This is a genomic window from Rhodococcus sp. NPDC057297 (assembly GCF_042667435.1).
Taxonomy (GTDB): domain Bacteria; phylum Actinomycetota; class Actinomycetes; order Mycobacteriales; family Mycobacteriaceae; genus Rhodococcoides.
On sequence record NZ_JBHUZE010000006.1, the window covers coordinates 171,431 to 284,861 of the forward strand.

General features: G+C 64.7%; 110 protein-coding genes and 1 pseudogene (2 of these 111 cut by a window edge). 62 read left to right on the top strand and 49 right to left on the bottom strand.

Annotated elements, in window-relative coordinates; all coding sequences use genetic code 11:
* The 5 genes from ACFULT_RS18705 to ACFULT_RS18725 form a co-directional block, all read left to right on the top strand.
* Positions 1-241 carry the end of a MerR family transcriptional regulator gene (locus tag ACFULT_RS18705; RefSeq protein ID WP_378482124.1) on the top strand. 770 nt of this gene lie to the left of the window's left edge, so the window shows 241 of its 1,011 coding nt (coding positions 771-1,011); the start codon falls outside the window, past its left edge; it ends in the stop codon at positions 239-241.
* Between the two features lie 137 nt (positions 242-378).
* Complete coding sequence (locus tag ACFULT_RS18710; protein ID WP_037105948.1) at positions 379-891, top strand: OsmC family protein; 513 nt, start codon at positions 379-381, stop codon at positions 889-891.
* A gap of 3 nt (positions 892-894) precedes the next feature.
* A complete protein-coding gene (locus ACFULT_RS18715; RefSeq protein ID WP_378482125.1) occupies positions 895-2,193 on the top strand; it encodes an O-acetylhomoserine aminocarboxypropyltransferase/cysteine synthase family protein in 1,299 nt (432 codons plus the stop codon).
* On the top strand, positions 2,190-2,645 hold the full coding sequence (locus ACFULT_RS18720; RefSeq protein ID WP_037105955.1) for a CoA-binding protein: 456 nt from the start codon (positions 2,190-2,192) through the stop codon (positions 2,643-2,645). The genes ACFULT_RS18715 and ACFULT_RS18720 overlap by 4 nt, the downstream gene beginning before the upstream one ends.
* Before the next feature lie 2 nt (positions 2,646-2,647).
* Positions 2,648-3,085 carry a 6,7-dimethyl-8-ribityllumazine synthase gene (locus tag ACFULT_RS18725; protein ID WP_170945267.1) on the top strand — a complete coding sequence of 146 codons (438 nt, stop codon included), beginning with the start codon at positions 2,648-2,650 and terminating at the stop codon, positions 3,083-3,085.
* Here the strand turns inward: ACFULT_RS18725 and ACFULT_RS18730 are convergent.
* From ACFULT_RS18730 to dapD, 3 genes are all read right to left on the bottom strand, one after another.
* Complete coding sequence (locus tag ACFULT_RS18730) at positions 3,082-4,488, bottom strand: cytochrome P450 (RefSeq protein WP_378482126.1); 1,407 nt, start codon at positions 4,486-4,488, stop codon at positions 3,082-3,084. The two genes, ACFULT_RS18725 and ACFULT_RS18730, sit on opposite strands and share 4 nt — an antisense overlap.
* Positions 4,467-5,177 (bottom strand): hypothetical protein, encoded by a 711-nt coding sequence (locus ACFULT_RS18735; RefSeq protein WP_037105969.1) that lies wholly within the window; start codon positions 5,175-5,177, stop codon positions 4,467-4,469. The genes ACFULT_RS18730 and ACFULT_RS18735 overlap by 22 nt, the downstream gene beginning before the upstream one ends.
* Positions 5,178-5,277: 100 nt before the next feature.
* A complete protein-coding gene (gene dapD, locus ACFULT_RS18740; RefSeq protein WP_037105972.1) occupies positions 5,278-6,231 on the bottom strand; it encodes a 2,3,4,5-tetrahydropyridine-2,6-dicarboxylate N-succinyltransferase in 954 nt (317 codons plus the stop codon).
* 110 nt (positions 6,232-6,341) lie between these two features.
* Between dapD and ACFULT_RS18745 the strand changes: the two genes are divergently transcribed.
* From ACFULT_RS18745 to ACFULT_RS18795, 11 genes are all read left to right on the top strand, one after another.
* Entirely contained in the window at positions 6,342-7,289 is a 948-nt protein-coding gene (locus ACFULT_RS18745; RefSeq protein ID WP_037105976.1) for an SMP-30/gluconolactonase/LRE family protein, read from the top strand.
* A gap of 16 nt (positions 7,290-7,305) precedes the next feature.
* Complete coding sequence (gene dapE / locus ACFULT_RS18750) at positions 7,306-8,397, top strand: succinyl-diaminopimelate desuccinylase (protein ID WP_037105980.1); 1,092 nt, start codon at positions 7,306-7,308, stop codon at positions 8,395-8,397.
* 25 nt (positions 8,398-8,422) lie between these two features.
* The gene (locus tag ACFULT_RS18755) at positions 8,423-9,166 is read left to right on the top strand and encodes a TIGR00730 family Rossman fold protein (protein WP_094720899.1); all 744 of its coding nucleotides are present in this window, start codon (positions 8,423-8,425) and stop codon (positions 9,164-9,166) included.
* Complete coding sequence (locus ACFULT_RS18760) at positions 9,163-9,708, top strand: TIGR00730 family Rossman fold protein (protein WP_094720900.1); 546 nt, start codon at positions 9,163-9,165, stop codon at positions 9,706-9,708. The genes ACFULT_RS18755 and ACFULT_RS18760 overlap by 4 nt, the downstream gene beginning before the upstream one ends.
* A 99-nt stretch (positions 9,709-9,807) precedes the next feature.
* On the top strand, positions 9,808-11,586 hold the full coding sequence (locus tag ACFULT_RS18765) for a long-chain-acyl-CoA synthetase (protein WP_037105986.1): 1,779 nt from the start codon (positions 9,808-9,810) through the stop codon (positions 11,584-11,586).
* Between the two features lie 22 nt (positions 11,587-11,608).
* Positions 11,609-12,469: a dihydropteroate synthase gene (gene folP, locus ACFULT_RS18770; RefSeq protein WP_037105988.1), complete on the top strand. Its 861-nt coding sequence runs from the start codon at positions 11,609-11,611 to the stop codon at positions 12,467-12,469.
* Complete coding sequence (locus ACFULT_RS18775) at positions 12,466-13,398, top strand: glucosyl-3-phosphoglycerate synthase (protein ID WP_037105990.1); 933 nt, start codon at positions 12,466-12,468, stop codon at positions 13,396-13,398. The genes folP and ACFULT_RS18775 overlap by 4 nt, the downstream gene beginning before the upstream one ends.
* A gap of 43 nt (positions 13,399-13,441) precedes the next feature.
* Entirely contained in the window at positions 13,442-13,735 is a 294-nt protein-coding gene (locus ACFULT_RS18780; RefSeq protein WP_037105992.1) for a DivIVA domain-containing protein, read from the top strand.
* Positions 13,732-14,337 (top strand): DNA-3-methyladenine glycosylase I, encoded by a 606-nt coding sequence (locus ACFULT_RS18785; protein WP_037105994.1) that lies wholly within the window; start codon positions 13,732-13,734, stop codon positions 14,335-14,337. The genes ACFULT_RS18780 and ACFULT_RS18785 overlap by 4 nt, the downstream gene beginning before the upstream one ends.
* A 97-nt stretch (positions 14,338-14,434) precedes the next feature.
* Positions 14,435-14,602, top strand: coding sequence for a DUF3117 domain-containing protein (locus ACFULT_RS18790; protein ID WP_068369835.1), 168 nt, complete (start codon positions 14,435-14,437; stop codon positions 14,600-14,602).
* An 89-nt stretch (positions 14,603-14,691) separates the two neighbouring features.
* Positions 14,692-15,528, top strand: coding sequence for a putative RNA methyltransferase (locus tag ACFULT_RS18795; RefSeq protein WP_378482127.1), 837 nt, complete (start codon positions 14,692-14,694; stop codon positions 15,526-15,528).
* On the opposite strand, the gene glgA is transcribed toward ACFULT_RS18795, so the two are convergent.
* Complete coding sequence (glgA, locus tag ACFULT_RS18800) at positions 15,498-16,673, bottom strand: glycogen synthase (RefSeq protein WP_378482128.1); 1,176 nt, start codon at positions 16,671-16,673, stop codon at positions 15,498-15,500. The two genes, ACFULT_RS18795 and glgA, sit on opposite strands and share 31 nt — an antisense overlap.
* 76 nt (positions 16,674-16,749) lie before the next feature.
* On the opposite strand from glgA, the gene glgC reads away from it, so the two are divergent.
* Complete coding sequence (glgC, locus tag ACFULT_RS18805) at positions 16,750-17,964, top strand: glucose-1-phosphate adenylyltransferase (RefSeq protein WP_026347836.1); 1,215 nt, start codon at positions 16,750-16,752, stop codon at positions 17,962-17,964.
* Between the two features lie 147 nt (positions 17,965-18,111).
* On the opposite strand, the gene ACFULT_RS18810 is transcribed toward glgC, so the two are convergent.
* A complete protein-coding gene (locus ACFULT_RS18810) occupies positions 18,112-18,744 on the bottom strand; it encodes an O-methyltransferase (protein ID WP_378482129.1) in 633 nt (210 codons plus the stop codon).
* A gap of 199 nt (positions 18,745-18,943) precedes the next feature.
* Here ACFULT_RS18810 and sigE point away from each other — a divergent pair, with 199 nt between their 5' ends.
* The 4 genes from sigE to tatB are packed head-to-tail and all read left to right on the top strand — an operon-like array spanning position 18,944 to position 21,854.
* Positions 18,944-19,549 (top strand): RNA polymerase sigma factor SigE, encoded by a 606-nt coding sequence (gene sigE / locus ACFULT_RS18815; protein WP_026347834.1) that lies wholly within the window; start codon positions 18,944-18,946, stop codon positions 19,547-19,549.
* 16 nt (positions 19,550-19,565) lie between these two features.
* Positions 19,566-19,901: a hypothetical protein gene (locus ACFULT_RS18820; RefSeq protein WP_033188102.1), complete on the top strand. Its 336-nt coding sequence runs from the start codon at positions 19,566-19,568 to the stop codon at positions 19,899-19,901.
* A gap of 59 nt (positions 19,902-19,960) precedes the next feature.
* Complete coding sequence (locus tag ACFULT_RS18825; protein WP_378482130.1) at positions 19,961-21,436, top strand: S1C family serine protease; 1,476 nt, start codon at positions 19,961-19,963, stop codon at positions 21,434-21,436.
* A 10-nt stretch (positions 21,437-21,446) separates the two neighbouring features.
* Entirely contained in the window at positions 21,447-21,854 is a 408-nt protein-coding gene (gene tatB / locus ACFULT_RS18830; RefSeq protein WP_037106006.1) for a Sec-independent protein translocase protein TatB, read from the top strand.
* A gap of 80 nt (positions 21,855-21,934) precedes the next feature.
* On the opposite strand, the gene ACFULT_RS18835 is transcribed toward tatB, so the two are convergent.
* The 6 genes from ACFULT_RS18835 to ACFULT_RS18860 all read right to left on the bottom strand — a co-directional run bounded on the left by ACFULT_RS18835 (position 21,935) and on the right by ACFULT_RS18860 (position 28,239).
* Complete coding sequence (locus ACFULT_RS18835) at positions 21,935-22,666, bottom strand: amino acid ABC transporter ATP-binding protein (RefSeq protein WP_094720906.1); 732 nt, start codon at positions 22,664-22,666, stop codon at positions 21,935-21,937.
* A complete protein-coding gene (locus ACFULT_RS18840; RefSeq protein ID WP_094720907.1) occupies positions 22,663-24,123 on the bottom strand; it encodes an amino acid ABC transporter substrate-binding protein/permease in 1,461 nt (486 codons plus the stop codon). The genes ACFULT_RS18835 and ACFULT_RS18840 overlap by 4 nt, the downstream gene beginning before the upstream one ends.
* Before the next feature lie 98 nt (positions 24,124-24,221).
* Entirely contained in the window at positions 24,222-25,358 is a 1,137-nt protein-coding gene (locus tag ACFULT_RS18845) for an Mrp/NBP35 family ATP-binding protein (RefSeq protein WP_378482131.1), read from the bottom strand.
* A gap of 78 nt (positions 25,359-25,436) precedes the next feature.
* On the bottom strand, positions 25,437-26,303 hold the full coding sequence (locus ACFULT_RS18850) for a lytic transglycosylase domain-containing protein (protein WP_176460036.1): 867 nt from the start codon (positions 26,301-26,303) through the stop codon (positions 25,437-25,439).
* A 95-nt stretch (positions 26,304-26,398) separates the two neighbouring features.
* Positions 26,399-26,944, bottom strand: coding sequence for a DUF1003 domain-containing protein (locus ACFULT_RS18855; protein WP_176460043.1), 546 nt, complete (start codon positions 26,942-26,944; stop codon positions 26,399-26,401).
* A 20-nt stretch (positions 26,945-26,964) separates the two neighbouring features.
* Positions 26,965-28,239 carry a magnesium transporter MgtE N-terminal domain-containing protein gene (locus tag ACFULT_RS18860; RefSeq protein ID WP_037106023.1) on the bottom strand — a complete coding sequence of 425 codons (1,275 nt, stop codon included), beginning with the start codon at positions 28,237-28,239 and terminating at the stop codon, positions 26,965-26,967.
* 77 nt (positions 28,240-28,316) lie between these two features.
* On the opposite strand from ACFULT_RS18860, the gene ACFULT_RS18865 reads away from it, so the two are divergent.
* From ACFULT_RS18865 to ACFULT_RS18890, 6 genes are all read left to right on the top strand, one after another.
* Entirely contained in the window at positions 28,317-29,297 is a 981-nt protein-coding gene (locus ACFULT_RS18865; RefSeq protein ID WP_094720910.1) for a CoA ester lyase, read from the top strand.
* Entirely contained in the window at positions 29,294-29,785 is a 492-nt protein-coding gene (locus ACFULT_RS18870) for a general stress protein (RefSeq protein ID WP_019665374.1), read from the top strand. Before ACFULT_RS18865 ends, ACFULT_RS18870 begins: the two co-directional genes overlap by 4 nt.
* Before the next feature lie 199 nt (positions 29,786-29,984).
* Entirely contained in the window at positions 29,985-31,307 is a 1,323-nt protein-coding gene (locus ACFULT_RS18875) for an ABC transporter substrate-binding protein (protein WP_037106029.1), read from the top strand.
* Positions 31,304-32,227, top strand: a complete 924-nt coding sequence (locus ACFULT_RS18880) for a carbohydrate ABC transporter permease (RefSeq protein ID WP_037106032.1) — start codon at positions 31,304-31,306, stop codon at positions 32,225-32,227. Before ACFULT_RS18875 ends, ACFULT_RS18880 begins: the two co-directional genes overlap by 4 nt.
* On the top strand, positions 32,227-33,060 hold the full coding sequence (locus tag ACFULT_RS18885) for a carbohydrate ABC transporter permease (RefSeq protein ID WP_019665371.1): 834 nt from the start codon (positions 32,227-32,229) through the stop codon (positions 33,058-33,060). Before ACFULT_RS18880 ends, ACFULT_RS18885 begins: the two co-directional genes overlap by 1 nt.
* 5 nt (positions 33,061-33,065) lie before the next feature.
* Positions 33,066-34,235 (top strand): ABC transporter ATP-binding protein, encoded by a 1,170-nt coding sequence (locus tag ACFULT_RS18890; protein ID WP_037106035.1) that lies wholly within the window; start codon positions 33,066-33,068, stop codon positions 34,233-34,235.
* A gap of 104 nt (positions 34,236-34,339) precedes the next feature.
* Here the strand turns inward: ACFULT_RS18890 and ACFULT_RS18895 are convergent, their stop codons facing one another.
* The 4 genes from ACFULT_RS18895 to ACFULT_RS18910 form a co-directional block, all read right to left on the bottom strand.
* Positions 34,340-34,633, bottom strand: coding sequence for a hypothetical protein (locus ACFULT_RS18895; RefSeq protein ID WP_378482132.1), 294 nt, complete (start codon positions 34,631-34,633; stop codon positions 34,340-34,342).
* 85 nt (positions 34,634-34,718) lie between these two features.
* Positions 34,719-36,221, bottom strand: coding sequence for an MFS transporter (locus ACFULT_RS18900; protein ID WP_378482133.1), 1,503 nt, complete (start codon positions 36,219-36,221; stop codon positions 34,719-34,721).
* A 110-nt stretch (positions 36,222-36,331) separates the two neighbouring features.
* Complete coding sequence (locus ACFULT_RS18905; RefSeq protein ID WP_378482134.1) at positions 36,332-37,189, bottom strand: chromosome partitioning protein ParB; 858 nt, start codon at positions 37,187-37,189, stop codon at positions 36,332-36,334.
* Positions 37,179-37,895, bottom strand: a complete 717-nt coding sequence (locus ACFULT_RS18910; RefSeq protein ID WP_037106043.1) for a metallophosphoesterase — start codon at positions 37,893-37,895, stop codon at positions 37,179-37,181. Before ACFULT_RS18910 ends, ACFULT_RS18905 begins: the two co-directional genes overlap by 11 nt.
* A 33-nt stretch (positions 37,896-37,928) precedes the next feature.
* On the opposite strand from ACFULT_RS18910, the gene ACFULT_RS18915 reads away from it, so the two are divergent.
* Positions 37,929-38,525 carry a suppressor of fused domain protein gene (locus tag ACFULT_RS18915; protein ID WP_378482135.1) on the top strand — a complete coding sequence of 199 codons (597 nt, stop codon included), beginning with the start codon at positions 37,929-37,931 and terminating at the stop codon, positions 38,523-38,525.
* On the opposite strand, the gene ACFULT_RS18920 is transcribed toward ACFULT_RS18915, so the two are convergent.
* Positions 38,522-39,619 (bottom strand): magnesium and cobalt transport protein CorA, encoded by a 1,098-nt coding sequence (locus tag ACFULT_RS18920; RefSeq protein ID WP_176460037.1) that lies wholly within the window; start codon positions 39,617-39,619, stop codon positions 38,522-38,524. The genes ACFULT_RS18915 and ACFULT_RS18920 overlap by 4 nt on opposite strands.
* A gap of 57 nt (positions 39,620-39,676) precedes the next feature.
* Between ACFULT_RS18920 and ACFULT_RS18925 the strand changes: the two genes are divergently transcribed.
* From ACFULT_RS18925 to ACFULT_RS18940, 4 genes are all read left to right on the top strand, one after another.
* The gene (locus ACFULT_RS18925) at positions 39,677-40,528 is read left to right on the top strand and encodes a PHP domain-containing protein (RefSeq protein ID WP_378482136.1); all 852 of its coding nucleotides are present in this window, start codon (positions 39,677-39,679) and stop codon (positions 40,526-40,528) included.
* Entirely contained in the window at positions 40,525-41,139 is a 615-nt protein-coding gene (locus ACFULT_RS18930; protein WP_019665362.1) for a MarC family protein, read from the top strand. Before ACFULT_RS18925 ends, ACFULT_RS18930 begins: the two co-directional genes overlap by 4 nt.
* A 16-nt stretch (positions 41,140-41,155) precedes the next feature.
* Positions 41,156-41,404 (top strand): hypothetical protein, encoded by a 249-nt coding sequence (locus ACFULT_RS18935; protein WP_378482137.1) that lies wholly within the window; start codon positions 41,156-41,158, stop codon positions 41,402-41,404.
* Positions 41,405-41,699: 295 nt separating this feature from the next.
* Positions 41,700-42,896 carry an NADP-dependent malic enzyme gene (locus tag ACFULT_RS18940; RefSeq protein ID WP_378482138.1) on the top strand — a complete coding sequence of 399 codons (1,197 nt, stop codon included), beginning with the start codon at positions 41,700-41,702 and terminating at the stop codon, positions 42,894-42,896.
* A 209-nt stretch (positions 42,897-43,105) separates the two neighbouring features.
* On the opposite strand, the gene ACFULT_RS18945 is transcribed toward ACFULT_RS18940, so the two are convergent.
* The 4 genes from ACFULT_RS18945 to ACFULT_RS18960 are packed head-to-tail and all read right to left on the bottom strand — an operon-like array spanning position 43,106 to position 46,583.
* Positions 43,106-43,789, bottom strand: coding sequence for an ABC transporter permease (locus ACFULT_RS18945; RefSeq protein WP_378482139.1), 684 nt, complete (start codon positions 43,787-43,789; stop codon positions 43,106-43,108).
* A complete protein-coding gene (locus ACFULT_RS18950; RefSeq protein ID WP_037106058.1) occupies positions 43,786-44,451 on the bottom strand; it encodes an ABC transporter permease in 666 nt (221 codons plus the stop codon). Before ACFULT_RS18950 ends, ACFULT_RS18945 begins: the two co-directional genes overlap by 4 nt.
* Complete coding sequence (locus ACFULT_RS18955) at positions 44,451-45,620, bottom strand: ABC transporter ATP-binding protein (protein WP_094720915.1); 1,170 nt, start codon at positions 45,618-45,620, stop codon at positions 44,451-44,453. The genes ACFULT_RS18950 and ACFULT_RS18955 overlap by 1 nt, the downstream gene beginning before the upstream one ends.
* A 12-nt stretch (positions 45,621-45,632) precedes the next feature.
* Complete coding sequence (locus tag ACFULT_RS18960) at positions 45,633-46,583, bottom strand: ABC transporter substrate-binding protein (RefSeq protein WP_037106368.1); 951 nt, start codon at positions 46,581-46,583, stop codon at positions 45,633-45,635.
* 191 nt (positions 46,584-46,774) lie between these two features.
* Between ACFULT_RS18960 and ACFULT_RS18965 the strand changes: the two genes are divergently transcribed.
* Positions 46,775-47,662: a glycine betaine ABC transporter substrate-binding protein gene (locus tag ACFULT_RS18965; RefSeq protein WP_378482140.1), complete on the top strand. Its 888-nt coding sequence runs from the start codon at positions 46,775-46,777 to the stop codon at positions 47,660-47,662.
* On the opposite strand, the gene ACFULT_RS18970 is transcribed toward ACFULT_RS18965, so the two are convergent.
* The 3 genes from ACFULT_RS18970 to ACFULT_RS18980 are packed head-to-tail and all read right to left on the bottom strand — an operon-like array spanning position 47,618 to position 50,956.
* Positions 47,618-48,556 carry an alpha/beta hydrolase gene (locus ACFULT_RS18970; RefSeq protein WP_037106068.1) on the bottom strand — a complete coding sequence of 313 codons (939 nt, stop codon included), beginning with the start codon at positions 48,554-48,556 and terminating at the stop codon, positions 47,618-47,620. The genes ACFULT_RS18965 and ACFULT_RS18970 overlap by 45 nt on opposite strands.
* A gap of 4 nt (positions 48,557-48,560) precedes the next feature.
* Positions 48,561-49,394, bottom strand: a complete 834-nt coding sequence (locus ACFULT_RS18975) for an SDR family oxidoreductase (protein WP_037106070.1) — start codon at positions 49,392-49,394, stop codon at positions 48,561-48,563.
* A complete protein-coding gene (locus ACFULT_RS18980; protein WP_378482141.1) occupies positions 49,391-50,956 on the bottom strand; it encodes a flavin-containing monooxygenase in 1,566 nt (521 codons plus the stop codon). Before ACFULT_RS18980 ends, ACFULT_RS18975 begins: the two co-directional genes overlap by 4 nt.
* A gap of 69 nt (positions 50,957-51,025) precedes the next feature.
* On the opposite strand from ACFULT_RS18980, the gene ACFULT_RS18985 reads away from it, so the two are divergent.
* Positions 51,026-51,661 (top strand): TetR/AcrR family transcriptional regulator, encoded by a 636-nt coding sequence (locus tag ACFULT_RS18985; RefSeq protein ID WP_037106077.1) that lies wholly within the window; start codon positions 51,026-51,028, stop codon positions 51,659-51,661.
* A gap of 171 nt (positions 51,662-51,832) precedes the next feature.
* On the opposite strand, the gene ACFULT_RS18990 is transcribed toward ACFULT_RS18985, so the two are convergent.
* The 6 genes from ACFULT_RS18990 to ACFULT_RS19015 form a co-directional block, all read right to left on the bottom strand.
* Positions 51,833-55,681, bottom strand: a complete 3,849-nt coding sequence (locus ACFULT_RS18990) for a multifunctional oxoglutarate decarboxylase/oxoglutarate dehydrogenase thiamine pyrophosphate-binding subunit/dihydrolipoyllysine-residue succinyltransferase subunit (protein WP_378482142.1) — start codon at positions 55,679-55,681, stop codon at positions 51,833-51,835.
* Between the two features lie 112 nt (positions 55,682-55,793).
* Positions 55,794-59,594 (bottom strand): ABC transporter ATP-binding protein, encoded by a 3,801-nt coding sequence (locus tag ACFULT_RS18995; RefSeq protein WP_378482143.1) that lies wholly within the window; start codon positions 59,592-59,594, stop codon positions 55,794-55,796.
* A 36-nt stretch (positions 59,595-59,630) separates the two neighbouring features.
* Positions 59,631-60,395 carry an ABC transporter permease gene (locus ACFULT_RS19000; protein ID WP_094720920.1) on the bottom strand — a complete coding sequence of 255 codons (765 nt, stop codon included), beginning with the start codon at positions 60,393-60,395 and terminating at the stop codon, positions 59,631-59,633.
* Positions 60,392-61,438, bottom strand: coding sequence for an ATP-binding cassette domain-containing protein (locus ACFULT_RS19005; protein ID WP_378482144.1), 1,047 nt, complete (start codon positions 61,436-61,438; stop codon positions 60,392-60,394). The genes ACFULT_RS19000 and ACFULT_RS19005 overlap by 4 nt, the downstream gene beginning before the upstream one ends.
* A gap of 98 nt (positions 61,439-61,536) precedes the next feature.
* Positions 61,537-62,421: an LLM class F420-dependent oxidoreductase gene (locus ACFULT_RS19010; RefSeq protein WP_378482145.1), complete on the bottom strand. Its 885-nt coding sequence runs from the start codon at positions 62,419-62,421 to the stop codon at positions 61,537-61,539.
* A 19-nt stretch (positions 62,422-62,440) separates the two neighbouring features.
* On the bottom strand, positions 62,441-63,181 hold the full coding sequence (locus tag ACFULT_RS19015) for a hypothetical protein (protein ID WP_378482146.1): 741 nt from the start codon (positions 63,179-63,181) through the stop codon (positions 62,441-62,443).
* Positions 63,182-63,264: 83 nt separating this feature from the next.
* Between ACFULT_RS19015 and ACFULT_RS19020 the strand changes: the two genes are divergently transcribed.
* Positions 63,265-64,080: a helix-turn-helix domain-containing protein gene (locus ACFULT_RS19020; RefSeq protein ID WP_378482147.1), complete on the top strand. Its 816-nt coding sequence runs from the start codon at positions 63,265-63,267 to the stop codon at positions 64,078-64,080.
* A gap of 18 nt (positions 64,081-64,098) precedes the next feature.
* Positions 64,099-64,518, top strand: a complete 420-nt coding sequence (locus ACFULT_RS19025; RefSeq protein ID WP_378482148.1) for a VOC family protein — start codon at positions 64,099-64,101, stop codon at positions 64,516-64,518.
* Here ACFULT_RS19025 and ACFULT_RS19030 read toward each other — a convergent pair.
* Both ACFULT_RS19030 and ACFULT_RS19035 read right to left on the bottom strand, forming a co-directional pair.
* The gene (locus ACFULT_RS19030; protein WP_378482149.1) at positions 64,500-65,507 is read right to left on the bottom strand and encodes a glutathione S-transferase family protein; all 1,008 of its coding nucleotides are present in this window, start codon (positions 65,505-65,507) and stop codon (positions 64,500-64,502) included. The genes ACFULT_RS19025 and ACFULT_RS19030 overlap by 19 nt on opposite strands.
* Before the next feature lie 4 nt (positions 65,508-65,511).
* Entirely contained in the window at positions 65,512-66,204 is a 693-nt protein-coding gene (locus ACFULT_RS19035; RefSeq protein ID WP_037106103.1) for a GNAT family N-acetyltransferase, read from the bottom strand.
* Positions 66,205-66,352: 148 nt separating this feature from the next.
* Between ACFULT_RS19035 and ACFULT_RS19040 the strand changes: the two genes are divergently transcribed.
* Positions 66,353-66,556, top strand: coding sequence for a cold-shock protein (locus tag ACFULT_RS19040; RefSeq protein WP_019665340.1), 204 nt, complete (start codon positions 66,353-66,355; stop codon positions 66,554-66,556).
* Between the two features lie 227 nt (positions 66,557-66,783).
* Positions 66,784-68,232 (top strand): DHA2 family efflux MFS transporter permease subunit, encoded by a 1,449-nt coding sequence (locus ACFULT_RS19045; RefSeq protein WP_378482150.1) that lies wholly within the window; start codon positions 66,784-66,786, stop codon positions 68,230-68,232.
* A gap of 76 nt (positions 68,233-68,308) precedes the next feature.
* Here ACFULT_RS19045 and ACFULT_RS19050 read toward each other — a convergent pair whose 3' ends face one another.
* Entirely contained in the window at positions 68,309-69,454 is a 1,146-nt protein-coding gene (locus ACFULT_RS19050; RefSeq protein ID WP_037106106.1) for an acyl-CoA dehydrogenase family protein, read from the bottom strand.
* 87 nt (positions 69,455-69,541) lie between these two features.
* Here ACFULT_RS19050 and ACFULT_RS19055 point away from each other — a divergent pair, with 87 nt between their 5' ends.
* Both ACFULT_RS19055 and ACFULT_RS19060 read left to right on the top strand, forming a co-directional pair.
* Positions 69,542-70,333: an enoyl-CoA hydratase/isomerase family protein gene (locus ACFULT_RS19055; protein WP_037106240.1), complete on the top strand. Its 792-nt coding sequence runs from the start codon at positions 69,542-69,544 to the stop codon at positions 70,331-70,333.
* A gap of 10 nt (positions 70,334-70,343) precedes the next feature.
* The gene (locus tag ACFULT_RS19060) at positions 70,344-71,285 is read left to right on the top strand and encodes an adenosine deaminase (protein ID WP_378482151.1); all 942 of its coding nucleotides are present in this window, start codon (positions 70,344-70,346) and stop codon (positions 71,283-71,285) included.
* On the opposite strand, the gene ACFULT_RS19065 is transcribed toward ACFULT_RS19060, so the two are convergent.
* Together ACFULT_RS19065 and ACFULT_RS19070 are read right to left on the bottom strand one after the other, a co-directional pair.
* On the bottom strand, positions 71,272-72,753 hold the full coding sequence (locus tag ACFULT_RS19065; protein WP_378482152.1) for a molybdopterin-dependent oxidoreductase: 1,482 nt from the start codon (positions 72,751-72,753) through the stop codon (positions 71,272-71,274). The two genes, ACFULT_RS19060 and ACFULT_RS19065, sit on opposite strands and share 14 nt — an antisense overlap.
* A gap of 20 nt (positions 72,754-72,773) precedes the next feature.
* Positions 72,774-74,069 (bottom strand): D-arabinono-1,4-lactone oxidase, encoded by a 1,296-nt coding sequence (locus ACFULT_RS19070; RefSeq protein WP_094720926.1) that lies wholly within the window; start codon positions 74,067-74,069, stop codon positions 72,774-72,776.
* Positions 74,070-74,135: 66 nt separating this feature from the next.
* Between ACFULT_RS19070 and ACFULT_RS19075 the strand changes: the two genes are divergently transcribed.
* From ACFULT_RS19075 to ACFULT_RS19085, 3 genes are all read left to right on the top strand, one after another.
* Positions 74,136-74,768, top strand: a complete 633-nt coding sequence (locus ACFULT_RS19075) for a TetR/AcrR family transcriptional regulator (RefSeq protein WP_094720927.1) — start codon at positions 74,136-74,138, stop codon at positions 74,766-74,768.
* Positions 74,769-74,814: 46 nt separating this feature from the next.
* Positions 74,815-76,008, top strand: coding sequence for an alanine racemase (locus ACFULT_RS19080; protein WP_378482153.1), 1,194 nt, complete (start codon positions 74,815-74,817; stop codon positions 76,006-76,008).
* A 120-nt stretch (positions 76,009-76,128) separates the two neighbouring features.
* Positions 76,129-77,103 carry an ABC transporter substrate-binding protein gene (locus tag ACFULT_RS19085; protein ID WP_378482154.1) on the top strand — a complete coding sequence of 325 codons (975 nt, stop codon included), beginning with the start codon at positions 76,129-76,131 and terminating at the stop codon, positions 77,101-77,103.
* Positions 77,104-77,109: 6 nt separating this feature from the next.
* Here the strand turns inward: ACFULT_RS19085 and ACFULT_RS19090 are convergent, their stop codons facing one another.
* Positions 77,110-80,532, bottom strand: coding sequence for a TM0106 family RecB-like putative nuclease (locus ACFULT_RS19090; RefSeq protein WP_378482155.1), 3,423 nt, complete (start codon positions 80,530-80,532; stop codon positions 77,110-77,112).
* Between the two features lie 56 nt (positions 80,533-80,588).
* Between ACFULT_RS19090 and ACFULT_RS19095 the strand changes: the two genes are divergently transcribed.
* Positions 80,589-81,203, top strand: a complete 615-nt coding sequence (locus tag ACFULT_RS19095; protein ID WP_037106262.1) for an alpha/beta hydrolase — start codon at positions 80,589-80,591, stop codon at positions 81,201-81,203.
* 43 nt (positions 81,204-81,246) lie between these two features.
* Here ACFULT_RS19095 and ACFULT_RS19100 read toward each other — a convergent pair whose 3' ends face one another.
* Entirely contained in the window at positions 81,247-83,034 is a 1,788-nt protein-coding gene (locus ACFULT_RS19100) for a long-chain fatty acid--CoA ligase (RefSeq protein WP_176460040.1), read from the bottom strand.
* Between the two features lie 442 nt (positions 83,035-83,476).
* On the opposite strand from ACFULT_RS19100, the gene ACFULT_RS19105 reads away from it, so the two are divergent.
* The 5 genes from ACFULT_RS19105 to ACFULT_RS19125 all read left to right on the top strand — a co-directional run bounded on the left by ACFULT_RS19105 (position 83,477) and on the right by ACFULT_RS19125 (position 90,404).
* A complete protein-coding gene (locus tag ACFULT_RS19105; RefSeq protein WP_170945279.1) occupies positions 83,477-85,168 on the top strand; it encodes a DEAD/DEAH box helicase in 1,692 nt (563 codons plus the stop codon).
* Between the two features lie 133 nt (positions 85,169-85,301).
* Complete coding sequence (locus ACFULT_RS19110) at positions 85,302-86,780, top strand: carboxylesterase/lipase family protein (RefSeq protein ID WP_037106424.1); 1,479 nt, start codon at positions 85,302-85,304, stop codon at positions 86,778-86,780.
* An 89-nt stretch (positions 86,781-86,869) separates the two neighbouring features.
* Positions 86,870-87,364: a 2Fe-2S iron-sulfur cluster-binding protein gene (locus ACFULT_RS19115; RefSeq protein WP_037106272.1), complete on the top strand. Its 495-nt coding sequence runs from the start codon at positions 86,870-86,872 to the stop codon at positions 87,362-87,364.
* Positions 87,361-88,356 (top strand): xanthine dehydrogenase family protein subunit M, encoded by a 996-nt coding sequence (locus tag ACFULT_RS19120; protein WP_037106276.1) that lies wholly within the window; start codon positions 87,361-87,363, stop codon positions 88,354-88,356. The genes ACFULT_RS19115 and ACFULT_RS19120 overlap by 4 nt, the downstream gene beginning before the upstream one ends.
* Complete coding sequence (locus tag ACFULT_RS19125; protein WP_094720932.1) at positions 88,353-90,404, top strand: xanthine dehydrogenase family protein molybdopterin-binding subunit; 2,052 nt, start codon at positions 88,353-88,355, stop codon at positions 90,402-90,404. The genes ACFULT_RS19120 and ACFULT_RS19125 overlap by 4 nt, the downstream gene beginning before the upstream one ends.
* Here the strand turns inward: ACFULT_RS19125 and ACFULT_RS19130 are convergent, their stop codons facing one another.
* From ACFULT_RS19130 to ACFULT_RS19145, 4 genes are read right to left on the bottom strand one after another with little or no spacing between them, the layout of a single operon-like run.
* Positions 90,405-91,151: an amino acid ABC transporter ATP-binding protein gene (locus tag ACFULT_RS19130; protein WP_037106281.1), complete on the bottom strand. Its 747-nt coding sequence runs from the start codon at positions 91,149-91,151 to the stop codon at positions 90,405-90,407.
* Positions 91,148-92,632 carry an ABC transporter permease subunit gene (locus ACFULT_RS19135; protein ID WP_080732870.1) on the bottom strand — a complete coding sequence of 495 codons (1,485 nt, stop codon included), beginning with the start codon at positions 92,630-92,632 and terminating at the stop codon, positions 91,148-91,150. The genes ACFULT_RS19130 and ACFULT_RS19135 overlap by 4 nt, the downstream gene beginning before the upstream one ends.
* Before the next feature lie 9 nt (positions 92,633-92,641).
* A complete protein-coding gene (locus ACFULT_RS19140) occupies positions 92,642-93,124 on the bottom strand; it encodes a RidA family protein (RefSeq protein WP_037106283.1) in 483 nt (160 codons plus the stop codon).
* A 1-nt stretch (position 93,125) separates the two neighbouring features.
* Positions 93,126-93,692, bottom strand: coding sequence for a histidine phosphatase family protein (locus tag ACFULT_RS19145; protein ID WP_037106286.1), 567 nt, complete (start codon positions 93,690-93,692; stop codon positions 93,126-93,128).
* Positions 93,693-93,768: 76 nt separating this feature from the next.
* Here ACFULT_RS19145 and ACFULT_RS19150 point away from each other — a divergent pair, with 76 nt between their 5' ends.
* Together ACFULT_RS19150 and ACFULT_RS19155 are read left to right on the top strand one after the other, a co-directional pair.
* Positions 93,769-94,944 (top strand): acyl-CoA dehydrogenase family protein, encoded by a 1,176-nt coding sequence (locus ACFULT_RS19150; protein ID WP_037106289.1) that lies wholly within the window; start codon positions 93,769-93,771, stop codon positions 94,942-94,944.
* 10 nt (positions 94,945-94,954) lie between these two features.
* The gene (locus ACFULT_RS19155; protein WP_094720937.1) at positions 94,955-96,052 is read left to right on the top strand and encodes an acyl-CoA dehydrogenase family protein; all 1,098 of its coding nucleotides are present in this window, start codon (positions 94,955-94,957) and stop codon (positions 96,050-96,052) included.
* 54 nt (positions 96,053-96,106) lie between these two features.
* On the opposite strand, the gene ACFULT_RS19160 is transcribed toward ACFULT_RS19155, so the two are convergent.
* Positions 96,107-96,901 carry an alpha/beta fold hydrolase gene (locus tag ACFULT_RS19160; protein ID WP_378482156.1) on the bottom strand — a complete coding sequence of 265 codons (795 nt, stop codon included), beginning with the start codon at positions 96,899-96,901 and terminating at the stop codon, positions 96,107-96,109.
* Positions 96,902-97,091: 190 nt separating this feature from the next.
* Between ACFULT_RS19160 and ACFULT_RS19165 the strand changes: the two genes are divergently transcribed.
* Positions 97,092-97,997 (top strand): phosphodiesterase, encoded by a 906-nt coding sequence (locus tag ACFULT_RS19165; protein WP_378482157.1) that lies wholly within the window; start codon positions 97,092-97,094, stop codon positions 97,995-97,997.
* A gap of 1 nt (position 97,998) precedes the next feature.
* On the opposite strand, the gene ACFULT_RS19170 is transcribed toward ACFULT_RS19165, so the two are convergent.
* The 3 genes from ACFULT_RS19170 to ACFULT_RS19180 all read right to left on the bottom strand — a co-directional run bounded on the left by ACFULT_RS19170 (position 97,999) and on the right by ACFULT_RS19180 (position 100,676).
* Positions 97,999-99,429: a stealth family protein gene (locus ACFULT_RS19170; RefSeq protein WP_378482158.1), complete on the bottom strand. Its 1,431-nt coding sequence runs from the start codon at positions 99,427-99,429 to the stop codon at positions 97,999-98,001.
* A 229-nt stretch (positions 99,430-99,658) separates the two neighbouring features.
* Positions 99,659-100,033 (bottom strand): VanZ family protein, encoded by a 375-nt coding sequence (locus tag ACFULT_RS19175; RefSeq protein WP_378482159.1) that lies wholly within the window; start codon positions 100,031-100,033, stop codon positions 99,659-99,661.
* A gap of 10 nt (positions 100,034-100,043) precedes the next feature.
* Positions 100,044-100,676 (bottom strand): class I SAM-dependent methyltransferase, encoded by a 633-nt coding sequence (locus ACFULT_RS19180; protein WP_378482160.1) that lies wholly within the window; start codon positions 100,674-100,676, stop codon positions 100,044-100,046.
* An 85-nt stretch (positions 100,677-100,761) separates the two neighbouring features.
* On the opposite strand from ACFULT_RS19180, the gene ACFULT_RS19185 reads away from it, so the two are divergent.
* Positions 100,762-101,241, top strand: a complete 480-nt coding sequence (locus ACFULT_RS19185) for a phosphoribosyltransferase (protein WP_378482161.1) — start codon at positions 100,762-100,764, stop codon at positions 101,239-101,241.
* Between the two features lie 40 nt (positions 101,242-101,281).
* Here the strand turns inward: ACFULT_RS19185 and ACFULT_RS19190 are convergent, their stop codons facing one another.
* Positions 101,282-102,346, bottom strand: a complete 1,065-nt coding sequence (locus ACFULT_RS19190) for an NADPH:quinone reductase (protein ID WP_378482162.1) — start codon at positions 102,344-102,346, stop codon at positions 101,282-101,284.
* A gap of 33 nt (positions 102,347-102,379) precedes the next feature.
* Here ACFULT_RS19190 and ACFULT_RS19195 point away from each other — a divergent pair, with 33 nt between their 5' ends.
* A complete protein-coding gene (locus tag ACFULT_RS19195; protein WP_037110888.1) occupies positions 102,380-102,892 on the top strand; it encodes a DUF664 domain-containing protein in 513 nt (170 codons plus the stop codon).
* A gap of 29 nt (positions 102,893-102,921) precedes the next feature.
* Here the strand turns inward: ACFULT_RS19195 and ACFULT_RS19200 are convergent, their stop codons facing one another.
* On the bottom strand, positions 102,922-103,422 hold the full coding sequence (locus ACFULT_RS19200; protein WP_378482163.1) for an SRPBCC family protein: 501 nt from the start codon (positions 103,420-103,422) through the stop codon (positions 102,922-102,924).
* The gene (locus tag ACFULT_RS19205; protein WP_378482164.1) at positions 103,419-104,240 is read right to left on the bottom strand and encodes an SDR family NAD(P)-dependent oxidoreductase; all 822 of its coding nucleotides are present in this window, start codon (positions 104,238-104,240) and stop codon (positions 103,419-103,421) included. Before ACFULT_RS19205 ends, ACFULT_RS19200 begins: the two co-directional genes overlap by 4 nt.
* 72 nt (positions 104,241-104,312) lie before the next feature.
* Between ACFULT_RS19205 and ACFULT_RS19210 the strand changes: the two genes are divergently transcribed.
* Positions 104,313-105,335, top strand: a complete 1,023-nt coding sequence (locus ACFULT_RS19210; RefSeq protein ID WP_378482165.1) for an ABC transporter substrate-binding protein — start codon at positions 104,313-104,315, stop codon at positions 105,333-105,335.
* Positions 105,336-105,340: 5 nt separating this feature from the next.
* Here the strand turns inward: ACFULT_RS19210 and ACFULT_RS19215 are convergent, their stop codons facing one another.
* Both ACFULT_RS19215 and ACFULT_RS19220 read right to left on the bottom strand, forming a co-directional pair.
* Positions 105,341-105,808 (bottom strand): GbsR/MarR family transcriptional regulator, encoded by a 468-nt coding sequence (locus ACFULT_RS19215; RefSeq protein ID WP_037110891.1) that lies wholly within the window; start codon positions 105,806-105,808, stop codon positions 105,341-105,343.
* Between the two features lie 35 nt (positions 105,809-105,843).
* Positions 105,844-107,322 carry a cryptochrome/photolyase family protein gene (locus ACFULT_RS19220; RefSeq protein WP_378482166.1) on the bottom strand — a complete coding sequence of 493 codons (1,479 nt, stop codon included), beginning with the start codon at positions 107,320-107,322 and terminating at the stop codon, positions 105,844-105,846.
* Between the two features lie 84 nt (positions 107,323-107,406).
* On the opposite strand from ACFULT_RS19220, the pseudogene ACFULT_RS19225 reads away from it, so the two are divergent.
* The 7 genes and pseudogenes from ACFULT_RS19225 to ACFULT_RS19255 all read left to right on the top strand — a co-directional run.
* A pseudogene (locus tag ACFULT_RS19225) lies at positions 107,407-107,601 on the top strand (AAA family ATPase); the annotation flags it as partial.
* Between the two features lie 131 nt (positions 107,602-107,732).
* Complete coding sequence (locus tag ACFULT_RS19230) at positions 107,733-109,403, top strand: alkaline phosphatase (protein ID WP_037110893.1); 1,671 nt, start codon at positions 107,733-107,735, stop codon at positions 109,401-109,403.
* A 94-nt stretch (positions 109,404-109,497) separates the two neighbouring features.
* On the top strand, positions 109,498-110,340 hold the full coding sequence (locus ACFULT_RS19235; RefSeq protein WP_378482167.1) for a rhodanese-related sulfurtransferase: 843 nt from the start codon (positions 109,498-109,500) through the stop codon (positions 110,338-110,340).
* Positions 110,333-111,241 carry a pseudouridine synthase gene (locus tag ACFULT_RS19240; RefSeq protein ID WP_378482168.1) on the top strand — a complete coding sequence of 303 codons (909 nt, stop codon included), beginning with the start codon at positions 110,333-110,335 and terminating at the stop codon, positions 111,239-111,241. Before ACFULT_RS19235 ends, ACFULT_RS19240 begins: the two co-directional genes overlap by 8 nt.
* A 95-nt stretch (positions 111,242-111,336) precedes the next feature.
* The gene (locus tag ACFULT_RS19245; RefSeq protein ID WP_378482169.1) at positions 111,337-111,684 is read left to right on the top strand and encodes a hypothetical protein; all 348 of its coding nucleotides are present in this window, start codon (positions 111,337-111,339) and stop codon (positions 111,682-111,684) included.
* Positions 111,685-111,739: 55 nt separating this feature from the next.
* Complete coding sequence (locus ACFULT_RS19250) at positions 111,740-113,218, top strand: ATP-binding protein (protein ID WP_094720947.1); 1,479 nt, start codon at positions 111,740-111,742, stop codon at positions 113,216-113,218.
* Positions 113,215-113,431, top strand: the 5' end (the start) of a protein-coding gene (locus ACFULT_RS19255) for a response regulator transcription factor (RefSeq protein WP_037110440.1). It continues 443 nt past the right edge of the window; the window shows 217 of its 660 coding nt (coding positions 1-217); the start codon lies at positions 113,215-113,217; its stop codon lies off the right edge, out of view. The genes ACFULT_RS19250 and ACFULT_RS19255 overlap by 4 nt, the downstream gene beginning before the upstream one ends.

The following is a 113,431-nucleotide window of genomic DNA, read 5'->3' on the forward strand; positions in this document are numbered from 1 at the left end:
CGAGAACGAGTACATCGATTTCGCCACGTCCGGCATGGATGCAACCGTGTCCGGACCCGACGTGGACGTGGCATTCGCCGTGACCACCCTGTACCCGGCCGTCGTGGCTGCGCTCGGCCCCGACGTCATGATCGACGTGTCGGGTCCGGAGTACCCAGTGGTGATTCGCTCAGCGGACAGCGGCGACCTGACCACTCTCGCGATGCCCGTCGACCGAAAGCTGCTACTGTCGCGTTCGTGACCGCGACCCACGTGACAGCCGATGTGCTGGTGAGGCGTCGCACCGTCGATTTCGGACTGGTCTGCTCTTCGCGTTGTTGCGCGTCCTGATCCAACCAATCAGGTCAGCTCACAACACACCTCACGAAGGGGACAGTCATGTCCACAGCTCTGTCGCATCTCGGATCCGTCACCAGCGCAACCAAGGACGCAGTCGACGCCGATCCACACAACGCCCTCGTCGTCTTCCGCGCATCCGCCGCCGCGCACGACGCCGTCGCCAGCACGGTCACGCTCGGCAAGTTCAGCGTCGAGGTGGACGAACCGCCCGCGCTCGGCGGCGAGAACACCGCAGCCAACCCCGTCGAGTACTACCTGGCGTCTCTGCTGTCCTGCCAGGTCGTGACCTATCGGGTCTGGGCCGACAAGCTCGGTATCGCGGTCGACGACATCACCGCGCGCGCCGAGGGTGACCTCGACGTTCGCGGCTTCTTCGGCTTCGACGACTCGGTTCGGGCCGGGTTCGGCGAGGTCCGAGTGATCGTCAAGGTCACCGGGCCGGAGTCGCGTGAGCGCTACGAGGAACTGCAGGAAGCGGTGGACGCACACTGCCCGGTCCTCGACCTCACACGCAACCGGACGCCGGTGCACACGACCCTCGAAACGGCCTGACGGATGAGCGAGAGGTCGTTCGGTCTCCGAACGCGCGCGATCCATGCAGGTGCCAGACCCGATTCCGAGACCGGTGCGCGGGCGGTACCGATCTACTCGACCGCGAGCTACGTGTTCGAGGACTCGGCGGACGCCGGCGACCTCTTCGCTCTGCAGAAGTACGGAAACGTCTACAGCCGGATCGCGAACCCCACCGTCGCCGCCTTCGAAGAGCGCATCGCCAGCCTCGAAGGCGGCATCGGTGCGGTCGCATTCGCCAGCGGTCTGGCAGCGGAGTTCGCGGTGTTCGCCGCGCTCGCCGGCGCGGGTGACCACATCGTCGCGGCAGCCGGGTTGTACGGCGGCACCATCACCCAACTCGACGTCACGCTGCGGCGATTCGGTGTGGACACCACATTCGTGCCAGGAACCGACCCGGCGGACTACGCGGCAGCGGTGACCGACCGGACGAAACTGATCTTCGTGGAGGTCATCGGCAACCCGTCGGGTGACATCGCCGATCTGGAAGGCCTCGCCGTCGTCGCCCACGAGCACGGCATCCCGCTCGTCGTGGACGCCACCATGGCTACGCCGGTGCTGTGCCGGCCGATCGAGTTCGGCGCCGACATCGTCGTTCATTCGGCGACGAAGTTCCTCGGCGGTCACGGGTCGACGCTCGGGGGCGTGGTCGTCGAATCCGGAAAGTTCGACTGGGGTTCGGGGCGATTCCCACAGATGACCGAGCCCGTCGCGTCGTACGGAGGTCTGTCGTGGTGGGGGAACTTCGGGGAGTACGGCTTCCTGACGAAACTTCGCAGTGAACAACTACGCGACATCGGTGGTTCACTGGCCGCGCACTCGGCATTCACCCTGATACAGGGCGTGGAGACCTTGCCGCAGCGGATGGACGCACACGTGCAGAACGCCCGCGACATTGCGGCCTGGCTCGACGCCGATCCGCGAGTGGACTACGTCGCGTTCTCGGGTCTGCCGAGTCATCCGTACCACGAGCGTGCCGCGAAATACCTTCCGTCGGGACCTGGTGCGGTCTTCACGTTCGGGGTCGACGGCGGCCGGGACGCCGGCCGCGCATTCGTCGAGAACGTCCGAATCGCCAGCCACGTCGCCAACATCGGTGATGTGCGCACACTCGTCATCCACCCGGCCAGCACGACCCACCGCCAGCTGACCGACGATCAGCTGCACGCGGCCGGTGTGCGGCCCGAGGCCGTCCGCATCAGCGTCGGGCTCGAGGACGTCGACGACATCGAGTGGGACCTCGACCAAGCGCTCACGGCGGCAACGGGACGGGAGCGGTCATGACAGTCAGGCAGATCCTGCAGCAGACCACGTCGGTCGCGATCGTCGGCGCATCGAAGAACCCCTCCCGTGCAAGCTATTTCGTGAACAAGTATCTGTCGTCGACGAGCACGTACGACATCTACCTCGTCAATCCCACGATCACCGAGATCGAGGGCATCCCGGTGTATCCGACGCTTGCGGACCTACCGGTGAAACCGGACCTCGTCGACGTCTTTCGCAAACACGACGACCTTCCGACGGTGTTGACGGAAGCAATTGCTGTTCAAGCGAAAACGATCTGGCTGCAGCTCGGACTCGTGCACGACGAGGTCGCGCGCGACGCCGAACACGCAGGCATGTCCGTCGTGATGGACAAGTGCCTGAAGATCGAGCACGCACGGTTCCACGGCGGACTCCATCTGGCCGGTTTCGATACCGGCGTCATCGACTCGAGGAGGCGTCTAGCATTATGACCATGACCGAAGAGCAGCCCCGGACCGTCGCATTCGTGCAAGCCACCTGGCACAAGGAACTCGTCGATCGCGCGCGCGAGGGTTTTGTCGCCGAATTCGATGCAGACGTCGAAATTTTCGAGGTTCCGGGCGCGTTCGAAATTCCGCTGCACGCCCAGAGACTCGCACGGACCGGCCGCTACGCGGCCATCGTCGCCGCAGCCCTGGTCGTCGACGGCGGAATCTACCGCCACGAATTCGTGGAAACCGCAGTCATCGACGGCCTCATGCGGGTCCAACTGGACACCGACGTTCCCGTCTTCTCGGTGGTGCTGACTCCGCACCACTTCCACGAACACGCCGATCACACCGACTTCTTCGCCGACCACCTCGAGAAGAAAGGTGTCGAGGCGGCACGGGCAGTCACACGAACACTGAAATCCCTGAACTCGATCGGCTAGAGCGCGCACCTGGCATCGCCGGCGCTCGGGGTGATCGAGCGCTGCCGAACCTTCATGCGCATGTTCTGCGGCTTCAGCGTCAACGATTCCTGGATGTCCAGTTCGTAGCCGTCTTCGAGATCGAAGTCGAAGGACCGTGCCAACTGTGCGAGCGTCAGCACCGATTCGTGCAGCGCGAACTGACGCCCGATGCAACCGCGCAGTCCGGTTCCGAACGGCTTGTATGCTTGGGCCGGACGAGATTTCGAGCGGGCCGACGAGAACCGGTCAGGATCGAAGACGTGAGCATCCGGGCCCCAGATCGGGTCGCGGTGCAGCCCGAGTGTCAGTACGAATGCCCACTCACCGGCCTTCATCGGGTATTTGCCGCCCGCCAACGACGTGTCCTGACGCGCCTTACGGAAGTAACCGGGAGCCGACGGCCAGAGACGTAGCGCCTCGTCGACGACGCTGCGGGTGTATCGCAACTTGGAGACGTCCGCGTAGCTCACCACGTCGGATGCGTTGTCCGCCTCTTGGCGGACGCGGGCGGCGACATGGGGGTGTGTCGCGAGGAAGTACAACGCGAATGCCAAGGTACCCGCGGTGGTTTCGTTGCCTGCGACGAGAAACGTCAGAACCTGGTGGCGAATGTTCACCTTGTCGAGCAGTTTCCCGGTCTCGGGATCGGGGGTGTGCAGCATGAGGTCGAGCAGGTCGTCGTGACGAGTCTCTTTGTCCAGCATTCTTTTCCGAATGACGTCGTCGACCACGCCGTGCACGTATTCGATGTCGCGCTCGTTCCGGTCCCGGGCTTTCCTGTCGAACAACCGCATGAACGGCAGATCGTTGGACGTCCGGTTCACGTGACCGAGAACGCGGACTATCGCGGAGACGAATGCGTCGTCGTCTCGTCGGAACGAATCGAAGCTGTAGCCGAACCCGGCGCGGGCCATGTTCTCGAGTGTCAGCTTGTTCAGGTCCGCCGTCACGTCGATCGACTGATCGGAGCGTGTCCGCCAGTGCGAGGTGAGCTCGTTCGCCACGTCCTGCATGACGTGGTGATGACGTTGCATTGCATCCCGGCTGAATCCCGGCATCAGAACTCGATGTGCCGCACCCCAGTTGGGCTCGGAGTTGAACGCGGTGAACAAGCCGTCGCCACCCAGTGCGCGCAGCTTGCGATGCGGGAGTGCGAGAAACTTTGCGAACCGTGTTTCGTCGTTCAGCTCGGCGACCAGATCTGCACCGCTGACCACGACAAGGCGGTGCGACAGGATTTTCCGTTCGAATATCGGTCCCAACTCCGACGCCATCTTCAGTTCACGCTGGGTCGGTTTTGCCGCATCGATGCTGAGGATGTCACCCACTATCGGAAGGCGGAAGCGAGGTTTGGGAATTGTCACGCCGACAGTGTGCCCCATACCGAGCGGATGTTCGAGGTGAGAATCCGCTCGTAGGCCTGCGTCGTGGAGGGTGACAGATCAGCTGCCGTGACGGTGGATCCGGACGCGAGGTGCGGATCGTGGGGCACCTCGAGGACGTCGAAGACTCGGTCGAGGTCGCGCCGCACGTCGTCGACTGCCGAGGTGCTCGGTCCTGGAGTGCAGTGCGAGACCACAACGGTGGTGCGGCGCAGCGCTTTCTCGCCGGCAGCCAACCCGATCGTGTGGAGCGCCGCCCTCGATCGTCGAACGGCGTCGGGCCTCGCAGGGACCACGAGCACCACAGCTGCCGACTGTGCGCTCCGCAGTGGGCTCGCACTGTCGCGCTCCACACTTCCGTGTCCGAAATCGTAGATCGCCGCGTCGGTCGTGCAGGTCAGATGCCAGTCGAGACGGCCGAAGTCGGGGTCGATCGAGTCCGGCCATGCCCGTCCCAACACGTGAGCCCCGGTACTGGTGGTCGACAACTCGACGTCGACATACCCCGATTCGACGGTCGCTGCGGTGACAGCGTGGTCGGCGGCGCGATCGACAAGATCGCCGCCGCCGACGGTCGCGTCGACGACCACCACGGACTTCCCGTGCAGCGAAAGAGCGTTGGCGAGACCGACCGACGTCGTCGTGGTCCCGGCACCGCCGCACGCCCCGAGTACCAACGTCACACTCATGGAGAGCCTTCTCGACAGATACGGTGCAACGTCCGGGCCGAGCGTCAAGCCGCGGGAAGCTCCCAAAGGGAAGCGCGGGGGTCAGTGTACAACCGGGAAATCAGTCGTTCGCGTGCAGAGCAGCGTTCAACTCGACGCCGGTGCCCTTCCACGGAACGACCTCCACCGCACCGGACACGGAGTTCCGACGGAAGAGCAGGTTGCTCTTTCCGCTGAGCGTCGCAGCCTTGACCACGGTGCCGTCGGGACCGGACACCTTGGTGCCCGCGGTGATGTAGAGACCTGCCTCGACCACGCAGTCGTCACCGAGCGAGATACCCAGGCCGGAGTTGGCGCCGAGCAGGCAGCTCTTACCCACCGAGATGACGTTCTTCCCACCTCCGGACAGCGTGCCCATGATGGATGCGCCGCCGCCGACGTCGGAGCCGTCGCCGACGACGACTCCAGCCGAGATACGACCCTCGACCATCGAGTTGCCGAGCGTCCCGGCGTTGAAGTTCACGAAGCCCTCGTGCATGACGGTGGTGCCGCTGGCCAGGTGCGCACCGAGGCGCACACGATCGGCGTCGGCGATGCGCACACCGGAGGGGGCGACGTAGTCGACCAGGCGGGGGAACTTGTCGATCGAGTAGACGGTGACCTGGCCGCGGGCACGTAGGCGAGCGCGAACGTTCTCGAAGCCCTCCACCGCAGCCGGACCGAAGTTGGTCCACACGACATTGGCGAGGAATCCGAACTGGCCGTCGAGGTTGACACCGTGCGGCTGCACGAGCCGGTGAGAGAGCAGGTGAAGGCGAAGGTAGACGTCGTGCGCGTCGACAGGCGCATCGTCGACGGAGGCGATGGTGGTGCGCACGGCCACGACGTCGACGCCGCGAGCCTCGTCCGGACCGACGAGTGCCGCGAGCTCGGCGGGAATGTCCGCACCGTCGAGTCGGGTGGTGCCGGCATCGGTGTAGTCACCGAGCTCAGGGCTCGGGTACCAGGTGTCGAGTACGACTCCGCCGGTGGTGATGTTGGCAAGACCGATTGCAGATGCTCCCTGTGCGCTCACAGGTATCGAGAATACGGTGTGGGTCCGCAGGGGGTGGACACGGCCGATGGATGTCACCGCCGGGGTGTAGACATGAGCGCAGGTACCGGGGAGGAATCGAAGTGTGGGGGATGAACGTGCACGTAGCGAAACGAATTCGGACAGCAGTGACGGCAGTGACCGTGGCGGCGATTGCCGTCGCCGGCGCGGTGCTCGTCGGGACACCGGCCGCGTCCGCGGCACCGGACTGCGCGGCAGCTGCGGCACCGGTCCGAGTCGGTTCGGTCGGCGGTGCGGCGCTCGAAGGGCTCGCCGTCGACTCGTCGGGCAGGCTCTACACGACGGACATCATCACCGGAGGCGTCTTCCGGATCGACGCACCTGGACTGCCCGCCTACGAGATCGCGCGTGTTCCCGGCGGTGGCGGCGCGCTCGCCTGGATGCCCGACGGCACCCTGCTCGTCGGCTACGGAGCCAACCCGACCGTCATCGTCGGCGACATCGTCAAGGCAGCCGGGATCGTGCGGTTGAATATCGACACGCTCGAGACCAGCACGTTCGCCACCGGCCTCAGCGCAGCCAACGGTCTTGCCGTGGCCGACGACGGAACTGTGTACGCGACAAACGATTTCGGTAGCCTGGTCGGCCAGGTCGCGTCGGACGGAACGGTGAACCCCGCGTGGGCGCGGCTACCCAGTGCCAACGGCGCGGTGCTGGACGAGGCTGGTCGGTACCTGTACGTGTCCAGAACGTTCGTGAACTCGGGCGTCAGCAGAATTCCCATCGCGAACCCGTCGGCGCCGGAGAGCATTCTCGACCTGAACGGACTCGATTCGCTCAGCGCACCGGACGGGCTCACCCTCGATTCCGCCGGCCGACCGGTCGTGCCGCTGAACACCCGAGGCCAGATCGTCCGAATCGATGCGCCCGGACAGTACTGCGTCCTCGGCAGCGGCATTCCCACCTCGAGCGTCGTGATCTACGGACGGGGCGAGCAGGGCTTCTCCAGCGGACGGCTGTTCCGCGCGGGCTTCGACGGGTCGGTGTACGAGATCCCCGGCGGCCGCGACCTCGGGTAGCGCTTAAAATCGTCCGATGAGCGTTCCCCACCTGGATCTGCACGCCGACCCGATCGACTTGACGGCTGCACTCGTCGACATCCCCAGCGTCTCCGAGGACGAGTCGGTGATCGCCGACGCCGTCGAAACCGCACTACGTGATCAGACAACCGGGTTCGAGATCGTCAGGAACGGCAACGCCGTACTCGCGCGGACACATCGCGGGCTACCCACCCGCGTGATGCTCGCCGGGCACCTCGACACCGTTCCGATTGCGGACAATGTGCCGAGCCGTCGTGAACGCGACCACGCCGACGGCGACGTGATCCACGGTTGCGGCACGGTCGACATGAAGTCCGGGGACGCAGTCTTCCTGCATCTGGCGGCTACCGTGGACGCTGCCCACGACCTGACCTTGGTCTTCTACGACTGCGAGGAAATCGCGGCGTCCAAGAACGGGCTCGGCCGCATCGAACGTGAACTGCCGGAGTGGTTGCAGGCGGACGTTGCCATTCTCGGCGAGCCGTCGGGAGGGTTCATCGAGGCGGGCTGCCAGGGCACTCTGCGAGTGCGTCTCACAGCAGGAGGGACCCGCGCGCACAGCGCGCGGTCGTGGCTGGGAGACAACGCCGTTCACAAATTGGGTGAGGTGCTGGACAGACTTGCCGCATACGAAGCCCGCCAGGTCGACATCGACGGCTGTGTGTATCGCGAAGGCCTGCAGGCGGTGCGCATCTCGGGCGGCGTCGCAGGAAACGTCGTCCCCGACGCGGCGGAAGTCGACGTGAACTTCCGATTCGCGCCGGACCGCAGCGTCGAGCAGGCGGTCGGACATGTTCGCAACGTGTTCGCCGGGCTCGGTCTCGGCGTCGAGGTCACCGACTCGTCGCCCGGTGCACTACCGGGGCTCGGCGCTCCCGCCGCGGCCGCGCTGATCGAGGCCGCAGGCGGCCAGTTCCGCGCCAAGTACGGGTGGACCGACGTGTCCAGATTCTCCGCTCTCGGTATTCCCGCCGTGAACTACGGACCGGGTGACCCGAACCTGGCGCACAAGCGTGACGAGCGGGTGCCGACCGCGCAGATCACCGACGTCACGTCGGTCCTTCGCGAGTATCTTTCGAAGGCGTAGCGGGGTCGCCGGATAGCCTGTCCGCATGGACGACGACAAGGCAGCTAGGCACAAGGGTTCAGTGGTGTTGCGGCGCGGACGCAACTCCGAGACGTCCACGTCGGATCAGCGTCTGCTGGATCAACGCGGCCCCGGAAACTGGATCCACACCGACACGTGGCGAGTTCTGCGTATCCAGAGCGAATTCGTCGAAGGGTTCGGTGCGCTCGCCGAGGTGCCAAGGGCCGTCACGGTATTCGGCTCCGCCCGCACCCCACAGGATCACCCGGAGTACGAACGCAGCCGGCAGCTCGGAAAGAGCCTCGCCGAGGCCGGATTCGCCGTCATCACCGGTGGTGGGCCCGGCGTCATGGAAGGAGCCAACCGCGGCGCGTCCGACGCCGACGGCTTCTCCATCGGCCTCGGAATCGAGCTGCCGTTCGAGCAAGGGCTGAACGACTGGGTCGACCTCGGGGTCAACTTCCGTTACTTCTTCGTTCGAAAGACGATGTTCGTCAAGTACTCCCAGGCTTTCGTCTGCCTTCCTGGGGGATTCGGCACCCTGGACGAACTGTTCGAGGCACTCACCCTCGTCCAGACCCAGAAAGTCACCAGGTTCCCGATCATCCTGCTGGGCACCGACTTCTGGTCCGGCCTGATCGAGTGGATCAAGAACACGCTCGTCGCCGAAGGTAAGGTCTCGCCGTCCGACCTGGAACTGATCCACTGCACGGACAGCGTCGAGGAAGCCGTGCGGATCATCGAAAGCACAACGGGGGAGCAGTCATGAGTTGGAACGTGTGCGTGTACTGCGCGTCGGGGCCGGTCGACGAGTCGTTCATCGAATTGGCGCGCGAGCTGGGAACGGAAATAGGTCGTCGAGGTTGGGGGCTGGTGTCCGGCGGCGGCAACGTGTCGATGATGGGCGCCGTCGCGGAAGCCGCCCGCGCGGCCGGCGCCAACACCGTCGGGGTGATACCGAAGGCGCTCGTCCACCGTGAGGTCGCCGACGTCGACGCCGACGAGCTGATCGTCACCGACACCATGCGCGAGCGCAAGAAGGTGATGGAGGACCGCGCCGACGCGTTCATCACGCTGCCGGGAGGCATCGGGACGCTGGAGGAATTGTTCGAGACCTGGACGGCGGGTTACCTGGGTATGCACGCCAAACCCATCGTTCTGCTGGACCCCGTCGGTCACTACGACGGGCTCTTGCAGTGGATCGACAGCCTGTCCTCGACGGGATTCGTGCAACAGCGGGCCCTGGACGCGCTGGTCAGAACCGACACCGTCCGGGGTGCGCTGGATGCATGCGCGGAGCCTGCGGGGTGACCTCGAATTTGGACGGGAGCGGAGCCTGCGGAGTGACCTCGAATTTGGACGTTACTCTGGAGTAAGGTTAGCAAGGTCACATCGGACTAAGGGGAGTTCATGGCTGTCGATGCCCGTCAGAAGATCAAGGTGACCGATGTCGCCGTCGCGTTGCCGAAAATGGTGACGGAGGTGCCGAGCCTGCTTCGGGGCGTCGCCGGATTCACTCGCAAGCCCCATCACAAGGCGTCGATCGGCCTCGTGTTCCAGGATGCTGCGGCGAAGAACGGTGACAGGCCGTTCGTGCGGTTCGAAGGGGAGTCCACGTCGTACGCGGACGCCAATGCGATCGTCAATCGCTACGCCGCTGTCTTCGCGGACCGGGGTGTGACGCGCGGGGATGTCGTCGGGGTACTGAGCAAGAATCGCCCGGAGGCCCTGTTCGCGGCGCTGGCTGCGGTCAAGCTCGGTGCGACGGCCGGAATGTTGAACTACAACCAGCGCGGTGATGTGCTCGAGCACAGCCTGGGGATTCTCGACGCGAAGGTCCTGGTGTTCGACGAGAACACGCAGGAGGCACTCGATTCGCTCGAGGCCGCTCCGCAGGCCGGGTCGGTTCTGCCGTTGACGGAACTCGACGAGCTGGCTCAGAAGGCGTCGCCGAAGAACCCGTCGGTCACCGCGGAGATCCTGGCGAAGGAGAAGGCGTTCTACATCTTCACCTCGGGCACGACGGGTATGCCGAAGGCGAGCTTGATGAGCCATTTCCGGTGGCTCAAGTCGATGTCCGGTCTCGGCAACATGGGCGTACGCCTGCGTAGTGACGACGTCATCTATTGCTGCCTGCCGCTCTATCACAACAACGCTCTGACGGTGACGCTGTCCTCGGTGCTTGCCGGTGGCGCGACGATGGCGATCGGCAAGCAGTTCTCGGTGAGCAATTTCTGGGAAGACATCAAGGTCAACAAGGCCACGGCGTTCACCTACATCGGTGAGCTGTGCCGGTACCTGCTCACCCAGCCGAAGAAGGCGACCGACCGTGACAACACGGTCAAGCTCGTCGTCGGCAACGGTCTTCGCCCGGAGATCTGGGAGGAGTTCACCGAGCGGTTCGGCATCCAACGTGTTGCCGAGTTCTACGGCGCCAGCGAGTGCAACATCGCCTTCATCAATGCGCTGAACATGAAGAAGACCGCGGGAATCTGCCCGCTGCCGTACGCGGTGGTCGAGTACGACGAGGAGTCCGGCAAGGCCAAGCGCGGTCAGAACGGCAAGCTGCGGAAGGTCGGGAACGGTGAGGTCGGTCTGCTGCTCTCCAAGGTCACCGATCGCGCCCCGTTCGACGGCTACTCCGACGACGAGGCCACCGAGAAGAAGCTCGTCCGCGACGGGTTCAAGGACGGCGACGCATGGTTCGACACCGGCGACCTCGTGCGTAAGCAGGGTTTCCTGCATGTCGCGTTCGTCGACCGCCTCGGCGACACGTTCCGCTGGAAGGGTGAGAACGTCGCGACCACGCAGGTGGAAGGTGCTCTCGGCGGCCATTCCGCCATCGACGGTGCCGTCGTCTACGGCGTCGACATCGACGGTGCCGACGGCAAGGCAGGCATGGCTGCGGTGACGTTGCGCGACGGTGAGTCGTTCGACGGCAAAGCCGTCGCAGCGCATCTGTACGACAAGCTTCCGACGTACGCCGTGCCGTTGTTCGTGCGCGTCGTCGACAGCCTCGAACAGACATCCACGTTCAAGAGCCAGAAGGTCGCCCTCCGCAAGCTCGGCTACGAGGAGGACGGCGAGAGCGAGCTCTACGTGCTGCGCGGCAAGTCCGGCGGTTACGACACGGCGTACGACGGTTACGTCGACGAGGTCGCGGCAGGTAAGGCGCCCAGCAGCAAATAATGCCCGTGCCAGTATTGAAAGCATGAGCACTCTCTGCGGCAAGCCGGTGGCCGACGATCGCGCGCTCGTCATGGCGATCGTCAACCGCACTCCTGATTCCTTCTACGACAAGGGTGCGAACTTCACCGACGAGGCGGCGATGGCGTCGGTCCATCGCGCCGTCGCCGAGGGTGCCGACATGGTCGACATCGGCGGCGTCAAGGCGGGCCCGGGTGTGCTCGTCGACGCTGCCGAGGAGATCCGTCGCGTCGTTCCGTTCGTCGAGGCCATCCGCGGTGAGTACCCGGATCTGCTGATCAGCGTCGATACCTGGCGTAGCGACGTGGCGAGGCTCGCGTGCGGTGTCGGTGCCGATCTCATCAACGACACGTGGGCCGGGGCGGACCCTGGGCTCGTCGGGGTTGCTGCCGAGGAAGGCGTCGGCATCGTCTGCTCGCACACCGGAGGTGCCACGCCTCGTACCCGACCACACCGTGTTCGCTACACCGATGTCGTTGCCGATGTAGTCGAGGAAGTGACAGCCGCGGCCGAGAAAGCTGTTGCCGCGGGCGTTCGTCGCGACTCGATTCTGATCGACCCCACCCATGATTTCGGCAAAAACACCTTCCACGGGCTCGAGTTGTTGCGTCGCGTGGACGTTCTTGTAAACACCGGATGGCCAGTGCTCATGGCGCTGAGCAACAAGGATTTTATCGGGGAGACTCTAGGTGTAGAACTCGCCGACCGGTTGGAGGGAACATTGGCAGCGACAGCATTGGCCGCAGCAGGCGGCGCCCGAATGTTCCGGGTGCACGAAGTTGCGTCGACCAGAAGAGTCGTAGACATGGTTGCGGCGATACAGGGAAACAGAGCCCCGGTGCGGACCGTCAGGGGGCTGGCATGACGCTTGCGGACCGAACCACCGTCCTGGATTCATGGGCGGACACCAATACGTGGGACACCCCGTCGTGGTCCATCGCGGAGCTCGAGGCAGCGAAGGCGGGCCGCACCGTCTCCGTCGTACTGCCTGCGCTCGACGAGGAAGACACCGTTGCGGCCGTGGTGGATACCATCCATCCGCTGCTGGGCGGTCTCGTCGACGAACTGATCGTCCTGGACTCCGGGTCTACCGACGCCACCGCCGAACGTGCCACGGCCGCCGGTGCGCGGGTCATCAGTCGCGAGGAAGCAATTCCCGGACTCGACCCGGTCAGGGGCAAAGGTGAAGTTCTGTGGCGAGCGATCGCCGCGTCGACGGGTGATCTGATCGCGTTCGTCGACTCCGATCTGATCAACCCGGACCCGGCGTTCGTGCCCAAGCTTCTCGGCCCCCTGCTGATGGGCGATGGTATCCATCTGGTGAAGGGCTACTACCGACGCCCGTTGCGCACCAGCGGCACCGAGGACGCCAACGGCGGTGGCAGGGTCACCGAGCTGGTTGCACGGCCGATGCTCGCCGCCATGCGCCCGGAGCTCACCGGTGTGATCCAACCGTTGGGCGGGGAGTACGCCGGAACGAGAGAACTCCTCTCCGCGGTGCCGTTCGCTCCCGGCTACGGCGTGGAGATCGGACTGTTGCTCGACACTTACGACAAGCTGGGACTCGGCGCGATCGGTCAGGTCAATCTCGGTGTCCGTAAGCACCGCAACCGCCCGCTGGTGGAACTGGGCGCGATGAGCCGTCAGATCGTGGGCACCATGTTGAACCGGTGCGGAATGGTGGACTCGGGGGCGGGACTGATGCAGTTCCGCGTCGACGGAGATTCGTTCGTGCCGTTCTCCACCGAGGTGTCGCTGGCCGATCGGCCCGCCATCAACACCTTGCACGCGTAACGGGCAGGACCGTCCGAGAGCAGGGCTGTGAGAAGATTCTGCGATGCTGACGCTTCTGTTGTACGTCGTCGTCATCGCGGTCATCGCAGCCCTGCTCTTCTTCGTTGCAAGTGCCGTGTTCGGTCGCGGTGAGGAGCTCGAACCACTGCCCGAGGGCACGACGGCCACCGTCCTTCCTGCCGAAGGCGTGACCGGCGACGACGTGAAAGACCTCAAATTCCAGCAGACGATGCGCGGCTACAAGCCCAGCGAAGTCGACTGGGCCCTGGAGCGACTCGCCGCGGAGATCGACCTGCTCCGGTCGCGTCTGGACGATACGACGAACGTGGACAAGTGACGGCCGTACCAGGCCCCGACGGCAAGCTGAGGTGCCCGTGGGGAGCGACCGACGACGACCTGTACCGCACCTATCACGACACCGAATGGGGTCGTGAGCTCCACGGCCGAGACGCTCTGTACGAGCGCCTGTGCCTCGAAGCGTTCCAGTCCGGATTGGCCTGGATCACGATCCTGCGCAAGCGTGAGAACTTCCGTCGAGCCTTCGCTGGATTCGATCCGACGATCGTCGCCGCGTTCGATTCCGCAGACACCGAGAGGCTGATGCAGGACAGCTCGATCGTGCGGAACCGCGCCAAGATCGAAGCGGCCATCGGCAACGCGCGGGTGATCCTCGACCTGGACCCGGACCTCGACTCGCTGCTCTGGTCGTTCGCGCCGACGCGACGACCGAAGCGTCTCGATTCGATATCGGACGTACCTGCCGTGACCGCGGAATCCACAGCGATGGCCAAGGAGCTCAAACGCCGTGGACTGCGGTTCTTCGGTCCGACCACGGCTTACGCATTGATGCAGGCCACCGGAATGGTCGACGATCACCTGACGGGATGTTGGGTGAAGTCCCCGAATACCGACTCCAGTTCCCGGTATCGGTCTCGATAGGGAAGAATGGAGCGCAAGAACCATTCTCGCTCACGGCGAGAACACTTTTTTGGCCGAGGCGCAGAGCTTGGTGGCGCAGATCTGGAGGGAGCAGAGGATGGCGGCGATGAAGCCCCGGACCGGGGACGGTCCCCTCGAAGCAACCAAAGAGGGACGAGGGATCGTGATGAGGGTGCCGCTCGAAGGCGGAGGACGCCTGGTCGTCGAGCTCACCCCTGACGAGGCAGCCGCCCTCGGTGAAGAGCTGAAAGGCGTCACCGGTTAACTGTTTTTCGTTTCTGTGCCCAGCCCCGCTTGCCCATTCCGGCAGGTGGGGCTTAGTGGTGGTCGGGGTGCGTGGTGATCGGGTGTCTCGTGCTCGCTGACGTGATCGACCTGCTCGTCTGCCCCCACTGCGGCGCCGATCTCGACGTGGAGGACCGCACTCTTCTGTGCGATCGAGGGCATTCGTTCGACGTCGCGCGGCAGGGATACGTCAGTCTGCAACCGGGCAGCGCAGGCAAGATCACCGGCGACTCACCGGACATGATCGCGGCCCGCACCGCGTTCCTGAGCACCGGCCACTTCGACCGGGTGTCGGGGGCCCTCGTCGACGCGGTCGGTGCGCGGCGCAACGTGCTCGAGATAGGCGTCGGCAGCGGTCACTATCTGGCGGCCGTCCTCGACCGCACCGGGGGACGAGGAATCGGCATCGACGTGTCCAAGGCTGCGGCTCGTCGTGCGGCGCAGGCTCATCCCGCGATCGGCTCCGTGGTCGCCGACGTCTGGAACGGCCTACCCGTCCGTTCCGGCTCGCTCGACGCGATCACCTGTGTCTTCTCGCCGCGCAACGCGGCGGAATCCAGGCGAGTTCTCGCACCGGGAGGCAGGCTCGTCGTCGTTACCCCCACCGTCCGGCATCAACAGGAACTGATCGGCGAACTCGGACTCATCGGCGTCGACGAGGACAAGGCCAGGCGGCTCGGCGATTCCCTGTCCGGAGGGTTCGACCAGGTGGAGAGGACAACCGTCGAGTACCGCATGGAACTGACCCACGCCGAGGTGGGCAGCCTCGTCGGGATGGGCCCGTCCGTTCGGCACACCACCGAGGCGGACAGGCGCGCCGCAATCGAATCGCTACCCGAGCCGGTGGTCGTGACCGCGTCGGTCGTCGTCGGAACCTACGAGCGACGGGCGAGCGCCGCGGAGTAGACGTCGAGCGTCTGTTGAGCGATGGCCGCCCACGAGAATTCGGCGACGGCACGGGCACGACCGGCCTTGCCCATCGAGGCTGCGAGCGTCGGATCGAGCGCGACATCGTTGACCGTTCGTGCCAGAGCCTGCTCGAATGTCTGCGGTTCGTATGCGTTGTAGTGCACGAGGCGACCGGTGACACCGTCGTCGACGACCTCCGGGATGCCTCCGACGTCGGACGCGACCACCGCCGTTTCCGCAGCCATGGCCTCGAGGTTGACGATACCCAGCGGCTCGTACACCGACGGACAGACGAAAACCTGTGACGCAGACAGGATTTCGCGGATCTTCTCGGTGGGAAGCATCTCGCGGACCCAATGGACGCCGTCACGGGCAGCGGACAACTCGGCAACCGCACGTTCGGTCTCCGCGGCGATCTCCGGGGTATCGGGAGCGCCCGCGCAGAGCACGAGCTGGATCGACGGATCGAAATGGTGCGCGGCGGCGATCAGATGCCCGACACCCTTCTGGCGCGTGATCCGCCCGACGAACGCGACGATCGGCCGATTCAGGTCGACGCCGATGGCGTCCAAAGCGGAATCCGACGGATCGGCGGCGGGCCCGGCATGCCAGTTCTCGGTGTCTATCCCGTTGCGCACCACGTGAACACGCTGCGGGTCCAGACGCGGGTAGGCATCGAGTACGTCCTTGGCCATGCCCTCGCTGACGGCGATGACCGCGTCGGCGTACTCGACGGCATTGCGCTCGGACCACGACGAGATGCGGTAGCCGCCGCCCAGCTGCTCGGCCTTCCACGGACGGCGAGGCTCGAGCGAATGCGCGGTGAGGATGTGCGGAACGTCGTACAACTCCGCGGCCAGGTGGCCGGCGAGACCGGTGTACCAGGTGTGCGAGTGCACCACGTCCGCGTCGGCCGCGGAATTCGCCATCCGCAGCTCCGCCGACAAAGTCGTCAGCGCCGCATTGGCGCCCTTCAGCGCCGGATCGGGATCATGGACCTGCGCGGTGTCCCGCGGCGCACCCATACAGTGGATCTCGACCTCGCACAGCGCTTTCAGCTGCGCCGCGAGTTCGGTGACATGCACCCCGGCGCCTCCGTAGACCTCCGGCGGGTATTCCCTAGTCATCATCGCCACGCGCACATCTGTAAACCTACATTCCCGCGGTGAAACGCGTGTACTGCTAGCAAGGTTCACCCAGTGCGGATAGGTTGGCTCTGTGAGGACACAACCGCATGTTCTAGGGATCGTGCTTGCCGGCGGTGAGGGTAAGCGGCTCTACCCCATGACCGCGGACAGAGCAAAGCCAGCCGTACCGTTCGGCGGCGCCTACCGACTCATCGACTTCGTTCTGAGCAATCTCGTCAACGCCGGATACCTCCGGCTGTGCGTGCTGACCCAGTACAAGTCCCATTCACTGGACCGCCACATCTCCCAGACCTGGAGGCTGTCCGGATTCGCCGGTGAGTACATCACCCCGGTCCCGGCGCAGCAACGCCTCGGCCCGCGCTGGTACACCGGCAGCGCCGACGCCATCTTCCAGTCGCTCAACCTCGTCTACGACGAGGACCCCGAGTACATAGTCGTTTTCGGTGCCGACCACGTTTACCGCATGGACCCCGAGCAGATGGTCCAGCAGCACATCGACTCCGGCGCAGGCGTCACCGTCGCCGGGATCAGGGTGCCGCGCAGCGAAGCCTTCGCGTTCGGATGCATCGACAGCGACGAGAACGGCAAGATCACCCAGTTCCTGGAGAAGCCCGCTCAGCCTCCGGGCACACCCGACGACCCCAACGTCACCTACGCGTCGATGGGCAACTACGTCTTCACGACGAAAGTTCTGATCGACGCCATCAAAGCGGACTCGGAGAACTCCGACTCCGACCACGACATGGGCGGCGACATCATTCCCGCACTCGTCGAAGCCGGTGTCGCTTCGGTCTACGACTTCAACGACAACGTCGTGCCCGGCGCCACCGAACGCGACCGCGGATACTGGCGCGACGTCGGAACCATCGACGCCTTCTACGACGCGCACATGGACCTGGTGTCCGTCCACCCGATCTTCAACCTCTACAACCGCCGCTGGCCTATCCGCGGCGCCGCGGAGAACCTCCCGCCCGCCAAGTTCGTACAGGGCGGACTCGCGCAGGAATCCGTCGTCGGCGCCGGATGCATTCTCTCGGCCGCGACCGTCCGCAATTCGGTGCTCAGCTCCAACGTGATGATCGACGACGGTGCCACCGTCGAAGGCAGCGTCCTCATGCCAGGCGTACGCATCGGCAAGGGCGCAGTGGTTCGCCGGGCAATCCTGGACAAGAACGTCGTCGTCGGGCCCGGCGAAATCATCGGCGTCGACATGGAACGCGACAACGAACGATTCAACGTCTCCGCGGGTGGCGTCGTCTCCGTCGGCAAGGGCGTCTGGATTTGACGTGAGTGGAGCCTGCGGAATGACCCGAGGTCAGCTGGGAGTGGAGCCTGCGGAATGACCTGAGGTCAGCTGCGCGAAGCCCCGGGAGTGGAGCCTGCGAAATGACCCAAGGTCAGCTGGGAGTGGAGCCTGCGGAACGACCCGAGGTCAGCTGCGCGAGGCGCAGATCAGTCCGTCGCCCAGCGGAAGCAGGACGGTGGTGAGGCGCTCGTCCTCGGCGATGGCGCGGGCTGCTGCGCGTACTGCAACGGTGGTGGCGTCGCGCTGCGTCGAGTCCGGCACCCGGCCGTTCAGCAGTGCGTTGTGGAGAACCAGTACACCGCCCGGGCGCAGCAGTCGGACGCTCTCCTGAACGAAGTGAAGGTGGTCGACGGGGCTGGCGTCGATGAACACGAGGTCGTAGGTGTCGTCGGCGAGGCGAGGCAGGACGTCGAGCGCCCACCCGTTGATCAGTCGCGTACGTGACGGCGGGATACCTCCGGCGCGGAACGCTTCCTTGGCCGCGCGCTGGTACTCCGGTTCGGTGTCGATGGTGGTTAGTACGCCGTCGTCGCGCATGCCGTCGAGTAGCCAGAGGCCGCTGATGCCGGCGCCGGTCCCGATCTCGACGACCGTCTTCGCGCCGAGCATCTGAGTGAAGATGCTGAGAATCGCGCCGACGGAGGCAGGCACGGGTGCTGCACCGAGGTCCTCGGCGCGTTCGCGAGCCGAGACCAGAACGTCGTCCTCCTGAGCGGATTCCTCGGCATACGACAGCAATCTCTCGGCATTAGTCGGCACCCTGCGACATTAACGTGACCCGCACGATTTTCCGAGCGGACAGGTTTCTCAGCGGCACCTCAGGTTATTCACACGTCGGCCACACGCGAGTGGGAGAAGCTACTTGTGATCGCTTGATCGACGAGCAACGCGAAACAGGAACATCCCGGCGGTGTCGCTGGTTGTACTGGTACGTGTTCCTGAGCAGGAGGATCCAGCCATCTACGAGATCAAAGAAGATCTAGACACCGCCGAACTGAGCGGCACCGCCGCTTTCGATGCCAGCGGCGAGGACGCCACCATGCCGTCCTGGGACGAACTGGTCCGTGAGCACGGTGACCGCGTCTACCGTCTTGCCTACCGGTTGTCCGGTAACGCCCAGGATGCCGAGGATCTGACGCAGGACACGTTCATCAGGGTGTTCCGGTCCCTGTCGAACTATCAGCCGGGAACGTTCGAGGGTTGGCTGCACCGCATCACCACCAATCTGTTCCTCGACATGGTTCGTCGACGCAATCGCATCCGCATGGAGGCGTTGCCCGAGGACTACGACCGGGTGCCGTCGGAGACGCCCAACCCCGAGCAGATCTATCACGACGCTCGATTGGATCCGGATCTGCAGTCCGCGCTCGACTCGTTGGCGCCCGAGTTCCGCGCAGCGATCGTGCTGTGTGACATCGAAGGCCTGTCCTACGAAGAGATCGGTGCGACACTGGGCGTCAAGCTCGGGACGGTGCGTAGTCGTATCCATCGTGGACGTGCGGCGCTACGGGAGTACCTTCGAGTGAACGGGAAGGTCGACACTTCTCACGCCAGTGTTCAGTAGCTACGAGGAGGGTTGGATGACGCAGGCCCGAGAGCCACGGCGGTTCAGCTCTACCGAACATCTGGCCAGCGAAGCGATTGCTGCATTCGCCGACGGAGAGCTCCGCATGAACGCGTACCTTCGCGCGGCCCGGCACATTGCGGAGTGCCCCGAGTGCGCAGCAGAGGTCGACGCCCAGCAACAGGCGCGCAGCGCACTGAAGGATTCGGGCGAGATGTCGATGCCCAACTCGTTGCTCGGTCTGCTCAGTCAGATCCCGATGTGCGAGCCGCCCGAGGTCAAAGCAGAGGTCGAGCGACGCCGACGCGTCATCGTGACGTCGGTCGTGAACCTTCGTCGCCGACGCCGTTAGGGTCGCCCTGTGTAATCTTGGCCGCTGTGACCGACGTGAGCGAGGGGTACCGGGAACGCGTGAGCACCAATACAGATCGCAGCACCGACACTGACCCGGAGGCGCCGCGGCTACCACCGCGGCCGGTCTACCGGCCGGAGGTGGACCCCGCAGCCACTGCCGCGTTCGGTCGTCCGAGCGACGTCGAAGGCTCCTTCACCCCCGCTGCCCGTCGGGGCGAACCGTCGCCCAGAATCACGTCGCGCGCCCCCGATCCTGTTCTCGCCGAGGCGTTCGGCAGGCCCACCGACGCGCAGGAATCGCTGCAGCGCGATCCCGATGCTCCCACCGGCCCCCCGGAGCCCGAACCAGAACCCGAGGATCCGTGGCGCGATCCGAACTCCACCGTCAGGCTCGGCGCCGCAGCCGAGGACATCCCCGAGCCCGCAGTCCGGCCGTTCGGCCCGAAGCTCGGTGTCCGTGAGGTTCTGTTCGGTGAGAAGGTCGCCCCGAAAGCGCTCGTCGTTCTCGGCGTCGTCGCACTGGCCATCGGTCTTGTCGGCGGCCTCATCGGGCGTGAAACAGCCGAGGTCACCGGAGCTCTGACCAGTCAGAAGGTGAATCTGACGCAGTCGACCGGCGAAGACTTGCCCCAAGGGCAGGTGGCACGCGTAGCCGATGCAGTCCTGCCGTCCGTGGTGTCCATTCAGGTCACACTCGGCGACAACGCAGGGACCGGCTCCGGCGTCGTCATCGCCGGCGAGGGGTACATCGTCACCAACAATCACGTCATCTCGATGGCGGCCACCAACCCCGATCGAGCGACGCTGCAAGTGACGTTCTCCGACGGCACCAAGGTTCCCGCCGACATCGTCGGTCGCGACATCAAGACCGACCTCGCAGTGCTCAAGGCCGATGTAGGCAACCTCACCGTTGCCGAGCTCGGCAACTCCGCGGACGTCCAGGTGGGGGAGGACGTCGTCGCCGTCGGCTCGCCGCTCGGTCTGAACAAAACCGTCACCCGCGGCATCGTCAGTGCACTCGATCGGCCCGTGCGACTGTCCGGTGAAGGCACCGACACCGACGCCGTCATCGACGCAGTGCAAACCGACGCCGCGATCAACCCGGGTAACTCCGGTGGACCACTGATCGACGCCGAAGGCCGCGTCATCGGCATCAACTCGGCCATCCGCAGCGAGAGCGGCGGATCTGTCGGTCTCGGTTTCGCGATCCCGATCGACGACGTCACCGAGGTGGCCCAGTCGCTGATCCGGACCGGCGAGATGAAACACCCGGACATCGGCATCAACGCTCGATCGGTGATCAACGACGCAACGTCCGGTGCAGAAGTGGCGAACGTTCGCGCTGGAGGGCCGGCGCAGGAAGCGGGAATCGTCGAGGGCGACGTCATCACCAGAGTAGGTGATCGTGCTGTGACCAGCGCCGATGAGTTGGTTGTCGCCGTCCAAGCAAGCGAAATCGGTCAGTCGACGCCGGTGCAGCTGGTCCGGTCCGGCAGACTCGTCGATGTGTCGGTCACCCCGGTTTCGGACTAGGCTGACAGGCGTGTTCGGCAACATCGGCTGGGGAGAGCTCGTCATTCTCCTGGTAGCAGCACTCGTCATCCTCGGTCCAGACAGGCTGCCCGGCGCAATCAGCTGGGTCACCAAGTCCATCCGCCAGGTCAAGGACTACGCCAACGGCGCAAGCCAGCAACTCAAGGACGAGCTGGGCACCGACTTCGAGGACCTACGCAAACCCCTCGCCGACCTCAATCAGCTCCGCGGCATGACCCCGCGCGCCGTCATCACCAAACACTTGCTCGACGGCGACGACTCGATCTTCACCGGCAACTTCGACTCCAAGAAGCCGAACGGCAGTTCCAACGGGACCCCGAACACCCCCGCCAAGCCGTCGCTCGAGAAGAAATTGCCCGCGGGCCAGACCCCTCCCATCGACTCCGACGCCACGTAGCGCTCTTTTCGTTACAGCATGAATGCGCCACCGCAGCTGTCTGACCGCTGCGGTGGCGCCTTCATGCCGTGGGTGGAGCGTTACAGCACCTTGTTCAGGAAGTCCTGGGTCCGAGGGTTCTGCGGGTTGCCGAAGAGCTGATCCGGGGTTCCTTCTTCGACGATGACGCCGTCGGCCATGAAGATGACTCGGTCCGAGACCTCGCGGGCGAAGCCCATTTCGTGGGTGACGACGACCATTGTCATGCCGCCTTTCGCGAGGTCCCGCAGAACCTGCAACACTTCGCCGACCATTTCGGGGTCGAGTGCGGAGGTGGCCTCGTCGAACAGCATGATCGACGGGCTCATCGCGAGTGCTCGGGCGATTGCGACGCGCTGCTTCTGACCGCCGGAGAGGCTGGCGGGCTTGTAGTCCGCGCGCTCGGACAGTCCGACCTGCTCGAGCAGTTTCAGTGCCGTGTTCTTGGCCTCGGACTTCGACATCTTCTTCGTCTCGACGGGTGCGAGCATGACGTTTTCGAGTGCCGTCATGTGCGGGAAGAGGTTGAAGTGCTGGAACACCATGCCGATGTTCTGGCGGATCTTGTCGAGGTTGACGTTCTTGTCGGTCAGGTCGACGCCGTCGACGACGACGTGGCCGCCGGTGATGTCCTCGAGTTTGTTCAGGCATCGCAGGAAGGTGCTCTTACCGGATCCCGATGGTCCGATGACGCAGACGACCTCGCCGTTGGCGATCTCGGCGTCGATTCCCTTGAGGACTTTGTTGTCGCCGAATGCCTTTTCCAGCGCCTTGATCGAAATCTTGGTGCTCACTTGTTGATCCTCTTCTCGAGCCGGTTCGACAGCTTGGTGAGTGCCATGATGATGATGAAGTACATGACGCCGATGATCAGCCACATGTTGAACGACTCGAAGTTGCGGGCGATGATCAGTCGGCCTGTCTGTGTCAGCTCGGCCAGGCCGATGACCGACAGCAACGACGTGTCCTTCAACGTGATGACGAACTGGTTGATGTACGACGGAATCATCGTGCGGATGGCCTGCGGCATGACGACGCGGCGCATCGACTTGAGGTAGCTGATACCGAGGCTGCGCGACGCTTCCATCTGGCCCTTGTCGACGGCGAGGATTCCGCCTCGGACGATTTCGGCCATGTAGGCGCCTGCGTTGAGCGACAGCGTGATGATGCCCGCGGTGAATGCGGACATCTGGAAGTTCAGGGCCGCAGGGACGCCGAAGTAGATGAAGAATGCCTGCACCAGAAGCGGTGTGCCGCGAAAGATATCGACGTACGTCGTACCGATTCCCCGGAGCACGATGTTGGACGAGACTCGGAACAGGCCGAAGATCGCGCCGAGAACCAGAGCGATCGCGATGGAGATGACGGTGAGAACGACGGTCAGCCAGAGGCCCTTGAGCAGCAGCTGCCAGCTACTGGCGATGAGCCCGGGAATCGAGGTGTCCGAGGTGGATGCCTCGGCGCTGAGGTAGGTGTCGAGGATGTCGTCGTACTGGCCGCTTTCGCGGAGGTTGGCCAGGCCTGTGTTGAACTGCTGAAGTAACTCGGCGTTGGTGCCCTTTGCCACCGCGAAGCCGTAGCTCGCGCCCGACTCCTTCTCGGTCACCGTCTTGAACCCGTTGCCCTGCGTGATGCCGTACGCCAGCACCGGGTAGTCCTCGAACGCTGCCGCGGAGTTTCCGGTCCGAACTTCCTCGAACATCGTCGCGGAGTCGTCGAAGCTGCGGATGGTGAAGCCGTACTGGTCGGCGATCGAGGTGGCGAACGTCGCGCCCTCGGTGCCGTTCTTGACGGCGACGGACTTGCCTCGCAGGTCCTCGTAGCCCTCGATGTCGTTGTTGGACTCGAGGATTGCCATCTGAACGCCGGAGTCGAAGTACGGATCCGAGAAATCGAACGTTGCCTTACGCGCGTCCGTGATGGACATTCCGGCGATCATGCCGTTGAACTGACCGCTCGTGACGCCTTGCAGGGCGGTGTCGAAACCGACCTGCTCCACGTTGTAGGTGAAGCCCTGGTCCGCGGCGATCGCGGCCAGGAGGTCCATGTCGATTCCGACGAGTTTGCCCTGCTCGTCCTGGAACTCGAAGGGAGCGAACGTGGTATCGGTGGCGATGGAGTAGTTCTGTCCGGACGGAGGCGGCGGCTGCGCCGACGCCAGGGCCGAACCGAACAGCGACCCCACCAGGGTCACGAAAAGGGCGAGCACGATCGGTATCAGTACCGTCCGACTCGATTGCGGCTTCTTCATGCAGGCCACTCTCTATCGAAGAAAAGGATTCTCACCAAAGTGTAAGACTTGGCGAATTCTAAGACTCCAACCCTCGACAGGTGTGCATTCGGGTGGTATCAGGCCCTTCGGGTGGTGTCGATGCTCAGCGACATTCCGACGAGTCCGCGCTCCCGCACTGCGAGCTGCTTGGCCACCGCTTCCAACGCCCGCGCGGCCGGAGTCTCGGGCTGCGCCAACACGATCGGAGTGCCGGCGTCGCCACCCTCGCGGACTGCAGTGTCGAGTGGAATCTGGCCCAGCAGAGGCACTTTCGCGCCCACGGCCTTGGTGAGCCGATCCGAGACATCCTGGCCGCCGCCGGACCCGAAAATGTCCATGCGGGTGCCGTCGGGCAGCTCGAGCCACGACATGTTCTCCACGACTCCGGCGATGCGCTGACGGGTCTGCAGAGCGATCGCGCCTGCGCGTTCGGCGACCTCGGCGGCAGCCTGCTGCGGCGTCGTCACGACGAGAATCTCGGCGCCGGGAATCAACTGAGCCACCGAAATGGCAATGTCTCCAGTGCCGGGCGGGAGGTCGAGGAGCAGCACGTCCAGGTCGCCCCAGAACACGTCGGCAAGGAACTGCTGCAACGCGCGGTGCAGCATCGGTCCCCGCCACACCACGGGTGTGTTGCCCGTGGTGAACTGCGCGATCGAGATGAACTTCACGCCGTGCGCCTGCGGCGGCATGATCATCTTCTCCACCTGAGTGGGTTTGGCGTCGTTGCCGAGCATGCGGGGGACCGAGTGACCGTAGATGTCGGCGTCGAGCACACCCACCGACAGGCCACGCTTGGCCAGCGATGCGGCGAGGTTGACCGTCACCGAGGACTTTCCGACGCCGCCCTTGCCCGACGCGACCGCGTACACACGCGTCAGCGAGCCGGGTTGAGCGAACGGGATGATCGGTTCCGCGGAATCGCCGCGGAGAGATTTGCGGAGTTCGGTGCGCTGCTCGTCGTTCATCACGTCGAGCTCGACGGTGATGGTGCCGACCCCCGCGACATCGGCGACGGCTTTGGTGACGCGGTCGCTGATCTCGGTTTTCATCGGGCAACCAGCAGTGGTGAGGTAGATGCCGACGTCGACGGATCCTCCATCGCCGATGGTGACACCCTTGACCATTCCCAGGTCGGTGATGGGTTTGCGAATTTCCGGATCGATGACTTTCGAGAGTGCGCTTCGAACGTCGGATTCCGTCAGTACTGCCATGAGTTCATGCTAGTGGGGCGGGAGTGGAGCCTGCGGAATGACCCTGGGGAGGCGGGAGTGGAGCCTGCGGAATGACCCTTAGTGGATGCGTGGGAGCTGGTCGGAGGTGGGGACGATGCCGGTGGCGTAGCCGGTGGACCAGGCGAGGACGTTGGCGACGTAGGCCATGGAGTTGTTGTAGCGCAGGATGGCTTTGGTGGTCTGCCCGAGGTCGCGGAGGTTCAGGCCGCCGTCGCACAGGTAGTCGCCGGTGGCGAGGGCTGCGTCGTACAGGTTCTGTGGGTCGGAGATGCCGTCGCCGTTGCCGTCGGCTTTGTAGCGGTTCCAGGTTTCGGGTAGAAACTGCATCGGTCCGACTGCGCGGTCGAAGTTGGGGTCGCCGTCGAGTGCGCCGCCGTCGGTGTCGGCGATGACGTTGTTGCCGGCGAGCGATCCGTCGAGGCGGGGGCCGAGGATGGGCTCGAGCAGCTGTCCGAGGTCGTCGGCTTTGCCGTTGTTGGCGTGGGTGGATTCGACGCGGCCGATGCCGGCGATGATGGTCCAGCTGATTCCGCAGCCGGGCTGGGTTTCGGCGAGAATCCGCTCGGCGTTCTTGTAGGCGGAGACGTTGACCGTCGGGATTGCGATGGGGCTGGCGGCGAGGCTCGTCGGCAGCTCCGGCGTCGGCGGGATTTCCGGCGCGGGTGCCGGGACGGGTGCTGCCTGCGGAACGGGTGCCTCGGCTGCGGCGACGGGCTGTGCCGCGGTGTCGTCCGCTATGGGGGCGGGTGTTTCCACGACGGGCTCGGCTTCCTGTGCCGTGGAGTTGGTCGTCATGAAGGGGATGTACTCGGCCGCGCCTGCGCTGGTGGCGGCGGTGACAAGTCCTGCGGGGACGAGACCCGTCAGAGCAATCACCGAATTCCGGCGTACGTTGGAATTCGATGCTTTTCTGTGACGTCCCACGCGTCGGTACCTCCTGATCGTTTGCGAACCGGAGTCGAGGGTACCTGATTCGAGATCGTTCCGTTACACGGCCGTTATCAAGCGGCCGGGCGGAACTAGTCCACGTCGAACTGGGCGTCGTTCTCCGGCGCCGGACCGTCGTCACGCTTACGTAGGCTCTGCTTCTTCCTGGACTTCTTCGGCGCCGCGGACGGCTCGCCGCCCATCTGTTCCAGCAGCTCGCGGATCTCGTCGAGCTCACGCCGCAGGTAATCGCGAGTCGCGACCTCACCGACGGCGATACGCAGCGACGCCAGCTCGCGGGCAAGGAACTCGGTGTCCGCCTTCGTCTGCTGTGCCCGAGCACGGTCTTCTTCCAGCGAGACCCGGTCGCGGTCGTCCTGACGGTTCTGCGCGAGAAGGATCAGCGGAGCGGCGTAGGCAGCCTGCGTCGAGAACGCGAGGTTCAACAGAATGAACGGATACGGGTCCCACTGAAGCGCGACGACGGCAACGTTCAGGAAGATCCAGACGATGACGATGATCGTCTGGATCGCCAGGTACCGTCCGGTGCCGAGGAAGCGGGCGGCGCGCTCTCCCGAGCTGCCGAGGTCGACGTCGAGATGCCAGTTGAACAGCCGCGAACCCTGCGGTGTGTCCATGCGCTGCCGAGCGGATTCCTTCACTGTCCTGCCACCTCCTGATCACGCCAGTCCTCGGGAAGAAGATGGTCGAGAACGTCGTCCACTGTCACTGCTCCGACCAGGTGATCCTCGTCGTCCACCACCGGCCCGCACACCAAGTTGTACGTCGCGAAATATCGGGTGACGGCCGTCAGGCTGTCCTCCGGCGACAACTTCGGCAGTGCCTTGTCGATCACGCCGCCGACCAGGCTCGCCGGCGGTTCGCGGAGCAATTGCTGCAGGTGAACACACCCGAGATACGCACCGGTCGGAGTTGCCGTCGGCGGGCGAACGACGAACACCAGCGAGGACAGCGCAGGCGTCAGATCCGGGTTACGCACCCGGGCGAGAGCCTCGGCCACCGTCGTCGACGCGTTCAACACCACCGGTTCGGTGGTCATCAGACCACCGGCAGTGTCCGGTGAGTGTTCGAGAAGGCGCCGAACCGGAGCGGAATCCTCCGGGTCCATCAGACGAAGCAGCGATTCCGCCTCGGGCTCGGGCAGTTCACCCAGAAGGTCGGCTGCGTCGTCGGGATCCATCGCCTCGAGCACGTCGGCGCCGCGTTCGACACCGAGGTAATGCATCAGTTCGACCTGATCGTCGTCGGGAAGTTCCTGTACGACGTCGGCGAGCCGCTCGTCGTCGAGGGCGTGTGCCACCTCCATCCGTCGTTTCACCGGCAGCTCACGCATCGCGTTGGCCACGTCGGCAGCCCGAAGGTCCTCGAACTGCATCAACAGCTGCGCGACGCCTTGGCCGGGGAGGGACAGCTCGTTCTGGGTCAGACCTTGGACGTGTTGCCAGTCCACGACATGGATTGCACCTCGGCGCGCGAGCCTGCCGCGGCTGCGCCGGACCGCGACCCGGGCGACGAGCCAGTCACGGGTTCGGGTCAGTTCGATGCCCAGGTCGACGACGATGGACTCCGCGTCGTGCAGCTCTTCGAGTTCCGGGTCGTCGACGCGGACCTTGGAGTCGAGAATTTGCGCGAAGACAAGGATTTCATTGGCTCGCTGCGAGAACCTGCGCAGACTCACGTTGCCGGTGTTGAGCTGAACGGAGTTGGGCTCGATGCTGGTGACGCGCAGCATCGGCACGAAAATTCTTCGGCGCGTCGCGAGTTCGACGACCAGGCCGAGCACTCGGGGTTGGGCGCGACCGACGCGCATGGTGATGACGAGATCGCGAACGCGGCCGATCGATTCGCCGTCGGGTCCGAGCACGACCAGACCCGCGAGCCTGGCTGCGAATAGCTTGCTCAGTGCTGCCATGATGGAAAGGTTAGAGCGTGACAGTACGAACCGGAGAATCGACAGCCGGTGACCAAGCAGGGAGCGATGAGGCTCGAATGAGCTCGGTGAAGCAAGACCGTCCCCGCCGATCCGTCCTCGCGGTTCCCGGCAGTTCCGCGAAGATGATCGAGAAGGCCAAAGGACTGAAGGCCGACGCTGTCTTCCTCGATCTCGAGGACGCAGTCGCCCCGATCGCCAAGGTGGAGGCGCGCGGACGCATCGTCGAAGCGCTGCTGTCCGACGGATGGGGAGACCAACTGAAGGTCGTCCGCGTCAACGACTGGACGACGCCCTGGACCTACGGCGACGTCATCGACGTCGTCTCCGGTGCGGGCGCTCGGTTGGATGCGATTCTGCTCCCGAAGGTCGAGACCGCCGCGCACGTCGAAGCTCTCGATCTGCTTCTGACCCAGGTCGAGAAGACGAGCGGACTCGAGGTAGGCGCCATCGGGATCGAACCGCAGATCGAAAGCGCCCGCAGCCTGCGCAACATCGACGAGATCGCGACGGCCAGTCCCCGTGTGCAGACTCTCGTGTTCGGTCCGGCGGATCTGATGGCCAGTGTGAACATGCGCACCCTCGTCGTCGGCGAACAGCCGGAGGGGTACGACACCGGTGACGCCTACCATCACATCCTGATGACCATTCTGCTCGCCGCGCGCACTCATGGACTGCAGGCGATCGACGGTCCGTACCTCCAGATCCGTGATCTCGACGCGTTCCGCCGCGCCGCGGGCCGCACGGCCGGTCTCGGCTTCGACGGCAAGTGGGTGCTGCATCCGACACAGATCGATGCCGCCAACGAAATCTTCTCGCCCCGGCAGGCCGATTTCGACAAAGCCGAGAACATTCTCGAGGCGTACGAATTTCATACTTCCGAAGCCGGTGGTGGCCGCGGTGCGGTGATGCTCGGAGACGAGATGATCGACGAGGCGTCGAGAAAGATGGCTCTGGTGGTCAGTGCGAAAGGACGCGCGGCAGGAATGCTGCGTAGTGAAGTAACACAAAGTTCAGATTCGGGCACAATAGAGCAATGACGAATCCACTTTCGCAGCCCGGCCGTCCAGGTCAGGGTCTTCCGACTCCGCCGTCCGGGTGGCCGATCGGTTCCTACCCGACGTACGCCGAAGCGCAGAAGGCCGTCGACTACCTGTCCGACCAGGAGTTCTCGGTTCAGGACGTCACTATCGTCGGCGTCGACCTCATGCAGGTCGAGCGTGTTCTCGGTCGGTTGACATGGCCGAAAGTCATTGGCGGAGGCGTCGTCTCGGGCGCCTGGCTCGGGCTGTTCCTCGGCCTGGTGCTGGGTATCTTCACCAACGGCAACATTCTCGGGGCGTTGATCATCGGCATCGTCGGCGGGGTCATCTTCGGATTGATCTCCGCGGCCATTCCGTACGCGGCCACCAAGGGCCAGCGAGATTTCGCGTCGAGCATGCAGTTGGTCGCCGGTCGCTACGACGTGTTGTGCGAGCCCAAGAGTGCGGAGAAAGCACGCGATCTGCTCGCGCGTCTCGCGCTCTGACGCGTTCGTCGCGACGGCAGGTTACGGAATAGTTCCAATATCCCTTTCGCCGGCCCTCGTTCGGTTACGTTTCTTTACGTACAGGACAGTCAATAAGGAAGTTCTGTATACGTAATCGAAAATACGGAGGCGGAAAGTGCCGAGACAACGTAGTCAAAGGCCTCGTGGTGCGAGGCCTGCACACGCAACCAGAATAGGGGTGTTGGCGGCCGCTGCGTTGGTCGCCAGCCCGTTGCTCGCAGCCTGCGGATCCTCCGACAGCAGCACACCTGTACTGAGTTTCTACACCGCAGCGGACGGCGCCGAGCAGTACGCCGCCGCTGCGGAGGCGTGTTCGGCCGCGTCGAACGGACGCTATCGAGTGGAACAGCGAACTCTCCCCAAGAGTGCGAACGATCAGCGACTGCAGTTGGCCCGACGTCTGGCGGGCAACGACAACTCGTTGGACCTGATGACGCTCGACGTCGTGTGGACGGCCGAGTTCGCCGAGGCCGGCTGGGCACTTCCGGTCCCGGATGATCTCGCAGCAAAGCTCGAAGGCGGCGCCACGCTGGAAGGCCCGCTCGCAACGGCGCAGTGGCAGGACCAGCTGTACGCGGTTCCACTGAACTCCAACACGCAGCTGCTGTGGTACCGACCCGATCAGGTGCCGGGTGGTCAGCCGCCGCAGACGTGGGACCAGATGATCGACGAAGCCGAATCCAACGCCGCCGAAGGCAAACCCGCGTACATCGGCGTCCAGGCCAAGCAGTACGAGGGCTTGATGGTGTGGTTCAACAGCCTCCTCGTCAGCGCAGGCGGTCAGGTCGTCGCCGACGACGGTACGACGGTGACGCTCAACGACACCCCCGAACATCGTGCGGCGACCGAGAAGACACTCGAGATCATGAAGCGCGTCGCCACGGCCGACGGCCACGACCCGTCGATCTCGCAGACCGACGAGGCCACCGCCCGTCTCGGTATGGAGGCCGGCAACTCGGCATTCCAGGTCAACTACCCGTTCGTGCTCCCCGGCATCAAGGAGAACGCGGCCGCCGGGGCCGTGCCGTTCCTCGATCTGACGAACGTCCCTGCGGATCAACAGGATGCCAAGGTCGCCGAGGTGTTCCGCAGCGCGCCGTACCCAGCGGTCATCCCGGACACTCCGGCCAAGGTGACCATCGGTGGCTTCAACATCGGCGTCGCCAAGACCACTCAGCACGAGGACCTAGCGTGGGAAGCCGTCGAGTGCCTGACCAACGAGGACAACCAGCGCAACAACGCCGTCAACGGTGGAGTTCCGCCTGTGCTGGCGCAGCTGTATCAGGACCCTGAATTCCAGGCCGTCTACCCGGCGTGGGAAGGCGTGCTCGACTCCATCGAGAACGCTGCGGTCCGACCGGTCTCACCTGCCTACCAGAGCATTTCGATCCTGCTCGCCGACGCGCTCAATCCACCTCAGAACATCGATCCCGTTGCGGACGTGGACAAGCTCGCCGACCTGGTCTCCAAGGCTGTCAATTCGGAAGGGCTGATTCCATGAGCGAGACGTTGGACAAACAGGAGATTCTGAAGAAGGTTTCCGACGGCAAGAAGGCCGAACGCCGGCTGGGTCTGATGTTGGTTGCTCCCGCCGCGATCATGATGATCGCAGTGACCGGATACCCGATCATCTACGCCTTCTGGCTCAGCCTGCAGAAGTACAACCTTGCGTTCCCCGACGATCGTGAGTTCGTCGGAATCTCCAACTACGTCACCGTGCTCACCGACGGATACTGGTGGACGGCATTCGGTGTCACCACCGCGATCACCATCATCTCCGTGATCATCGAGTTCGTTCTCGGCCTGGCCGTGGCGCTCATCATGCACCGCACGATCTTCGGCCGCGGACTGGTGCGGACGGTCGTGCTGATCCCGTACGGCATCGTCACCGTCGCCGCGGCGTACAGCTGGTACTACGCGTGGACGCCGGGCACCGGTTACCTCGCCAACCTGCTGCCCGACGGCAGTGCCCCTCTGACGGAGCAGATTCCGTCGCTCGCCATCGTCGTGCTGGCCGAGGTATGGAAGACGACACCGTTCATGGCGCTGCTTCTGCTCGCCGGTCTCGCGCTCGTCCCGGACGATCTGCTCAAGGCCGCTCAGGTCGACGGCGCGGGAGCGTGGACGCGGTTGATGCGCATCACGATTCCGCTGATGAAGCCGGCTATCCTCGTCGCGCTGCTGTTCCGCACTCTCGACGCATTCCGCATCTTCGACAACATCTACGTCCTCACCAAGGGCAGCAACGGCACGGGATCGGTGTCGATTCTCGGCTACGACAACCTGTTCGGAGCGTTCAACCTCGGACTCGGCTCGGCGATCAGCGTTCTGATCTTCTTCTGCGTCGCCATCATCGCGTTCGTGTTCATCAAATTGTTCGGTGCCTCGGCGCCGGGCTCGGACGACGGAGGCCGTAAGTAATGACGACCGTGACGCCCCGCAAGAAGGTCGGTTGGACCGTCATCAATGCGCTCGTGCTGCTGTACGCGCTCATCCCGCTGGCATGGATCATCAGCTTGTCGTTCAAGTCGACGGCCACCATCGCCGACGGCAAGTTCATTCCGAGCTCGTTCACCCTGGACAACTACAAGGGCATCTTCCAGACCAACCAGTTCACCTCGGCACTGATCAACTCGATCGGAATCGGACTGATCACCACGGTCATCGCCGTCGTGATCGGAACCATGGCTGCCTACGCCGTCGCTCGCCTCGACTTCCCGGGCAAGAAGGCGCTCGTCGGTGCGGCTCTGCTGATCGCGATGTTCCCGCAGATCTCGCTCGTGACACCGCTGTTCGACATCGAACGTGCCATCGGCCTGTTCGACACCTGGCCGGGCCTGATCATTCCGTACATCACGTTCGCGTTGCCGCTCGCGATCTACACGCTGTCGGCGTTCTTCCGTGAAATTCCGTGGGAGTTGGAGAAGGCCGCCAAGATGGACGGCGCGACGCCCGCACAGGCATTCCGCAAGGTGATCGCACCACTGGCGGCACCCGGCATCGTCACCGCCGCGATCCTGGTGTTCATCTTCGCCTGGAACGACCTACTGCTCGCGATCTCGCTGACCGCGACGGAGCGATCCATCACCGTTCCCGCCGCGATCTCGCAGTTCACCGGTAGCTCTCAGTTCGAGGAGCCGACCGGGTCCATCGCCGCGGCTGCCGTGGTCATCACCATTCCGATCATCATCTTCGTGCTCTTCTTCCAACGACGTATCGTGGCGGGCTTGACGTCCGGCGCAGTGAAGGGATAACCGTCATGGCCGAAATCGTTCTCGACAAAGTCACCAAGCTCTACCCGGACGGCGCGGCTGCGGTCAGCGACGTCGACATCACCATCGCCGACGGCGAATTCATCATCCTCGTCGGACCGTCGGGCTGTGGAAAGTCGACGACGCTCAACATGATCGCCGGTCTGGAGGACATCTCCTCCGGTGAGCTGCGCATCGCAGGCGAACGCGTCAACGAGCGGGCACCGAAGGACCGCGACATCGCGATGGTGTTCCAGTCCTATGCGCTGTACCCGCACATGACGGTGCGTCAGAACATCGCGTTCCCGCTGACCCTCGCCAAGCTCAGCAAGGACGAGATCAACACCAAGGTCGAGGATGCAGCGAAGATCCTGGACCTGAGTCAGCACCTGGACCGCAAGCCGTCGAATCTGTCGGGTGGTCAGCGTCAGCGAGTCGCGATGGGACGGGCCATCGTTCGTACGCCCAAGGCGTTCCTGATGGACGAGCCGCTGTCCAACCTCGACGCCAAGCTGCGCGTGCAGACGCGTGCGGAGATCTCGCGATTGCAGAAACGTCTCGGCACGACAACGGTGTACGTCACGCACGATCAGACCGAGGCCATGACGCTCGGGGACCGCGTCGTCGTACTGCGCGGTGGGCTCGTACAGCAGATCGGATCGCCCCAGGAGCTGTACGACAAGCCGCGCAACCTGTTCGTGGGCGGGTTCATCGGATCGCCGTCGATGAACTTCGTTCCGGGCCAGCTCACGTCGGACGGGGTACAGACGGACCTCGGCACGTTCGAACTGCCGCACGAGCGTCGGCAGGCTATCGCGCAGAAGAACCCGGGCAAGGACGTCGTCGTCGGTATCCGCCCGGAGCACTTCGAGGACGCGGCGTTGATCGATTCCTATCAGAAGCTGAACGGTGCGACGTTCACCGCGAGGGTGGATGTTCTGGAGTCGATGGGCAGCGACAAGTACGTGTACTTCGAGTCCAAGGGCAGCAAGGTGCAGTCCGCGGAGTTGCAGGAACTGGCTGCGGACGCCGGTCTCGGCGACGCGGGCGGTGCTCAGATCGTCGCCCGTCTGGCCGCGGAGTCGGCGGCCCGCGAGGGCGGCGACGTCGAGCTGTGGTTCGATCCGGGCAAGATCTCGGTGTTCGACCAGGCTTCGGGTGACAACCTGACGCTGTAGATGGCTCTACCCCCTATGTAAGTGGAAATGTAGGCCCTGGGCCACCGGAGCGGAGCCGGCGAAGCGACCCGAAGACACATTTCCACTCACATAGGGGAAACGAGCTACAGAGACGAGCCGGTGGACAAGCCCTGGAAGAATCCGGGCGCGAAGTTCGGAAGGTCAGTCGGCGCGGGGGCGGGGGCAGGCGTGGGAACCGGCTGAGCCGGAGCCGGATTCGGCAACTGGAACTGCAGAAGCTCCCCCTGAGACTGAGACTGAGGCTGAGACTGAGACTGCTGATGTCCCTGGTCGTCGCGGATCGGATCGGCCGAGGCGGTACCCACCACCGCGACGAGTGGAACGGCAACCAGTGCCCCGGTGACAGCGGTGCGGGACAGGATCTTTCGAGCGTTCATTCGGATTTCCCTTTCGTGTGCGTACAACTCGAATGTAGGTACGCACGAAAGCTTCCGACAGGGAGAAGCGGTTACTCCCAGAACGTCAGCAGTCTTCTGTCAGGATGCGCTCACCAGCGGATGTGCGCTCTTTCGCCTGCTCGGCTCCGCCGCCGACCGTGGAGCCTGCTGTGAGTGTGGTCCGAGTCGCGCGGGGGACCCGAATGGCGACGGCCGACAGGGTCACGATCGCGCAGGCGAGTGCCCCGACCAGGAACGCAGCGGTATAGACGATCTCGCGGGGAACGGATGTGCCCGCAATCGTGTAGGTGGCCAGCATCGTCGTCAGGACTGCGCTCGCGATGGATGTCCCGACCGTTCGGACGATGGAGTTGACGCTGTTCGCGACTCCGGTATCCGCGGGTGAGACCTCGGCCATCAGCAGGTTCGGGATCGAGGCGAATGCCAACGACACGAAGACGTTGACGATCGACGACGCGAGAATCACCTGCCACGTCGTGTCGTGGAACAGCGCGAACTGGACGAATCCGACGATGCCGACCCCGCCGCCGCCGATCAGAACCGGCCGCGGGCCGAACCGTCGAATGAGCCCACCGCTCAACGTTGCTGCGACGACGCCCACCGCGGCACCGGGGAGCAGGTAGACGACGCTGGCGGACAACACGTCGGCGCCGAAACCGTAACCGGCGACCTCGCGCGGTGTCTGCACGAAGTACGAGCACGCGAGGAAGTTGACGAACATGCCGATGCCGACGAAGAGCGTCGCGACGCTCGTTGCGAGCAGTGGGCCGTGGGTCAGCATGCGCGGCGCGACGAGTGGTGCCGTGATCCGGTTCTCGTAGACCCACCAGCACGCGAGGACGACGATGCCGCCGACCGCGCAGAGAACCGTCGGGATCGATCCCCAACCCCATGACCGCCCCTGCGTCAGTGCGAGGAAGAGGAGTACCAGTGCGGCCGCGAGGAGAGTCGCACCCCACCAGTCGACCGTGCCGGTCCCGGTACGGGCGCGGGTGGGAACACTGAACCAGACGAGGGCGATCGCGACGGCGACGAAGGCGACGGTGAGCCAGAACACACGGTGATAGTCGGCGCCGTCGGCCGTGAGGACTCCGGTGAGCACCAGGCCGAACCCGCCGCCCGCGCCGAGAGTGCCGGACAGAATCGCCATCGATCCGACGAGGCGCCGCGGCGGCATCTCGTCGCGCAGCAGTGCCAGCGAGATCGGGAACAACGCGTAGGACAGACCCTGGAGGACGCGTCCGGCGAGAAGAAGTGGCAGGGATTCGGTGACGGCGGCCAGGAGCGATCCGAGCAACACGAGGACCAGGACGGCGATGAGGACTGGTCGCTTGCCGTGCAGGTCGGCGAGGCGACCGATGACGGGGGTCGCGACGACGGCGGCCAGGAGGTTGGCCGTCAGGACCCAGCCGGCCGCTGTCGTGCTGACGCCGAGCTGTGTACCGATCGTGCCGATGATGGGAACCACCATCGTCTGTAGGACGGCCAGGGTCATGACGACGAAACAGAGGCCGGGCAGTAGCAGGCGTCCAGGGTGGGTCTCGTCGAAGCGAGCCTGGGTAGGCATGGAGAAAGAACCTCGTTACTTGTTCACAAGAGAAAACGGAAACAAAAAATTTGATGTGTGCATCTAAGTAACTATCAGGTTTGTGCCCGCCGGGAAAGACGAGCGGTGTTCTACGGAGTGCGCGAGCCGCGAGCGCGCTGACGAAGCTCGGACACGATCTCGTCGTTCCAGATGTGTTCGCGGACCAATCTGTACCGCTCGCGGCTCATCCACATGTACGCCTCGGCGTCGGTCCGGCCCTCCAGAATGTCGGCGGCCCGGACCATCCTGACGACGGGCAGGAACTCCTCACCGAACCACCGGCGCGCGACGGTCGCCCGGTCCACGAATTCGCCCAACTCCTGCATCAGCCGAAAACCCCACGCTTCGACCGACTCGCTCAGCTCGGCGTAATCGAACGGATCGGTCACGGTGACGGCCTCACGTGCCTTCCCGACGAGGGGGACCCGGGACAGAAAGATGCGACGGTGATCCTTGATCAGCAGGTCGCCACGTCGAGTGATTCCTTCGGGGGAGATGCGAGTGACGATCTCCGTGACGAGCGCGTCGATCGTGGTGCGGTGCATCGCGAACGCGATCGACACACGATGATGACCGTCGAGCACGAAATGCATCGAACCGATGCGGTACACCTGTATCGGCGGCATCGCCTCGCCCCGCCGCTGCGCCGCAGCAAGGCGCTGCCACCGCTCCCTGATCCGAGCCGACGTCGGTCGGAAGAACCGGTCGAAGTCTCGAGTGCGATCGACACTGCCGACGATGGAATCGACACGAATGACTTGCACACCCAGTTGGCGTTCACCGACCTTGCCGAGCGCAGCGACCACCTCGTCGAAAGGCAGGATCGTGTTGATGTCGTCGGGTTGGCGACGCAGCCAGCCGACGAGACGCGCCACATCGGCACGCCGACGCTGACGGGTGAAGTCGTTCTCGGCGTCGGCTGCGGGGAATCCTGTGTCACGTGCCATGGCGTCGCCTCACGATGGTCGGTGCTGTGATCTCCCGAGCCCCTCCACCGGGTTCTATGTCCAGCAAGGTGTAGCCGACGGTGTTCACGACGGCTGTGCCGTGCAGTCGAAGATCCGGAGGTGACTGCCCGTGCGGATGAATGTGCCCGTGCAACAGAAGCTGCGGGCGAAGAGATTGCACCGTGTCGTGCAGGCACTCGAATCCGATGTGCGCTGGATCGGTGTCGTCTCCGACGCCGAACGGTGGACTGTGCGTCAGCAGTACATCGACGCCGCGGTCGTCGCCCCGGACCTTCTCTGCCCACGTCTTGGTCCGTGTCAACGTCCGTGCGCGACGCCTCTGCTGGCGCTGGGTCCACTGGTTGGGTCCGCCGTTGTAGCGAATGGACCCGCCGAGACCTGCGATGCGAAGCCCAGCTGCGGTCACGATCCGACGATCCGCGTTGACTGCGCCGACCGGGCCCGGCCAGGTGCTCGGCAGTCCCGCCCGCATCCATCCGGCGCGTCCTGCCGAGTAACCCGTCAGGTCGGCGTCGTGGTTTCCCGGCACGAACACGCACGGTGCGTTCAGGGCGTCGGTCAGATACTCCAGGTAGTCGAACGGGAGGTCGCCCGCGCCGAGAACGAGGTCGACGTCCAGTGAACGCACCTGAGAACTCCACAGGCTTTCGATCGTTTCGTCGGAGACGGCAAGGACAGAGACCACGCGGACGACGCTACCGGGCAGCGGTGGTGTTGGATGGACTTCGTGAGCGACAGTGTCATAGCTCGGGTACGCAGTCATCTGCTTGCCGCGATCGGAGACGAGAAGCCGACGCCGTTCTCGGTGACGTTCCTCGGTCTCGAATCGTTGGACGTGTTGACGTTCTTCCCGCGACGCGACGAGTTCGCCCGGTTCGTGACGCTCGGTTGTTCGAGGTATCCGATGTCGGATCCGAGTGAGATGATCGCCGACTCCACCCGCGGTCCTCGCGCCGAGCTTGTCCTCGTCACCAGAGTGTTCGACGGTATCGACAAGGATTTCCTGCGGAACCTGGCCAAGCTTGCCGCGACGCCGTCCGTCGAGGGTGTCGTGCTGCGTGAGGATCTTCTGCTGGATCTCGGTGAACCATTGTGGGCGGGTGCGCCGTTCACGGCGGTACTGCTCGGGCGCAGCGACATCGATGATCTCGAGTTGCCCGAGCCCGCCGACCCGGTCCAATTCTTCGACGTCGTGCCGATCACGGGCACCGAGGCCGCGTGGGTTCGCCTGCGCGGTGCCGAGGCTCTGCGCGAGGCGTGGACGGAAGCGGGAATCGACGTCCGTGACCCGAGCCGATCGGCCGTGACGCTCTAGAGCCAGTCGTTCTTTCGGAACGTCGCGAACAAACCCACGCAGGCCACGGCCACCACGGCGACCACCATGTAGTAGCCGTACTTCCAGTGCAGCTCAGGAATGTTGTCGAAGTTCATCCCGTAGATTCCGGCCACCATCGTCGGCAGGGCTGCGATGGCCACCCATGCCGAGATCTTGCGCATGTCCATGTTCTGCTGCATCGTCACCCGCGCCAGCGCGGCGTCGACGAGCGAGCTCAGCACCTCGTCGAACTCCGCTACCCGTTCCGCGACCAGAGTGTGGTGGTCCTGCACGTCGCGCAGATAGCGTCGCACCGCCTTGGGGACGGGGTTCTCCGAACTTTGTGCCAGCTGATTCAGCGGCGTCGACAGCGGCGTGACCGATCGTCGAAGTTCCACGACCTCACGCTTGAGCAGATAGATGTTCTCGATCGGCACGTGATGGTGAGGCGAGAAGACCTCTTCCTCCATGGCGTCGACATCTCGCTCGATCGAGCCGGTGACCTCGAGATATTCGTCGACGACGTGGTCGGCGACGGCGTGCAGAACGGCCGACGGCCCGAGGGCAAGCTGCTCGGGATTCTTCTCGAGCGTTCGCCTTACTCCGGAAAGTCCCGAATGCTCGCCGTGGCGCACGGTGATGACGAAATCCCGTCCGAGGAACACCATGATCTCGCCGCTCTCGACGATCTCGTTGGCGGTGGTCACCGACTCGTGCTCGACATAGCTGATGGTGCGTAGGACGAGGAACAGAACGTCGTCGTAGCGCTCCAACTTGGGACGCTGATGCGCGTGCACAGCGTCCTCGACCATCAGTTCGTGGAGGCCGTAGCACTCCGCGACTCCGTCCATCTGACCCTCGTCCGGGGCATGCAGACCGAGCCAGACGAAGCCTTCCCCTCGCTTGCGCACCTCCGCTATCGCAGCAGAATGCGTGTACTTGCCGGGCAGCCGATGCCCGTCGACGTAGACCGCGCAATCGACGATCGCGCGAGCGGTGGGTACGGGAACTTTCGGTCCGGCGGCCTGTCCACGATTGGACGGCCGCAGGGAGTGGAGCGACGGAAGCGACGGCCTCGGAGGTAGAGACGGCATGGCGCGAATCGTACGCCTGCGATACCAACACCCGATGCGCCTGAGACACTGGCTGTCGTGCGCATCGACCTCCACACCCACTCGTCGGTCTCCGACGGCACCGACACCCCGGCTGAGCTGGTCCGTGCCGCTCGTACCGCAGGACTCGACGTCGTCGCGCTGACCGACCACGACACCACAGCGGGGTGGGACGAGGCCCTCGATGCAGCCCCGGACGGGCTGACCGTCGTTCGCGGAATGGAGATGTCGTGCGTCGGCCGCGGGGAGGACGGAAAGCCCGTCCCGGTCCACCTCCTGGCCTATCTGTTCGATCCGAACGACACGAGCTTCGCCGACGAACTCGCCCGTCTCCGCCGGGAACGAGAGGCCAGAATCAGGCTGATGGCCGAGCGTCTCGCCGCGGACATCCCGGGCATCGTGCCCGACGACATCATCGCCGCCACCGGCGAATCGGCAGGCAGGCCTCACCTCGCGCGAGCACTCGTCGAACTCGGTGCTGTCGACAGCGTTCAACACGCGTTCGACGGCTACCTGTCGACGACCAGTCCGTACTACGTCGACAAAGTGGACACACCGATCCAACGGGCTGTGGAGATGATCGCGGCGGCGGGAGGCGTCAGCGTCGTTGCACACGCACGCGCCCGTAAACGCGGACGGATTCTCGACCCGGACCACATCCGAGAACTCGTCGCGCACGGTCTCGACGGTGTCGAAGTCTTCCACGCCGACCACGACGAGCCGGACACCCGCTTCATGCGCGAACTCGCCGACGAACTCGGTCTCATCGCAACCGGATCGTCGGACTACCACGGCGCGAACAAGCCACTGAAGCTCGGAGAACACACCACCGACCCGCGCCAGTACGAGCGGATCCTCCGCGCCGCGACAGGGTCGACGGTCCCGTCGTGAGCTTCGACACGACCCTCTACCTCACCGTCCTGATCACCCTGTTCGTGATCATGGACCCGCCCGGTGCCATCCCGGTGTTCCTCTCCCTCGTCGGGCGCAAGAGCAAGGAAGCACGCAACCGCGCCGCATGGCAAGCACCGGCGGTATCGCTCACCGTCATCACCGTGTTCGCGATCGGCGGGCAGGCGATCCTCAACTACCTGCACATCGGCATCCCCGCACTGCAAGGCGCAGGAGGACTGCTTCTGCTCATCATCGCGCTGTCCCTGCTCACCGGACGCGGAGCCGGAGGTGGCGCCGAAGCCGAGGACGTCAACGTCGCGCTGGTACCACTCGGAACACCACTCATGGCCGGGCCAGGAGCAATAGCCGCAGTGATCGTCAACGTCAGTCAAGCCGAAGGACACGTCGGATCCCTGCTCGCGGTCGCGCTCGCAATCGTGACCATCCACCTCGTGTTCTTCCTCGTCCTCCGATTCTCGACCGTCCTCATCCGCATCCTCGGCGAGGGCGGCATCACATTGCTCGCTCGAATCGCAGGTCTACTGCTGGCCGCAATCGCGGTCCAGCTCATTGCGGACTCCGTCCGCGGATTCATCACAGGAGGCTGACGGTTTGCTACGAGGATTGAGTGGGGCCGTCACCGCGGGCCTCGTCGTACTGGCCGTCGTCGTCGCCGGCGCACAGTATCTCGGCAGCCAACGGGGATTCCCCGGCCCAGGAACAGTATCCGTCGCCGCGCACATCGCCGCAGCCATCGGCGCCATCGTGATCCAACACTTCGCCGATCACCGACGGCGTGCAGTCTCCGTCATCGGATCACTACTGGTCTTCCTCGTCGCCGGCATCCTGTTGTGGACACAGTGGTGGGGCTGACGCAGGCTCACTCCGCAGGCTCCGCTCGCGGGTGGGGCTGACGCAGGCTCACTCCGCAGGCTCCGCTCGCGGGTGGGGCTGACGCGGGCTCACTCCGCAGGCTCCGTCCGCCCTGGACCGCAGTCGACGGTTGGGATGTTTGCGCATCACGCCGTCCCGGTGGCAGACTGACCGACCAGTGCAGCCTGCGGTGCCACAGCGCCCGGCTCTTGTCTGCGACGGCGTCACCCGCCTCACGCCATCTTCGTGATTTCCCGACGCTTTTACGCGTCTTTACGTGACTGGGGCAACTAACGTGACTGCTGTGACCGAATCCATCGACAACGCCATCGACCCGACTGCCATCACCGACGAGGACATTTTCCTCGGCCACGTCGGTGGCAAACTCTCGGTCGAGTTGACTGCGCCGTTGGAAACGCAGCGGGACCTGTCCATCGCCTACACGCCCGGTGTTGCACAGGTCAGCCGTGCAATCGCGTCCGACGCATCGCTTGCGAAGCAGTACACGTGGACCGATCGTCTCGTTGCCGTCATCACCGACGGATCGGCCGTTCTCGGACTGGGCGACATCGGACCGCGCGCGTCGCTACCGGTGATGGAGGGTAAAGCGGCTCTGTTCAAGAGGTTCGCCGGCCTCAACTCGATCCCGATCGTGCTCGATACGAACGACGTCGACGAGATCGTCGACACCATCGTCCGGCTCCGCCACAGTTTCGGTGCGGTCAATCTCGAGGACATCTCCGCGCCCCGCTGCTTCGAGATCGAGAAGCGTGTCATCGAGGCTCTGGACTGCCCGGTGATGCACGACGATCAGCACGGCACCGCCATCGTGGCGCTCGCAGCGCTCAACGGCGCCGCGAAGTTCCAGGACCGAAGCACCTCCGAACTGAAGATCGTCATCTCCGGAGCGGGCGCCGCCGGTGTCGCATGTGCCAACATCTTTCTCGCAGCGGGTATCCCGGATGTCGTGGTGCTGGATTCCAAGGGCATCGTCTCCGCCGACCGGAGTGACCTGAATGCCGTCAAGGTCGATCTCGCCGCACGGACCAATCCTCGTGGGCTGTCGGGTGGTGCAGGGGATGCACTCGTCGGCGCGGACGTGTTCCTCGGGGTCTCCGCGGGCAAGATCGACGAAAGCTACATTGCGTCGATGGCGCCGCACTCCATCGTCTTCGCACTGTCCAACCCCGACCCGGAGATCCACCCGGAACGGGCTGCGCTGTATGCGTCGATCGTCGCGACCGGACGCAGTGACTTTCCCAATCAGATCAACAATGTGCTCGCCTTCCCCGGCGTGTTCAGAGGCGCACTCGACGCCGGAGCACGACGGATCACCGAAGGCATGAAACTCGCCGCCGCCGAGGCAATCCTCTCGGTACTCGGCGACGAGCTGGCTGCGGACAAAATCGTGCCCAGCCCGCTCGACCCTCGCGTCGCCCCGGCCGTTGCGGACGCAGTTGCGGCAGCAGCGCGAGCCGAGGGTGTCGCGTAGGACAGGGAAACGAAGCGCCCCGAACCTCGCCTCACCTGGCTGTGGTTCGGGGCGCTTTCCCGTTTTCGCCCGGTTCGCGCCCGGTTCGCGCCCGGCTCTCGGAGCGAAAGTGGCGTCTGGTCAGTCTGACTGACTGAAGGGCTCGTTCGCTCCGGAAACCGGACTGTGGGCGTGGGTGGTCCTGGAACGGAATGTGGCCGTTGGTCGAGCTAGTGCGGGTTCGGTGTCCGACGCAACCGGCCGGTGCCGGGCATGGACGCGTACACCGCGAGAGCCAGAAGCCCATCGATCACCAGTGCGAGCACGGCGACCAGAATGGCGCCGACGAGAACGCGGTCGTAGCTGTAGAGCGCGAGACCGTCGAAGATGTAGCGACCGAGTCCGCCGAGGTTGACGTAGGCTGCGACGGTCGCGGTTGCGATGACCTGCAGGGTGGTGTTGCGAAGACCGCCGAGAATCAAGGGCATCGCGTTGGGGATCTCGACGCGGAACAACACTTGCAGTTCGGTCATGCCCATTGCGCGTGCCGCATCGACGACGTCCGCGTTCACGTTCGCCACTCCGGCATACGTTCCGGCGAGCATCGGCGGAATGCCCAGCAGGACAAGCGCGATGATCGGTGGAACGAGTCCGAGACCGATCAACAGGACGAGGAACACCAGCACGCCGAGCGTTGGAAGCGAGCGAAGTGCGTTGACCAGTCCGACGATCAGTACCTCGCCGCGGCGCAGATGTCCGATCAGCAGTCCGACGGGTACTGCGATCGCCGAGGAGACGACCACGGCGATGAAGCTGTACCAGATGTGTTCGAGGATCCGTGCGCCGATTCCGGTGCTGCCCTCCCAGTTCGCCGGGTCGGTCATGTACGCGAAGGCGTCGGTGAAGATGTTCATGCCCGTGCTCGCTTCTTGCCTGCCGACGTTCCGATACGGGTCCACGGCGTCAGTCGACGCCCCAGCAGATACAGCGCAGCGTCGAAGATCAGCGCCAGGAACACGATGGAGATGATCCCTGCGACGATCTGATCCGGGTAGTCACGTTGGTATCCCTGGGTGAACAACTGGCCGAGACCGCCGATACCGATGACCGAACCGACGGAGACGAGCGAGATGTTGGTGACGGCGACAACCCGGATACCTGCCACGAGCACCGGAAGTGCCAGTGGCAGTTCCACTCCGACAGCCCGGCGCAGTGAGGTGTAGCCCATCGCCTGTGCGGAGTCGACGACGGCGAACGGCACCGAGTCCAGCGCTTCGGGGACCACCCTGATCAGGAGCGCGGTGGAGTACACGGCGAGAGCGATGACGACGTTGATCTCGTCGAGAATCCTGGTGCCGAGGATGGCTGGGATGGTCACGAACAAGGCGAGCGACGGGATGGTGAACGCGATACTGGCCACCGTCAACGTGATTCGGCGGATCCACGAGACGTTGCGAACCAGAGTGCCGACGGGCACCGCGATTGCGAGTCCGATGAGCAGGGGGACCAGCGACAGGTACAGATGAGTCTTGGTGAGGTCGAGAACGACGTCGAAGTTGTCGACGAGCCAACGCATCAGCGTGACCCGAAGTGATGTTCGTTGCGCGCCTCGTCCTCGGCGCGGCGTTGTGACGCCAGATGCTCGAGAATTTCCGAGCCGTCGAGACTGCCGACGACCGCCCCCGACTCGTCCACAGCGACACCGATTCCGGACGGAGACGAGATGGCTGCATCCAGCGCCTGCCGGAGGTCACCTCCGACGGTGAACAGTGACCCACCGGCCGCGGTGCTCTCTTGAACGCTGCGCCCGGCGCGGATGCCCTCGACACCGGTGACGTCGATCCAACCCAGCGGCGCACGATCGGCTGTGACGACGAGGACCCACTGGCCCTGTTCCAGACGAAGACCGTCGAGCTTCTCGACCGTCGATGTGTCGATGTCGTGCACCGGGACGGCCTCGGCGCTTCGGAAGGAGAGCCCGCGGTAGCCGCGGTCCCTGCCGACGAAGGAGGCGACGAAATCTGTTGCCGGCGAGGAGAGTACGACCTCCGGCCGGTCGTACTGCTGGAGCCTGCCTCCCGTCCCGAAGACGGCGATACGGTCCCCGAGTCGTACGGCCTCGTCGATGTCGTGAGTGACGAACACGATGGTCTTCTTCAACTCGGCCTGCAGCCGGAGCATCTCGGTCTGCAGGTCTTCGCGAACGACCGGATCGACGGCGCTGAACGGCTCGTCCATCAGCAAGATCGGTGGGTCCGCAGCCAGTGCGCGGGCGACACCGACCCTCTGCTGCTGCCCGCCGGACAGCTGAGCCGGATAGCGGTCGGCGAACGCTGGATCGAGTCCCACACGTTCGAGGACGCCCAGTGCGGCCGTTCGTGCAGCGCGGCGCGACGTGCCCCGCAACACCGGGACCGTCGCGACGTTGTCTACGACGGTCCGGTGGGGGAGCAGGCCCGCACTCTGGATGACGTATCCGATTCCGCGCCGCAGTTTCACCGCGTCGGTCTCGGCAATGTTCTTACCGTTCACCGTGATCACCCCGGATGTCGGGGTGATCATGCGGTTGATCATCCGCATCGACGTCGTCTTGCCGCAGCCCGACGGCCCGACGAACACCGTGAACGATTCCGCTTCGATGTTCAGATTCAGCGAGTCGACCGCGGTGGTGCCGCCGGGAGTAGAGCCTGCGGACCGACCCCCGACTTCCGGGTACTGCTTGGTGACGTTCTCGAATGTGATCACGGGCGGCTCTCTCTAGGAGACCGGAGTATCCAGTCCCTGTGCGGTGACCCACTGCTGTGCGGCAGCAGCAGGCTCTGTCTTCGATTCACCGGATACGGACTGGTTGAGCGCCAGCAGTTCCTCGGTGGTCAGCTTGTCCGAGATGGCGTTCAGCACCGACGTCAGCTTGTCCGACGTCTTGCCTGCGTTGATGACGGGAATGACGTTCTGCGCGGCGAAGTTGAACTCCGGATCCTCGAGGACGACGAGGTTGTTCTCGGCGATCGACGCGGATGTGGAGAAGATGTCGGCGGCCGTGACCTCGCCGGAGGTCAGCGCGCGGACCGTGGCCGGGCCACCACCGTCGGACAGCGGCACGAAGTTGGCCGGATCGATGTTCACGCCGTAGTTCTCGCTCAGCCCGGGGAGGCCGTAGGTGCGCTCGGCGAACTCGGGAGGTGCACCCAACTTGATCTCGCCGGAGTAGGGGGCGAGGTCCGCGATGGACGTCAGGTTCCACCGGTCGGCGGTCTCCCTCGTCACGACGATGGAATCCTTGTCCTCCGCCGACGCCGGATCTGCGACGACGAGGTCCGAGCCCAACGCATCAGGGAGCGCAGCTTCCACGTCGTCCGCCGACGTGGCCGTGGCCTCGGGATCGAGGTACTGCAGCAAGTTACCGGTGTAGTCCGGGATCACGTCGATGGAGCCGTCCTTCAGCGCCGGAATGTACGCCTCACGGCTGCCGATGTTCAGGGTCGTGCTGACGTCGAAGCCGTTGACCTTCAGCACTTCGGCGTAGATGTTGGCGATGATCTCCGACTCGGTGAAGTTCGCCGATCCGACCACGATGGAATTGGGGTCGGTGTTGGTGTCACCTCCGCCCGAGGACAACGGATCGGAGTCCTCGCCGCCGCATGCTGTGAGAGCGAGGGCTGCTACCGACAGGGCCGCGACAGCGCGCGCGGTTCGGGTGATCTTCACAAGGAGTCCTTCCATCGTGTCCAGCTGTCGTGTTCAGCCTGATCCGGGGCTGTCGGAGCGAGCAGGATAGTGCTTCGAGCGAGTCTAGCCATAAGGTTGTACGGAGTATTTCTCTCGCAGGGCTCTGTGCCCAGCGTGCGAAAGGTTAAACCAGACCACCGACAACTATTCCTCGAACGGAGTCCTCTCTCGTGCGTGCGTTCGGTAAACGCCTGCTCGTTCCCCTCGTCCTGGCGTCGTTGGTCACCGGGTGCAGCGATACGGACGAGTCGGCGAACTCGTCGTCGGTGGTGGTCGGTAGGGGAGACGACACGACGAGTGAACTGCTGGCCGAGATCTACGCGGGAGCAATACGGTCCGCCGGGGTCACCGTGTCGGTGACGGACGGTCTCGGTGAGCGCGACGACTATCTCGCCGCACTCGACGCCGGGGATGTCTCGCTCGTTCCGGATTTCACGGGCGAGCTTCTGCGTACGTTCGATTCGACGTCCATGTCGACGGATGCCGAGGATGTCTACGTCGACCTGAACAGGTCGTTGCCGGAAGGATTGTCGGTGGGCGATTACGCGCTTGCGGAGGACCGCATCGCCGTCGCGGTAGCGCCCGACGGGCCGCTTGCCGAACTGACGACAGTCTCGGAATTCGTGGACAATCGCGGTAGGGCGACGTGGGGTGTCGTCGGCGATCCGCCCGACCCGGACCCGATGGAGGTCGCCATGCGCCTGGTTCCGAGCGGAACAGGATCCGGGTTCGAGGACATCGCCGTCTACGTCGACGCCGACGCTGCGACAGCAGCACTCGAGTCCGGCGAGATCGGAGCGTTGGTGTTCAGAACGGCATCGTTCGGCCCCGCGGCGGCGAATCTGCTGACCCTCGAGGACGAACAGCCGGCGTTCAGCGCGGAGAACGTCGTGCCGTTGATGCGCACGGGGACGTTGAACGACGCCGCGACAGCGACGTTGAGCGTCGTTGCGGGCGAACTGACCACAGCGGACCTCGCCGATATGATCGGCGAGGTCCGCAGTGGGGGAGAATCAGGCGATGTCGCTGCTCGTTGGCTCGGCGAGCGCAACCTCTGACGATCGCAGACGTGCCCCGAGGAACGCACCGAGGTGGTGAGTCGCCTCGGCTGCTTCGCGCAGTATCGAAGTCTGCAGATGCGCGACGTGCCACAGCTTCTCGTACTCGACGTACTCGACCTCGTTGCCCTGTGTCAGCAGCCGATCGTGGAAATCCACGATCTGCGAGTAGAGCACCTCGGCCTTGCCGACGTGCATGACGATGGGCGGAAGGCCGGACAGGTCTCCGTGCAACGGCGCAAATCCCTGATCGAGGGGATCCCCGTCGCCCAGGTACGCTTCCGCGGCCGCGAAGGACCACGCGGTGTTGACGACGATGTCCCGGGGGAACGGCGCGTCGCGAGCACCCGGATCCACCCACGGCGAGATGAGACCCAGCGCAGCCGGCTTCACACCGTCGTCGACGAGATGCCGAGCCGTCGCGACGGTCAGTCCGCCACCCGCGGAATCGCCGGCGATGGCGATCTTGTCCGGTGTGTATCCGTGTGCTTTGACGAGTTCACGGAACGCCGCGACGGCGTCGTTCAGGCCAGCAGGATACGGGTTCTCGGGCGCCAGGCGGTAGTCGAGAACGTAGACGGCACTGGCTGATTCGCGGGCCAGGTGTGCAGCGAGCGAACGATGCGTCGAGATGGATCCGATCGTGTACGCGCCGCCGTGCAGATACAGAATCGCAGTATCCCGCTCGGTTGCACCGACGGTGATCCGCTCGGCGGGTCGGCCTGCAAGCGTCGTCTTCAGGCTGACGGCGCCGTCGGGCATCGTCTGAAGCGGAGAAGCCAGATCCAGGATCCGCCGCTGCACCGACACCGGCAACCTGGCGTCGAGGGCCACGCGGTAGAACGGTTTCAGCGCGGCGGCGACCAGAGGAAGCGGCAGGTAGAAGGACTTCATCGTCCTACTTCTTCCTGGGCATGACGCGGTTGGCGATGGTGGCGACCACCCGCTGGTACTTCGACCCGGTGATCCGCTGGAACAGGTCCAACGCGATGGCGTCGGATCCGATGAGTACGCGGCCCTTGCCCTTCTCGACGCCTTTGAGGATCGTCTTCGCGGCCTGATCTGGTGTCGTCTTGGCGAGTTTCGCGTCGAAGAACTTCGCGACCGACTGCTGGTCGTAGTTTTCGGCAACCGTGGCGTTGCGGGCGATGGCGGTCTTTATGCCACCGGGGTGCACGACGGTCATCTTGACGGGAGCCTTGGAGATCAGCAGTTCCATCCGCAGCGCTTCACTGAAACCGCGGACGGCGAACTTCGCCGCGTTGTAGGCGGCCTGCGACGGCATCGCGAGCAGTCCGAAGAGGCTGGAGATGTTGACGATGTGACCGTCGCCGGATTCCTGCAGGTGGGGGATGAAGGCCTTGGTGCCGTTGACGACGCCCCAGAAATCCACGTCGACGATGCGTTCGATGTCCTTGAACGAGGACTGCTCGACGTCACCGTGGTACGCGATGCCTGCGTTGTTGTAGATCTGGTTGATCTTGCCGAACCGTGTCTTGACGGTCTCGGCGTACTCGAGAACGGTTTCCCGCTGGGTGACGTCGAGGAACTGTGATTCGACCTCGCCGCCGAGTGCCTCGACCTGCCGCACGGTCTCGGCCAGGCCGTTCACGTCGACGTCGGACAGTGCGAGTTTCGCTCCGCGCTGAGCCAGGTTCAGCGCAAGGGCGCGTCCGATACCCGATCCTGCGCCGGTGACGACGGCAACCTTGCCGGTGAATGTGGTGGTCACTTCGCTGCTACCTCGATGTCGGAGTCGTTCACGGTGCCCACGGCGGGAGCGGGGAGATCGGATGCTGCGACGCTTCGATAGGCCGCCAGATCGAACTTACGGGTGATGGCGCGGAAGCGGAAGGTGAAGTCCGGCCACAGCGTCGTGTTGTTCCCGTGCTTGTCGAGGTACCAGCTGGCGCAGCCGCCGTTCATCCAGACGCTGTCCGCCATGCGGTCCTGCAGGTCGGCGTTGTAGTCGTCCTGGATGTCCTTGCGGACCTCGATGACGCCGATGTCGTGCTTCTCGATGGTGTCCAGGGCGTCGACGACGTAGTTGAGCTGCGACTCGATCATGAAGACCATCGAGGTGTGGCCGAGGCCTGTGTTGGGTCCGACGAGGAAGAACATGTTGGGGAAGTTCGCGACAGCGGCACCCTTGTAGCCCTGCTGGCCTTCCTCTTCGAAGGTCTGCGCGAGGGTCTTACCACCCTTGCCGTAGATCCCCTGGTAGGCGGGCGAATCGGTGACATGGAATCCCGTCGCCACGACGAGTGCGTCGATCTCGCGCTCCGTGCCGTCCGCGGAGACGATCGAGTGAGGCTTGACCTCGGCGATGCCGTCGGTGACGAGGTCGACGTTCGGGCGGTCCAGCGCAGGGTAGTAGGCGTTGGAGATGAGCATGCGCTTGCAGCCGATTCGGAAGTTCGGCGTGACCTTCTTGCGGAGTGCCTTGTCCTTGATGCCCTTGTTGATCTGCTGCTTGGCGATGAGCTCGAAGATGCGCATCAGGGCTGGCTTCTTCGCGAGGCCGACGACCTGCGTCTCGCGTGCCGCGTAGATGCCGGTGCGGGACAGTCGCTGAAATCCGGGGATGCGCTTGAAGGCGAACTTCTCGAGTGCGGTGTACTCGCGGTCGAACCGGGGAAGGATCCACGGTGCGGTGCGCTGATACACGTCGAGGTGCTTCACCTTGCCGGCGATCGCGGGCACGATCTGGATGGCCGACGCGCCGGTGCCGATGACGGCGACACGCTTTCCTTCCAGTGAGACGTCGTGGTTCCACTGTGCGGAGTGGAAGATGTCGCCCTCGAAGCTCTCGATACCTGCGATGGGCGGCAGGTTCGGCTCGCACAGGGCGCCGACGGCTGTCACGACCACCTTTGCGGTGTACTCGCCGGTGCTGGCGACGACATCCCAGCGGTGAGTGCTCTCGTTCCAGGTCACGGAGGTGACGTCGGAGTCGAACACGTGCTTGTCCATCACGTTGTATTTCCGCGCAACAGACGAGATGTACTTCTGGATCTCGGGCTGAGTGGAGAAGGAGCGGGTCCAGTCCGGGTTCAGCGCGAACGAGTACGAGTACAGGTGCGACGGCACGTCGCAGGCTGCACCCGGGTACGTGTTGTCGCGCCAGGTGCCGCCGACGTCGCTACCGCGCTCGAGCACGAGGAAGTTGTGCTTGCCCTTCTGGGCCAGCTTGATAGCTGCACCGAGGCCTGCGAAGCCACTGCCGATGATGATGGTGTCGACCGTGCGCGGGGCCGTCACGCGCTCCGAGTTATCTGTTACGGAAAGACTCATGAAACAGAGAGTAGGAGCTTATTGAGTGTGAGTCAATAGTTATTGACTGCTATTCAGTAAGCTGGTTGCATGTCCAGTGTGAACACCCCGGCTGCCAAGCGAACGCGTATGAGTCCACAGGAGCGTCGTGCCCAGCTGATCGAACTGGGGACGGAGATGCTCGCGGACAGACCGCTCGAACAGGTCTCGGTCGAGGACATAGCCGACCAGGCCGGAGTGTCCCGAGGCTTGCTCTTCCACTACTTCTCGTCCAAGCAGGACTTTCACCTCGCAATCGTGCGAGAAGCAAGCAAGACCATGCTCGAACGCACCGCCCCGGACATGACCCTCGACCCGTACGAGATCTTGCGTGACTCCATCGCCAACTACGTCGATTACGTGACCGAGAACCGAGAAACGTTCATTTCACTACTCCGCGGCTCCGCAACCGGCGACCCCGACATGCGCGACGTCTTCGAGCAGACCAGAACCACCATGGCCGATCGCACCATCGCCAACCTCTACAAGTTGCAGGTCGAGGCCAATCCGACGACCGAACTCGCCGTCCGCGGCTGGATCGCCTTCGTCGAGGAAGCCACCATCTCCTGGCTCCGCGACCCTCGTATCAGCCGAGACGAACTCATCGAACTGAACGTCGGCGCACTGCCCGCCGTCGCCCTGGCGCCCAGCATGATCGCCAGCCTCCTCGGCACCGGGGCCGAGTAGACCTCACTCTGTCCGGCATGAATGCGCCACGGCAGCCGTACGACGAATGTCATGTGACATCGATGCCGAGGCCGATGCCGATGCCGAAACTGGCGGCCGAAGAAACGAATGCGCCGTTCGGTCACTCGAGGTGACCGAACGGCGCATTCGCTCCGAATTGGTGCGGGTCGACTATCCCTCGCCGACGCCCGAGAAGGCTTCGTCGATGATTTCGAGCTGCTCCACGGCGTGGACCTTGCTCGATCCCGAGGACGGTGCGGACATTGCACGGCGGGAGACGCGCTTGATGTTGCTGAGCACGTCGGGCATGAGCTCGGGGAATGCGAGGCCGAAGAACGGCCATGCACCCTGGTTCGCGGGCTCTTCCTGGACCCAACGGAATTCCGTTGCGTTCGGGTAGCTCTTGATCGCCTCGGTGATCCGACGGGTCGGGACCGGGTAGAGCTGCTCGATGCGGACGATGGCGACGTCGTCGCGGTTGTCCTTCTGCTTGCGTGCCAGCAGCTCGTAGTAGAGCTTGCCGCTGACCATCAGGACGCGCTTGACCTTGCTACGGTCACCGGTTCCGGTTTCGTAGGTCGGCTCGTCGAACACCGAGTGGAACTTGCCGTCGGTGAAGTCCTCGATGTTGGACACAGCGGCCTTGTTGCGCAGCATCGACTTCGGGGTGAAGACGATGAGCGGACGCCGGATTCCATCGCGTGCGTGACGACGCAGCAGGTGGAAGTAGTTGGCAGGCGTCGACGGAACCGAGACGGTCATCGATCCTTCGGCGCACAGCGTCAGGAACCGCTCGATGCGGCCGGACGTGTGGTCCGGGCCCTGGCCTTCGTGGCCGTGCGGGAGGAGCAGCACGACGTCGGACAGCTGTCCCCACTTGGCTTCACCGGAGCTGATGAACTCGTCGATGATGGACTGCGCGCCGTTGACGAAGTCACCGAACTGCGCTTCCCACAGTACGAGTGCGTCCGGGTTGCCGACGGAGTAGCCGTACTCGAAGCCGACGGCCGCGAACTCGCTGAGCGCGGAGTCGTAGACCATGAACTTGCCGGGGTTCTCGCTGCCGATGTTGTGCAGCGGGGTGTACTCGGCGCCGGTCTTGCGGTCGATGATGACCGAGTGACGCTGGGTGAACGTTCCGCGGCGAGTGTCCTGGCCGGAGAAGCGGACGTTGCGGCCCTCGTCCACGAGCGATCCGAGGGCGAGCAGTTCGCCGAACGCCCAGTCGACCTTGCCTTCGTAGGCCATCTCGCGACGCTTCTCGAGCACGGGCTTGACGCGCGGGTGCACGTTGAAGCCTTCGGGAACCTCGAGGAACGCATCGCCGATGCGGTGCAGGATGGACTTGTCGACCGCCGTGGTGAGCTTGGCCGGCAACTGCTGGTCGAGCTCGACCGATTCGCTGGGCTCGGGGTTGTACTTCTCGAGTTCGCGAACCTCGTTGAACACCCGCTCGAGCTGTCCCTGGTAGTCGCGCAGTGCGTCCTCTGCCTCCTTGAGGGAGATGTCGCCGCGACCGATGAGGGATTCGGTGTAGCTCTTGCGGACGCTGCGCTTGGTGTCGATGACGTCGTACATCGCCGGCTGCGTCATCGAGGGGTCGTCGCCCTCGTTGTGGCCACGCCTGCGGTAGCAGATCATGTCGATGACGACGTCCTTGTTGAACTTCTCGCGGAAGTCGACGGCGAGCTGTGCAACGCGAACGCATGCCTCGGGGTCGTCGCCGTTGACGTGGAAGATCGGCGCGCCGATCATCTTCGCCACGTCGGTGCAGTACTCCGAGGAACGGGAGTGCTCGGGTGCGGTGGTGAAGCCGACCTGGTTGTTGACGACGATGTGCACGGTGCCGCCGGTGCGGTAGCCGCGCAGCTGTGCGAGGTTCAGCGTCTCGGCCACGACGCCCTGGCCTGCGAAGGCCGCGTCGCCGTGGAGCATGAGCGGCAGAACCGAGAAGCCGCCTTCGCCTGGTCCCTTGTCCAGAAGGTCCTGCTTCGCGCGGACCAGGCCTTCGAGGACCGGGTCGACGGCCTCGAGGTGCGACGGGTTCGCGGTCAGCGAGACGGCGATGTCGTTCTCGCCGAACATCTGGATGTAGGTGCCTTCGGCGCCGAGGTGGTACTTCACGTCGCCGGAGCCGTGTGCGGCTGCCGGGTTCATGTTGCCCTCGAACTCGGTGAAGATCTTCGAGTACGGCTTGCCGACGATGTTGGCCAGCACGTTCAGTCGACCGCGGTGCGGCATGCCGATGACGACCTCGTCGAGCGCGTGCTCGGCGCTCTGGTCGATGACGGCGTCCATCATCGGGATGACCGACTCTGCGCCTTCGAGCGAGAAGCGCTTCTGGCCGACGTACTTGGTCTGCAGGAAGGTCTCGAACGCCTCGGCGGCGTTGAGCTTGCTGAGGATGTACTTCTGCTGTGCCACAGTCGGTTTGACGTGTGTGGCCTCGACGCGTTCCTGCAGCCAGGCAACCTGGTCGGTCTCGAGGATGTGGGTGTACTCGACGCCGACGTGGCGGCAGTAGGAGTCGCGCAGAACGCTGAGCACGTCCCGCAGCTTCATCTTGTCCTTGCCGTGGAATCCGCCGACCTTGAATTCACGGTCGAGGTCCCACAGCGTCAGGTCGTGGCTGATCACGTCGAGGTCCGGGTGCATCCGGAACTTGTCCTTGGTGAACTGCAACGGGTCCGTGTCGGCCATCAGGTGGCCGCGGTTCCGGTACGCCGCGATGAGCTCGAGAACGCGGGTGTTCTTGTCGACTGTGCCCTCGGGCAGATCCTTGCGCCAGCGGATGGGCTCGTACGGGATCTTCAGCGAGTGGAAGATCTCGTCGTAGAACTCGTCGCTGATCAGCAGGTTGTGGATCGTGCGGAGGAAGTCGCCGGACTCTGCACCCTGGATGATGCGGTGGTCGTACGTCGAGGTCAGCGTCATGAGCTTGCCGACGCCCAGTTCCGCGAGGCGCTCGTCGGACGAGCCCTGGAACTCGGCGGGGTATTCCATGGCTCCCGCGCCGATGATGGCACCCTGGCCGTTCATCAAACGAGGAACGGAGTGCACGGTTCCGATGCCGCCGGGGTTGGTCAGCGAGATCGTGACGCCCTGGAAGTCGTCGCCGGTGAGCTTGCCGTCACGCGCACGCCGGACGATGTCCTCGTAGGCGTTGTAGAACTGCGTGAACGAGTGCTCGTTCGTGTTCTTGATGGCGGCGACGACGAGGGAGCGGTTTCCGTCCTTGCCGGGCAGGTCGATTGCGAGGCCGAGGTTGGTCGACGCCGGGGTGACTGCGTTGGGCTTGCCGTCGACCTCGGCGAAGTGCCGGTTCATGTTCGGGAACGCCTTGACGGCCTGCACGATGGCGTAGCCGAGGAGGTGCGTGAACGAGATCTTTCCGCCCCGCGTACGTGCGAGGTGGTTGTTGATCACGAGGCGGTTGTCGACCATGAGCTTGGCCGGGATCGCGCGGACGCTGGTCGCCGTCGGGATCTGCAGTGAGGCCGACATGTTCTTCGCGACGGCAGCAGCGGCGCCGCGGAGGACCTTGGACGATGCCTCGGCCGCGGGGGCGGCTGCAGCGGGCTTGGCTGCGGGAGCGGACGGTGCCGCACCTGCTGCCTTGGAGGTCGCGGGCTTCGCGGTGGGCGCAGGCTTCTCGGCAGCTGCCTTCGGCGTTGCGGCCTTCGGGGCGTCGGCCTTGGCTGCCGGGGCTTTGGGCGCAGCCTTCGCTGCCGGGGCCTCGGACTTCGTGGGCGCACCGTTGCCGGTGGAGCTCGTGCCGTTTGAGCTCGTGCCGTTGGAGCTACTGGAGCTCGTCGACTTTCCGGAGCTCGCCGAGCCGCTTCCTGCACTTCCGTTCGGAACCGGCGCGGCCTCGTCACCTGCCGGTGCGTCCGGGTCGTAGTCGGTGAGGAATTCGTGCCAGCTTGCGTCGACCGATGACGGGTCGTCCTTGAATCGCTGGTACATCTCGTCGACCAGCCATTGATTTTGTCCGAATTGGGTAGTGGAGCTGCTGCTCACGGCAGTAGTTCGCCTCGCTTCTTCTCTTCGTTCCCGATCACACGCGCGTACACATCCAGGGTAGACCTCATCCAGGGAGCGCGGACGTCCGGGACGTAGCTGTGGTATGTACTCACGAGTAACTGTCAACCTCGTTGCTGACGACTCCTGTGCTTATCGAATTATTCCCGCCGCGCGTTTCGGCCGCATCCCACAATCGTGCGTAGTACCCGCCGCGGGATCTCAGATCCTCGTGCGTCCCGGTCTCCACGATGCGTCCGTGGTCGACTACCACGATCATGTCGGCGCGTGCCGCCGTCGCCAAACGGTGTGCGACGACGACGGATGTTCGCGCACGCAGCACCCGCGAGCTGGCGTCGAGGACCGTGCGTTCGGTCGCGGGATCGAGCGTCGCGGTCGCCTCGTCGAGGAGCATCAGGTCGGGGTCGACCAGCTCGGCTCGGGCCAGCGCGATCAGCTGCCTCTGCCCGGCGGACAGGCCTTGACCACGTTCGCCGACGGGTTGGCGCATACCGCCCCGAAGTGCGGCGATGGCGTCCAGTGCGCCGACGGCTCGGGCGGCTGCTTCGATCTCCTCGCGTGTCGCCTCGGGTTTGCCGAAGGCGATATTCGACGCCACGTCGCCGGTGAAGAGGTGCGCCTCTTGCGGTACGACGCCGAGCCTGCCGCGGTATTCGGCGAGTGAGTAGTCGCGGAGATCGGTGCCGCCGACGCGTACCGATCCGTATGTCGGGTCGTAGAACCGGGCAAGGAGTTTGACGATGGTGGACTTGCCCGCGCCGGTTTCGCCGACGAGGGCGACGGTCGCTCCTCGGGGAATTGTGAGATTGACCTCACTGAGCGCTTCGGTGTCCGCTCCGGCATAGCGGAAGCCGACATCGTCGAAGGCGATGTCGGCTCTGAGACGGCCGCCGGGGATGTGCGCGGCGGCTCCGGTGGTCGCTGCTTCGATGGAACTGGGGGTGCGCAGGAGGTCGCCGATTCTCCGTACGCCGACGCTGGCTTGTTGGTAGCCGTCGAACACCTGGGACAGCTGTTGGATGGGTCCGAACAGTAGGCCGAGGTACAGCACGAACGCCACGAGGGTTCCGGCGGACGTCGACCCGGTGGCGACTTGGTGAGCACCGACGAACACGACGAGCGCGAGTGCGGCGTCGGACAGAAACGTGATGAAGGGGAAGAACACGGAGATCGCGCGCTGAGAACGCATCCGGCTCACGCGATACAGGTCGGCGCGTTCGGCGAACCTGTCGGCGGCGAACTGTTCTCTCCGGTAGGCCTGCGCGGAGCGTAGACCGGCGATGTTCTCCTGGAAGTCGGCGTTGACCGCGGAGATTCTTTCTCTGGACTCGCTGTACGCGGATGACGAGATGCGCCTGAACACGACGGTCGCAATGATCAGAGGGGGTACTACTGCCAACGCGACGAGTCCGAGAGGCAGGTCGGTGATCAGCAGGGCCGTGGCGATGCCGACAACGGTCACGAGGCTGACCACTGCGGTGGACGCCCCGGTCTGGATGAAGGTCGACAGCGCGTCGACGTCCGTCGTCATTCTGGTCATGATGCGGCCGGACAGTTCTCGCTCGTAGTAGTCGAGTCCGAGGCGCTGGATGTGCGCGTAGCTCTTCACCCGCAGCCCGAACAGCACGCGTTCGCCTGCCCTGGCGGTGATGACCGTGGTGGCTGCGATGACGAACCACCCGGCGACGGCGAGGAACACTCCGACCGCGGTGGCAGTCCAGAGGGCGCCCGCGTCGGCGCGCGACACACCGTCGTCGACGGCGAACCGAACGATGGACGGAAATGCGATCGAGGCGAGGGAATCGAGCGCGAGCAGGACGACGACGGCTACGAGGAGGGTGCGAACCGGTGTGAGCAGCCGTGACAGCCGAAAGTCGGTGTCCGGGGCGCGTACGTCCGTGCTGGGCGTGGGCGGCATTTCGGTAGCCGGGGGAAGGGCGTCGACGGCGTCCCTGAGCTCGGGGGTGGCCGCGACGCTTCCGAGCGCTCCCGCGATCTGACCGCCACCTCCACCACCTGTGGGCCTCCCCGCGCTCTGCGGTGTGCCGGACGTCGTAGCCGCCGTGTCCGGACGCGCCGGCTCGGTGTCGGGCCACAGCTCGTTGCGGTGCGGGGTCGCAGACGCGGAGGCGTCGGTAGCCCCGTCGTCGGTGTTCGGGTCGTGGGAGAGCAGCTCGCGGAACAGTGGACATCGCGCGTCGAGTTGGTCGACGGTTCCGATGTCGATGACTTTGCCTCCGTCGAGTACGGCGACTCGGTCGGCGAGGGTGAGCGTGGATCGGCGGTGCGCGAGCACGACGGTGGTGCGCCGGGGTCGACGCCGGAGTGCGTCGAAGATCTTGGCCTCGGTTGTCGCGTCGACGGCGGAGGTTGCGTCGTCGAGGACGAGCACTCTCGGGTCGGTGAGCAGAGCCCGGGCCAGCGCTATGCGTTGTCGTTGGCCGCCGGACAGGGTGAGGCCGCGTTCGCCGACCACGGAGTCGTAGCCGTCGGGAAGTTCGGAGATGAAATCGGCTGCTTCGGCGAGTACGGCGGCGTCGTGTATCTCCTCGGCGGTGGCGTCGGGACGGCCGAGGGCGATGTTGGCTGCGATGGTGTCGGAGAACAGGAACGGCTCGTCGAACACGAGGCCGACTGCTTCGCGCAGGTGCTCGGCGCTGACGTCGGCCACGTCGATTCGCGCGGCGGTCCCGACCTCGCCGGGCGAGGTCAGGGCGACGGAACCCGAGCGCGGACTGTAGAAGCGTGGCAGGAGCAAAGACAGTGCGGTCTTGCCCGACCCCGCGTGCCCGACGACTGCGACGCTCTCACCGGGTGCGACGGCGAGATCGAAGGATCGGAGTACGTCGCGTTCGGGCTCGAAACCGAAGGTGACGGCGGACAGGTCGATTCCGAGGGGGCCGTCGGGGAGGGCGATGGGGTGCGCCGGCTCGGGTACGGACGGGGCGGTGTCGATGACGTCGTAGACACGCTCGACGGCTGCGCGGGAGAGCTGCGCGAGGATGACGACGGAGGACAGGGTGCGGGTGACTGCGGACAGGGTCGCGACGTACGTGGCGAAGGCCAGGAACGTGCCGACGGTGATGTGGCCGTGCAGTGCGAGGTAGCCGCCGAGCGCGATGACGCCGACGAGGCCTAGTTGGGGGATTGCGGCCATGGAAGGGGCGAGCCGGGCGTTGATCTTCGCTGATCTCATCCGCTCGGAGAACAGGGTGCGGGACAGGTTTTCCAGCCGGTCGACGGCGCGTCCTTCCTGCCCGAACCCTTTGACGACGCGGACTCCGGTGACGGTTTCCTCGACGTGTTGGGCCAGGTCGGCGGCGCGTTGTTGGGCCGACCAGGTGGCGGCGAACTGCTTCGGTCGGACTTTGTACACGACCAGCGTGACGGCGGGGACGATCGCCAGCGCGACGATGGTGAGGAGCGGGGACAGGTACGCCATCACCACGAGTGCGAGGACGAATTGCAGGAGCGCGCCCGCGGACAGCGGAACCATGGCGAGGAGACCCTGCACCAGCTGTAGGTCGGTGATGGATCGGGACACCACTTGGCCGGTCCGGATTTCGTCCTGCTTGCGGCCGTCGAGGCGTTGCAGGGAGGACAGAAGGCCGAGGCGCAGGTCGTGTTGTACGTCGATCGATAGCCGTCCGGCGAGGAGCCGTCGGCCGAACTGACATCCGAATCGGATTACTGCCAGGCCGCCGATCGCGAGGGCGACCCACATGATGGTCTCGCCCGCCCCGGCGGACGCGTCGTCGATGGCGATCCGCGTCAGCAGTGGAAACGAGATGTCGATGACGGCGGCGATCATCGTGACGGCCAACGCGCCCACGGCGGTGCGTCGGTGCACCCAGCACTGCGCTACGAGCCGACGTATCCAGGATTCACTCATCGATAGCGAACGGTAGTCCGAACCTCCGACAGGCGATCAGCTGATGTCACGCTCCCGGGTCCGCAGCCAACCGGCAACGACGACAAGTGCGGCCCACAGCGCCAGGCCGATGGGCGCCCACGGCCACTCTGCCAAGCCGTTGCCGTCGTCGAGGTTCCACGCGACGACGGTGGACAACGTCAGGGATCCGGGTGCGATCTGCCAGAACCCACCGAGGCCGAGGCCGGAGAGAATGCCGAGGACAACCAGTTCACCGACAGGGAACCAGGCGACGATGGCGATCGACGGCCAGGTGGGCGAACCGAACAGCAACCCAAGACCGGACCCGATGAGCGACCACATCACGACGACGAACAGTCCCGCTGCGATGTAACCGAAGACACTGCCGTCCAGCGTGAAGTCTCCCGCGGTGAACGCGAGCATGCACAGAATGGTCAGGATGGAAACCACGAGCCCGTAACCCAACGCGAAGAGTGCCGTCACGAGCACCTTGGCGCCGATGACCCGATCGCGTCCGCGCGAGGACAGAAACGACGTCGTGATGGTGTCGTGTCGAAACTCCGTTCCGGCGTTGACCGCCGAGAACACGGCGCCGAACAGCGTTGCCGCACCGAGGGCGACGAAGAGTCCTGCGAGGACCACTTCGTTCATCTCGCTGCCGGTGATGTCGCTCATCCCCTTACCGACCGCCGAGGAGATGGCAGTGGCGCAGATGCCGACGAATACCGGTGGTAGCGCCAGGGCCCACCAGAACTTCAGGGTGGTGACCTTGCGAATTTCCGAGGTGAGGACAGTGCTCATCGTCGGTCACCTTCCCACGGCGACGGTGGTGCGGCAGGCGGCCAGTAACCAGGTGGCGGTCCGTATCCAGGTGGCGGTGGGCCGTAACCGGGTGGCGGGTACCCCGCGTGCTGTGGTGGGTAGCCCGGCGCTGCCGCGTACTGACCGGCCGTCATGGAGAGGAAGACCTGCTCGAGGTCGACGTGTTCGCTGCTGGTTCCGAAGATCGTGACCTCGGCCGTCACGGCGGTACGGCGCACGGTGTCGGCGTCGGCGCCGGCGACTCCGAGTCGGCCGTCGGGAAGTAGTTGTGTGTTGGTGATGCCGTTCGACGCGAGGGCGAGTGCGAGGGCTGCGGGATCGGACACCGCCACGAGGATCCGGTTGGGCCGTGAGGAGCGCAGTTGTTCGATGCTGCCCTGGTAGACGAGCGAGCCTGCACTGACGATGACGAGGTTGTCGACGGTGGCCTCGACCTCGCGCAGGAGATGGCTGGAGATCAGTACGGTCCTGCCTCCGGCCGCGTAGGACTTCAGGAAGTCGCGGAGCCAGGCGATGCCTTCGGGGTCGAGTCCGTTGGCCGGCTCGTCGAGTACGAGGATCTCGGGGTCGCCGAGCAGCGCGGTTGCCAGGGCCAGTCGTTGCCGCATTCCCAACGAGAAGCCGCCGACCTGGCGTTTCGCGGCGTCGCTGAGTCCGACGAGGTGGAGGACGTCCGCGGCACGTGAGTCGGGGACACCGATCGCGGACGCGAAGATGCCGAGGTGACCGATGGCGGTGCGCTTGGGATGCAGGCTGCGCGAGTCGAGGACCGCGCCGACGGTACGGGCCGGGTCGACGAGCTCGGAGAACGGCACACCGGTGACGAGTCCGATTCCTGTGGTCGGTTTCGCGAGACCGAGCAGCAATCGAAGGGTGGTGGTCTTACCGGATCCGTTGGGGCCGAGGAAGCCGGTGATGGAGCCGCGGGGCACGGCGAAGGACAGATCCGACACTGCGCGGACGGTACCGAAGTTCTTGGTCAGTCCGTGCGCTTCCAGTGCGTTGCCGAAGCCGTACGTCATAGGTGCGTGTCCCCCGGGGCCGACGTGAAGTACCGGGCCGGAATATCCGGCCCGGTACGAGGTTACGGGTTCACACGTCGGTCAGGGGAGCGCGTGCATCACAGAAATGCCGCGGCCACTTCCCGGTAGATCACCGACGGGTCGCCGTCGTCGGGTAGCGAGTGCAGAGTGACGTGCGAGGCGCCCGCGTCGAGGTGCTGACGAAGCCTGGTGGCGATGGCGTCCGCGTCTCCGTGCGCGACCAGGGCGTCGATGAGGCGGTCGCTGCCACCGTCGCCGATCTCCTCCGCGGAGTACCCGAGGCGCTTCAGATTGTTCACGTAATTCACCAGGTGCAGGTAGGGATTGTTGACGGGTGGGCGCCCGATCTCGCGAGCCTTCTTTGCATCGGATTCGAGTACGGCCTTGTGCTCGGGCGCCAGGATCTTGTCCGGGCCGAGGATCTCGCGGGCTTCGGCGGTGTGCTCGGGCGTCGTCAGGTACGGGTGAGCGCCTGCGCTTCGATCGGCCGACAGTTTCAGCACCTTCGGACCGAGGGCGGCGAGTACGCGTCGGGACTCGGGGACGCCGCCCTCGTCGAGGGCGTCGAGGTAGTTCACCAGGGCGTCGTACGGCTTCTGGTACTCCTGCGTCGCTTCGGGATGCCCGGCTCCGATGCCGAGGAGGAATCGACCGGGATGCTTCTTCTCGATGCGGTGGTAGGACTCGGCCACGTCGGGGGCGGCGGCGGACCAGATGTTGACGATGCCGGTGGCGACGACGATGGACTCGGTGGCGTCGAGGATCTCTTCGGCCGAGGTCAGGTCTGCCGGCGGTGAGCCACCGAGCCAGATCGTGCCGTAGCCGCTGGATTCGATGAGACGGGCCAGTTCCGGCGGGATGCCGGCGTAGTGTCTCCAGATTCCGAGTGTGCCCAAATCGAGTGTGCCCAAATCGGGTGTGCTCAGATCAGATGTGCGCTGCTCAGGTGTGTCGGTGGTCATATGGTGTCCCAACGCCGAGTCACTGCTCGAGAATTCCGTCGATCGGGTCGGCGTCGATGATGGCGCCTTCGGGCCACATTTCCGGTGCCGGTCCGAATGCTTCGCGGGCGTTGCGGATGACGCCCTTGCCGATGACGCGGTTTCCTGCGCCGCCGATCACGGCGCCGATTCCTGCGGGCAGAAGTTTGCCGAACAGCAGTGCACTGCGCTTGGCCAGGTACTTCTGGACGAATTTCTTGACGAGGGACTTGTTCATGTTCGTCATCGCGCCACCGGGAATGCGTGACGTGACGAGCGGGCCCCAGTTCTTCGCGGAGCTGCCGACGGTCTTCTGGACGATCTGCATGCCGGATTCACCCAGCGCTACCGACAGAACGAGCGCGCGGCGTTGTTGGTGATCGTGCACCGGAATCCCGTGTACCGACGCGACCGACAATGTCAGCAGAGCGGAGGATTCGATGAAGAACGCGGTCTCGGCGCCCACTGCTGCGATCGACGCGACGGTGCCGACGCCCGGTACCGCGGCCGCTCCGCCGACGGCGCTGCCACTGCCGGTGACGGCGAGGAGGAACCGGTTCTCCAGACGTTCGATCAGCTGTGCAGGGGTGTCGTCCGGGTGTGCCCGACGCATGTGAGCGACGTACTTCTCGACCGCAGGCCCCTGTAGGCGGGATGCGTTGTCGAGGATCTTGACGAGCGATTTCTCAAGACGCCCGCCTTCCTTGATGGTGTCGACCTGGTCGTTGCTCTTCTTCGCCACCGGCGCTCCCGCTCTGCTCGTCGTACCGGTTTTCCGGCCCCGACCCATTGCTACCCGTTCGCTTACGGTTCTACCCTGCGTGAATGGGCTGCGTTTCCGATGGTGCGCGACGGCGTCCTGCTGCCCGGCTTCGGCCGTACGTCTCGTCGTACGACGGATATCGGCTTGCCGGTTTCGATCCGGGCGAGCATGTGGGCATGCCGAGTCCGGCGTTGACGGTCATCGTGTCGATCGAGTCGAAGCTCGAGATCTCGGATTCTCCGAGGCAGGGTGCGTGCACGTTCGAGACGTTGGCCAGTGGGATATCCGCCGAGCCCGTGACGATTGCGCACGACGGTAATCAGCACGGAATCCAGTTGTCGTTGACGCCGGCGGGGTCGAGGGCGCTGTTCGGAGTGCCGACGTCGGCGTTGGGGGACTGGATGGTGGATCTGCCGGAGGTTCTGCCGCAAGCCGCCGAGATGGTCGACCGTGTGTCCGCGGAGCCGGGCTGGGACCGACGCTTCGATGTGCTCGACGAGATCCTGGGCCGTGCGCTGGTGGCAACCGAGATCGATCCGACGTTGACCGAAGCCTGGCGTCTGCTGGTGGAGAACGGCGGATCGGCGCGGGTCGGGGATGTGGCCCGGGAAATCGGGTGGAGTCGACGGCACCTGATCAATCGGTTCACGGCAGAGTTCGGCGTCGGGCCGAAGGACGCGGCGCGGATCGCGCGTTTCGATGCGTCTCATCGACTTCTGCGACGCGAGGCGATTCCTCCCCTCGCCGACATCGCCGCACAGTGCGGGTACTACGACCAGGCACACATGGCACGGGAGTGGCGCGAGTTCGCCGGGATGGCGCCGTCGCGGTGGCGTCGGGAAGAGAAGTTCGCATTCGTACAAGATGACGACGTCTGATCCGAGCATGCTGAAGCCATGACCTCCACGACAGTCTGGCCTTGTTTCCGCTACCGGGACGCCCGCGCGGCAATCGGTTTCCTCGTCGACGTACTCGGGTTCACCGAGGCCGCCGTGTACGGCGACGGCGACGTCGTCGAACACGCCGAACTCCGCTGGCCGGAAGGCGGCGGCGTGATGCTCGGGAGTGCAAGTCGGGTCATTCCGCAGGCTCCACTCCAGGCCCGACCGGACAGTGCGATTTCCGATCTACCTGCTGGTGTGGGCTCTGCCTACGTCGTCACCGACCACCCCGACGAGATTCACGATCGCGTCGTGGCGGCAGGTGGCATCGTCGTCCACGGGCTCCGAGAGGAGGACTACGGAAGCCGCGGCTTCACGTGCCGCGACCCCGAAGGTGTGCTGTGGAGTTTCGGAACCTACGCCGGAATCCAGTGATCGGTGGGAACGAGTTCCTCCGTGCGAGGCGGGGGAGGCGGGGTTCCGTCACCGAAGGGGCGTCCACCGAGTGATTCACGGCCGTGCGGTTCGAGCCAGCCGTGCAGATCGGGTCCCTTCGGGACGATCGACGTGGGATTGATGTCGGTGTGCACCACGTAGTAGTGCCTCTTGATGTGATCGAAGTCGACGGTGTCACCGAATCCCGCGGTCTGGAACAGATCCCGGGCGTAGTTCCAGAGCACCGGGATCTCGGTGAGCTTGCTGCGGTTGCACTTGAAGTGGCCGTGGTAGACGGCGTCGAAGCGCACGAGTGTGGTGAACAGGCGGACGTCGGCCTCGGTGATGGTGTCGCCGACGAGGTAGCGCTGCTCGCTCAGCCGCCCGGTCAACCAATCCAGTGCAGTGAACAGCCTGTCGTACGCTTCGTTGTACGCCTCCTGCGACCCGGCGAATCCGCAGCGGTAGACGCCGTTGTTGACCTCGGTGAACACGCGCTTGGAAACCTCGTCGATCTCGGATCGAAGCGCCTGCGGGTACAGGTCGGGGGCGCCGTCACGGTGGTACTGCGTCCATTCGGTCTCGAGGTCGAGGGTGATCTGCGGGAAGTTGTTGGTGACGACCTGTCCTGTGGCGATCTCGACGATCGCCGGGACGGTGATGCCGCGCGGGTAATCGGGGAACCGCGCGAAGTAGGCGTCCTGCAGTCGGGGGATGTTCAGGACCGGGTCGACGCCTCCGGGCTCCTCGTCGAAGTTCCAGCTACGTGGATCGTGCGTCGGGCCTGGAATACCGAGCGACAGCACGTCTTCGAGGCCGAGAAGTCGACGGACGATGATCGAGCGGTGGGCCCACGGGCACGCGCGAGCGGCGACCAGTCGGTACCGGCCCGGCTCGACCGGATACCCGTCGCGGCCGTCCGCGGTGATGCGGGTTTCGATGTAGTTGGTGTCGCGGGTGAATTCCTTGCCGTTCTCCACATAACTCATACCTTCAACCTACTTCGATCGAGACCAGCACACCCCACTCTTCGAAACCCAGTCTCGCGCCGAGTCGTCGGGCAACGACGTTGTCGGCGTGGCACCGCCACTGCGGGATCATTCCGTCGTCGAAGGCTTCGTTGGTGGCGAGACGCGACACGACCTGGCCGTTGCCCTGGCGGCGGGCATCAGGGGCGGTGAGCACCCCGACGTCGGCGAGAAGTCCTTGCCATTCCGCGTAGCCGGCACTCGCGAGCGGCGCGGCTGCGTCGGCAGGTGCGTCGTCGGCGAGAAGGGTGAACCACGACCCCTTGTGCGTGAGGCCGGCGGCGATCACGTCGTCGGGCGCGCAGGCGGATTCGAGTTCGTTCACGTGTGCGCGATCGTGGGAGATCAGGGGATCGTGGCGGTCGATGGTGGTGCCGGCATCGTCGGCGTACGACAACAGGATCGGGCCGGTTGTACGGCCGGAGCCGAGTTCCTTTATGCGTCCGCCGGCCAGATCGTCGTCGGACATCCCCGATGCCGCGTGGAGGGCCGACTCGGGGCCGATCAGTGCGCTGGAGTCGCCGAGACGAACAAATGTGACGGAGGTCGCATTTTCGTCGGCGTGCACGTGGCGGACACCGGGGCGGAACTCGGAATCGCCGAGGTCGAAGCGCCTGGACCACGCGAGTCGGATGATGTCGTGATGATGTGAATCCACCGAATCGAGGCTATCGGGTGCTCGGGAAAATCAAGCTATTGGACTTTTTCTGCCCCGCTGTTTCGCTATCGCGTGATCAATGGCAGTATCGCCAGTGAGATTAGTGCTTCGACGTGAAGGGCTAGCTCGCTTACAGAAGGTTTACGGTATGACGCAGGGCAGTGTTAAGTGGTTCAACGGCGAAAAGGGCTTCGGCTTCATCGAGCAGGATGGTGGCGGACCTGACGTGTTCGTTCACTACTCGGAGATCCAGGGATCTGGCTTCAAGACGCTCGACGAGGGTCAGCGCGTGGAGTTCGAGGTTGGACAGGGCCAGAAGGGTCCTCAGGCAACGGGCGTTCGCGCTATCTGATCCCCTCAAAGGATCGCCACCCGAAATTGCTGACGGCTTGACGCTGTCTTCAGTTCAGGTACCCGAAGAGGCCGGGCACACGGAGTTCGCTCCGAGTGCCCGGCCTCTTTGCGTGCCGACCTCGCTGTGGTGGCATTGTCATCGGGGACCGAATGAACCGTTCGGTCACTCCAAGTGACCGAACGTCACGTTCGGTCACCTCAGGCGATGAACCGATGGGGGAGACGATGACGACGCAGAGTGCGCCACCCGAGATCAAGGCGTGGCCTGCGCTGTGGGCTCTGTGTCTCGGGTTCTTCATGATTCTCGTCGACACGACGATTGTCGCGGTGGCGCAGCCGGCGATTCTCGACGGTTTGCAGACCGATATCAACAATGTCATCTGGGTGACCAGTGCGTACCTGTTGGCTTATGCGGTACCGCTTTTGGTGACCGGTCGGCTCGGGGACCGGTTCGGACCTCGGAATCTCTACATCGCGGGTCTTGTGGTGTTCACCCTGGCGTCGGTGTGGTGTGGTTTGTCGGGTTCGATCGAGATGTTGATCGCGGCTCGTGCGGTGCAGGGTGTGGGCGCAGCGATGATCACCCCGCAGACCATGGCGGTCATCACGCGAATCTTCCCCGTGGACAAGCGCGGAACGGCGATGGGTGCGTGGGGCGCGGTGGCCGGGGTCGCGACGCTCGTCGGGCCGATTCTCGGCGGCGTGCTCGTCGATTCGCTCGGGTGGGAGTGGATTTTCTTCATCAACGTGCCGGTGGGGGTCGTCGCCATCGTGTTGGCGCTGAGGTTCGTTCCGGTGTTGCCGACCAACGAGCACAAGTTCGACATCCTCGGTGTGGTGCTCAGCGCGGTGGCGTTGTTCGCCATCGTGTTCGGGATTCAGGAGGGGCAGCGGTTCGACTGGGACGGCCGCGTCTGGTCGTTGATCGCCGCCGGGACAGTGGTCTTCGCGGTGTTCGTGTACTGGCAGGCCAAGAACCGCAACGAGCCGCTGGTTCCGCTCGCGCTGTTCAAGGATCGTAATTTCTCGCTGTCCAACATCGGTATCGCCGCAATGGGTTTCGCGACGGCCGGAATGATGTTGCCGTTCATGTTCTATGCACAGAGTGTGACCGGACTGAGCCCGACGCGCTCTGCCATCCTGTTCGTTCCGATGGCCGTGCTGACGGGGGCTCTGGCGCCGAACGTCGGAAAGCTCGTGGACCGAACCCATCCCCGCTACATCGCGGGCACCGGTTTGTTGTTGCTGGCGATATCGCTACTGGCATTGGCCGTGCTGATGACACCGACCACGGCCATCTGGAAGCTTCTGATCCCCATCGCGCTGATGGGTGTGGCGAATGCGTTGATCTGGTCGCCGTTGGCGGCCACGGCGACTCGTAATCTCCCGCTGTCGCAGGCGGGCGCAGGAGCCGGTGTGTACAACACGACGAGAATGATCGGATCGGTCTTGGGCAGTGCAGGTATCGGCGCCCTCATCCAGTCTCGGTTGGCTGCGGAAATCCCCGGTTCCGACGCGGCAGGTGCCAACGAGTTCAGCGGTCGTGTACCGGAAATGCTGCGTGACGGGTTCTCCACGGCCATGGCCCAGTCGTTGATTCTGCCTGCCGTGGTGCTCTTGCTCGGCGTGGTGGCGGTGTCGTTCTACGCCAGGCCTGCGTTCAAAGCCAGGTGAGTGGAAATGTAGGCCCTGGCCTACGGCTCGAGACCGCCCACATTTCCACTCACACAAGCATTTCGACTCACACAGGTCAGAGCCCGAGATCGCGGCCGATGAGCTCTTTCATGATTTCGTTGGACCCGGCCCAGATCTTGCTGACGCGGGCGTCCTTCCATGCCCGGGCGGCGCGGTACTCGTTCATGAAGCCGTAGCCGCCGTGCAGCTGCACGCAGTGGTCCAGGATTTCGTTCTGCACCTGGGACGTCCACCACTTGGCCTTGGCGGCGTCGATGGCGGTGAGCTCGCCCTTGCCGTGTGCGACGATGCAGTTGTCCACGAATGCCTGTGCAACATCGAGTTTGGTGACCAGCTCGGCGAGCAGGAATTTGTTCCACTGCAGCGATCCGATGGGCTGACCGAATGCCTTGCGGTCCTTGGCGTACTGGATGGTTTCCTCCAGGATCGGCCGTGTCTGCCCGAGGTTGGCCACGGCGCAGCTGATGCGCTCCTGCGGCAGCAGCTGCATCATGTGGATGAATCCACCGTCGAATTCGCCGATCATGTTCGACGACGGCACGCGGACGTTCTCGAAGAAGAGTTCCGCGGTGTCGGATTCCGGTTGGCCGACCTTGTCGAGTTTGCGGCCGCGGGAGAACCCTTCGGTGCCGTTCTCGACGGCGAAGAGCGTGATGCCCTTGGCCTTCTTCTCGGGCGTCGTGCGGGTGGCGACGATGACGAGGTCGGCGCTGTTGCCGTTGGTGATGAACGTCTTGGAGCCGTTGATGATGAAGTCGTCGCCGTCCTTGACGGCGGTGGTCTTCAGTGCGGCGAGGTCCGATCCGCCGGACGGTTCCGTCATGGCGATGGCGGTGAGAATTTCGCCGCTGCAGAATCCGGGGAGCCAGCGCTTCTTCTGTTCCTCGGTGGTCAGCTTGACGAGGTACGGCGCGACGATGTCGTAGTGGATCCCGAAGCACGACGCGACTGCCGCGCTCGAGCGCGCGAGTTCCTCTCCGAGGACCGCGTTGAAGCGGTAGTCGTCGGCGCCGCTGCCGCCGTATTCTTCCGGTACTTCGAGGCCGAGGAAGCCGTTGCGTCCGGCTTCGAGCCAGATGTCACGGTCGATGAAGCGCTGCTCGATGAGCTTCTCTTCTCGGGGCGCGATCGTGCGGGTGACGAATTCGCGGGCGGATTCGCGGAACGCGTCGTGGTCGTCCTCGAACAGGGAGCGCTTCATGTGTGTTCCTTCCGGTAACGGCAATTCTCGTCTGCACAATACTCGCCGGTAACTTCGCCTTCGGCAGCGTATGGCACTCTGACAGGCATGGCTGACCAACCCACATCTCTCGTTCGGTACACCACCGACGCCGGCGCCGACGTCGCGGTGCTGACCTTCGACCACGGCCCCCTCAACCTGTTCGATCAAGCGATGTTCGACGCCGTGGCGGCCGATGTCGCCGCACTCGTCGCCGATCCGCCTCGCGCTGTCCTGCTGCGCTCGGAGGGCAAGGTCAACTCCGCCGGGGTGGACGTGCATGTCTTCGACGGTCTGTCCGCCCAGCAGGGTGCCGACCTGTGGCGCACGTTGTTCGCGCAGATCGCGCATCCGCTCGAGGCGTTGCCGTGCCCGGTCGTGTACGCCGCGCACGGCCTGACTCTCACCGCGGCCTTCGAGATCTCCCTTGCCTGCGACATCATCGTCGCGTCGCCGAAGGCGAAGTTCGGTCTGGTCGAGACCGTTGTCGGACTCACACCGTCCATGGGCGGCCCGCAACGTCTCGCCGAGCGCGCCGGTTCCGGACGCGCACGCGAGCTCGTGATGACCGGTGATCTCTACGACGCGGCCACCCTGAAGGAATGGGGCGTCGTCAACAGCATCCACGACGATGTCGACGCCTCTGCCCGTTCCCTGGTGGAGCGGTTGGCCGCCGGTCCGACGGTGGCTCACGCTGCCACCAAAAAGATCGTGGCAGCGTGGCGTTCGGGTGGTGTCGCTCATGCGGACGAGGTGACGTCGGACGTGTCGGGGGCGTTGTTCGAGACCGATGATCTTCGTGGGGCGGTCAAGAGTTTTCTCGAGAACGGCCCGGGTAAGGCGACGTATACAGGCAAGTAAGCTGGATCCAATGACCACGTTGCCCCTCGCGGAATTGCACATGCACATCGAAGGGTCCTTGGAGCCTCCGCAGATCTTCGAGTTGGCCGAGCGGAACGGTATTGCGTTGCCGTACAGCGATATCGGTGAGTTGGAGGCGCGGTACGAGTTCACGGATCTGCAGTCGTTCCTGGATCTGTACTACGCGAACATGTCGGTGTTGCGGACGGCGGAGGATTTCGCCGATCTTGCGCGGGCGTACTTTCGTCGGGCTGCGGCGGGTGGTGTGACGCGGGCGGAGATTTTCTTCGATCCGCAGGCGCACACGGATCGGGGTGTGCCGTTGGAGGCTGTCGTCGAGGGGTTGGCCGAGGCGTCGGCGTCGAGTGAGCGGGAGTTCGGCGTCACGAGTGGGTTGATCGCGTCGATTCTGCGGGACAAGCCGGTGTTGCACGCGAACAAGCTGTTGGATGATCTGCTGGCGATGAAGGCGCCGATCATCGGTCTCGGCCTGGATTCTGCGGAGGCCGGGTTCCCGCCGTCGCTGTTCGTGGACGTGTTCGCCAAGGCCAGAGCCGAGGGGCTGCACGTCGTCGCGCATGCGGGTGAGGAAGGTCCGGCGGAGTACATCTGGGAGGCTCTGGATCTGCTGAAGGTCGAGCGGATCGATCACGGTGTGCGGTGCCTCGAGGACGATGCGTTGGTGAATCGTCTGGTGGACGAGGAGGTTCCGTTGACGGTGTGCCCGCTGTCGAACGTTCGGCTCAAGGTGATTCCCGACCTGAAGGACCATCCGATTCGGCAGATGATCGAGCGTGGTCTGGTGGTCACCGTCAACTCCGACGATCCGGCGTACTTCGGCGGTTACGTGGACGACAATTTCGCGGCGCTCACCGAGCAGGTGGGTCTCACCGAGCGCGAACGAGAGATCTTGTACGACAACTCGATCAGGGCGTCCTTCATCGGACGGTGACGAACGCCTTCGGGTAGCCGGTGGCGCCGTCGGGAACGGTGTCGGCCGTCATCGAGGTCTGAATGTCGCCGTCGGCGTCGGTGGCTCGTGCCCGGATGGTGTGGTCGCCTGGTGCCGCGTCCCACTGGTACGTCCACTGGCGCCAGGTGTCCGTCGAGTATTCCTCGGACAGTGTCGCAGCGACCCAGTTCCCGTCGTCGATCTGAACGTCGACGCCGGAGATGCCGGTGTGTTGATGCCAGGCGACTCCGGCGATCACGACGGTGCCGGCGTCGACCGCCGCACCCGAGCGTGGGGTGTCGATACGTGATGCGGTCTTGATGGGTCCACGCTCACCCCAGCCGCGGTCGGTCCAGTAGGCGCTCGCCTTGTCGAATCGAGTGATCTCGAGGTCGGTCACCCATTTGGTCGCGGAGACGTAGCCGTACAGCCCGGGCACGACGAGGCGAGCCGGGTATCCGTGTTCCACCGGCAAGGGTTGACCGTTCATGCCGACGGCGAGCAGTGCGTCCCTACCGTCGAGCAGCACGTCCAACGGTGTTCCGGCGGTGAAGGCGTCGTGGCTGGAGGACAGCACCATGTCGGCGTCGTCCTGAATGCCTGCTTCCTCCAAAAAGTCTCGCAGCGGGTAGCCGATCCACGTCGCGTTGCCGACGAGGTCGCCGCCGACGATGTTGGACACGCAGGTCAGCGTGACCGTCCGCTCCACCGCTTGCCTCGACATCAAGTCCTCGAACGTGATCTCGATTTCTCGCTCGACCATTCCGTGGATGCGCAGTGACCAGTCCTCGGACGACACCTGCGGCACCACCAGTGCAGTGTCGATGCGGTAGAAATCCTCGTTCGGGGTGATGTAGGACGCCAAGCCGTCGATCCGCAGGTCGGCGCCGTCGGGAATCGGGGTCTGCGGAGTCGGTACCGGGAGCTTGAATCCGAGCCGGTTGGCCGTGACATCGCGTGCGTGGCCGATCAACCGACCTGCTGTTCCCGCGGCGACGGCAACCACACCTGCGGCGAGCGCGAGGCCGAGAAAGCTGCGTCGGGATACACCACCTGCGACGGGGTCCTTCGTTTTCAGGAGGGCGTTCAGGACGACGATGCCGGCTGCGACGCCGAGGATCGTCGGCAGCGCGGTGAGCGGGGTCGCGGTCGAGCGCGTGACCGCGGCGAGCACGCCGATCACGCCGAGGACACCGAAGAGCACGGCACCGAGTGGGCGACGCAGCATGCCCGCTCCGGCTGCAATTGCGGCGATGACCAGGGCCATTCCGATGAAGAGGGCGGTCTTGTCGGCTGTGCCGAACGTGTCGATGGCCCATTCGCGTACGGCTTCGGGGGTGTTGTCGACCACGGCCGATCCGACGGCGAAGAAGGGCGATGCATTCGGCCCGAACGGTACGGCGACGAGTTCACCGACGCCGAGAACAACTCCGGCAGCGATGATCCCGGCGAGTGGCTTCTGGATCATCACTCCAAGATAGGCGCCACTCACGTAGGGAGGGTGGTGCGCAGATACTCGTTCCCGAAGATATGGTCCGGGTCCACCCTGTTGCGCACTGCGACGAAGTCCTCGAACCGCGGATACATCTCGGCGAAGTCGTCCGCGCGCATCGAGTGCAACTTGCCCCAATGCGGACGTCCCCCGACGCTGCGGGCGATGGATTCGACGGCGTCGAAGTAGTCGCGATGATCACGGCGGTGGTACTGATGCACAGCGATGTAGGCGGTCGCCCGCCCGTAGGCGGTGGAGAGCCAGATGTCGTCGGACGCCGCGAAGCGAACCTCGACGGGAAATGCGACGACGAATCCCGACGATCGAAGCCACCGCTCGATTTCCCTGATCACCGACGCCACCGTGTCCGCGGGGACCGCGTACTCCATCTCGCGGAATTTGACCGTGCGCGTCGACGCGAACACCCGGTAGCTGCGATCGGTGAACTCGCGGCCGGACAGCGCACGGGACGACAGCGCGTTGACGCGCGGAATGGCGGCGGGGAATCGCGTCACGGCACGGTTGACCACCTCGAATGCTCGGTTGGCGAGCAAGTCGTCGTCGATGAACGCCCGCAGGCGGGAGAGGGGCTTGGTGGTGTCACCCGGCAGGCGCGTGTTCGTTTTGGTGAGCACTCGGTCGGTGTGCGGGAACCAGTAGAACTCGAAGTGGTCGGCGTCGTTCCACGCCAGAGAGTCGAGTGTTCCACCGAGCGTCGCGGGTGATTCGGCGGCGTGCAGCAGGTATGCGGGCTCGCATCGCAACGTCACCGTCGTGATGATTCCGAGAGCTCCGAGCCCGACGCGTGCGGCATCGAACACGTCGGGTTCGGTCTCCCGGGAGCAGTGCACGATGCTGCCGTCGGCTGTCACCAGTTCCAGCGCGAGAACCTGGGTCGAGATGCCACCGAAGCGTTGTCCCGTCCCGTGCGTACCGGTCGAGAGTGCGCCGGCGATCGATTGTTCGTCGATGTCGCCGAGGTTCGTCATCGCCAGGCCCAGATCCCACAATGCAGCCGACAATGCGCGCAGGCGAGTGCCCGCGAGGACGGTGACGGCGGAACAACCGTCGGGCAGGGGGTGTACGGACTCGATGCCCTGCATAAGGTCCAGGCTCATCTGCACACCGTCGGTGACCGCGATGGACGTGAACGAGTGCCCGGCGCCGACGCACTTCACCGTCACCCCGCGCTGCAGTGTCTGCATCACGTCCTGCACCGATCTCGGCCGCACTACATCCGCCGGATGTGCGACTTGGTTGCCTGCCCAATTACGCCACTCGCGCCCCGTCATCGACCCACTATTGCACTCGAGGGAATCCGACCACCGGGTTCGACACGCGGGCCTACTATCGGACGCATGCAGACCCGGCTGCCCGTCGATGCTCGGCGTGCACACCTGGTCCACGCGGCGTTGAACCTAGCCGAACGGGTCGGTGTGGACGCGTTGACGGTCCGTGCCGTGGCCGAGGAGGCGTCGGTTCCTCGTGGAGCCGTCTACTACTGCTTCGAATCCAAGGAAGACCTGGTCATCGCTATGGGTGAGGGTCTGGTGGTCGACGTCACGACGGCGCTGTTCACCGCGTTCGAGCATCCGAGTCACGTCGGTGGGGTGCGTGGGCTGCGGATGTTGGTGCACAGCGGTCTCACCGCGATCTGGCCGCTCGTGGAGGAGACGGCCGATCGGCAGTTGCTGTCCTACGAGATCAAGACGTATCTGCTTCGGCACCGCGCGCTCGGCTCGGAGGTCGCCGCGACCATCGCGTCCGGTCAGTATCGAATCCGCGACACCGACACGTTCGAGTTCCTCGACAGATGTGCGCAGATCACCGGCACCCGCTGGCTCGAGCCGACGTCGGCCGTGGCGCACTTCGGTATGGCGACGGTCGACGGGCTGATTCTGCGGTGGCTGGTCGACAGGGACGACATGGCAGTGATCACTGCGCTCGACGATCTGTCCGGCCTCGTTGCAGGCAAGGCCGTCGAAATCTGACGGGGCGGGCGATCGGTGGTTAGCTGACCGGGTGCCGACCGACCGTATGCCCTCTTTGAATCTTCTCGCCGACGCCACCGCGCATCTCGAGCCGCCCTTCGCCGTCGTCGACGCGGGTGCTCTGGACGCGAACGCTGCCGATCTTCGCCGCCGGGCGGGGTCGACGCCTATTCGTGTGGCCAGCAAGTCGGTCCGTTCCCGGGCGGTTCTCGAACGAGTGCTGGGTCCGAATCTCACTGCAGCACAGCAGTTCGAGGGGATCATGGCGTACTCGCCGGCCGAGGCGATCTGGTTGGCGAGGACGGGTGCGGAAGACGTTCTGCTCGGGTATCCGACGGTGGACAGGGGCTCGTTGGCCGAGATCACCCGAGATCGGGTGCTGTCCGGGCGCATCACGCTGATGGTCGACGATCCCGCCCATCTCGAGGTGATTCGCGAGGCAGCCGGTTCGGATCGGGCCCGGCCGCGTGTGTGCATCGATGTCGACGCCTCGCTTCGTCTGGGTCCGATCCACCTCGGTGTCCGACGGTCACCGCTGCGGGAGCCTGCGCAGGTGGCGTCGTTCGCAAGGACGGCCAAGGACCGAGGGTTCAGGGTTGTCGGTGTCATGTTCTACGAGGCGCAGATCGCGGGACTGCCGGACTCCAATGCGGTGGTCGAGTTGATGAAGAAGGCGTCGGCTGCAGAGTTGCAGACCCGCCGGGCGACGGTTGTCGACGCGGTCGTCGATGCCGTCGGCTCGCTGGAATTGGTCAACAGCGGCGGCACCGGGTCGCTCGAAGTCAGCTCTTCGGCGTCGTCGGTCACCGAGGTGACGGCCGGGTCGGGGTTGTTCGCGCCGACGCTGTTCGACCGCTATCGGGCATTCACGCCGCAGCCTGCGCTGTACTTCGTCTTGCCTGTCGTTCGAACACCGACGCCGACGATCGCGACGGTGTTCGGTGGGGGGTACGTCGCGTCGGGTCAGGTATCGAAGTCGCGGCTCCCCACGCCAGTGGCGCTCTCCCGAACTGCGCAGGGAATCCTGCGGGGAGGGCTGAAACTTCTGCGCAACGAAGGCGCCGGCGAGGTCCAGACTCCCGTCGCCACCAGCGGCGCACGTATCGGCGATCGCATCTGGTTCCGCAATGCAAAGGCCGGAGAGCCGTGTGAGCGGGTCGATTCTCTGCATGTCGTCGAGCCCGACGGCAGCGTCAGCGTGGTCCCGACGTATCGCGGTGAGGGCAAGAACTTCGGGTAGGCGGGTAGGCGGGTCGCCTCGGATTGTGGAGCCGGGTCGCCTCGAAATGTGGAGCCGGGTCGGCTCGAACTATATGTACGCAAGTCCAGGCACGGGAGTGCGTTAGCTTAGCATTGCCTAATGCATCTGAAGAGTGGGTTGTCTCGTCGATCGTTCATGGTCGGTAGTGTCTCCCTGCTGGGCTTGGCGGCGTGCGCTCGCGCAGAATCGTCGGTCGCGCAGGAGAATTCGGAGTCCGCGGTGACGGTGACCGTTCGAGGTGACGGATTCGAGTCGACAATTCCGCGAGACCCTGCTCGTGTCGTCGTGATGGAGGGTCGTGGTGACCTCGAGTTCGCTCTGCTCGCCGGGTATCCGCTCGTCGCAACGGGCAACACGGCAGCGCCGGGCACTCTTCCTGGCGGACAGTACGACGGACGGATCGCTGCGGACGTGCAGTCCATCGGCGGTCCGGACGGTCCCAGCATCGAGGAAGTCACAGCGCTCGCTCCCGATCTCATCGTGATGCGCGCCAACGGGTGGCGGCTGGATTGGTACGGCAACGAGCTGTTGTCACAGGTTGCTCCCGTGCTGCCGGTCGAGGTGAACGAGCCGGATTTCCGAGCGCAGATGTCGAGCCAGTTCGACGCTCTCGGGCGGGGTTCGGACGCAGCGGTCCTGCTCGACGCCTACGATGCGATCGTCGCCGATGCACGCTCCGACCTCGGAGACGCGTTGGTGGGCAGAAGGATTGCGTTGGTCACGAGCGAACCTGCTGCGAAGGGCTATGTCAACCTGTGGACCAATCAGATCGGCACCACAGTGGCGCGCGATCTCGGGTTGGAGGTGCTGTACTTCGACCCCACGGACGAGAAAGGCAATCAGCAGCTTTCGCTCGAGAACCTGTCCTCGTTAGCGGATGCGGACTACATCTTCCACCAGACGACGGACCCTGCGGTCGTCGGTGCGGCGGGAACGTGGCAGGCACTGCCTGCCGTCGCCGAGGGCAGAGCCGCTGTGCTCGATCCTCGATTGAACAATGGACTGGTCATCACCGCGTCGGCCATTGCCGACACGATCGCCGGTTCGATCGGCTCCTGGACGAGGGCGTCGTAGCGGCAGCTACCCCGTCAACGCCATGAACGCCCCGAGGGAATCCAAGCCGTCGGGGGTGGCGGGGAGATAGTGGGTGAGGGTTCGGGACTGGATGATCAACGCTGCCCATTGCCCTCGGGAGAGAGCTACGTTCAACCGGTTTCGGGACAGCAGAAACCCTGCCCCGCGAGGTGAGTCACCGAGGTTGGATGCGGTCATCGACAGGACGGCGACGGCGGCTTGTCTGCCTTGGAACTTGTCGACGGTTCCGACGAGGACGTCGGCCAGGCCGGCGTGGTCCAATGCTTCCCGTATGCAGGCGACCTGGGCGTTGTACGGGGCGACGACGATGAAGTCGGTCGGCTCGAGTGGGCGAGATCCGGAGTGCGTGTCGGGGTTGGTCCACGGTAGGCCGACCATTTTCTCGATCTGTCGACGGACTTCTTCTGCCTCTTCGGGTGATTCCGTGGTTCTGGCCTCGTGGTCGATCGTCACCGTGTGCAGTCCGGGGCGCAGGCCGTCCAGTGCGCGTCGGGACGTGGCGTCCTCGTTGGAGAACAGCCTGTTCTCGTAGGACAACGCGGAGACCGGTGCGCACAGGTCGGGGTGCATGCGCCAGGTGCGGCTGAGGAAGTATCCGCGGTCGGCGGGAAGTGCACCGTGCCCGGCGGCGAGCCATCCGAGCGCCGACTCGTCGACAGGTTCCGGATGTGTACCTTGGCTGACCTGGGGGAGTTGTTGAGGGTCGCCCAGCAGCAACAGATTTCGGGCCGACTGGGCAACGGCAATGGTGTTGGCCAGGGAGAACTGTCCGGCTTCGTCGACGACGAGTAGGTCGAGCGATCCGGGGACGACGCGCGTGGAATGCGAAAAATCCCAGGCGGTTCCGCCGACGACGCATCCCTCCGCGGCGCCGCCCACGAACGACGGGTATTCGGCCTCCTTGAGCTCGGTCACGCCGTCGGGCGCCTTCTTCTTGCCGACGAGCTGCTCGGGGACTCCGGCGCGGACTATTCCGTCGAGTAGATTGTCCACGACCGAATGTGATTGTGCGACAACACCGATACGCCAGTGGTGATCCCGGACGAGTGAGGTGATCACAGCGGCCGCGGTGTAGGTCTTACCGGTCCCCGGTGGTCCTTGGACGGCGAGATAGGAATTGTCGAGATCGGTCAGTGCGCCGAGGATCGCGCCGATGTAGTCGCTGCCGGCGACGGTGGGAAGCCCTGCACCGGACCTCGTGCGCGGCGCAGATCGTGACGTCAGATCGGCGACTGCTGTCGCCGGGAGGTCGGGCAACGAGGCTGCGAGCTCCTCGGCGGCGGTGATGATCGCCGCTTCGATGCTGACGGTGGGGATGGGTGAGACCGGCGCGGCGGCCATCGGCAGCGTCGACCACGGGTCCGCGCCTGCCGCCAGTTTTTCCTCGATCACGACAACGCCGTCCTCGGCCTCGATCACGTCGCCTCGGCTGCACGCCCGGTACGACGGGTGAGGTTGCTCCAGGCCGTCGGGTGCAGGGGTGTCGTAGAGCAACCGAACCGACTTCTCGACGCTTCCCGAGCCCGTCAGCCGCAGTTGCCGTCGGAGCAACTTCTGTCGCGGTGTCGTCTTCGCCCACTCGCTTGTCGCCTCTGCGGAGTCGACGGTGAACACTCCCGGGGCATCGGCCCACTCGTCGACCGGGCTCTGCAGCCGGTCGAAGTGTGCCCACCAGAACGGCTTTCGTTCGCGGCGGTGGTATCCGATGGATCCGCCGTAAAGTGCGACGGCTTGCTGGAGATCGGACCTGTGGCCGGTGAGTCCGGCGAATTCGCGGAGCGATTCTTCCAGCGGGGTGGCTTCTTCTTCGGTGTCGGCGCCGACGTCCGCCGCGTGGCGGGGTGAGATTCCTGCGTCGGAAGCCCTCTCCAGCAGCCAGTCTCGTAGTCTCAGAGTCGAATCGCAGTCGTAGCGGTTGTATTCGGCGATCTCGCCGAGCAGCGAATCGGCTTCTTCGGTCTTGCCCTCGTCTCGCAGGTCGCACCAGTTGGCGTATTCGACGATCGACGCCGCGGCGTTGGTGACGTCGCCGTCGCGTCCCGCGGGCATGTAGAGCGGTTCGAGCTTCTTGATGCTGTAGGAGCGTTCGCCGATGCGTAGGGATGCTCGTACGACGGGGTACAGGTCGACGAGCACGTTGTCGCGCAGGAGGTCGTCGACGATTTCCTCGCCGACGCCGTATCGCCCGGCGAGTCTGAGCAGTGCGGTCTTCTCGTAGGCGGCGTAGTGGTAGACGTGCATGCCGGGAAATTGTTTCCGTCGTTCGACGACGTAGTCGAGGAAGTCGATCAGGGCCTGGCGTTCCTGTGCGCGGTCGTGCGCCCACAACGGAAGAAACTCCCCGTCGGTGTCGAGAATCCCGAACAGATATTCCAGGCCCCACTCGGTCGATCCTGCCGGGAGTGCAGCCCGCGGATCGGCCCCCGAGGTTGGTTCTGCCCAGAGCGGGTCGCCTTCGAAGTCGAAGAAGATGTCGCCGGGATTCGGTTCGGGGATGGCGCCGAGCGCGTCGGCGTCGAAAATTTCGTATTCTGTTCTGCCGCTTGCAGTCTGCGCGATCTGGAGACCTGCTTGCGCGCGCAGGTTACCGAGGATGCGAGCAGAGATGCCGTCGATCGGGCCGTCGCCGGAGGCAAGTTGGACCGACGTGGTGACGTCGGCGTCGTGCAGATGCGCCCGGTGGCCTCCGCTCAATCCGGCGACGAGGAGGAGGTCGTCCCGTGCGACGACTTGCTCGTCGCACATCTCGCAGCGCCCGCACTTGGTGAAGCGAGGGTCGGCCCAGTCGACAGCGTCACCGTCACGGACGTGTTCGTCGAGGATGTCTTCGAGGTGAGCGCGTTGACGACGGTAGATCGGGAGTAGGTTCCGCTTGGCGTGGTCGGTCGTCGTCCCGTCTCCCAGCATGAGGTGCAGGTTGTCGGCGACGTCGATTCCGCTCGATCCGAGTGCGTCGGCGTAGGCGGCGAGCTGGAGTAGCGCCGGGACGCGGGCGTGGCGAGACAGCTTGGTGTCGTACACCGAGTATCCGGCGTCCTCTTTGACGAGGAAGTCGCAGAACCCGAGAAACCGGCCGTCGAAGAATGTCGCCTGGTAGAGGACGTCGTACCCCCACAGTGCGGTTTCGATGGTGGCGGCGTGCGCGTCGGCGAGGCCCTGCATGGTTCGTTCGGGGCGCGGCATGATGGACACGCCCGCGCCGAACCGTGTCTGGAACGCGTCGAGTTGGCGTCGTTCGTGGGCGAATCCGAGTTCCGACGTGCGTTCCAGCATCGGGTCGGGTGCGGTGGGGATCGTCTGTATGCGGCCGAGCTTGGCGTCGAGGGTGCGCAGCAACGCGTATTCGCATTCGGCTGCGGCCGACAGGTCGCTGGCGCTGTAGATGACCTGATCACCGAGTACGAACACGCGCCCAACTGTAGGTGAATGCAGCGACAGGTCCGCGGAGAAGGCAAAATAGTCGAATGCCGTTCTTCGAAGGAGTCACCGGGGCCGTGCACTATCGGTCTTGGACCACGCCGCATCCCCGTCTCGTACTGGTGTTTCTGCACGGCTTGGGCCAGAACAGCGGCAATTATCATCGGTTCGCGCGCGTCATGAACACCGAGAGCATCGACGTGTGGGCGGTCGATCATGTCGGTCACGGGCTGACCGAGGGCGAGCTGTCGGACGCGTCGCAGATCACCGGTCTCGCCGACAATGCTCTGCAGCTCGCGGACATCGCCCGCTCGGAGCGTTCGGGTGTTCCCGTCGCGTTGATGGGGCACTCGCTCGGTGCTGCGACGGCGATCTCTGCACTCGGAAAGAATTCGGACGGTTTCGCGTCGGTCGTGCTGTGCGGAACTCCCAAGTCGACGACGGGTAAGCCGACCGATCTGAGTGACTCCACCTTGCCGCTGCTGGCGATGCACGGTGTCGACGACCGCATGGCGCCCATCGACGCAGTCCGGTCGTGGATCCCGAACGTGCCGGGCGCCCGCCTTCGTGAATTCGAGGACGCGGGCCACGATCTACTGCACGAGAAGGTTCACCGGACGGTTTCGCTCGAAGCCGCGGAATTCCTCCTGACACACGTGTGACGGGCGGCCCGGTCCGGGTCCGCCCGCCACACGCAGCAACTGTCTACTTGGCGTAGATCGACTCGATCTCCGAGCCGCGCTCCTGGTGGATGATGTTGCGCTTGAGCTTCATCGTCGGGGTGAGTTCTCCCGATTCGACGGTGAAGTCGTGCTCGAGAATCTTGTACTTCTTGATCTGCTCGGCGTTGGACACCTTCTTGTTGGCGTCGGCGACGGCCTTGTCGATCTCGGCGACCAAGTCGGGGTGCTTCTTCAGGTCCTCGAACGAGATGTCGGTGAGGTTGTGCCGTTCCTTCCACCCGGGCAGGGCTTCGGGGTCGAGGGTGAGAAGCGCGCCGATGAACGGCTTGGCGTCTCCGACGACGAGGGTCTGGCTGATCAGCGCGTGCGCGCGCAGAGCATCTTCGAGCACGGCAGGTGCGACGTTCTTGCCGCCGGCCGTGACGATGATTTCCTTCTTGCGGCCGGTGATGGAGACGTATCCGTCCTGGTCGATGGCGCCGAGGTCGCCGGTGTGGAACCACCCGTCGACGATCGATTCCGCTGTCGCCTTCTCGTTGTGCCAGTAGCCACCGAAGACCACCGGGCCCTTGAGCAGCAGTTCGCCGTCCTCGGCGATCTTGGCGGCGTGGCCGTTCAGCGGCTTGCCGACACTACCGATGCGCTGCTCGGCGGTGGTGTTGACGGTGATGGCCGCGCTGGTCTCGGTGAGGCCGTAGCCCTCGTAGACGGGGATGCCAACGCCGCGGAAGAAGTGACCGAGGCGTGCGCCGAGGGGAGCGCCGCCGGAGATCGCGCGGTCGCAGTTGCCTCCGAGTGCTGCGCGCAGCTTGGAGTAGACGAGCTTGTCGAACACGGTGTGCTTGATGTTCAGGAGCAGTCCTGCGCCGCCCTTGTCCTTGGCTTCGCTCCACTCGATGGCGGTGGCCGCGGCCTTGTCGAAGATGCCGCCCTTGCCGCCGTCGTGTGCCTTCTGCTTGGCCGAGTTGTAGACCTTCTCGAACACGCGAGGGACGGACAGGATGAAGTCCGGCTTGAACTCGGCGAACTGATCCAGAAGTGTCGAGATGTCCGAGGTGTGCCCGACGGTCGCCTTCGACTCGAAGGCGCCGAAGGACACGGCACGCGCGAACACGTGCGCCATCGGGATGAACATCAGTGTTCGGTTGCCCTCCTTCATCGAATCGTGCAGGGCCAGTTGCGTGGCCTGCACCTCGGCGTAGAAGTTGGCGTGGGTGAGCTGAACACCCTTGGGTCGCCCGGTCGTGCCGGAGGTGTAGATCAGCGTTGCGGGAGCCGACGCTTTCACCTGGTGGCGCCTGGTGTCCAGATCCTCGTCGCTGACGCCCGCACCGCGGGTGCTCAGCTCGTCGATGGCGCCTGCGTCGATCTGCAGCACCTCGCGCAGTTCGGCAGCGCCTTCGGTGACCTCTTTCAGCGCCTCGGCGTGCGCGGGAGTCTCGAGGATCAACAATTTGGTTGCCGAGTCCTCGAGAATCCACTGGGCCTGGTCGGCGGAGGAGGTTTCGTAGATCGCGACGGTGCAGCCGCCTGCGGTCCAGATGGCGTAGTCGAGGACGACCCACTCGTAGCGGGTTGCCGACAGGATCGCGACGCGGTCACCCAACTCGACGCCGGAGGCGATCAGGCCCTTGGCGACGGCTTTGACCTCCTTGGCGAACTGCGCTGCGGTGACATCGGTCCAGGTTCCGCCGACGAGACGCTGGAACGGTACGAGGTTCGGGGACTCCTTCTCGTACCGGAAAACGGTATCGGCCATCGAAGCATCGTCGGGAATGGTGAATGACGCCGGCACAGAATATTCGCGCACTGTAGGACCCCTCCGGGAAAATGACGTAACAGGTGTGCATTTCATCACATTCGGGGCCGTGTTGCACTACCGAGGGTGTCCGGTTTGCGAATTTTTCCGACCAGTCGTGTGGAGTTAGGTGTGACTCGCAGTGCACAATAACTGTTGCGGCCGTCGATTTCGACAGCGAGTGTCGCCTCGGTCACCACCGCACTGGTGATACCGGTGGCAGGAACCTCGGGGTCGACCGCTGATTTGCGGCACTCGTCCGTCCGAGTCCGTGACAGGGACTAAGCTCGGCTGTATATGAGCACAATCGAGTACTTGTTCAACACTGCCGAATCAGGATGCCGCTGTGACGACTGACGAGTCCACTTCGAGCGCGTCGGCATCGGCGTCCTCAGAAGCGACCCCCTCCGCCGAGTCCCCTTCTTCCGAGTCTCCCACCACTACGTTCGCTGATCTGGGCATCGACGAACGTGTGCTGAAGGCTCTGCATGCCGTGGGTTACGAGAGCCCGTCGCCGATTCAGGCGGCGACGATTCCGCCGCTGATGAACGGCAGCGACGTCGTCGGACTCGCGCAGACCGGCACCGGCAAGACAGCTGCGTTCGCCGTGCCGATCCTGTCGCGCCTCGATGTCGAGCGCCGTGTTCCGCAGGCGCTCGTCCTGGCCCCGACGCGTGAGCTGGCGTTGCAGGTGGCCGAGGCGTTCGGCAAGTACGCGGCCAACATTCCCGGTCTGCACATTCTTCCGATCTACGGCGGCCAGGCCTACGGGATCCAGCTGTCCGGGTTGCGCAAGGGCGCGCAGATCATCGTCGGAACTCCTGGTCGTGTCATCGACCACCTGGAGAAGGGCACCCTGGATCTGTCGCATCTCGAGTACCTGGTGCTCGACGAGGCCGACGAGATGCTCAAGATGGGTTTCCAGGAGGACGTCGAGCGGATTCTCTCGGACACTCCCGAGTACAAGCAGGTCGCGCTGTTCTCCGCGACGATGCCGCCCGCCATTCGCAAGATCTCCAAGCAGTATCTGCACGACCCGGTCGAGATCACCGTCAAGACCAAGACGTCGACGGCACCGAACATCACGCAGCGGTACGTCCAGGTGGCGCACCAGCGCAAGCTCGAGGCACTCACTCGGATCTTCGAGGTCGAGGAGTTCGAGGCGATGATCATGTTCGTCCGCACCAAGCAGGCCACCGAGGAACTCGCGGAGAAACTGCGGGCCAGGGGCTTCTCGGCGGCGGCCATCAACGGCGACATCGTTCAGGCTCAGCGTGAACGCACCATCGGTCAGCTCAAGAACGGCACCATCGACGTTCTGGTCGCTACCGATGTCGCGGCCCGCGGACTGGACGTCGATCGAATCTCGCACGTCATCAACTACGACATCCCGCACGACACCGAGTCCTACGTGCACCGCATCGGTCGTACCGGGCGAGCGGGACGTGCGGGCGAGGCACTGCTGTTCGTCGCACCGCGGGAGCGTCACCTGCTCAAGGCGATCGAACGCGCGACGCGTCAGCCGATCACCGAGATCCAGTTGCCGAGCGTCGACGACGTCAACGCCCAACGTGTCACCAAGTTCGGCGACTCCATCACCGAGAGCCTGAACTCGCCGAACCTGAGTTTGTTCCGCAAGCTCATCGAGGATTACGAGCGGGAGCACGACGTCCCGTTGGCCGACATCGCAGCGGCTCTGGCCGTTCAGTCCCGTGACGGCGAGGAGTTCCTGCTCAAGCCCGAGCCACCGGCGCCGCCGCGCGCACCTCGCGAGAAGCGTGAACCGCGGCCGGCGCGGACGTTCGACGACGATGCCGCGAGCTCGCACCACCGCAAGACCGGCCAGGCTATGGCGACGTACCGCATCGCCGTCGGCAAGCGTCATCATGTTGCTCCCGGCGCCATCGTCGGAGCCATCGCCAACGAGGGTGGGCTCCGGCGCTCGGACTTCGGGCACATCAGCATCCGTCCCGATCACTCGCTCGTCGAACTGCCGGCCGACCTCGCCGACGAGACGGTCGAAGCGTTGCGGCGCACCAGGATCAGCGGTGTGCTGATCCAGCTTCAGCCGGACTCGGGCCCTCCCGGCGGTCGCGGTGGTCCCCGCGGCGGCGGCAAGTTCAAGGGCCGTCGTCCCCGGGACTGACACGAGCACATGACAGAACCCCCACCCGAACGTCGGGTGGGGGTTTTCTCGTGTGCACCGGCAGATGGTCCCGACCGAGAGAATTCGATGGACTTGCCGGGACTACGCACCGTCGGCGGGGGATCATGAGTCGGTGATCGCGCAGACGCTGTATGGGCAGGTGCAGGGAATCGTCGACGACGGTGTGGCGGTGTGGAAGGGCGTGCCGTATGCGGCACCTCCAGTGGGGGACCTGCGGCTGCGGGCACCGCGCAGGCCTGCGGCGTGGGCGGGCGTGCGTGACGCGACCGAGTTCGGGCACATCGCGCCGCAGACCCAGCACGGCCCCCTGCCGATCGACCCGGGCCTGACCGTCGGCGAGGACTGCCTGACGCTGAACGTGTGGAGCCCGGCCGGCGCCCGAGGCTTGCCGGTGATGGTGTGGATTCACGGCGGCGCGTACTACCTGGGCAACTCCGCGCAACGGGTGTACGACGGCAGAAAGCTGGTCACCGAGGGGCAGGTGGTGCTGGTGACGGTGGGTTACCGTCTCGGTGCGCTGGGGTTTCTGGATTTCTCGGCGTTCGGGGATTTCGATTCCAACGTCGGTCTGCGTGATCAGATCGCGGCTCTGGAATGGGTGCGGGACAACATTGAAGGCTTCGGCGGTGATCCGTCGCAGGTGACGTTGTTCGGGGAGTCGGCGGGCGGTGGGTCGGTCACCACTTTGATGGTCTCGCCTGCGGCTGCCGGACTGTTCCACCGGGTGATCGCGGAGAGTTCCCCGGCGACATCGGTGTACGGGGCGCAGAGGGCGTCGTCCATCGCGGAGCGTTTCCTGGAACTCGTGGGGGTGGAGGCGTCGGGACTACGGGGGCTCGATGTCGGGGACATCGTGCGAGCGACGGGTGAGTTGGTGCAGGAGATCCCGGCGAAAGTGCCGGGAACGTTGGCGCTTGCTCCTGTCGTCGACAGGGAATTGGTTCCGCACTACCCGGTCGCGGCCTTTCAGAAGGGGTACCAGCATGCGGTCCCATTGCTGATCGGGACCAATCACGACGAGTCGTCGATGTTCAAGCTGATGAAGTCGCCGCTGATGCCGATCACCCCGGACAAGGTGCACGAGATGTTCCTGGCCATCGCCGCGGATCATCCTGAGATGAGGGCGGACGAGGAAGTGGAGGTTGCGTCGGCCTACCCGGGTCATCCCAAGAAGAAGTCGGCGCTGGAGATCTCGCGCGATGCCGCGTTCCGGATGCCGACGCTCTGGATCGCGGAGGCGCACAGTCGTCGAGCGCGCACGTTCCTGTACCGCTTCGATCAGGCGACTCCGTTCCTGAAGATCACCAGGCTGGGCGCGATGCACGGCACCGAGGTGCCCTACGTGTTCGGCAACTTCGGCGTCGTTCCCAAGGATCCGACGTTCAAGCTGGGTGGCCGACGCACCGCGGAGGAGGTAGGCGAGCGTGTCCGGCGCCGCTGGGTCGATTTCGCGTACGGGCGCGATCCGTGGGCTCCGTACGACGAGGCGACCCGGACGACCCTGTTGATCGACAAGCACGACACGGAGGTCGACGATCCCGATCGCGAACTTCGTCGAGCGTGGGGTGAGGAGATTCTCGGGTTCACATAGATCTACTCACATAGGGGGGGAGGTTAGCCTGGCCTTCCTTGTGCGGCACTATGTTTGAGAGTTCTACGGTCGCGGGTAATCGCGAACGCATGACCAGAGTGACGCTGCGCGTGAACGGCACCGACCACGAATTCGACTGCGACGTGCGGACGACTCTGCTCGACGCGCTCCGAGAACACCTCGACCTCATCGGCGCGAAGAAGGGGTGCGATCACGGCCAGTGCGGTGCGTGCACCGTGCTCGTCGACGGCCGCCGTATCAACAGTTGCCTCGCCCTCGCGGTCGGCTACCAGGGCCGCGACGTGGTGACAGTGGAGGGCCTCGCCGACGGCGACACTCTTCATCCCGTACAGCAGGCCTTCGTCGACAACGATGCCTTCCAGTGCGGATATTGCACGTCCGGGCAGATCTGTTCTGCCGTCGCTGTCATCGAGGAAGCGAAGCAAGGCTGGCCGAGCGCGGTCACCGAGGACGATCACCCGCGCCTGACCCGCGAGGAAGTCCGCGAACGGATGTCCGGCAATCTGTGCCGCTGCGGTGCCTACGCCAACATCGTGCCCGCAGTCATGGAGGCAAGCGAATGAAGACGTTCACGTACGACGTCGCCACCGACGTCGCGGACGCGGTGAATCGGCTCGCGTCGGACCCGGACTCCGCGCTTCTCGGTGGCGGAACCAATCTGGTCGATCTCATGAAACTCGGTGCGGCGCAGCCGTCGTCGCTCATCGACGTGACGAGGCTTCCGCTCGGCGAGATCGACATCCAGGACGATGGTTCACTTCGAGTCGGGGCTGCGGTGAGCAACAGTGATCTTGCCGTGCATCCTGTGGTTCGCTCGCGCTATCCCGTGTTGTCGCGCGCAGTGCTGTCCGGCGCGTCCGGTCAGCTCCGCAACATGGCCACCGTCGGAGGCAATCTGTTCCAGCGCACGAGGTGTGTCTACTTCATGGACACCTCCAAGCCGTGCAACAAACGCGACCCCGGTTCCGGCTGCCCGGCAATCGCGGGTGATCATCGCAATCTCGCCATCCTCGGGGCGTCGGATCACTGCGTCGCGACGCATCCGTCGGACATGGCAGTGGCCTTGACCGCGCTGGATGCGGTGGTGAACATTCACGGCCCGCACGGGGCCCATCGTGTGCCGATCGGCGAGCTGTACCGGCTACCCGGGCACGATCCCGATCTGGACACGACCATCGGCCACGACGAGATTGTCACCTCCATCGACATTCCTGCGTTGCCGGACGGCACGGTGTCGTTGTATCGCAAGGTGCGTGACCGCGCGTCCTACGCATTCGCTCTCGCATCGGTGGCCGCGGTCCTTCGAGTGGAGGACGGTCAGGTCACCGAGGCGCGCGTCGCCCTCGGAGGAGTCGCCCACAAGCCGTGGCGTGCGATCACCGCCGAAGGTGAACTACTGGGCAGATCGGCGAAGCACGAGGCGTTCCGTGAAGCGATCGACTTGGAATTGAAGGCTGCGGTGCCGCTGCGTGACAACGGCTTCAAGATTCCGTTGGTACGCAATCTCGTGACCGAGGCTCTGACCGATCTGGCAGCCAGGAGTGTGCAGGAATGACCACTACATCGGTAGGGCAGTCGATCCCGCGGACGGAAAGTGTCGCCAAGGTGACCGGGCGGGCACGGTACGCCGTCGAGCAGCGGGCGGAGACGGCTCCGGCCTACTGCTGGTACGTCCCGGCGGAGGTTCCCACGGGTCGCGTCACCCAGGTGACCGCGCCGGACGGCGTCACGCTGTTGTGGCACGGAAACGCCGAAAAGCTGGACGAGATCGAGGACACCGAACTGGCTGTGCTGCAGTCCGATCGAGTCGCCTACCGCGGGCAGATCGTCGCCGCGGTGGTGGCCGACTCGTTGGAGGCCGCACGCGACGCCGCCGCACAGGTTCGGGTGACGTACGCGGACGAGTCGCGTCCCGACAACGAGCTGACGACGGATCACGAGTCCATCTACGCACCGGAGACGGTCAACGCGGGGTTTCCGACCGACGTGACCGTGGGCGATCCGGACTCGGCGTTGGCGTCCGCGGCCCACGTCGTCGACCGCTGGTACACGACGGCTCCCATGCACAACAGTCCGATGGAACCGCACGCGACGACAGCGCAGTGGTCGGATGGTGTCCTGACGGTGTGGGATTCGACGCAGGCTCCTTCCGGAGTCCAGGGTGATCTCGCGACGGTGTTCGGTCTGGATCCGTCGAATGTTCGGGTCGTCGCCGAGAATGTCGGTGGCGGGTTCGGCGCCAAGGGCAGCACCCGACCGAATGCGGTGCTGGCCGCCATGGCGGCGCGCGCCACCGGTCGAACGGTCAAGCTCGCTCTTCCGAGGCAGGCGCTGTTCGATCTCGTCGGCTACCGCACGCCGACGATCAACCATGTGCAACTCGGCGCATCCGCCGACGGCACTCTCGCGGCGTTGGCGCACGACACGTTCCAACAGACGTCGCAGATCTTCGAATTCTGCGAGCAGACTGCGGAGTCGTCGCGGCACATCTACGCCTCACCCAACCGTCGCACCACGCACCGACTCGCGGTGTTGGATGTTCCGACGCCGCGCTGGATGCGCGCACCCGGTGAAGCGCCTGGGATGTTCGCAGTGGAAACGGCGATCGACGAGTTGTCGTACGAGGTCGGGATCGATCCGATCGAGTTGAGAATTCTGAACGAACCGAAGGTCGACCCGGCGAGCGGCAACCCGTTCTCCTCGCGCAGCGTCGTCGAATGTCTCCGTGAGGGAGCCGAGAGGTTCGGGTGGGCCGAGCGCGATCCGCGGCCGGGGCATCGCAGGGAAGGCCGCAAGCTCATCGGTAGCGGTGTCGCCACGGCGAGTTACCCGGTGCTGATCAGCCCGTCGACGGCGTCGGCGACGCGGGCCGAGGACGGCTCCGTCACGGTGTCCGTCGCGGCTTCGGACATCGGTACCGGCGCTCGAACCGTGTTGCGACAGATTGCCGCCGACGCCCTCGGTGTATCGGCGGATCTCGTGGAACTGAAGCTGGGTGACAGTGCGCTACCGAAAGCCCCTGGTGCGGGCGGGTCGTCGGGCACGTCGTCCTGGGGGTGGGCGGTGACGAAGGCGTGCACGGAACTCGCCTCGAAGACCGGCCCGGCCGAGGTTACCGTCGACACCTCCGATGACCTGGAAGCGCAGAAGGACTTCGCGCGCATGGCGTTCGGTGCGCAGTTCGCCGAGGTCGAGGTGGACGTCGACACCGGTGAGGTGCGGGTCCGGCGAATGCTCGGCGTCTTCGGGATCGGGCGTGTGATGAATCCGCGACTCGCGCGGTCACAGCTTCTCGGTGGCATGACCTTCGGGATCGGCATGGCGTTGATGGAAGCCGGAAACACCGATCGGGAGTTCGGCGGATTCTCCAACCACGACTTCGCCGAGTATCACGTTCCGGTGTGCGCGGACATTCCCGTCGACATCGAGGCGACCTGGGTCGAGGAGCACGACGACGAGCTCAGTCCCATGGGAGGCAAGGGGATCGGCGAGATCGGTACGGTCGGGTCACCCGCAGCGATCGGTAACGCCGTGTTCCACGCCACGGGTGTGCGGGTCCGCGACCTTCCCATCACTCTGGACAAGGTCCTTCCGCACCTCTAGTCACAGGAGGAGGCGGCTGAGGAACTGCCTTGTTCGCGCCTCGGCGGGATTCTTCAGTACGTCCGCCGGGGCTCCGCGTTCGACGACGACGCCGCCTTCGATGAACAGCACTTCGTCGGCGACCTGCTCGGCGAACCGGATCTCGTGGGTCACGATGACCATCGTCCAGCCCTCGGACGCGAGTTGTTTGATGACGGTGAGGACTTCGCCGACGAGTTCGGGGTCCAGCGCCGACGTCGGTTCGTCGAACAGCATCAGCTTCGGTTTCAGTGCCAGCGCCCGCGCGATGCCGACGCGTTGCTGCTGGCCGCCGGAGAGCTGGAACGGGTACTGGTCGGATTTGGCGTCGAGGCCGACTTGTTCGAGCAGGCGGTGTGCGTCGGCTTCGGCGTCCGCGCGGGGGCGTTTCTGCACGATCACCGGACCTTCGGTGATGTTCTGCAGCACGGTCTTGTGCGGGAAGAGGTTGTGTTGCTGGAACACCATTCCGCTCTGGGCGCGATATGCCCGCAGTGCCGCCGCGGAGGGGTGCGCACCGAAATCCACGGACACCTCACCGATGCGGACGACGCCTGCGTCGGCTGGATCGAGGGCGTTCAGTGCACGCAATACGGTGGTCTTGCCGGAGCCCGACGGGCCGATGATGACGGTGACCGTTCCCGACGGCACCGAGAAGGACACGTCGCTGAGTACGTCGACCGGACCGAACGACTTTCGCAGAGAATCGACTTCGAGTAGATCTGTCATTTGGCCACGTACCTGTCGAGTCGGACTTCGAGTTTGCCTTGGAAGAACGAGAGAATCATGCAGATCACCCAGTAGTAGAGCGCGGCGACGCTGTAGAGGGCGAAGAAGTCGAAGGTGGGTGCGGCGGCGAGCTGGGCGACGCGCAGAAGTTCGGTCACGAGGATCGTCGACGCCAGGGAGGTGTCCTTCACCAGCGAGATCAGTGTGTTCGACAGCGGGGGGACCGCGGTGCGCAGAGCTTGGGGAAGGATGATGCGCTGCAGCGTGGTCCGGTAGCCCATGCCGATGGTCTGCGACGCTTCCCACTGGCCCTTGGGAACGCTGAGGATGGCGGCTCGGATGACTTCCGCGGCGTATCCGCCGACGTTGAGTGAGAAGGCGATCACTGCGGCGGGGAACGGATCGATCACGACGCCGAACTGAGGTAGCGCGTAGAACACGATGAACAGTTGCAGCAGCAGGGGAGTGCCGCGAATGATGGAGACGTAGAACCGGGCGGCCGACGAGAGTGCCCTGTTCGACGAGATCCGCGCCAGCGCCACGCCGAGGGCGATGACGAGGCCGGCGACGAAACTGATGGCGGTGAGCGGAATCGTCATGGTGACGGTGGCCTTCAGCATCGGCCAGAGGTTGTCGAGGATCAGATCGAACTTCGACTGCTGTTCGCTCGCAGCGCCGTCGGAGGTCGGTGCCTGCGTGTCCGCGGTGGGTGCTGCGACGGCTGAGCCGAAGTACTTCTCGGAGATCCGGTCGAGTGTGCCGTCGGCTTGAAGGGTGTCGATCGCTGCGTCGATGTCGTCCATCAACCCGCTGTCCTTGCGGGCGGCGAACGCCTGGTAGCTGGTGTCTCCGGTCTGCGCGGCGACCTTCACACCGGTGTCGCCGGTTTCTTTCAGATATTCGGCGACGGCGAGACTGTCGTTGACGGTGGCGTCGACCCGGCCGTCCTTCACCAGGGTGACCGCTTGGACGAACCCTTCGACGGCTTCCACGTCGGCACCGGCGTCGGCGGCCACCTCGGCCCAGTTGCTCGTCGACGACTGGGCCGTGGTCTTGCCCGCGAGGTCCGCGACGGAGGTGATGGAGGCGTTGTTCGCCGCGGTGAGGATCTCGCCTTCGGAGACGGTGTACGGCTTGGAGAGGTCGTACGCGCTCTGCCGTTCGGGATTGATGGTGACCTGGTTGGCGATCAGGTCGAAGCGCTGCGATTCGAGGCCGGCGAAGATGGAATCGAACGGTGTCTGCACGAATTCGACGCTGACCCCGAGTTCGCCGGCGACGGCATTGACGACGTCGATGTCGTACCCGGTCAGTTGGCCGTCGGAACCTTGGAAGCTGAACGGACTGTAGGTCCCTTCGGTGCCGACAACGATCACGCCGTCGTCGCGGATCTTGTCCAGAACCGAACCGGACGATCCGCAGCCGGCCACGGCGAGCAGAGCGACTATCGCGGCCAGTAGAGCGAGCGCTTTTCGGTGCACTGGAAAAACCTACCCGTCGATTTCCAATTCCGCCGAGACAACCACGGCATTGTTCATCGGTAGCGCGGCCACGCCGATCGCGCTGCGGGCGTGTGCCCCGATCTCCGGGCCGAACACCTGCAGGACGACGTCGGAGAAACCGTTGATCACGGTGGTGGTCTGTGTGAAGCCGTGGTCCGCGTTCACCATCCCGGAGACGGTCAGCCAGGCCGAGACGCGGTCGAGGTCACCGATAGCGCGACGGACGCTGGCCAACACCGCGAGAGCCGCGTCTCGCGCGGCGTCCGTGGCCGCGTCGAGGGAGATGTCCGACGGGACCGCGCCGAACGGGCCGGCGAGGGAGCCGTCGGGACGCTGCGGTGAGTGACCGGATACGTACACGCGGTTGCCGCGGACTCTGGCCCAGTCGAAGCTGAATTCGAATCCGGGAGGTGCCTGCGCCTCGGCGGGGAGGACGAATCCGAGCTCTTCGATGCGTTTCTCGATGTGCATGTCACCACAGCCTCGTCGTCGGGACACCGTTGATCGTCTCGACGGTCCATCCGGATCCGTCGTGCACGAGCGTCGAGACGCCCGCGTTGAGGATCCGTGGGGACGTGACGCCGCGGATGGCGTCGAGAATGCCGCGGATGACTCCGCCGTGCGCGACGGCGATGACCGACGACTCGGGATGTGTGGCGGCGATCTCGTCGACGGCGCGCACTCCTCGGACGATCATGTCGCGTCGTGGCTCGAGGCCGGGGTACATACCGTGCGGCCAGTGGGAGTACGCGTCGTAGTCGGTGAACCCTTCTGCGGCGCCGAAGTGGCGCTCGGCGAGATCGGGGTAGGTCGCCGTGCGGGACATGCCCAGGTGTGAGCCGATGATGTCGGCTGTTTCTGCTGCACGTGAGAGAGGCGAGGAGACCAGCAGGTCCCAGGAACGATCGGACAGTTCGTACACGGCTTCGCGGGCCTGTGCGCGCCCGGTGTCGTTGAGCGGGATGTCGGAACTGCCCTGGAGACGGCCGTGAAGATTCCAGTCGGTTTCTCCGTGTCGGACCAACGCCAGAAAAGTCATAGTGAAGGGAGATTATCGCAGTTACCGCAGAGTACCGTCGAAGAGGACAGACGTGGTCGATATCGGAGGCACCCCTATGAATCTTGCCCTGACAGAGGAGGAAGCCGCATTTCGCGACGAGATGCGGACGTTCTTCACCACCGAGATTCCCGCGGAGATCCGCGAGAAGAACAGGGTGGGCATCGAACTGAGCCGTGAGGACATGGTGACGACGATGCAAATTCTGAACGCCAACGGGCTCGCGGTTCCACATTGGCCCAGCGAGTTCGGTGGCAGGGATTGGACGGCAGTACAGCGTCACATCTGGCTCGACGAGATGCAGTTGGCATCGGTCCCGGAGCCGCTCGCTTTCAATGCGTCGATGGTCGGGCCGGTCATCGCGACGTTCGGTTCGCAGGAGCAGAAGGAGAAGTTCCTTCCGAAGACTGCAAATCTCGACATCTGGTGGTGTCAGGGATTCTCCGAGCCGGAGGCAGGTTCGGATCTCGCGTCGTTGCGGACGACGGCGCTGCGTGACGGTGACGACTACATCGTCAACGGTCAGAAGACGTGGACGACGCTGGGGCAGTACGCCGATTGGATCTTCGCTCTGGTGCGGACCAATCCAGATGCCCCTAAGAAGCAGGCAGGTATTTCCTTCCTGCTGATCGATCTGAAGACGCCGGGCATCACGGTGCGTCCGATCAAGCTGATCGACGGCAGCGTCGAGGTGAACGAAGTGTTCTTCGAGAACGTGCGCGTTCCTGCGGAAAACCTTGTGGGCGAGGAGAACCAGGGCTGGAGTTACGCGAAGTTCCTGCTCGGCAACGAGCGGACCGGTGTTGCGCGCGTCGGGCACACCAAGGTTCGGCTCGAGCGCGCGAAGGAGTACGCGGCGGACACGAAGGTCGGTGACGGCACGCTGCTCGAGGATCCGCTGTTCGCGGCGCGGTTCGCCGAGCTCGAAAACGAGGTTCTGGCATTGGAGCTGACTCAGCTGCGGTTGGTGTCGAGTTCCGCTGATGGCAAGCCGAATCCGGCCTCGTCGATTCTGAAGCTCCGCGGTTCGGAGTTGCAGCAGTCCGCGACGGAGGTGCTGATGGACGTTGCCGGGCCGGATTCCCTGCCCTACGAGGCAGGCGATGACATCGAGAGCCCCGGATGGGCACAACGTGCGGTTCCGACGTATCTGAACTACCGCAAGGTCTCGATCTACGGTGGCTCCAACGAAGTTCAGCGGCAGATCATCGCGTCGACGATTCTCGGACTGTGAGGGTAGGGCAATGGATTTCGAACTGAACGAAGAGCAGAAACTTCTCCGCGACACCACGCGTGAGGTCCTCACCCGCGCGTACGACACCGAGAAGCGCAACAAGATCGTGGCGGCCGATCCGGGCTGGTCGACGAATGTGTGGAAGCAGTTGGCCGAGGTCGGGTTGCTCGGGCTGAGCTTCAGCGAGGACGACGGCGGTATGGACGCGGGTCCGGTGGAGATCATGGCCGTCATGACCGAGGTGGGTCGACGCCTCGCCCCGGAGCCGATTCTCGACGCCGTCCTCCTTCCCGGTGGGCTGATCTCCGCGGTCGGTTCGGCCGATCAGCGTACGCGTGTGTTACCCGGAGTTGCCGAAGGTTCGACGTTGCTTGCGTTCGCGCACAACGAAACCGGAAGTCGGTGGCCACACGTCGAGGTGAAGGTTGCAGCGACGGAGGACGGTGGATCCTGGTCCTTGAGTGGTGTCAAGAATCCGGTTCCGCACGGCGGTTCGGCAAACGTCGTGGTGGTCAGCGCGGCGCTGCCGGGTGGGGGAACCGGACTGTTTCTGGTCGACGGCGACGCAACGGGACTCGAGCGGAAGAGTTACGTGACTCACGACGGTGGCAGGGCGGCGCAGCTGTCCTTCACCGACGTCGCGGCCGAACCGTTGGGTGACGGATCGGATGCGAGTGCTGCGATCGTCGCGGCCGAGGTCAAGGCGCAGGCTGCACTGGCAGCGGAGGCTGTCGGCGCGATGGAGGAAGCGCTTCGTCTGACAACCGATTATCTGAAGCAGCGCAAGCAGTTCGGCGTTCCGCTCGCCAAGTTCCAGGCGCTCACGTTCCGCGCCGCGGACATGTATGTGCTGCTCGAACTGGCGCGCAGCATGTCGTTGTACGCGACGATGAACCTCGCCGACGACGTGGTCGATCAGACGGTGGCGTCGCGCACGAAGCTGCAGATCTCGCGGTCGTCGCGCAAGATCGGGCAGGAAGCGATCCAATTGCACGGTGGTATCGGCGTCACCGCCGAGTACCCGGTGGGTCATTACGTGTCGCGGTTGACGGCGATCGAGCACACTTTCGGCGGTGCGGACGAGCACCTGCGCATTCTGTCTCGCTGATCCCTACGTGCGCGGAAATGCAGGCCCTGGCCTACATTTCCGCGCACAGCGGAATCAGGACGCGTCCACTACCAGGTCGACGACTGCACCCGGGTTGGACACGAGGATCGCGTGCGAGCCCGGGACCTCGGTGATCTCCGCGCCTGCGCGCTCGGCCATGAACTTCTCCGAGGCCGGCGGAATGATCTGGTCCTGCTGAGGGATCAGTGCGTAGCTCTTGGTGTTCGCCCAGGACGGCGGTTCGCTCGGTTCGATCAGCGCGGTGGCCGCGATCGACTTCTGGCTCGCGATCATCTTCGCCGCCTGCTCGTCGATGACGTCGGGAGCGAAGTACTGCTTGAACAGATTCGGCGAGATGTAGCCGTCGACGTTCTTGCCGAGGATGTTGGTCGAGTCGTCGACGATGCCGAGGCCGAGCACCGGAGGCAGCAGCGATGTCAGGCCGAAGCGGAACGGGTCGAGTGCCAGCGCGGCGGGTTCGCCCGCGGCGGGTGCGAAGGCCGCGACGTAGACCAAGGATTCCACGTTCGACGCGTGCACGTTGGTGATGACCGAGCCGCCATAGGAATGCCCGACGAGCACTACGGGCCCGTCGATGCCCTGCACGACCTTCTCGACGGCTGCGGAGTCGTAGCCGGGCCCACGGAGCGGGTTGTCCGGAACGACGACGTCGTATCCCCGAGCGCGTAGGTCTGCTGCGACGCCGTCCCAGCTGGAGGTGTCGGCGAAGGCGCCGTGGACGAGTACGACGGTGGGCAGGTCCTGCGCAGCTGCGGTTCCTGTGCCGAGCAGCAGGCTTGCTGCCAGTGCCGCGGTGGCAGCGGCGACTTTGGATCGAGTGAACTTCATGGGCGGGATCCTCTCGTAGGGAGTGGACCCAAATCTAGGCCACTGCGCCGGTGCCGGAACTTCCGGCAGATGTTCGTTCCATGTTGGTGTGACGTACCCGCGCTATTTTCCTCCGGCGTCTTGGCTAGGGTTGAGGAAGAGGACCACGCGATCAGCGTGCCCACCACGGCCGATCGGAAGCGAGTTACCGATGAAGGCTCGGACGGCGGAGTATCCACGCCCGAATCACTGCTTGTTGCACGTCAGCGATACCCATCTGGTTGCCGACGGAGATCTGTACGGCGCAGTGGACAGCACTGCCAGGTTGACCCGCCTTCTCTCCGACGTCGAGGCGTCCGGTGTTCGCCCCGACGCGTTCGTCTTCACGGGGGATCTGACCGACAGAGGGGAGCCGGGGGCGTACGACACCTTGCGCCGCCTCGTCGAACCCGTCGCCGACGCCTTGGGTGCGACGGTCGTGTGGGCGATGGGAAACCACGACGACCGCGCGACGTTCCGATCGCGGCTGCTCGATCAGGAGCACGCGTCGGGGTCGGTCGATCGTGTCCACGACATCGACGGCCTTCGCGTGATCACGCTCGATTCGACGGTGCCCGGCGCGCATCACGGCGACGTGACGGCCGCGCAGTTGGATTGGCTCGCCGATGTTCTCGCCACTCCCGCCGAGTTCGGGACGATCCTCGCGATGCATCACCCGCCGGTGCCGACGGTGCTGGATCTGGCGGTGCTCGTCGAGCTGCTCGATCAGCACAGGCTGGCCGACGTGGTCCGCGGCAGCGATGTTCGGTCCATCATCGCCGGGCATCTGCATTATTCGACGACGGCGACGTTCGCCGGAATTCCGGTGTCGGTGGCGTCGGCGACGTGTTATACCCAGGACTTGAGTGTGGAGCCGGGCGCGATCCGTGGCCGCGACGGGGCGCAGGCGTTCAACCTGGTGCACGTCTACGACGACACCGTCGTGCATTCGGTGGTGCCGATAGGCTCGTACGACACCGTCGGCGAGTACGTCTCGGCCGACGAGGTCGCACGGCGGCTCGACCGCGCGGGCGTGACGATTGCCGACTCCACCCGCCACTCGCGAGTGGACGTCTAGTTCACTCGGCCCGCGCCGAACTCTCCCACGGCGCGACGATGGGGAAGTAGCGGTCGAGGAATTCGGTGACGCGGTGGGTGCGCACTTCGAGATCGACCTCGGGGAAGCTGCCGTCGTTGAGACAGAAGAAGTCGACGGCGCGTTTGGGCAGCATCGACTCCATCCGATGGAGACCGGCGTAGGCCGTGGTGTCGATGTAGGTGACTTTCGCGTCGCGCTGCACGACGGCCCGGCCGCTCATCAGGGCGTAGTAATGGTAGAGCGAGTTCGTCACCGAGATGTTGGTGCTCGCACGGAACACGCTGGCCGCGGTGGACGCGAACTCGTCGGGGAACTCGTTTTCCATCTCCTGCATGACGCTCTTGCGCAACGGGGTCGCTGCGTGTTCGAGGTGGCGGGTGGTCGTCATGCCGAATCGGTCCTGCAGGAGCCGACGGTTGACGCGGGCGGCGTTCTCGAATCCGCTCCGGTCGGCGTCGTTGTAGCCCAATCCGATTCGGATGGGGGCTTCGATGAACATGCTGATGCCGCCGGGGGAGAAGAACATCTGGGGGCCGACGGGTCGGCCGAAGAACATGTCGTCGTTGGAGTAGAGGAAGTGCTCGGACAGCCCGGGGATGTGGTGCAACTGGCATTCGACGGCTTGTGAATTGTGCGTGGGCAGCACCGAGGTGTCGACGAAGAATGCCTCGCTCGGTACGAACGTGACGCGTGGATCGTCGGCGAGCCAGGAGGGCCGGTCGGAATCGGTCGCGACGAAGATCCGTCTGATCCACGGCGCGTACATGTGGATGGACCGGAGCGCGTACTTGAGCTCGTCGATCTGGCGGAAGCGTGCGGCGGACGCGTCGCCCTCGCCGACGACGTAGTTCTGCATGCGCCTCGCGCGTTGAGCCTGGAATTCCGCCGACGAACCGTCTACCCAGGAGAACACGATGTCGATGTCGAAATTGATGTCGGACGCGTGGTCGGCGAACATGTTCTCGATGGTCGGCCACGTCTTGCCGAATCGGTCGACGGTGCCGCGTACTGCTTCTTCGGGCTTGATCGTTCGGCGGGTCAGGGAGTTCTCGACCGGGAGAACTATTTCCGACGCAGATATGTCCCACAGTTCGATCTGTACCGCGGTGGACGCGCCGTAGTTCAAACCGCTCGTCGGTTCCGCGCGGGGTCGGAACAACCGGAAGATTCGTGCGTTGGGCGAATCGTCGAGTCCTCCGTCGGCGACGAGCACTGCCTTGCCGCGTTTGACGTCGACGGTCTTGCAGTAGAACGGCTCGGCGGTGCATGCCGCCACCAGAGCGTCCCGAAGAGCAGAGCGACGCGAATCGTCGATGGCGACGACCGGCCGTTCGTCGTTTCCTCGCACCAGGAGGTACGGGATCGCTGCGTCGTCGAGCACGGCCCTGACGAACAGAAGATCCTCGACCATCGCCTGGTGAGGCGTCGTCGAGGTGATCTTCAGTGCGAACCGACCGCCGAACGGAACGATGTCCGCGCGGCCGGTGAGGCGTGCAGTCGTATCGGCCGACGCGCCGAGGACGGGTTCGTCCGAGTCCTGCTCGGGAGGAACGAGGTAGATATCGTGCGGAGCGGACGTCGAGGTGATGGTGAACCTTCCGGAGGTGGCGTGCGAGCCGAGGACCCCCGGAGCAGTGTGCTCAGTGTATAGCCGACCGGGCCGGAAGGACGCGGACGGCGATCAGCAGGCCTGCGCAGACGCCGAGGACGTCGAACACCGCGTCGAGTGCCGACCCGCTGCGCCCCAGTGGAAGCAGAGCCTGGAGGACCTCCGACGCCGCCGCGAACGCCACCGTCCAGGCGAGGGTCACCCGCACGGTGATACCGGCGAATCGCGACGAGTACGCCAGCGCCGCGAACAGGAGGAAGTGAATGATCTTGTCGCTGTGCTGAAAACCACTGGGAACGCCGGACGCCGGTGTGAACAGGATGATCAGCGCTGCGACCAGCGACACGGCCAGCGGGGCGTAGTACTTCAGCGGCATGTACTTCAGCGACATGTACTTCAGCGGCATTCGATCGAGTCTAGGTGCGTTCCGTCGGCTGGGAGCGTCGCAGCAGCACCACCGTGTCGGTGCGCTCGGCGGGCGTGCCGTCCGGGTCGATTCCGGGACGGGCGCGGTCCTCGGCGACGACCGTCGTCCACTGGTCCTCGTCGAAGAGGGCAGTGATGGTGTCGACGTCGAACAGCATCTGCGCGTGCTGGTGGTGCGACGCGAGGTGGTCGTTGGGGCTGTGCCCGACGATCAGCAGGTGCCCGCCGGGGGCCACCGCGGTACCGAAACGCTGGAACGCGGGGCCGACCTGATGGGGAGGCAGTTGGAAAAAGTGCGCAGTGACGAGGTCGTACCGTTCCTCGGGCTCCCACGTCAGCAAATCGCGGTGCAGCCACGTAATGGTGCGGTCGCCTTGTGTCTCTCGGGCGCGCTCGATGGCAACCGCCGAGATGTCGGCGCCGGTCGTCGTCCACCCGTTGTCGGCCAGCCAGCGCGCGTCGCCGCCTTCGCCGCTGCCGATGTCGAGTGCGGTCCCCGGGGTGAGCTTGGAGGCCTCGGTGATCAGGACAGGGTTGGCATTTCCGCTCCAACGCTGCGCCTGCTCGGTGTACAGGTTGTCCCAGAAGGCCTGATCGAACACGGGCTCGTCATGTGTGTGCATGGGTCCAGGATGCAAGCCTCCTTGTCGTTTCGCAACATTCTTTGCTATATCGGCAATACATTGTCGATCGGCCTAGGCTTCGTGCATGACAGACGGAGGACGCGAAGTCCTGACCTGGGAGACGTTCGGAACCGCATCTCGCGAGCTGACGCAGTCGATCGTGGACAGCGGGTTCGAGCCCGAGATCGTGATCGCGATCGCTCGCGGCGGTTTGATCCCTGCAGGCGCCATCGCGTACGCGATGGGCGTCAAGGCCGCGGGCACGCTGAACGTGGAGTTCTACTCCGACATCGAGGAGACGCTGCCGGACCCGGTGGTTCTGGAGCCGCTGTTGGACACCGATGCCATCGTCGGCAAGCGATTGCTCGTGGTCGACGACGTCGCGGATTCCGGTCGTACCCTCGCACTCGTCGTCGAGTTGCTGAAGAAGCACACGGACGAGGTGAAGTCCGCGGTGATCTACACCAAGCCGCAGTCGATCATCGCGCCGGATTTCTCCTGGCGCGAGACGGACCTGTGGATCAATTTTCCGTGGAGCTCGTTGCCCGTCATCACCCCTGCGTGAGTGGAATGTAGGCCCTGGCCTACATTCCACTCACATAGGCTCAGAGGTCTATCAACACCTTTCCGACGGTGCCGTTTTCCACGGCATCGTGGGCTGCTGCGGTGTCCGCCAGGGAGAAGCGGTGCAGCGGTAGGCCCGCGTCCTCGCCCACCTCGAGGACGCCGGCTGCGGCAGCGTTGGTGACGTCCTCTTCGGCGGCTTCTAGTGCGTCGTCACCGACGGTGTAGAGCAGCACGAACTGATAGCGGGCGTTGGTCACCATGTTCGGCCGAATGTCGAGGGTGAAGCTGTCGCCGCCGTTGTTGGCGTATATCGCGATCGATGCGCGGTTCGCTGCGACGGCGGCGTTCAACTCCGCGTTCTGCGCGGGCGCGACCTCGACGATCAGGTCCACTCCGTCCGGTGCGATCGCGCGGATCTCGGAGGCGGCGTCGCCGGTCTTGTAGTTGACGACGTGGTGGGCTCCCGCGGCTGTCGCGAGGGCGGCCTTCTCGGGTCCGCTGACGGTGGTCACGACGGTTGCTCCTGCCCATCGGGCCAGCTGGATCGCCGCGTGCCCGACGGCTCCGGCGCCGCCGGCCACGAGGACCGTCTTGCCGTCCAGGGCGGAGGGGTGCAGTCGTGTCGGTCCGTCCTCGGAGACCGTCAAGGCGCGGTGAGCGGTCATCGCGGGTACGCCGAGGGATGCGCCGACGTCGAAGGAGACGTTCTCGGGCAACCGGACGACGTGGTCGGCGGATACGACGGTGTACTCCTGGGCGGTGCCGGAGGGCCGTTGGTGCTGGGAAAGGTAGAGCCAGACGCGGTCGCCGTTCGCGAGGCCCTCCACACCCGGTCCGGTGGCGTCGATGGTGCCTGCTCCGTCTTGGTTGGGGGAGACCTCGTCGAAAGCGAGTTCACCTGTCGCGCCGCTTCGGTTCTTCCAGTCGGTGGGGTTGACGCCGGAGACGGCGACCTTGACGCGCACTTCGCCTGGTCCGGGTTCGGAGATGTCGCGGTCCTCGAGGGTGAGTACGGATGAGCCGCCGGTCCGGGTGTACCTGATTGCCTTCATGCTCGGTGCAACGGGCGCACGGGTGACGGAAATTCCGGCGACAGATTTCATCGTGGGGTATGCATGAGATGTGCCGACGAAAGGATGCTCGTGAATCACGCCGAAGTACTGGTGGACGCTTTCGAACGCGTCAAGGGTGTCGTGCACGACACCCTCGACGACATCCCGGAGCATGCTCTGACGTTCCGTGCCGACTCCGAGGCCAACACGGTCGCCTGGTTGATCTGGCATCTGACGCGCGTGCAGGACGACCATGTAGCTGGAGTGGCCGGTTCCGAGCAGGTATGGACCGCCGATGGGTGGAGCGACCGGTTCGCGCTGCCGTTCGACGACGGTGCGATCGGCTACGGGCAGTCGTCCGACGACGTCGCAGCGGTCACGAGCAGTGCTGATCTGCTGCGCGATTACCACGACGCCGTCCATGCGAAAACCGTTGCGTACGTGCAGTCTCTGTCCGTCGAGGATCTCGATCGAGTAGTCGACGACAATTGGGATCCGCCGGTGACCCTCGGTGTTCGTCTCGTTTCGGTTGTGTCCGACGATCTTCAGCACGCAGGCCAGGCTGCCTACGTTCGGGGGCTGGCGGACAGAGCCTGATCGGCAGCCGTCGAACTTCTGCTCGGCGGTTACTTGGCAGCGAAGTGAGTCTGCAGATTCTCCAACGTCTTCCGGATGTTACGACGCTGGAACTCGGGGAAGGTCTTGCCGCTCGTGACGATCTTGTCGAACACGAATGCCACTGCATCGGGCCATTTTCGACGATCGTCGGTCCAGGTTTCGGTGACTTTCGTCCCCTGAGGAGTGGGCTCGAAATCGTACCGCCACGTCGCGTTCGCGCCCTTCAGGCGAGGAGATTTCACGCCGATCGCGAAGACTCGAAACTCGAACGTCTTTCCGGGGTCGGCGACGGTCACCGTCGAGCGTGTCACCCACTGCGCCCGGCCCCGCTTGTTGCGGCCGTCGAATTGCATTCCCACGTAGGCGGAGTCGCGCGGGTCGAGCACGACGGCGCCGAGGTTCTCGGGACTCCACGACCCCATGTGCGTGGGGTCGCTGATCGCGTCGTACAGTTCCTTTGCGGTGGCGTCGACGACGATGCTGTCGGAAACCGTGAACTCGCGCGTCATGAAGACTTTCCCTTTCGAAGGCCCGGGTGGCTACGGGCGAGGACGGGTACTAACAGTGTTCGTGGTGCGACCGCAGCGAAGATGGACGCGACGCGGTTGATCAGTCCCGGGATCGCCACCATCTGGCCCTTGGCCATTCCGTCGACGGCCGTTTTCGCGACGACGTCCGCCGGCAACCACATGATGGGCGGCAATGCCGCTTCGGCGTCCTCCTTGGCGAATCCGGCGGCTTCGCCGAAACCGGTGTCGACGGGGCCGGGGCACAGCGCTGTCGCCGTGACTCCTGTGCCTTTCAGTTCACCACTGAGGCTCTGGGTGTAGGAGAGCACGAATGCCTTGCAGGCGCCGTATCCCGCTTGTCCCGGGAGTGGCTGAAAGGCCGCGGTGGAGGCGACGTTGAGGACGGCCCCGCGTCGGCGAGCGGTCATTCCGGGTAGAAACCGACTGCACAGATCGGCGACTGATGCGACGTCGACCTCGATCATGTTCAGCTCCGCGTCGGGGTCCGAGTCGGCTACGGGGCCGAGGGTGGACAGCCCTGCATTGTTGACGAGGATGTCCGGAACAAGGCCTAGCGCCTCGATCCGCGGCAGTAGGTCTGCTCGGTCCGCTCTGACCGACAGATCGGCAGGCAGTACCTCCACGCGCACTCGGGCACTCAGTTCGTTCGCCAGCTCTCGTAACTTCTCGGCTCGCCTCGCGACGAGGGTGACGCCGTGGCCCCGCGACGCGAGTTCGCGTGCGATGGCCTCGCCGATGCCCGACGAGGCGCCGGTGACGACGGCAGTGCGGTCCGGGGCGGGACGGGGAAGGCTCATGTGCACCACCGTAGCGTCTGTGAACTTTCATTCGATTTGAAAATTCGAGATAGGTTAGCCTATGGTCAATTGATGATAATCGCCTCTCGCCGGCGCGCTGCGGCGCTGTCCGGACTCGTCGCTACTGCGTTGGTTCTGGCTGGATGTGGGTCGACCGAACCCGCGGAGTCGGACACCTCGGGCGATTTCGCCGCCGTCACGATCGATTCCGCGCTCGGACAAGCCGTCATCACCGAGAAACCGGAACGCATCGTGACACTCGGAATGGGATCGGCCGAGACGGCGATCGCACTGGGCACCGTTCCTGTCGGAGTCGAGGAATACCCCTGGGGAAGTGACGATTCCGGGTATCTGCCCTGGATCGACGAGGCGCTGGACGACGACCAGTTGCCACAGCAGTTCACCGGCGGAACCGAGCTGAACATCGAGGCGATCCTCGCACTCGACCCGGATCTGATCCTGGCGCCGTGGTCGGGAATCACGCAGCAGCAGTTCGACGCACTCAACGGCTTCGCCCCCGTGGTCGCATACGAGGAGCAGCCGTGGACCATCACCTGGGAAGACCAGATCTCCGTGATCGGCAAGGCCATGGGTGAGCAGGAGCGCGCGGCGGAGGAGATCGACAAGATCAAGAGCCAGTTCGCCGACGCCACCGCCTCGCATCCGGAGTACGAGGACGTCTCGTTCTCCTACATCTACAACACCGGCCCGGGCACGCTCGGTGTGTTCCTCGCGGAGGAGCAGCGGGTCGCGATGGTCCGTGCACTCGGACTCGAGGTCGATCCCGTGGTCTACACCCTCGACGAGACCGAAGGCACCGATTCCGCTGTCATCGGGCTCGAGAACGCCAACCTGCTGAACGATTCGGACTTGATCTTCACGTTCTACTCGGACGCGCAGAACCGCAGCGACACCGAGGCGCAGCCGGCGTACAACCAGATCCCCGCGGTGAATCGCGGATCGGTCGTGGCGCCGACCGAGCAGCCGTTCGTCACGGGCTCCTCGATCATCAACCCCTTGACCGTTCCGTGGGCGCTCGAGCGCTACGTCCCGATGATCGACGAGGCCATCGCGAAGCTGCCCGCTCGAGGGTGACCGAGCTAGGAGTCCCGTTCTTCCTTGAACCGATTCCACTCGCTGCGCAGCATTCGGTTGTCGATGATCCACCCCATGTAGTCACGCATGTTGAGCACACGGAGATACGCCGGCCCGCTCGGGTCGGCGTATTTCAGTGCTTCGGTGGCCAGTGCGCGCTGATTTTCGAGGTAGGCATGTTCGGTTTCGAGGAATCCGCCCCAGACGTCCGCGTCCATGACGTAGTAGTGCGTCCGATCCTTCGGTCGCCGAACCTGTTTGACGAATCCTCGCGTGATGAGGCGTCGGATGTAGTTCGATACCGACCCGCGTGAGGTGCTCAGAGCCTCGGCGAGTTCCGCAGCGCTGACACCCGGTGTCTCGTCGATCAGCAGATATCCCATGATCCTGCCCTCGATGCGCGACGCCCCGCCGGACTGCCAGTAGTCGGCGAAGCGCTCGACGAACCACTCGGGGAATCGACCGTCGTTCATCGATGATTCTCTCGTTCCAGCACGGAACGATTGTGTCAGAATACCTCTCGCTGTGCCTCCTGCTCGAGGACCTGGTCGAGGTCGGACAACCTGTTCATCGAGGACACCTGGCGTGCGGTTCGGTGGTTGTGGGACAACCGATCTCGATGGCGGTGGACGAACGCCCAGTACCCTGCCGTGAACGGGCACGCGTCGCGCCCGAGCCGCTTCTTCGGGTTGTACTCGCATCCACCGCAGTGATCGGTCATTCGGTTCAGATAGGCGCCGCCGGATGCGTACGGCTTCGTGGCGATGAGACCGCCGTCGGCATGCTGGCTCATGCCGATGACGTTGACGGGCATGACCCACGCGAACCCGTCGACGAAGGCGGTGGCGAACCACTCGGTGAGGGCGCGAGGGTCGTAGCCGCGCTGCAGTGCGAAGTTGCCCAGGATCATCAACCTCGGGATGTGATGCACCCAGCCGCGGTCGCGGAGTTCGGACAGCGTGTGCGCCAGGCAGGCGGCGATCGGCTCGTCACCGTCGAGGTCGGTGAACCACTTCGGCAGCGGGACGTGAGCATCGAGTTCGTTCCGATCGATGTATTCGGGTCCGAAGTGCCAGTACAGATGCCACACGTACTCACGCCATCCGAGTATCTGCCGGACGAACCCCTCGACCGACGCCAGCGACGCGTCGCCGTCGCGCCACGCCTTCTCGGCGGCCTCCGCCACGTCGAGCGGCTCGAGCAATCCCATGTTCAGCGGCACCGACAACAACGAGTGCGCCATCGTCCAGTCCTGCGTCATCACGGCATCCTCGTACTTGCCGAAGTCCTGAAGTCGATAGGACACGAAGTGCTCCAAAGCCTTTCGTGCCTCGGCCGCAGTCACCGCGAACAGTCGGGGGCCGTCGTTGCCGACGGTGTCCAGCTCCATCGCGTCCAGATCCGCGCGTACCTGCTCGTCGATGTCGTCCTCGGTCGGCCACCACGGCGGGTCGACGCCGAGCGTCGCCTGCTTCTTCGGCGGTGGTTCACGGTTCTCCTCGTCGAGATTCCAGACGCCCTGCACCGGTTCGTCACCGGACATCAGGATCTCGAAGCGTCGCCTCTGATCGCGATAGAAGGTTTCCATCCGGAACTGGTGACGATTACCTGCCCACTCCTCGAAATCGGCTCGACTCAGCGCGAACATCGGCGTCGGCAACACGTCCTCGACGAGACCTTCCTGGAACAACCCGTCGACGAATGCCTCGGCCGCGTGCGATGTCGGCTCGAAGACCACGACGGGTTTGCCGAACTGTTCGAGCCCCTCCCGATAGGTCTCGGTTCTGAGATAGGTCGCGCGGTCTCCCAGCTCGTCGGCCAGATGCCTCATCCCGGACAGCACCAGGTGGAGTTTTTGTCGGTGGAACGGCCGCCGTCGGAGCACGCGGGCACTTTCGATCAGCAGAACCTTGCGGTCACGGAGGTCCGGCGTGGAATGGAAATGCGGACCGAGTTGATCGCCGAACAGCCAGAGCGGGGAGTTCATGGACGGCAGAATGCTCCCATCCACAGGCCTGCAAACCCGCTCGCTGTGTGCTGAACTGCGCGCGATACAGGGAGGTGGCCTGCAATGGCGACTGTCATCGCCACGATCGACCTGAAGGGCGGCGTCGGGAAGTCCACGACGACTGCCGCTGTAGCCGAGTTCATGTCCGCCGAGTTCGGCCTGCGGGTGCTCGTCATGGATCTCGATCCCCAGACGAATCTGACGACGATGTCGATCGGTGAGGAGCGCTGGCAGGAGGTCAACGACCAGGGCGCGACCGCGGTGAGGCCCCCTTCCATCATCCGCTCGGATGACACTCGGGCATGCACGACGGCAACGGATCGATGAATTTTCCGCCGCTGTGGCCAGCCTGACTTGACCGGGACCCGAAGTTCGCATGAACTGGCTCGGTGATCGTGAACGAGGGCGTGTCCAGGCGAGGGTTTCTTCGATCGTCGACGGTTGCGCTCGCAGCTGCGGGGGCAGCGTCGGCGTTGCCTGCTGTGGCGCACGCTCAGGGTGAGGATTTCGTACCGTTCCAGCACGGCGTCGCCTCGGGGGATCCGACGCCGGATGCGGTGATTCTGTGGACTCGTGTCACTCCGCAGCCGGGTGCAACCCCGGGCTCGGGCCTCGGCCCGGCTACGACCGTGCGCTGGCGCGTGGCCACGGACCCTCAGTTGACGAACCTCGTCCGCAGCGGCGCTGTGACGACCGACGCCGGGGTCGATCACACCGTCAAGGTGGACGTCGACGGGCTGACGGCGTCGACGACGTATTACTACAGCTTCGAGATTGCCGACGGTGACGCCGCGGGTGTGCAGTCGGTCGTGGGTACGACGTCGACGGCTCCGGCGAACGACGCGGACGTCGAGCGGATCAGGTTCGGTGTCGTGTCCTGCTCCAACTGGGAGTCCGGGTACTTCGGTGCCTACCGACATCTGTCGACGCGGACCGATCTGGACGCGATCATTCACCTGGGCGACTACATCTACGAGTACCGCACCGGTGAGTTCGCCGGAAAGAACGGCGTCATCCGCGTGCACGATCCGGTGCACGAGATCGTGAGTCTCGCGGACTACCGGACCAGGCACGGCCAGTACAAGAGCGACCCCGACCTGCAGGCCGCGCATCTGGGGGTGCCGTGGATCTGCACCTGGGACGACCACGAAAGCGCGAACGACGCCTACGACGGCGGAGCCCAGAACCACCAGCCGGAGACCGAAGGGCCTTGGAACGTCCGCAAGGCCAACTCGGTCCAGGCCTACTACGAGTGGATGCCGGTACGAGCGGCGGGAACACCGCAGAATCGGCACCTGTACCGCCGACTGCGCTTCGGCAATCTACTCGAGTTGTCGATGCTCGACCTGCGGACCTACCGATCCAAACAGGTTTCGCCGACGGCGGGAGCCGAGGTCGATTCACCGAACCGCACCATCACCGGCGCCGATCAGATGCAGTGGCTCACCGACGGCCTGATCAGCTCGCCGACCCGCTGGAAGATCGTCGGCAATCCCGTCATGATCACCCCGGTGCTGGTCCCGCCGCTCGAGAGCGAGGCTGCGCGGGCGCTGACCGGACTGCTCGGCATCCCCGAAGGCGGAGTGCCCTACATGGCCGACCCCTGGGACGGCTACACCGCCGACCGCAAGAAGCTGCTCGCCGCCATCGCGGACAACGGCGTCAGCAACACCGTCTTCGTCACCGGTGACATCCATTCGGCCTGGGCATGCGACATCCCGCAGGACGCCGCTCGGTACTTCGAAACAGGCGGCGTCGCGACAGAGCTCGTCGTCACCTCCGTGTCCTCGGCCAACGTCGACGACCTCACCAAAACCCCGCCGCACACCCTGGGCCGAGTCGCAGAGGCCGCGCTGACCACCTTGAACCGACACATCCGATACGTCGAACTGGACAGCCACGGCTTCGGAGTCTTCGACGTCACCCCGTCGGGCGTCCAGATGGACCATTGGTTCCTCGACGCCAAGGAGGACCCGCTCACCGGAGTGTCCTGGGCGGCAGGCTTCACGGTCGGCGACGGCATCGCCCGCGTAGACCCCGCTCCACTCCCCGTCCGCTAGCCGACCCCGGCCCCTTTTCGGACCGAACGTACCGTTCGGTCACTCTGAGTGAGCGAATGTGCCGTTCGGTCACCACGGGCGGCATACTTGCACCATGGCTGTACCGAAGATTGTGCTGTTCTACGTGTTCACTCCGCTGCCGGATCCCGAGGCGATTCGGCTGTGGCAGCACACCCTGGCGGCGTCGAACAACCTCACCGGGCGCATTCTGATTTCGGAACACGGCATCAATGCGACGGTCGGTGGTGATGTGGAGGACGTCAAGAGGTACGTCCGCGGCACTCGCAGCTATGCGCCGTTCAAGACAGCCGACATCAAGTGGTCGGAGGGGCTGGGGGAGGATTTTCCGCGCCTGTCGGTGAAGGTTCGGCCGGAGATCGTCACGTTCGGGGCACCGGAGGAGTTGAAGGTCGACGAGAACGGCGTGGTGGGCGGGGGAGTGCACCTCAGTCCGCAGCAGGTCAACGATCTGGTTGCCGAGCGCGGCGATGACGTCGTGTTCTTCGACGGCCGCAATGCGTTCGAAGCGCAGATCGGCAAGTTCAAGAACGCCGTCGTCCCGGATGTGGAGACAACCCGGGATTTCGTTGCGCAACTGGACTCGGGCGAGTTCGATCACCTGAAGTCCAGCCCGGTGGTCACGTACTGCACGGGCGGCGTCCGCTGCGAGGTGCTGTCGTCACTCATGCGCTCCCGCGGATTCGAGGAGGTCTACCAGATCGACGGTGGAATCGTCCGGTACGCGGAGACTTTCGGCGACGATGCGCTGTGGGAAGGGTCGTTGTACGTGTTCGACAAGCGGATGACGGTCGACTTCTCCGACCACACCGAGGTGATCGGGAAATGCACGGTGTGCACCAACCCGACCTCGAGATATCAGGATTTCGACGGCGACGACGGGCGGGGCCTTCGCTTGGTATGCGTGGACTGTGCCTGAGCACTCACAGCCGGCTCCGCAGCCTCCTCTGCCGTACCGGGACGGTCTCGCGCCCCTGAGAATCCGCCTTCCGCACGACGACTCGTCCGCACTTCTTCTCGACTTCCTGCAGCGTGAGCATCCCGGTGACGACTGGGTGACGATGTTGACCGCCGGCGAGGTGGTCGACGAGAAAGCTCGGCCATGGACCGTCGAGAGTCGTTATGCACCAGGAAGGTTCGTCCACTTCCATCGCGTGCCGGCACCCGAGACTACGGTGCCGTTCGAGCTGGATGTTCTGTACGACGCGGAGGGCATCGTCGTCGTCGACAAGCCGCATTTCCTCGCGACGATTCCTCGCGGAATGCACGTCACCGAGACCGCGACCGTCAGACTGCGACGCCTCCTCGACTGCCCGGACCTGACGCCTGCCCATCGCCTCGACAGAGCGACGGCAGGAGTGTTGATCTTCACCCGCTCGCGCGAGCTTCGGCGTCCGTACCAGGAACTGTTCTCCTCGCGCGCAGTGCTCAAGGAGTACGAGGCCGTCGCTGGATTCGATCCGTATCTCGAATTCCCCCGGGTGGTGCGCAGCCGGATTCTGAAGGATCACGGTGTGATGGTCGCCCGCGAGGAACCGGGGGAGCCCAACAGCGAGACCCGCATCGAACTCGTCGAACGGTTAGGCGACACTGCCCGCTACCGACTCTTTCCGCATACAGGCCGTACTCATCAGCTTCGGATTCATCTGTCCTCGTTGGGTATTCCCATCAAGGGCGACCCGTACTATCCGATCTACACCCGGACTGCCGCCGACGATTTCGGTTCGCCGCTGCAACTGCTCGCCCGTGCGGTGGAGTTCGACGATCCCATCACCGGTGCGCGTCGCAGATTCGAGAGTCGGCGGACCCTCGCGGGCTGAGCTGGATACGCACCGCCGTAGGAACAGGGCGTAGATGAAGAAACCTTCATGTGCGTCTCATGGGTACGTCATGGATTCCCGGCATAGTTCTACCTATGCACTCCTCCCGACCGCTCGCCGTCGGCGCGATACTCGCAGCCGTCGCGTTCGTCTTGGCGGCAAGTTTTCTCCTCACCCGCGCCCCTGATCCGGAGTTGGATCCGGCGCCGGTGGTGGTGAGCGTCGTACCGACTGCGACCCAGCCGACCGCGACCCAGCCGACGGCGACCCAACCGGCCCCGCAGCCGCCGACCGAGCTGCCGCCGCCACCGCCGCCTGCCCCAGCTCCTGCTCCCGCACCTGCGCCCCAGGCGCCTGCGCCGGCTCCTCAGGCACCGGTGATTCCGTACGACGACGACTGGGACGACGACGGCGACGACGGTGGGGACGACGATGACGACTGATTCGACAGCTCCAGACTCGACAGCTCCCAATTCGACTGCTCCCAATTCGACTGCAGTGACCAGGCGCGGATCCTCCCTTCCGGCTCGCTGGAAGATCACGGCCTGGATCATGTTGACGACGCTTCTGCTTCTGGTCGTCGTTCTGGTCACGGCTCGTAATCTGCTTCTGCGTGACGTCGACGTGCGAGCCAACGACGACATCGTTCAGGAGGCCGACGAGTTCAGGACGTTCGCCGCGGAAGGCGTCGACCCGACGACGACGCGCCCGTTCGTGTCCGTCGAGCGGTTGCTCGAGGTCTATCTGGCGCGGCAGTCGCCCAGTCTCGGTGAGGTCATGATCGGTGTCGTCGGCAACGACGTCGTCGGACAACCTCGTGGGGATGTCCCTGAGGCGTTGATGCAGGATCCAGGTCTGGTTCGTACGTCGATCGACTCGGCGCAGCCTGCAGGCGTCGTCGAGACGGTGTCGGGTCAGATGCGCTGGGGACGAGTCGATGTCGACGATGTAGCCGGGACGGGCGGAACGTTGTTCGTTGCTGTGTTCACCGAATCCGGACGCGCCCTCGTCAACCGCACGATGCAGACCATGGCTCTCGTCGGAATCGTCGGACTGACGTTGACGGCAGGTGTCGCGTATCTGGTGGCAGGCCGCATCCTTGCACCGGTTCGCACAGTGCGTACCGTTGCCGCGGAGATCGGTGAGACGGATCTGACCGCGCGGGTGCCGGTGCACGGTCGCGACGACATCGCCGACCTCGCCGAGACGTTCAACGCGATGCTGGATCGGCTCGAAAGCGCCTACACGACACAACGTCAGTTCGTCGACGACGCCGGCCACGAACTGCGGACCCCCATCACGATCGTCCGTGGGCATCTCGAGCTCATGTCCGACGATCCCGAGGAGCGACGCAAGACGTTGGCGTTGGTGGACAGCGAGCTCGGACGAATGGGCCGGATCGTCAGCGATCTGCTCATGCTGGCCAAGGCGGAACAACCGGACTTCGTCGTCCGCAAGACCGTCGACGTCGCGCAGTTGGTCCTCGACATCGAGTCGAAAGTGCAGACGATCGGCGATCGGCACTGGCTGCTGATGGAGGTCGCGGAGGGAACGTGCAGTCTCGACGCGGAGCGTGTGACGCAGGCGATGGTGCAGATGGCCGCCAATGCAGTGGGACATACGGCGGTCGGGTCTCGAATCCGGCTGGGGTCGCGTTTCGACGGCGACGGTGACGGCAGGGTCTTCTCGTTGTGGATCACCGACGACGGCCCCGGGGTCCGGCCCGAGGACGCGCCGCTGATCTTCGAACGATTTCAGCGAGGGTCTCCGGCCGATCGGACGACGCCGCAGCAGCGCTCCGGCGCGGGACTCGGATTGGCCATCGTCAGAGCCATCGCCGACGCGCACGGCGGGTCCGCCTGGGTGCGCAGTGTGCACGGCGAAGGCGCGACCTTCGGCCTCGATCTGCCGAGCCCGGGACACACCGTCATGTCGGACGAACCGTACGACGACACCGCCACGAAGGAGATTTCATGAGCCGCATACTCATTGCCGAGGACGACGTGCACATCGCGTCGTTCGTCGGAAAGGGCCTGCGCGCCGCGGGATACAGCACCGAGCATGTCGCCGACGGTGAAACGGCGCTCATGATGGCACGCGAGGGCGGGTTCGACATGGTGGTGCTGGACATCGGGCTCCCGTCGATGGACGGGTTCACGGTTCTTCGTCAACTGCGGGGTGAGGGCGTGA

Bases quoted from the DNA above. Each gene is read 5' to 3' on its own strand.
- ACFULT_RS19045 (WP_378482150.1), top strand. From the start codon at position 66,784: ATGACGACGCAGAGTGCGCCACCCGAGATCAAGGCGTGGCCTGCGCTG.
- ACFULT_RS19245 (WP_378482169.1), top strand. From the start codon at position 111,337: ATGCACTCCTCCCGACCGCTCGCCGTCGGCGCGATACTCGCAGCCGTC.
- ACFULT_RS19010 (WP_378482145.1), bottom strand. From the start codon at position 62,421: ATGACCACCGACACACCTGAGCAGCGCACATCTGATCTGAGCACACCC.
- ACFULT_RS19030 (WP_378482149.1), bottom strand. From the start codon at position 65,507: ATGAGTTATGTGGAGAACGGCAAGGAATTCACCCGCGACACCAACTAC.
- ACFULT_RS18895 (WP_378482132.1), bottom strand. From the start codon at position 34,633: ATGAACGCTCGAAAGATCCTGTCCCGCACCGCTGTCACCGGGGCACTG.
- ACFULT_RS19120 (WP_037106276.1), top strand. From the start codon at position 87,361: ATGAAGACGTTCACGTACGACGTCGCCACCGACGTCGCGGACGCGGTG.
- ACFULT_RS19005 (WP_378482144.1), bottom strand. From the start codon at position 61,438: ATGACGTACGGCTTCGGCAACGCACTGGAAGCGCACGGACTGACCAAG.
- ACFULT_RS18790 (WP_068369835.1), top strand. From the start codon at position 14,435: ATGGCGGCGATGAAGCCCCGGACCGGGGACGGTCCCCTCGAAGCAACC.
- ACFULT_RS19145 (WP_037106286.1), bottom strand. From the start codon at position 93,692: ATGACTTTTCTGGCGTTGGTCCGACACGGAGAAACCGACTGGAATCTT.
- ACFULT_RS19070 (WP_094720926.1), bottom strand. From the start codon at position 74,069: ATGACGGGGCGCGAGTGGCGTAATTGGGCAGGCAACCAAGTCGCACAT.
- ACFULT_RS18905 (WP_378482134.1), bottom strand. From the start codon at position 37,189: ATGGCACGTGACACAGGATTCCCCGCAGCCGACGCCGAGAACGACTTC.
- ACFULT_RS18995 (WP_378482143.1), bottom strand. From the start codon at position 59,594: ATGAGTGAATCCTGGATACGTCGGCTCGTAGCGCAGTGCTGGGTGCAC.
- ACFULT_RS18985 (WP_037106077.1), top strand. From the start codon at position 51,026: ATGTCCAGTGTGAACACCCCGGCTGCCAAGCGAACGCGTATGAGTCCA.
- ACFULT_RS19050 (WP_037106106.1), bottom strand. From the start codon at position 69,454: ATGAAGCGCTCCCTGTTCGAGGACGACCACGACGCGTTCCGCGAATCC.
- ACFULT_RS19215 (WP_037110891.1), bottom strand. From the start codon at position 105,808: ATGAACGACGGTCGATTCCCCGAGTGGTTCGTCGAGCGCTTCGCCGAC.
- ACFULT_RS18715 (WP_378482125.1), top strand. From the start codon at position 895: ATGAGCGAGAGGTCGTTCGGTCTCCGAACGCGCGCGATCCATGCAGGT.
- ACFULT_RS18900 (WP_378482133.1), bottom strand. From the start codon at position 36,221: ATGCCTACCCAGGCTCGCTTCGACGAGACCCACCCTGGACGCCTGCTA.
- ACFULT_RS19185 (WP_378482161.1), top strand. From the start codon at position 100,762: ATGACAGACGGAGGACGCGAAGTCCTGACCTGGGAGACGTTCGGAACC.
- ACFULT_RS18950 (WP_037106058.1), bottom strand. From the start codon at position 44,451: ATGCGTTGGCTCGTCGACAACTTCGACGTCGTTCTCGACCTCACCAAG.
- ACFULT_RS19020 (WP_378482147.1), top strand. From the start codon at position 63,265: ATGGGCTGCGTTTCCGATGGTGCGCGACGGCGTCCTGCTGCCCGGCTT.
- folP (WP_037105988.1), top strand. From the start codon at position 11,609: ATGAGCACTCTCTGCGGCAAGCCGGTGGCCGACGATCGCGCGCTCGTC.
- ACFULT_RS18725 (WP_170945267.1), top strand. From the start codon at position 2,648: ATGACCGAAGAGCAGCCCCGGACCGTCGCATTCGTGCAAGCCACCTGG.
- ACFULT_RS19190 (WP_378482162.1), bottom strand. From the start codon at position 102,346: ATGAAATCTGTCGCCGGAATTTCCGTCACCCGTGCGCCCGTTGCACCG.
- ACFULT_RS19025 (WP_378482148.1), top strand. From the start codon at position 64,099: ATGACCTCCACGACAGTCTGGCCTTGTTTCCGCTACCGGGACGCCCGC.
- ACFULT_RS19165 (WP_378482157.1), top strand. From the start codon at position 97,092: ATGAAGGCTCGGACGGCGGAGTATCCACGCCCGAATCACTGCTTGTTG.
- ACFULT_RS19055 (WP_037106240.1), top strand. From the start codon at position 69,542: ATGGCTGACCAACCCACATCTCTCGTTCGGTACACCACCGACGCCGGC.
- ACFULT_RS18870 (WP_019665374.1), top strand. From the start codon at position 29,294: ATGACGAATCCACTTTCGCAGCCCGGCCGTCCAGGTCAGGGTCTTCCG.
- dapE (WP_037105980.1), top strand. From the start codon at position 7,306: ATGAGCGTTCCCCACCTGGATCTGCACGCCGACCCGATCGACTTGACG.
- ACFULT_RS18780 (WP_037105992.1), top strand. From the start codon at position 13,442: ATGCTGACGCTTCTGTTGTACGTCGTCGTCATCGCGGTCATCGCAGCC.
- ACFULT_RS19195 (WP_037110888.1), top strand. From the start codon at position 102,380: ATGCTCGTGAATCACGCCGAAGTACTGGTGGACGCTTTCGAACGCGTC.
- ACFULT_RS18720 (WP_037105955.1), top strand. From the start codon at position 2,190: ATGACAGTCAGGCAGATCCTGCAGCAGACCACGTCGGTCGCGATCGTC.
- ACFULT_RS18755 (WP_094720899.1), top strand. From the start codon at position 8,423: ATGGACGACGACAAGGCAGCTAGGCACAAGGGTTCAGTGGTGTTGCGG.
- ACFULT_RS18915 (WP_378482135.1), top strand. From the start codon at position 37,929: ATGGACTTCGTGAGCGACAGTGTCATAGCTCGGGTACGCAGTCATCTG.
- ACFULT_RS18880 (WP_037106032.1), top strand. From the start codon at position 31,304: ATGAGCGAGACGTTGGACAAACAGGAGATTCTGAAGAAGGTTTCCGAC.
- ACFULT_RS19175 (WP_378482159.1), bottom strand. From the start codon at position 100,033: ATGCCGCTGAAGTACATGTCGCTGAAGTACATGCCGCTGAAGTACTAC.
- ACFULT_RS18775 (WP_037105990.1), top strand. From the start codon at position 12,466: ATGACGCTTGCGGACCGAACCACCGTCCTGGATTCATGGGCGGACACC.
- ACFULT_RS18945 (WP_378482139.1), bottom strand. From the start codon at position 43,789: ATGAACATCTTCACCGACGCCTTCGCGTACATGACCGACCCGGCGAAC.
- ACFULT_RS18865 (WP_094720910.1), top strand. From the start codon at position 28,317: ATGAGCTCGGTGAAGCAAGACCGTCCCCGCCGATCCGTCCTCGCGGTT.
- ACFULT_RS18845 (WP_378482131.1), bottom strand. From the start codon at position 25,358: ATGGCAGTACTGACGGAATCCGACGTTCGAAGCGCACTCTCGAAAGTC.
- ACFULT_RS19125 (WP_094720932.1), top strand. From the start codon at position 88,353: ATGACCACTACATCGGTAGGGCAGTCGATCCCGCGGACGGAAAGTGTC.
- ACFULT_RS19150 (WP_037106289.1), top strand. From the start codon at position 93,769: ATGAATCTTGCCCTGACAGAGGAGGAAGCCGCATTTCGCGACGAGATG.
- ACFULT_RS19080 (WP_378482153.1), top strand. From the start codon at position 74,815: ATGCCCTCTTTGAATCTTCTCGCCGACGCCACCGCGCATCTCGAGCCG.
- ACFULT_RS19200 (WP_378482163.1), bottom strand. From the start codon at position 103,422: ATGACGCGCGAGTTCACGGTTTCCGACAGCATCGTCGTCGACGCCACC.
- ACFULT_RS19085 (WP_378482154.1), top strand. From the start codon at position 76,129: ATGCATCTGAAGAGTGGGTTGTCTCGTCGATCGTTCATGGTCGGTAGT.
- ACFULT_RS19040 (WP_019665340.1), top strand. From the start codon at position 66,353: ATGACGCAGGGCAGTGTTAAGTGGTTCAACGGCGAAAAGGGCTTCGGC.
- ACFULT_RS18735 (WP_037105969.1), bottom strand. From the start codon at position 5,177: ATGAGTGTGACGTTGGTACTCGGGGCGTGCGGCGGTGCCGGGACCACG.
- ACFULT_RS19155 (WP_094720937.1), top strand. From the start codon at position 94,955: ATGGATTTCGAACTGAACGAAGAGCAGAAACTTCTCCGCGACACCACG.
- ACFULT_RS19000 (WP_094720920.1), bottom strand. From the start codon at position 60,395: ATGAGCACTGTCCTCACCTCGGAAATTCGCAAGGTCACCACCCTGAAG.
- ACFULT_RS18860 (WP_037106023.1), bottom strand. From the start codon at position 28,239: ATGGCAGCACTGAGCAAGCTATTCGCAGCCAGGCTCGCGGGTCTGGTC.
- ACFULT_RS19180 (WP_378482160.1), bottom strand. From the start codon at position 100,676: ATGCACACACATGACGAGCCCGTGTTCGATCAGGCCTTCTGGGACAAC.
- ACFULT_RS18980 (WP_378482141.1), bottom strand. From the start codon at position 50,956: ATGAGTCTTTCCGTAACAGATAACTCGGAGCGCGTGACGGCCCCGCGC.
- ACFULT_RS19075 (WP_094720927.1), top strand. From the start codon at position 74,136: ATGCAGACCCGGCTGCCCGTCGATGCTCGGCGTGCACACCTGGTCCAC.
- ACFULT_RS19130 (WP_037106281.1), bottom strand. From the start codon at position 91,151: ATGACAGATCTACTCGAAGTCGATTCTCTGCGAAAGTCGTTCGGTCCG.
- ACFULT_RS18970 (WP_037106068.1), bottom strand. From the start codon at position 48,556: ATGAAGTCCTTCTACCTGCCGCTTCCTCTGGTCGCCGCCGCGCTGAAA.
- ACFULT_RS19220 (WP_378482166.1), bottom strand. From the start codon at position 107,322: ATGAACTCCCCGCTCTGGCTGTTCGGCGATCAACTCGGTCCGCATTTC.
- ACFULT_RS19095 (WP_037106262.1), top strand. From the start codon at position 80,589: ATGCCGTTCTTCGAAGGAGTCACCGGGGCCGTGCACTATCGGTCTTGG.
- ACFULT_RS19060 (WP_378482151.1), top strand. From the start codon at position 70,344: ATGACCACGTTGCCCCTCGCGGAATTGCACATGCACATCGAAGGGTCC.
- ACFULT_RS18730 (WP_378482126.1), bottom strand. From the start codon at position 4,488: ATGGGGCACACTGTCGGCGTGACAATTCCCAAACCTCGCTTCCGCCTT.
- ACFULT_RS18760 (WP_094720900.1), top strand. From the start codon at position 9,163: ATGAGTTGGAACGTGTGCGTGTACTGCGCGTCGGGGCCGGTCGACGAG.
- ACFULT_RS19140 (WP_037106283.1), bottom strand. From the start codon at position 93,124: ATGCACATCGAGAAACGCATCGAAGAGCTCGGATTCGTCCTCCCCGCC.
- ACFULT_RS18855 (WP_176460043.1), bottom strand. From the start codon at position 26,944: ATGGACACACCGCAGGGTTCGCGGCTGTTCAACTGGCATCTCGACGTC.
- ACFULT_RS18765 (WP_037105986.1), top strand. From the start codon at position 9,808: ATGGCTGTCGATGCCCGTCAGAAGATCAAGGTGACCGATGTCGCCGTC.
- ACFULT_RS18890 (WP_037106035.1), top strand. From the start codon at position 33,066: ATGGCCGAAATCGTTCTCGACAAAGTCACCAAGCTCTACCCGGACGGC.
- ACFULT_RS18885 (WP_019665371.1), top strand. From the start codon at position 32,227: ATGACGACCGTGACGCCCCGCAAGAAGGTCGGTTGGACCGTCATCAAT.
- ACFULT_RS19170 (WP_378482158.1), bottom strand. From the start codon at position 99,429: ATGGTCGAGGATCTTCTGTTCGTCAGGGCCGTGCTCGACGACGCAGCG.
- ACFULT_RS19235 (WP_378482167.1), top strand. From the start codon at position 109,498: ATGGCTGTACCGAAGATTGTGCTGTTCTACGTGTTCACTCCGCTGCCG.
- ACFULT_RS18710 (WP_037105948.1), top strand. From the start codon at position 379: ATGTCCACAGCTCTGTCGCATCTCGGATCCGTCACCAGCGCAACCAAG.
- ACFULT_RS19210 (WP_378482165.1), top strand. From the start codon at position 104,313: ATGATAATCGCCTCTCGCCGGCGCGCTGCGGCGCTGTCCGGACTCGTC.
- ACFULT_RS18840 (WP_094720907.1), bottom strand. From the start codon at position 24,123: ATGAAGAAGCCGCAATCGAGTCGGACGGTACTGATACCGATCGTGCTC.
- ACFULT_RS19065 (WP_378482152.1), bottom strand. From the start codon at position 72,753: ATGATCCAGAAGCCACTCGCCGGGATCATCGCTGCCGGAGTTGTTCTC.
- ACFULT_RS19115 (WP_037106272.1), top strand. From the start codon at position 86,870: ATGACCAGAGTGACGCTGCGCGTGAACGGCACCGACCACGAATTCGAC.
- ACFULT_RS19160 (WP_378482156.1), bottom strand. From the start codon at position 96,901: ATGAAGTTCACTCGATCCAAAGTCGCCGCTGCCACCGCGGCACTGGCA.
- ACFULT_RS18820 (WP_033188102.1), top strand. From the start codon at position 19,566: ATGACGCAGGCCCGAGAGCCACGGCGGTTCAGCTCTACCGAACATCTG.
- ACFULT_RS19205 (WP_378482164.1), bottom strand. From the start codon at position 104,240: ATGAGCCTTCCCCGTCCCGCCCCGGACCGCACTGCCGTCGTCACCGGC.
- ACFULT_RS18745 (WP_037105976.1), top strand. From the start codon at position 6,342: ATGAACGTGCACGTAGCGAAACGAATTCGGACAGCAGTGACGGCAGTG.
- ACFULT_RS18920 (WP_176460037.1), bottom strand. From the start codon at position 39,619: ATGCCGTCTCTACCTCCGAGGCCGTCGCTTCCGTCGCTCCACTCCCTG.